At 70.3% G+C, this 112,159-nt stretch carries 99 protein-coding genes, 8 pseudogenes and 1 CRISPR repeat array (2 of these 108 running past the window's edge); of the genes and pseudogenes, 51 read left to right on the top strand and 56 right to left on the bottom strand.

The features are described 5' to 3' along the window. Together N8I87_RS00830 and N8I87_RS00825 are read left to right on the top strand one after the other, a co-directional pair. Window positions 1-169, top strand: the 3' end of a protein-coding gene (locus tag N8I87_RS00830; protein WP_263204746.1) for a universal stress protein. It extends 701 nt beyond the left edge of the window; the window shows 169 of its 870 coding nt (coding positions 702-870); its start codon lies beyond the left edge, outside the window; the stop codon is at window positions 167-169. 88 nt (window positions 170-257) lie between these two features. Beyond that, window positions 258-1,748, top strand: coding sequence for a bifunctional aminoglycoside phosphotransferase/ATP-binding protein (locus N8I87_RS00825; RefSeq protein ID WP_263204745.1), 1,491 nt, complete (start codon window positions 258-260; stop codon window positions 1,746-1,748). A 21-nt stretch (window positions 1,749-1,769) separates the two neighbouring features. Here N8I87_RS00825 and N8I87_RS00820 read toward each other — a convergent pair whose 3' ends face one another. The 5 genes from N8I87_RS00820 to acsA are packed head-to-tail and all read right to left on the bottom strand — an operon-like array spanning window position 1,770 to window position 7,356. Further along, window positions 1,770-2,045, bottom strand: a complete 276-nt coding sequence (locus tag N8I87_RS00820; RefSeq protein WP_263204744.1) for an acyl carrier protein — start codon at window positions 2,043-2,045, stop codon at window positions 1,770-1,772. 5 nt (window positions 2,046-2,050) lie between these two features. Continuing rightward, window positions 2,051-3,442 carry a dihydrolipoamide acetyltransferase family protein gene (locus N8I87_RS00815; protein ID WP_263204743.1) on the bottom strand — a complete coding sequence of 464 codons (1,392 nt, stop codon included), beginning with the start codon at window positions 3,440-3,442 and terminating at the stop codon, window positions 2,051-2,053. A gap of 1 nt (window position 3,443) precedes the next feature. After that, window positions 3,444-4,514 (bottom strand): alpha-ketoacid dehydrogenase subunit beta, encoded by a 1,071-nt coding sequence (locus N8I87_RS00810; RefSeq protein ID WP_263204742.1) that lies wholly within the window; start codon window positions 4,512-4,514, stop codon window positions 3,444-3,446. Continuing rightward, a complete protein-coding gene (gene pdhA, locus N8I87_RS00805; RefSeq protein WP_263204741.1) occupies window positions 4,511-5,536 on the bottom strand; it encodes a pyruvate dehydrogenase (acetyl-transferring) E1 component subunit alpha in 1,026 nt (341 codons plus the stop codon). Before pdhA ends, N8I87_RS00810 begins: the two co-directional genes overlap by 4 nt. After that, complete coding sequence (gene acsA / locus N8I87_RS00800) at window positions 5,533-7,356, bottom strand: acetate--CoA ligase (protein ID WP_263204740.1); 1,824 nt, start codon at window positions 7,354-7,356, stop codon at window positions 5,533-5,535. The genes pdhA and acsA overlap by 4 nt, the downstream gene beginning before the upstream one ends. Window positions 7,357-7,637: 281 nt before the next feature. On the opposite strand from acsA, the gene N8I87_RS00795 reads away from it, so the two are divergent. From N8I87_RS00795 to N8I87_RS00770, 6 genes are read left to right on the top strand one after another with little or no spacing between them, the layout of a single operon-like run. Further along, the gene (locus tag N8I87_RS00795) at window positions 7,638-8,813 is read left to right on the top strand and encodes a 4Fe-4S dicluster domain-containing protein (RefSeq protein ID WP_263204738.1); all 1,176 of its coding nucleotides are present in this window, start codon (window positions 7,638-7,640) and stop codon (window positions 8,811-8,813) included. After that, window positions 8,810-9,268: a Crp/Fnr family transcriptional regulator gene (locus tag N8I87_RS00790; protein WP_263204737.1), complete on the top strand. Its 459-nt coding sequence runs from the start codon at window positions 8,810-8,812 to the stop codon at window positions 9,266-9,268. The genes N8I87_RS00795 and N8I87_RS00790 overlap by 4 nt, the downstream gene beginning before the upstream one ends. Further along, window positions 9,265-10,083, top strand: coding sequence for an FAD/NAD(P)-binding protein (locus N8I87_RS00785; RefSeq protein WP_263204736.1), 819 nt, complete (start codon window positions 9,265-9,267; stop codon window positions 10,081-10,083). Before N8I87_RS00790 ends, N8I87_RS00785 begins: the two co-directional genes overlap by 4 nt. 1 nt (window position 10,084) lies before the next feature. Next, window positions 10,085-10,966, top strand: coding sequence for an NADH-quinone oxidoreductase subunit B family protein (locus N8I87_RS00780; RefSeq protein ID WP_263204735.1), 882 nt, complete (start codon window positions 10,085-10,087; stop codon window positions 10,964-10,966). Then, entirely contained in the window at window positions 10,963-12,309 is a 1,347-nt protein-coding gene (locus N8I87_RS00775) for a Ni/Fe hydrogenase subunit alpha (protein WP_263204733.1), read from the top strand. Before N8I87_RS00780 ends, N8I87_RS00775 begins: the two co-directional genes overlap by 4 nt. Continuing rightward, window positions 12,306-12,812, top strand: coding sequence for a hydrogenase maturation protease (locus N8I87_RS00770; RefSeq protein WP_263204731.1), 507 nt, complete (start codon window positions 12,306-12,308; stop codon window positions 12,810-12,812). The genes N8I87_RS00775 and N8I87_RS00770 overlap by 4 nt, the downstream gene beginning before the upstream one ends. A gap of 14 nt (window positions 12,813-12,826) precedes the next feature. On the opposite strand, the gene N8I87_RS00765 is transcribed toward N8I87_RS00770, so the two are convergent. Then, on the bottom strand, window positions 12,827-15,283 hold the full coding sequence (locus N8I87_RS00765) for a SpoIIE family protein phosphatase (protein WP_263204729.1): 2,457 nt from the start codon (window positions 15,281-15,283) through the stop codon (window positions 12,827-12,829). Between the two features lie 253 nt (window positions 15,284-15,536). On the opposite strand from N8I87_RS00765, the gene N8I87_RS00760 reads away from it, so the two are divergent. After that, on the top strand, window positions 15,537-15,980 hold the full coding sequence (locus N8I87_RS00760; RefSeq protein ID WP_263204728.1) for a universal stress protein: 444 nt from the start codon (window positions 15,537-15,539) through the stop codon (window positions 15,978-15,980). 32 nt (window positions 15,981-16,012) lie between these two features. On the opposite strand, the gene N8I87_RS00755 is transcribed toward N8I87_RS00760, so the two are convergent. From N8I87_RS00755 to N8I87_RS00735, 5 genes are all read right to left on the bottom strand, one after another. Further along, the gene (locus N8I87_RS00755) at window positions 16,013-16,669 is read right to left on the bottom strand and encodes a potassium channel family protein (protein WP_263204726.1); all 657 of its coding nucleotides are present in this window, start codon (window positions 16,667-16,669) and stop codon (window positions 16,013-16,015) included. Next, complete coding sequence (locus tag N8I87_RS00750) at window positions 16,666-17,325, bottom strand: potassium channel family protein (RefSeq protein ID WP_263204725.1); 660 nt, start codon at window positions 17,323-17,325, stop codon at window positions 16,666-16,668. Before N8I87_RS00750 ends, N8I87_RS00755 begins: the two co-directional genes overlap by 4 nt. Then, complete coding sequence (locus N8I87_RS00745; protein ID WP_263204723.1) at window positions 17,322-20,159, bottom strand: cation-translocating P-type ATPase; 2,838 nt, start codon at window positions 20,157-20,159, stop codon at window positions 17,322-17,324. Before N8I87_RS00745 ends, N8I87_RS00750 begins: the two co-directional genes overlap by 4 nt. 105 nt (window positions 20,160-20,264) lie before the next feature. Further along, a complete protein-coding gene (locus tag N8I87_RS00740) occupies window positions 20,265-20,582 on the bottom strand; it encodes a hypothetical protein (RefSeq protein ID WP_263204722.1) in 318 nt (105 codons plus the stop codon). 8 nt (window positions 20,583-20,590) lie between these two features. Next, window positions 20,591-20,911 (bottom strand): DUF1918 domain-containing protein, encoded by a 321-nt coding sequence (locus N8I87_RS00735; RefSeq protein WP_263204721.1) that lies wholly within the window; start codon window positions 20,909-20,911, stop codon window positions 20,591-20,593. Window positions 20,912-21,142: 231 nt separating this feature from the next. Between N8I87_RS00735 and N8I87_RS00730 the strand changes: the two genes are divergently transcribed. Beyond that, window positions 21,143-21,565 carry an Hsp20/alpha crystallin family protein gene (locus tag N8I87_RS00730; RefSeq protein ID WP_263204720.1) on the top strand — a complete coding sequence of 141 codons (423 nt, stop codon included), beginning with the start codon at window positions 21,143-21,145 and terminating at the stop codon, window positions 21,563-21,565. A gap of 69 nt (window positions 21,566-21,634) precedes the next feature. Here N8I87_RS00730 and N8I87_RS00725 read toward each other — a convergent pair whose 3' ends face one another. From N8I87_RS00725 to N8I87_RS00685, 9 genes are read right to left on the bottom strand one after another with little or no spacing between them, the layout of a single operon-like run. Continuing rightward, on the bottom strand, window positions 21,635-22,255 hold the full coding sequence (locus N8I87_RS00725) for a V-type ATP synthase subunit D (RefSeq protein ID WP_263204719.1): 621 nt from the start codon (window positions 22,253-22,255) through the stop codon (window positions 21,635-21,637). Continuing rightward, window positions 22,252-23,646 carry a V-type ATP synthase subunit B gene (locus N8I87_RS00720; protein WP_263204718.1) on the bottom strand — a complete coding sequence of 465 codons (1,395 nt, stop codon included), beginning with the start codon at window positions 23,644-23,646 and terminating at the stop codon, window positions 22,252-22,254. Before N8I87_RS00720 ends, N8I87_RS00725 begins: the two co-directional genes overlap by 4 nt. Beyond that, window positions 23,643-25,430 carry a V-type ATP synthase subunit A gene (locus N8I87_RS00715; RefSeq protein WP_263204717.1) on the bottom strand — a complete coding sequence of 596 codons (1,788 nt, stop codon included), beginning with the start codon at window positions 25,428-25,430 and terminating at the stop codon, window positions 23,643-23,645. The genes N8I87_RS00720 and N8I87_RS00715 overlap by 4 nt, the downstream gene beginning before the upstream one ends. Then, window positions 25,427-25,936, bottom strand: coding sequence for a V-type ATP synthase subunit E family protein (locus tag N8I87_RS00710; protein ID WP_263204715.1), 510 nt, complete (start codon window positions 25,934-25,936; stop codon window positions 25,427-25,429). Before N8I87_RS00710 ends, N8I87_RS00715 begins: the two co-directional genes overlap by 4 nt. Next, window positions 25,933-26,166, bottom strand: coding sequence for a V-type ATP synthase subunit F (locus N8I87_RS00705; protein WP_263204714.1), 234 nt, complete (start codon window positions 26,164-26,166; stop codon window positions 25,933-25,935). Before N8I87_RS00705 ends, N8I87_RS00710 begins: the two co-directional genes overlap by 4 nt. Before the next feature lie 16 nt (window positions 26,167-26,182). Continuing rightward, a complete protein-coding gene (locus N8I87_RS00700; RefSeq protein ID WP_263204713.1) occupies window positions 26,183-26,596 on the bottom strand; it encodes an ATP synthase subunit C in 414 nt (137 codons plus the stop codon). After that, window positions 26,581-28,023, bottom strand: coding sequence for a V-type ATPase 116kDa subunit family protein (locus tag N8I87_RS00695; RefSeq protein ID WP_263204712.1), 1,443 nt, complete (start codon window positions 28,021-28,023; stop codon window positions 26,581-26,583). Before N8I87_RS00695 ends, N8I87_RS00700 begins: the two co-directional genes overlap by 16 nt. Beyond that, entirely contained in the window at window positions 28,010-28,939 is a 930-nt protein-coding gene (locus N8I87_RS00690; RefSeq protein ID WP_263204711.1) for a V-type ATPase subunit, read from the bottom strand. The genes N8I87_RS00695 and N8I87_RS00690 overlap by 14 nt, the downstream gene beginning before the upstream one ends. Continuing rightward, on the bottom strand, window positions 28,936-29,373 hold the full coding sequence (locus tag N8I87_RS00685) for a hypothetical protein (protein WP_263204710.1): 438 nt from the start codon (window positions 29,371-29,373) through the stop codon (window positions 28,936-28,938). Before N8I87_RS00685 ends, N8I87_RS00690 begins: the two co-directional genes overlap by 4 nt. 145 nt (window positions 29,374-29,518) lie before the next feature. Here N8I87_RS00685 and N8I87_RS00680 point away from each other — a divergent pair, with 145 nt between their 5' ends. Further along, a complete protein-coding gene (locus N8I87_RS00680; RefSeq protein ID WP_263204709.1) occupies window positions 29,519-30,391 on the top strand; it encodes a CBS domain-containing protein in 873 nt (290 codons plus the stop codon). Between the two features lie 29 nt (window positions 30,392-30,420). On the opposite strand, the gene N8I87_RS00675 is transcribed toward N8I87_RS00680, so the two are convergent. The 9 genes from N8I87_RS00675 to N8I87_RS00635 form a co-directional block, all read right to left on the bottom strand. Next, complete coding sequence (locus tag N8I87_RS00675) at window positions 30,421-31,077, bottom strand: CBS domain-containing protein (RefSeq protein WP_263204708.1); 657 nt, start codon at window positions 31,075-31,077, stop codon at window positions 30,421-30,423. A gap of 130 nt (window positions 31,078-31,207) precedes the next feature. Next, window positions 31,208-31,666, bottom strand: a complete 459-nt coding sequence (locus N8I87_RS00670; RefSeq protein WP_263204707.1) for a Crp/Fnr family transcriptional regulator — start codon at window positions 31,664-31,666, stop codon at window positions 31,208-31,210. A gap of 212 nt (window positions 31,667-31,878) precedes the next feature. Continuing rightward, window positions 31,879-32,091 carry a ferredoxin gene (locus N8I87_RS00665; RefSeq protein WP_263204706.1) on the bottom strand — a complete coding sequence of 71 codons (213 nt, stop codon included), beginning with the start codon at window positions 32,089-32,091 and terminating at the stop codon, window positions 31,879-31,881. Further along, window positions 32,088-33,434 carry an NADH-ubiquinone oxidoreductase-F iron-sulfur binding region domain-containing protein gene (locus tag N8I87_RS00660; RefSeq protein ID WP_263204705.1) on the bottom strand — a complete coding sequence of 449 codons (1,347 nt, stop codon included), beginning with the start codon at window positions 33,432-33,434 and terminating at the stop codon, window positions 32,088-32,090. The genes N8I87_RS00665 and N8I87_RS00660 overlap by 4 nt, the downstream gene beginning before the upstream one ends. Continuing rightward, on the bottom strand, window positions 33,431-34,117 hold the full coding sequence (locus tag N8I87_RS00655; protein ID WP_263204704.1) for a ferric reductase-like transmembrane domain-containing protein: 687 nt from the start codon (window positions 34,115-34,117) through the stop codon (window positions 33,431-33,433). Before N8I87_RS00655 ends, N8I87_RS00660 begins: the two co-directional genes overlap by 4 nt. Then, a complete protein-coding gene (locus N8I87_RS00650; RefSeq protein ID WP_263204703.1) occupies window positions 34,114-35,103 on the bottom strand; it encodes an FAD:protein FMN transferase in 990 nt (329 codons plus the stop codon). Before N8I87_RS00650 ends, N8I87_RS00655 begins: the two co-directional genes overlap by 4 nt. Next, entirely contained in the window at window positions 35,100-35,498 is a 399-nt protein-coding gene (locus tag N8I87_RS00645; RefSeq protein ID WP_263204702.1) for a hypothetical protein, read from the bottom strand. Before N8I87_RS00645 ends, N8I87_RS00650 begins: the two co-directional genes overlap by 4 nt. Before the next feature lie 81 nt (window positions 35,499-35,579). Continuing rightward, window positions 35,580-36,980 (bottom strand): sensor histidine kinase, encoded by a 1,401-nt coding sequence (locus N8I87_RS00640; RefSeq protein ID WP_263204701.1) that lies wholly within the window; start codon window positions 36,978-36,980, stop codon window positions 35,580-35,582. Continuing rightward, entirely contained in the window at window positions 36,977-37,681 is a 705-nt protein-coding gene (locus tag N8I87_RS00635; RefSeq protein WP_263204700.1) for a response regulator transcription factor, read from the bottom strand. Before N8I87_RS00635 ends, N8I87_RS00640 begins: the two co-directional genes overlap by 4 nt. Before the next feature lie 250 nt (window positions 37,682-37,931). Here N8I87_RS00635 and N8I87_RS00630 point away from each other — a divergent pair, with 250 nt between their 5' ends. Then, entirely contained in the window at window positions 37,932-38,366 is a 435-nt protein-coding gene (locus tag N8I87_RS00630) for a hypothetical protein (RefSeq protein ID WP_263204699.1), read from the top strand. Window positions 38,367-38,369: 3 nt separating this feature from the next. Here N8I87_RS00630 and N8I87_RS00625 read toward each other — a convergent pair whose 3' ends face one another. Then, window positions 38,370-39,248 carry a universal stress protein gene (locus tag N8I87_RS00625; RefSeq protein WP_263204698.1) on the bottom strand — a complete coding sequence of 293 codons (879 nt, stop codon included), beginning with the start codon at window positions 39,246-39,248 and terminating at the stop codon, window positions 38,370-38,372. 242 nt (window positions 39,249-39,490) lie between these two features. Between N8I87_RS00625 and N8I87_RS00620 the strand changes: the two genes are divergently transcribed. Then, entirely contained in the window at window positions 39,491-39,835 is a 345-nt protein-coding gene (locus tag N8I87_RS00620) for an MBL fold metallo-hydrolase (protein WP_263216971.1), read from the top strand. 379 nt (window positions 39,836-40,214) lie between these two features. Beyond that, window positions 40,215-40,736: a hypothetical protein gene (locus tag N8I87_RS00610; RefSeq protein ID WP_263204697.1), complete on the top strand. Its 522-nt coding sequence runs from the start codon at window positions 40,215-40,217 to the stop codon at window positions 40,734-40,736. Between the two features lie 407 nt (window positions 40,737-41,143). On the opposite strand, the gene N8I87_RS00605 is transcribed toward N8I87_RS00610, so the two are convergent. Continuing rightward, a complete protein-coding gene (locus N8I87_RS00605; RefSeq protein WP_263204696.1) occupies window positions 41,144-41,848 on the bottom strand; it encodes a hypothetical protein in 705 nt (234 codons plus the stop codon). A 1,124-nt stretch (window positions 41,849-42,972) separates the two neighbouring features. On the opposite strand from N8I87_RS00605, the gene N8I87_RS00600 reads away from it, so the two are divergent. Further along, entirely contained in the window at window positions 42,973-44,613 is a 1,641-nt protein-coding gene (locus N8I87_RS00600; RefSeq protein ID WP_263204695.1) for a trypsin-like serine peptidase, read from the top strand. A gap of 15 nt (window positions 44,614-44,628) precedes the next feature. Further along, window positions 44,629-45,201: a hypothetical protein gene (locus tag N8I87_RS00595; RefSeq protein WP_263204694.1), complete on the top strand. Its 573-nt coding sequence runs from the start codon at window positions 44,629-44,631 to the stop codon at window positions 45,199-45,201. A 191-nt stretch (window positions 45,202-45,392) separates the two neighbouring features. On the opposite strand, the gene N8I87_RS00590 is transcribed toward N8I87_RS00595, so the two are convergent. The 5 genes from N8I87_RS00590 to N8I87_RS00570 form a co-directional block, all read right to left on the bottom strand. Then, window positions 45,393-46,472: a sensor histidine kinase gene (locus tag N8I87_RS00590; protein WP_263204693.1), complete on the bottom strand. Its 1,080-nt coding sequence runs from the start codon at window positions 46,470-46,472 to the stop codon at window positions 45,393-45,395. After that, window positions 46,465-47,160 carry a response regulator transcription factor gene (locus N8I87_RS00585; RefSeq protein ID WP_263204692.1) on the bottom strand — a complete coding sequence of 232 codons (696 nt, stop codon included), beginning with the start codon at window positions 47,158-47,160 and terminating at the stop codon, window positions 46,465-46,467. Before N8I87_RS00585 ends, N8I87_RS00590 begins: the two co-directional genes overlap by 8 nt. Before the next feature lie 67 nt (window positions 47,161-47,227). Continuing rightward, a complete protein-coding gene (locus tag N8I87_RS00580; protein ID WP_263204691.1) occupies window positions 47,228-47,932 on the bottom strand; it encodes a VanZ family protein in 705 nt (234 codons plus the stop codon). Window positions 47,933-48,190: 258 nt separating this feature from the next. Then, complete coding sequence (locus N8I87_RS00575) at window positions 48,191-48,292, bottom strand: DUF6207 family protein (protein ID WP_263216246.1); 102 nt, start codon at window positions 48,290-48,292, stop codon at window positions 48,191-48,193. Between the two features lie 37 nt (window positions 48,293-48,329). Further along, on the bottom strand, window positions 48,330-48,755 hold the full coding sequence (locus N8I87_RS00570; RefSeq protein ID WP_317633433.1) for a thioredoxin domain-containing protein: 426 nt from the start codon (window positions 48,753-48,755) through the stop codon (window positions 48,330-48,332). Window positions 48,756-49,658: 903 nt separating this feature from the next. Between N8I87_RS00570 and N8I87_RS00565 the strand changes: the two genes are divergently transcribed. The 6 genes and pseudogenes from N8I87_RS00565 to N8I87_RS00540 all read left to right on the top strand — a co-directional run bounded on the left by N8I87_RS00565 (window position 49,659) and on the right by N8I87_RS00540 (window position 52,472). Continuing rightward, window positions 49,659-49,985 carry a DsbA family protein gene (locus tag N8I87_RS00565; RefSeq protein ID WP_263204690.1) on the top strand — a complete coding sequence of 109 codons (327 nt, stop codon included), beginning with the start codon at window positions 49,659-49,661 and terminating at the stop codon, window positions 49,983-49,985. 80 nt (window positions 49,986-50,065) lie between these two features. Then, window positions 50,066-50,371, top strand: a complete 306-nt coding sequence (locus N8I87_RS00560; protein WP_263204689.1) for a DUF427 domain-containing protein — start codon at window positions 50,066-50,068, stop codon at window positions 50,369-50,371. Window positions 50,372-50,671: 300 nt separating this feature from the next. Then, a complete protein-coding gene (locus N8I87_RS00555) occupies window positions 50,672-50,950 on the top strand; it encodes a hypothetical protein (RefSeq protein ID WP_263204688.1) in 279 nt (92 codons plus the stop codon). An 83-nt stretch (window positions 50,951-51,033) separates the two neighbouring features. Beyond that, a pseudogene (locus N8I87_RS00550) lies at window positions 51,034-51,264 on the top strand (Crp/Fnr family transcriptional regulator); the annotation flags it as partial. Window positions 51,265-51,281: 17 nt separating this feature from the next. Beyond that, complete coding sequence (locus tag N8I87_RS43945) at window positions 51,282-51,665, top strand: helix-turn-helix domain-containing protein (protein ID WP_317633549.1); 384 nt, start codon at window positions 51,282-51,284, stop codon at window positions 51,663-51,665. A 123-nt stretch (window positions 51,666-51,788) separates the two neighbouring features. Then, complete coding sequence (locus N8I87_RS00540) at window positions 51,789-52,472, top strand: TetR/AcrR family transcriptional regulator (protein ID WP_263204687.1); 684 nt, start codon at window positions 51,789-51,791, stop codon at window positions 52,470-52,472. Between the two features lie 108 nt (window positions 52,473-52,580). Here N8I87_RS00540 and N8I87_RS00535 read toward each other — a convergent pair whose 3' ends face one another. The 3 genes and pseudogenes from N8I87_RS00535 to N8I87_RS00525 form a co-directional block, all read right to left on the bottom strand. Beyond that, complete coding sequence (locus N8I87_RS00535; RefSeq protein ID WP_263204686.1) at window positions 52,581-53,369, bottom strand: enoyl-CoA hydratase/isomerase family protein; 789 nt, start codon at window positions 53,367-53,369, stop codon at window positions 52,581-52,583. Window positions 53,370-53,419: 50 nt separating this feature from the next. Beyond that, window positions 53,420-53,617 carry a hypothetical protein gene (locus tag N8I87_RS00530; protein WP_263216969.1) on the bottom strand — a complete coding sequence of 66 codons (198 nt, stop codon included), beginning with the start codon at window positions 53,615-53,617 and terminating at the stop codon, window positions 53,420-53,422. Between the two features lie 27 nt (window positions 53,618-53,644). After that, window positions 53,645-53,773: pseudogene (locus N8I87_RS00525) on the bottom strand (acyl-CoA dehydrogenase family protein); the annotation flags it as partial. A gap of 6 nt (window positions 53,774-53,779) precedes the next feature. On the opposite strand from N8I87_RS00525, the gene N8I87_RS00520 reads away from it, so the two are divergent. The 4 genes from N8I87_RS00520 (at window position 53,780) to N8I87_RS00505 (ending at window position 58,597) form a co-directional block, all read left to right on the top strand. Further along, window positions 53,780-53,971 carry a hypothetical protein gene (locus N8I87_RS00520; RefSeq protein WP_411577174.1) on the top strand — a complete coding sequence of 64 codons (192 nt, stop codon included), beginning with the start codon at window positions 53,780-53,782 and terminating at the stop codon, window positions 53,969-53,971. A gap of 37 nt (window positions 53,972-54,008) precedes the next feature. Beyond that, entirely contained in the window at window positions 54,009-56,180 is a 2,172-nt protein-coding gene (locus tag N8I87_RS00515) for a 3-hydroxyacyl-CoA dehydrogenase NAD-binding domain-containing protein (protein WP_263204685.1), read from the top strand. A gap of 215 nt (window positions 56,181-56,395) precedes the next feature. Further along, complete coding sequence (locus tag N8I87_RS00510; RefSeq protein ID WP_263204684.1) at window positions 56,396-58,288, top strand: AMP-dependent synthetase/ligase; 1,893 nt, start codon at window positions 56,396-56,398, stop codon at window positions 58,286-58,288. Between the two features lie 162 nt (window positions 58,289-58,450). Next, window positions 58,451-58,597 (top strand): hypothetical protein, encoded by a 147-nt coding sequence (locus N8I87_RS00505; RefSeq protein ID WP_411577173.1) that lies wholly within the window; start codon window positions 58,451-58,453, stop codon window positions 58,595-58,597. Window positions 58,598-58,663: 66 nt separating this feature from the next. On the opposite strand, the gene N8I87_RS00500 is transcribed toward N8I87_RS00505, so the two are convergent. After that, window positions 58,664-63,013: a S1 family peptidase gene (locus N8I87_RS00500; protein WP_263204683.1), complete on the bottom strand. Its 4,350-nt coding sequence runs from the start codon at window positions 63,011-63,013 to the stop codon at window positions 58,664-58,666. Beyond that, entirely contained in the window at window positions 63,000-63,323 is a 324-nt protein-coding gene (locus N8I87_RS00495) for a trypco2 family protein (RefSeq protein ID WP_263204682.1), read from the bottom strand. The genes N8I87_RS00500 and N8I87_RS00495 overlap by 14 nt, the downstream gene beginning before the upstream one ends. Before the next feature lie 623 nt (window positions 63,324-63,946). On the opposite strand from N8I87_RS00495, the gene N8I87_RS00490 reads away from it, so the two are divergent. Both N8I87_RS00490 and N8I87_RS00485 read left to right on the top strand, forming a co-directional pair. Continuing rightward, window positions 63,947-64,615 carry an alpha/beta hydrolase gene (locus tag N8I87_RS00490; RefSeq protein ID WP_263204681.1) on the top strand — a complete coding sequence of 223 codons (669 nt, stop codon included), beginning with the start codon at window positions 63,947-63,949 and terminating at the stop codon, window positions 64,613-64,615. Window positions 64,616-65,667: 1,052 nt separating this feature from the next. Then, window positions 65,668-69,435 (top strand): nSTAND1 domain-containing NTPase, encoded by a 3,768-nt coding sequence (locus N8I87_RS00485; RefSeq protein WP_263204680.1) that lies wholly within the window; start codon window positions 65,668-65,670, stop codon window positions 69,433-69,435. 60 nt (window positions 69,436-69,495) lie between these two features. Here the strand turns inward: N8I87_RS00485 and N8I87_RS00480 are convergent, their stop codons facing one another. Together N8I87_RS00480 and N8I87_RS00475 are read right to left on the bottom strand one after the other, a co-directional pair. Then, window positions 69,496-69,807 (bottom strand): serine hydrolase, encoded by a 312-nt coding sequence (locus tag N8I87_RS00480; protein ID WP_411577172.1) that lies wholly within the window; start codon window positions 69,805-69,807, stop codon window positions 69,496-69,498. 25 nt (window positions 69,808-69,832) lie between these two features. Further along, window positions 69,833-70,729 carry an alpha/beta hydrolase gene (locus N8I87_RS00475; protein WP_263204679.1) on the bottom strand — a complete coding sequence of 299 codons (897 nt, stop codon included), beginning with the start codon at window positions 70,727-70,729 and terminating at the stop codon, window positions 69,833-69,835. Window positions 70,730-70,838: 109 nt separating this feature from the next. On the opposite strand from N8I87_RS00475, the gene N8I87_RS00470 reads away from it, so the two are divergent. The 4 genes from N8I87_RS00470 (at window position 70,839) to N8I87_RS00455 (ending at window position 75,095) form a co-directional block, all read left to right on the top strand. Beyond that, window positions 70,839-71,873: a helix-turn-helix domain-containing protein gene (locus tag N8I87_RS00470; RefSeq protein ID WP_263204678.1), complete on the top strand. Its 1,035-nt coding sequence runs from the start codon at window positions 70,839-70,841 to the stop codon at window positions 71,871-71,873. Window positions 71,874-72,731: 858 nt separating this feature from the next. After that, on the top strand, window positions 72,732-73,517 hold the full coding sequence (locus N8I87_RS00465) for an ABC transporter ATP-binding protein (RefSeq protein ID WP_263216244.1): 786 nt from the start codon (window positions 72,732-72,734) through the stop codon (window positions 73,515-73,517). A 9-nt stretch (window positions 73,518-73,526) separates the two neighbouring features. Beyond that, window positions 73,527-74,288, top strand: coding sequence for an ABC transporter permease (locus tag N8I87_RS00460; RefSeq protein WP_263204677.1), 762 nt, complete (start codon window positions 73,527-73,529; stop codon window positions 74,286-74,288). A 15-nt stretch (window positions 74,289-74,303) separates the two neighbouring features. After that, window positions 74,304-75,095, top strand: coding sequence for a MerR family transcriptional regulator (locus N8I87_RS00455; protein ID WP_263204676.1), 792 nt, complete (start codon window positions 74,304-74,306; stop codon window positions 75,093-75,095). A 7-nt stretch (window positions 75,096-75,102) separates the two neighbouring features. Here N8I87_RS00455 and N8I87_RS00450 read toward each other — a convergent pair whose 3' ends face one another. Beyond that, complete coding sequence (locus tag N8I87_RS00450) at window positions 75,103-75,687, bottom strand: hypothetical protein (protein WP_263204675.1); 585 nt, start codon at window positions 75,685-75,687, stop codon at window positions 75,103-75,105. A 57-nt stretch (window positions 75,688-75,744) separates the two neighbouring features. On the opposite strand from N8I87_RS00450, the gene N8I87_RS00445 reads away from it, so the two are divergent. Then, a complete protein-coding gene (locus tag N8I87_RS00445) occupies window positions 75,745-76,518 on the top strand; it encodes a FadR/GntR family transcriptional regulator (RefSeq protein WP_263204674.1) in 774 nt (257 codons plus the stop codon). Between the two features lie 84 nt (window positions 76,519-76,602). Here N8I87_RS00445 and N8I87_RS00440 read toward each other — a convergent pair whose 3' ends face one another. Beyond that, window positions 76,603-78,276, bottom strand: coding sequence for an L-lactate permease (locus N8I87_RS00440; RefSeq protein ID WP_263204673.1), 1,674 nt, complete (start codon window positions 78,274-78,276; stop codon window positions 76,603-76,605). Between the two features lie 204 nt (window positions 78,277-78,480). On the opposite strand from N8I87_RS00440, the gene N8I87_RS00435 reads away from it, so the two are divergent. Genes N8I87_RS00435 through N8I87_RS00425 form a run of 3 tightly spaced genes read left to right on the top strand, consistent with a single transcriptional unit; the run spans window position 78,481 to window position 81,451 of the window. After that, a complete protein-coding gene (locus N8I87_RS00435; RefSeq protein WP_263204672.1) occupies window positions 78,481-79,248 on the top strand; it encodes a (Fe-S)-binding protein in 768 nt (255 codons plus the stop codon). Continuing rightward, window positions 79,245-80,816, top strand: a complete 1,572-nt coding sequence (locus N8I87_RS00430) for a lactate utilization protein B (RefSeq protein ID WP_263204671.1) — start codon at window positions 79,245-79,247, stop codon at window positions 80,814-80,816. The genes N8I87_RS00435 and N8I87_RS00430 overlap by 4 nt, the downstream gene beginning before the upstream one ends. Further along, window positions 80,813-81,451 carry a LutC/YkgG family protein gene (locus tag N8I87_RS00425; protein ID WP_263204670.1) on the top strand — a complete coding sequence of 213 codons (639 nt, stop codon included), beginning with the start codon at window positions 80,813-80,815 and terminating at the stop codon, window positions 81,449-81,451. The genes N8I87_RS00430 and N8I87_RS00425 overlap by 4 nt, the downstream gene beginning before the upstream one ends. Before the next feature lie 149 nt (window positions 81,452-81,600). Here the strand turns inward: N8I87_RS00425 and N8I87_RS00420 are convergent, their stop codons facing one another. From N8I87_RS00420 to N8I87_RS00410, 3 genes and pseudogenes are all read right to left on the bottom strand, one after another. Next, window positions 81,601-81,936 carry a hypothetical protein gene (locus N8I87_RS00420; protein WP_263204669.1) on the bottom strand — a complete coding sequence of 112 codons (336 nt, stop codon included), beginning with the start codon at window positions 81,934-81,936 and terminating at the stop codon, window positions 81,601-81,603. A gap of 141 nt (window positions 81,937-82,077) precedes the next feature. Next, window positions 82,078-82,281: a cold-shock protein gene (locus tag N8I87_RS00415; RefSeq protein ID WP_037751662.1), complete on the bottom strand. Its 204-nt coding sequence runs from the start codon at window positions 82,279-82,281 to the stop codon at window positions 82,078-82,080. 381 nt (window positions 82,282-82,662) lie between these two features. Further along, window positions 82,663-82,810, bottom strand: a pseudogene (locus N8I87_RS00410) (WhiB family transcriptional regulator); the annotation flags it as partial. Window positions 82,811-83,502: 692 nt separating this feature from the next. Between N8I87_RS00410 and N8I87_RS00405 the strand changes: the two are divergent. After that, window positions 83,503-83,670, top strand: coding sequence for a hypothetical protein (locus tag N8I87_RS00405; RefSeq protein ID WP_263204668.1), 168 nt, complete (start codon window positions 83,503-83,505; stop codon window positions 83,668-83,670). A gap of 206 nt (window positions 83,671-83,876) precedes the next feature. On the opposite strand, the gene N8I87_RS00400 is transcribed toward N8I87_RS00405, so the two are convergent. Then, entirely contained in the window at window positions 83,877-84,443 is a 567-nt protein-coding gene (locus N8I87_RS00400) for a dihydrofolate reductase family protein (RefSeq protein WP_263204667.1), read from the bottom strand. Between the two features lie 322 nt (window positions 84,444-84,765). Here N8I87_RS00400 and N8I87_RS00395 point away from each other — a divergent pair. Both N8I87_RS00395 and N8I87_RS00390 read left to right on the top strand, forming a co-directional pair. Beyond that, window positions 84,766-85,735: pseudogene (locus tag N8I87_RS00395) on the top strand (IS5 family transposase). Between the two features lie 103 nt (window positions 85,736-85,838). Beyond that, window positions 85,839-87,089 carry an IS701 family transposase gene (locus N8I87_RS00390; protein WP_263204666.1) on the top strand — a complete coding sequence of 417 codons (1,251 nt, stop codon included), beginning with the start codon at window positions 85,839-85,841 and terminating at the stop codon, window positions 87,087-87,089. A gap of 111 nt (window positions 87,090-87,200) precedes the next feature. Here the strand turns inward: N8I87_RS00390 and N8I87_RS00385 are convergent. After that, window positions 87,201-88,310 (bottom strand): annotated as a pseudogene (locus N8I87_RS00385) (ISAzo13 family transposase); the annotation flags it as partial. Between the two features lie 361 nt (window positions 88,311-88,671). On the opposite strand from N8I87_RS00385, the gene N8I87_RS00380 reads away from it, so the two are divergent. Further along, window positions 88,672-89,757 carry a transposase gene (locus tag N8I87_RS00380; protein WP_263204665.1) on the top strand — a complete coding sequence of 362 codons (1,086 nt, stop codon included), beginning with the start codon at window positions 88,672-88,674 and terminating at the stop codon, window positions 89,755-89,757. Continuing rightward, window positions 89,751-90,161, top strand: coding sequence for a transposase (locus N8I87_RS00375; protein ID WP_263204664.1), 411 nt, complete (start codon window positions 89,751-89,753; stop codon window positions 90,159-90,161). Before N8I87_RS00380 ends, N8I87_RS00375 begins: the two co-directional genes overlap by 7 nt. On the opposite strand, the pseudogene N8I87_RS00370 reads toward N8I87_RS00375, so the two are convergent. From N8I87_RS00370 to N8I87_RS00360, 3 genes and pseudogenes are all read right to left on the bottom strand, one after another. Next, window positions 90,139-91,484 (bottom strand): annotated as a pseudogene (locus tag N8I87_RS00370) (NF041680 family putative transposase); the annotation flags it as partial. The gene N8I87_RS00375 and the pseudogene N8I87_RS00370 sit on opposite strands and share 23 nt — an antisense overlap. A gap of 88 nt (window positions 91,485-91,572) precedes the next feature. Next, window positions 91,573-92,478: a tyrosine-type recombinase/integrase gene (locus N8I87_RS00365; RefSeq protein WP_263204663.1), complete on the bottom strand. Its 906-nt coding sequence runs from the start codon at window positions 92,476-92,478 to the stop codon at window positions 91,573-91,575. A gap of 159 nt (window positions 92,479-92,637) precedes the next feature. After that, complete coding sequence (locus N8I87_RS00360) at window positions 92,638-93,180, bottom strand: DUF6368 family protein (RefSeq protein WP_263204662.1); 543 nt, start codon at window positions 93,178-93,180, stop codon at window positions 92,638-92,640. 1,117 nt (window positions 93,181-94,297) lie between these two features. On the opposite strand from N8I87_RS00360, the gene cas3 reads away from it, so the two are divergent. The 9 genes and pseudogenes from cas3 to N8I87_RS00315 form a co-directional block, all read left to right on the top strand. Continuing rightward, complete coding sequence (cas3, locus tag N8I87_RS00355) at window positions 94,298-97,261, top strand: CRISPR-associated helicase Cas3' (protein WP_438829306.1); 2,964 nt, start codon at window positions 94,298-94,300, stop codon at window positions 97,259-97,261. A 311-nt stretch (window positions 97,262-97,572) separates the two neighbouring features. Then, window positions 97,573-99,252, top strand: coding sequence for a type I-E CRISPR-associated protein Cse1/CasA (casA, locus tag N8I87_RS00350; RefSeq protein WP_263204660.1), 1,680 nt, complete (start codon window positions 97,573-97,575; stop codon window positions 99,250-99,252). Next, on the top strand, window positions 99,249-100,418 hold the full coding sequence (casB, locus tag N8I87_RS00345) for a type I-E CRISPR-associated protein Cse2/CasB (RefSeq protein WP_263204659.1): 1,170 nt from the start codon (window positions 99,249-99,251) through the stop codon (window positions 100,416-100,418). Before casA ends, casB begins: the two co-directional genes overlap by 4 nt. Before the next feature lie 223 nt (window positions 100,419-100,641). Next, window positions 100,642-101,820, top strand: a complete 1,179-nt coding sequence (gene cas7e / locus N8I87_RS00340; RefSeq protein ID WP_263204658.1) for a type I-E CRISPR-associated protein Cas7/Cse4/CasC — start codon at window positions 100,642-100,644, stop codon at window positions 101,818-101,820. Beyond that, the gene (gene cas5e / locus N8I87_RS00335) at window positions 101,817-102,605 is read left to right on the top strand and encodes a type I-E CRISPR-associated protein Cas5/CasD (RefSeq protein ID WP_263204657.1); all 789 of its coding nucleotides are present in this window, start codon (window positions 101,817-101,819) and stop codon (window positions 102,603-102,605) included. The genes cas7e and cas5e overlap by 4 nt, the downstream gene beginning before the upstream one ends. Window positions 102,606-102,610: 5 nt before the next feature. Further along, a complete protein-coding gene (gene cas6e, locus N8I87_RS00330) occupies window positions 102,611-103,399 on the top strand; it encodes a type I-E CRISPR-associated protein Cas6/Cse3/CasE (protein WP_263216243.1) in 789 nt (262 codons plus the stop codon). Next, window positions 103,392-104,396: a type I-E CRISPR-associated endonuclease Cas1e gene (gene cas1e / locus N8I87_RS00325; RefSeq protein ID WP_263204656.1), complete on the top strand. Its 1,005-nt coding sequence runs from the start codon at window positions 103,392-103,394 to the stop codon at window positions 104,394-104,396. Before cas6e ends, cas1e begins: the two co-directional genes overlap by 8 nt. Next, on the top strand, window positions 104,393-104,740 hold the full coding sequence (gene cas2e, locus N8I87_RS00320) for a type I-E CRISPR-associated endoribonuclease Cas2e (RefSeq protein ID WP_263204655.1): 348 nt from the start codon (window positions 104,393-104,395) through the stop codon (window positions 104,738-104,740). Before cas1e ends, cas2e begins: the two co-directional genes overlap by 4 nt. Before the next feature lie 21 nt (window positions 104,741-104,761). Beyond that, window positions 104,762-107,656: direct repeats of the CRISPR family, unit length 28 nt; unit sequence GTCGTCCCCGCGCCCGCGGGGGTAGCTC. A gap of 126 nt (window positions 107,657-107,782) precedes the next feature. Continuing rightward, window positions 107,783-108,856: pseudogene (locus tag N8I87_RS00315) on the top strand (IS481 family transposase); the annotation flags it as partial. Window positions 108,857-108,968: 112 nt separating this feature from the next. Here N8I87_RS00315 and N8I87_RS00310 read toward each other — a convergent pair. The 3 genes from N8I87_RS00310 to istA all read right to left on the bottom strand — a co-directional run bounded on the left by N8I87_RS00310 (window position 108,969) and on the right by istA (window position 111,956). Beyond that, complete coding sequence (locus N8I87_RS00310; RefSeq protein WP_263204654.1) at window positions 108,969-109,460, bottom strand: DUF4265 domain-containing protein; 492 nt, start codon at window positions 109,458-109,460, stop codon at window positions 108,969-108,971. Between the two features lie 76 nt (window positions 109,461-109,536). Further along, window positions 109,537-110,328, bottom strand: coding sequence for an IS21-like element helper ATPase IstB (gene istB, locus N8I87_RS00305; RefSeq protein ID WP_263204653.1), 792 nt, complete (start codon window positions 110,326-110,328; stop codon window positions 109,537-109,539). Next, on the bottom strand, window positions 110,325-111,956 hold the full coding sequence (istA, locus tag N8I87_RS00300) for an IS21 family transposase (RefSeq protein WP_263204652.1): 1,632 nt from the start codon (window positions 111,954-111,956) through the stop codon (window positions 110,325-110,327). The genes istB and istA overlap by 4 nt, the downstream gene beginning before the upstream one ends. A gap of 161 nt (window positions 111,957-112,117) precedes the next feature. Between istA and N8I87_RS00295 the strand changes: the two are divergent. After that, window positions 112,118-112,159, top strand: a pseudogene (locus N8I87_RS00295) (IS481 family transposase); its annotated part runs 732 nt beyond the window's last position; the annotation flags it as partial.

Here is a 112,159-nt window from a genome sequence, read left to right as displayed (position 1 = left end):
CCGTCTCGCGAGCCCCGCCAAGGTCGTCGTACAGGCTGCCGAAGGAGCCGCTCTGCTGGTCGTGGGCCGTCGCCGGCATCGTCATGGTCTGGCGCCCCACCTGGGTCCCGTGGCGCAGGCCGCCGTGCATCACGGGCGCTGCCCCGTCGCCGTCGTTCCTCATGACTGAGCCCGGCCCCCGCGGGCAGTCGGTGCGGCCGGTGCCGCGGACCGATGCGTCCGCGCTCCGGTCCGGTGCCTGGCACGAGGGTGGGCCCATGTCGCGCGCCATGGTGGTCGAGACCCACACCGCGATCGTGATCTTCGCCGGTGACCGCGCCTACAAGGCCAAAAAGCCGGTCGATCTGGAGTTCCTGGACTACACCACGGTGGCGGCCCGCCGGGCCGCATGCGAGCGCGAGGTCGCTCTCAACCGCCGCTTCGCCCCCGACGTCTACTTGGGTCTGGGCGAGTTCCGCAGCCCTGACACGAAGGCGCCCGAACCGGTCGTGGTGATGCGCCGCATGCCGGTCGACCGCCGCCTCTCCCACCTGATACGAGAAGGAGCCGCCGTCGACGACGTCCTTCGAGCCGTCGCCCGGCACCTCGCCGCCTGGCACGCGGAGGCGCCCCGCGGCCGTGACGTGGACGAACAAGGCACGCGAGACGCGCTGTCGTCGCGCTGGGAGGCCAGCTTCGCACAGGTCCGGGCGCTGGCCGCCGACGGCTTCGGGCCCGACGGTGTGGGGGAGACCGAGCGGCTGGTCCGGCGCTATCTCGACGGCCGCAAGCGGCTGTTCGACTCCCGCATCGAGCAGGGTCGGGTGGTCGACGGCCACGGCGACCTCCTCGCCGAAGACATCTTCTGCCTCGACGACGGCCCTCGCGTCCTGGACTGTCTGGAGTTCGACGACCGCCTCCGCTACGTCGACGGCCTGGACGATGCCGCCTTCCTCGCCATGGATCTGGAACAACTCGGCGCCCCGGAGGCTGCGGCGTATTTCCTCGCCCAGTACGGCGAGTACTCCGGTGATCCCGCGCCCCCTTCCCTGTGGCACCACTACGTCGCCTACCGCGCTTTCGTCCGTGCCAAGGTCTCCCTGATCCAGGCCCGGCAGGGCGCACCCGGCACCGAGGGGGCGTCGCGGCGGCTGGCCTCGGTGGCTCTGCGTCACCTGCGTACATCTGCCGTCTCGCTCATCCTCGTCGGCGGACTGCCCGGCAGCGGAAAGTCCACCCTTTCCGGAGCGCTGGCCGACCGGCTGGGGGTCACCCTGCTCAGCAGCGACCGCCTTCGCAAGGAGCTTGCCGGTGTCCCCGCGGAGCAGTCCGCTGCGGCCCGCTACGGCGAGGGCCTGTACACACCCGAGTGGACGGCCAAGACCTATGCCACCCTGCTCGACCGCGCGGCCGCGCTGATGTCCTCCGGCGAGTCCGTCGTCCTGGACGCCACCTGGTCCGACGCAGGACAGCGTGAGGCGGCGCTGCGCGCGGCCGAACGCACCAGCGCCGACCTGGTGGCCCTGCACTGCCATGTGCCGAGTGAGGTGTCGGTGGCCCGCCTGAACTCGCGCGCCGCCGGCCCGTCCGATGCCGGCCCCGACATCGCCGCGGCCATGGCGGCCGGGGAACCGCCGTGGCCCGAGGCCGTGGCAGTCGATACCAGCGGCCCCTTGCAGTCCGCGGTCGCCCGCGCGCTGACCGTCGTACGCCCATGGGGTATCAGTCAGGCCCCGGTCTTCCGTCGTCCCTACATGGAGCCGGACTGAGGCGCACATGCGGCCGTGAACTCACGGTGTGCGGCCGGTGCGGTCCTTGGACCTGCCGACCAGGAACCGTACGGTGTCGGACAGCGTGGTCAGTTCGGGGTAGTCCTCCTCGTCGATACGGATGCCGGTGCGTTCGCAGAGCAGTTCCACCAGGCTGAGGAAGTCGAGAGAATCGAGTTCGAGCACATCACGGAACTTGTCGTCCGGTTCCACCCGTGTGAAGTCCGCGTCGGGGACGATCAGGGTGATGGACTCCTTGACCACCGACATGGCTTCCGCCTCGTCCAGGGGTTTCATCCGACTCACCACTCCTCCGGTTTCTGAAGCAGTCGGCCGATCGCCGTCAGGTAGCGCGCCCCCACGGCACCGTCCGTGGCCCGGTGGTCGGCTGCCAGGGTCGCGGTCACCACCGGACGGACACCGAGCATGCCGCCCACGGCCCAGGGCCGCTCGACGACCGCGCCGAAGCCGACCAGGGCGACCTGGGGCGGATGGATGACACCGAACACGGTCTCCACGCCCTGATCGCCGAGATTCGTGACGGTCAGGGTGGCGCCCGACATTTCGCTGCCCCGCAGTCGGCCCCGGCGGGCGCGCTGGACCAGGTCCTTGAGGCCGGCCATGAGGACGTCGGGTGACAGTGTGTCGGCGTCGTGGATGACCGGCGCGAGCAGTCCGCCCTGCCGGAGCGACACCGCGACACCCAGGTTGACGGCGGAGCCGGCAACGAACTGGTCGTGCTGCCAGTAGCCGTTGAGGCTCGGCACCTCACGTGCCGCCGTGGCGGCGGCCTTCAACAACAGGGCCGCGGGCACGAGGCGGTCGCTGAGCGGACGGTCCCGGTTGAACCGCCGCAGCCACTCCTCGGCCGCCGAGAAGTCGATCGTGGTGGACAGGTAGTAGTGCGGGATCTCTCGCTTGGAGCGGCTCATGAGTTCGGCGACGGCACGGCGCATGGCGTCCGTACGGTGTTCCCCGGCGCTGTCGGTCGGCACAGCCACGTGCCCGTGCTGCTCGCCTTCCCGCCCGCGCGCACCGGCCCGCTCCGGTTCCGGCCGTTCGACGCGTGCACGCGTGGCCGTGCGCACGTCCGCCGCGCGTACGGCTCCGCCGTCCCCGGTGCCCCGGACGGTCGTCAGGTCGATGCCGAGGTCCCGGGCGAGGTGCCGGGCGTACGGGGTGGCCCGCACCCTCGGCCCGGGGGCGGGCGCAGCGCGCTCCACGTCGGCACGGGTGATCCGTCCGCCGGGTCCGGTGCCGTGCAAGGCGGTCAGATCGACGCCGCGTTGTAGCGCGAGGTGCCGTACCAGCGGTCCTGCGCCGATCGCTGAGGTGGCCTCCGCAGCCGGCTTCTGCGGCAGTGGTGGGGGTGAGCCCGAGGTGCGCGCGGCGTGCGTTGCGTGCTTGTCTCTGGAACCCGTGGCCACGGGCTTCTGGGCGGACCTCGGCTCACGAGGCGTTGCGCCCTCGATCACCGCGAGTGGCGTCCCCACCGGCACCCGGGTCCCCGCCCGGACGAGCAGCCGTCCCACGGTGCCGGACTCGAAGCACTCGACCTCGATGGCCGCCTTGTCGGTTTCCACGACGGCGACGACGTCGCCCTTGTGCACCCGGTCCCCGGGACCCACGAGCCATTCCTGCAGCAGGCCCTCGTCCATGTCCGCGCCGAGGGAGGGCATGGTGAACTCGGCCATCTCAGCTCGACCTCCCGGCGTCCGCCCCCTCGTCCGCACCGGTCGGTACGGGTTCGCCGACCGCTCGGCGCGCGGCCGTGACGATTCCGGCGGGCTGCGGCAGCGCGGCCTCCTCCAGCCTGCGCGCGTAGGGCATGGGGACTTCGACGCTGCACACCCGTTCGATGGGGGCGTCGAGGTCGTAGAAATGCTGTTCGGTGAGGCGCGCGGAGATCTCCGCGGCGAGACTGCCGCTGCGCCACCCTTCGTCGACCACGACGGCGCGGTGCGTGCGCGCGACCGAGTCGCCGATGGTGGCGTCGTCCAGGGGGCGCAGCGTGCGCAGATCCACGACCTCCGCGCTGATGCCGATGTTCGCCAGGTCCTCGGCGGCGGCCAGCGCCTTGGGCAGCGAGCCGCCGTAGGTGATCACCGAGACGTCCGTGCCGGGTCGGCGAATGGCGGCACGGTCGATGTCGACCGGGCCCGAGTGGGCGGACAGCTCGCCCGAGACGTTGTACAGGCTGCCGTGCTCGAAGATCAGCACGGGGTCGGGGTCGGCCAGCGCCGGGGTGAGCATGTGGCGGGCGTCCGTGATGGTCGCCGGGGCAAGCACGCGCAGGCCCGGGATGTGCGCGTACCAACCCTCCAGACTGTGCGAGTGCTGCGCGGCGAGCTGCCGTCCGGCGCCCGTGGTCATCCGGATGACGATCGGGACCGGCAACTGCCCGCCCGACATGTGCAGCAAGGTCGCCGCGTTGTTGAGAATCTGGTCCAGGGCCAGCAGGCTGAAGTTGACCGTCATGATCTCGACGATCGGCCGCATGCCCGCCATAGCCGCGCCGATGCCGGCGCCGACGAAGGCGGACTCCGACAACGGAGCGTCGCGGATCCGTTCGGGCCCGAACTCCTCCAGCAGGCCGAGGCTGACGCCGAAACAGCCGCCGTAGCGGCCCACGTCCTCACCCATCAGGAACACCCGGTCATCGGTCCGCAGGGCCTCGCGCAGGGCCTCCCGCATCGCCTCCCTGTAGGTCGTCTTCTCGACGGAGGGCGTGGCGGGCCCGGCGGTGGGGGTGTGGGTCACGGTCATGGCCGGATCGCCTCCACCGGGCTGGTGACGTACTTCAGCAGATCCTCGACGGGCTCTTCCGGAGCCCGCTCGGCGGCTTCGACGGCGGCGTCGATCTCGGCGGCCAGACGGTCCTCCAGGGCGGTGCGGGCTCTGTCGGTCAGCTCCTTCGCTTCCCGCAGCCGCCGTGCGAGCCCTTCGACCGGGTCGCGCTCCTTCCAGTGTTCGATCTCGGCCTTGTCGCGGTAACGGTCGGAGTCGTACATCGAGTGGGCGCGGAAGCGGTAGGTGCGCATCTCCAGGAAGTGCGGTCCACCACCGGCACGCACGCCTTCGGCCGCCCGCCGGGCAGCGTCCTCCACGGCGAAGACGTCCATGCCGTCGACGGCCCAGGAGACCATGCCGTACGCGGCGGCACGCAGCGCGAGGTCGGTCTGGGCCTGGTGACGGGCCAGGGCCGTGCCCATCGCGTACAGGTTGTTCTCGCAGACCAGCAACAGGGGCAGTCCCCACAGAGCGGCGAGATTGGCCGTCTCGTGGAACTCTCCCTCGGCGAAGGCACCGTCGCCGAAGAAGCAGCAGGTGACCCGGTTGCGGCCGGTCATGCGGTCGGCCAGGGCAAGGCCCGCCGCGAGTGGCAGCCCGCCGCCGACGATCGCGTTGCCGCCGTAGAAGCGCCGGCCGGCGTCGAAGAGGTGCATGGAGCCGCCACGGCCACGGCTGCACCCGGTGGCCTTGCCGAACATCTCCGCCATGATCGCCTCGGCCGGCACCCCGCGGGCGAGCGCGTGGCCGTGTTCTCGGTACGTCGACACGACCGCGTCGTCGTCCGTGAGGGCCTCGTTGACACCGACGGCCACGGCCTCCTCACCGATGTAGAGGTGCATGAAACCGCGGATGCGGGCCGCGCTGTACAGCTCCACGCAGCGTTCCTCGAACCGGCGGACGCGCAGCATCGACTCCAGCAGAGCCAGACGGTGCGCGGCCTGCGGGTCCGACCGGGCCGAGGGCCGGGGTTTGCGGGGGGTGCGGGTGGTGCTCATGCGGAGGCCTCCGTCGTGTCCCGGGAGGCGGCGTCCCTCTCCAGGGTGGAGGTGTCGCCCTCGGGCAGGCCCAGCTCGCGCGCTCGCAACAGGCGGCGCATGACCTTTCCACTACGAGTGTGGGGCAGGTGCTCGTCGAAGGCGATCTCTCGTGGTGCCACGGCCGGGCCGAGCCGGCGCCTGGCGAAGGCCAGCAGCTCCTGCCGGGTCCGAATGGTTGCGTCGAAGCCCGGCCGCAGGGTGATGAACGCCTTGACGATGTTCCCGGCGACGGGATCGGGCCGGCCGATCACCCCGGCCTCGGCGACCGCCGGATGCTCCATCAGGGCGCTCTCGACCTCAAACGGCCCGATGAGGTGTCCCGCCGACTTGATCACGTCGTCGGCGCGCCCGACGAACCAGTACCAGCCGTCCGCGTCGCGTCGTACCAGGTCACCGGTGAGGTACCAGCTGCCCGCGAAGGCGTCCGCGGTGCGCGGCTCGTCGTGCAGATAGCCGCGGAACATGGACGGCCAGCCGATCCGGAGCGCCAGCTCGCCCTCCACCCCGGGCTCCTCCAGCACCGTGACGCCGCCTTCGGTCCGCTCCGCCCGGCCGTCCTCGCCGCGCCGCAGCACCGCTGCCTCCACGCCCGGGAGCGGACGCCCCATCGACCCTGGGCGGATCTCGCAGGCGGCGAAGTTCGCGATCATGATGGCGCCGGTCTCGGTCTGCCACCAGTTGTCGTGCACCGGCAGCCCGAGGACGTCCTGTCCCCAGACCACGGCCTCCGGATTGAGCGGCTCACCGACGGAGGCGATGAACCGCAGGGCGCCGAGGTCGAACGAGCGGGGCAGATCGTACGGCCCTGAGCGCGGCGTCGTCCGCATCAGCATCCTCAGTGCGGTCGGCGCCGTGTACCAGACAGTGACCCGCTGGTCGGCGAGGATCCGGTACCAGCGGCGGGCGTCGTAGTCACCCTCGTCCACCACGACCGTGACCCCGTGCATGAGCGGCGCGACGATCCCGTAGGACATGCCCGTGACCCAGCCCGGATCGGCCGTGCACCAGAACACGTCGTCCTCGTGGAGATCCAGGGCGTACAGCGCGGTCGCATAGTGGGCGACGGCCGCCTCGTGCACGTGCACGGCGCCCTTGGGGGTGCCGGTGGTGCCGCTCGTGAAGTGCAGCAGGGCCATGTCGTGGGGCGAGGTCGGCGGAATGGTGAAGGTGTCGGACGCCTCGCTCATCACTGCGGCGAGCGAAACGGTACCGGGCAGTTCGTCCGCGCCCTCGCCGACGATCAGCACATGGCGCAGGGCGGCAAGTCTCTCGCGTTGTCCGGCGATCTTCCTGCGGTACAGCTCCGCCGTGGTGACCAGTACCTGCGCGTCGCTCAGCGTCAGTCGCTGCGCGACCGGGTCCGGTCCGAAGGCGGAGAACAGGGGACACAGGACGCTGGTGTTCTTGAGCGTGCCGAGGACCACGGTGTACAGCTCGGGACAACGGCCCAGCAGTGTCACCACCCGGTCGCCGTGGCCGATGCCGAGGGTGCGGAGCACGTTGGCGAACCGTGCTGTGGAACGGGCCAGCTCCCCGTACGTCACACAGGTCACGGAGTCGTCCCGCCCGACACAGCGCAGCGCGACGGCCGTGGCGTGGTCCGAAGCCGCGTGCCGGTCCACGGCCTCGTGTGCGATGTTCAGTCCCCGTCCACCGGGCAGTCCCTGCAGGGCGGCCCGCGCCTTTGGCCAGGTGAAGCCGGCACGCACCTTCTCGTAGTCGCCCAGATTCGGCTCGACGCGCGGTGGTGAGGTCTTCCGGATGGTCTCCCATCGCATGGCAGCCACCTTCCTGCGGCCTTTCTTCGACCATCTTCCCGGGGTCGCCCCGCACACACTGGGCCGAACGGCCCCCGCGTGTGGCCGGCAAGCCCTGTGCGGCTCCGTACGGCCGAGGCGGAGGCGTCGGCCTTTCCGGGTGTCCGGGGATGAATCGACCTGGATCTGTGGCCCGCATGGCCCTACCCGTGTGGTGCCGGACGGGAAATCCTGCGTTCGTGGACTGCGTGAGGCAGCGGCGATGCCCGACCTGCCCGGCGCGGTGCTGAAGGAGAACGGCCATGAGTGCACGCCCCGACCCGAACGACGTGTCGCCACCCGCGTCCGGCGGGTCGGTGATGGACAAGGACGGCATGGTCGCGCTGGTCGAGGTGTTGGCCGGGCGCGGTTTCACCGTGGTCGGCCCCACCGTGCGCGACGGTGCCATCGTGCTCGCGGAGCTGGAGTCGGCTGACGAACTGCCGTACGGCTGGGGCGTGGAACTCGAAGCCGGGCGATACCGGCTGCGGGAGCGGGCCGACGGTGCCGCCTTCGCGAACGCGGCGGGCCCCCAGTCGTGGAAGCAGTTCCTGCACCCGGCGAAAGTGCGGCAGTGGCGCGCCGACCGGGTGGGCGAGGAGACGGTGTTCACTGCCGAGGAGACCTCACCTCCGCGGTACGCCTTCCTCGGGGTGCGTCCCTGCGACGCGCGGGCCATCGCCATCCAGGACCGGGTGCTCACCGGTGGGGCCCACCGGGACCTCGTGTACGAGGGGCGACGAGCCGGAGCGCTGCTCATCGCGGTCGAGTGCACGGAGCCCGGCGGCACCTGCTTCTGTGTCTCGATGGGCACGGGACCCGCCGCCCCTCCCGGCTGTGACCTGGTGATCACCGAGGTGGTCGATGACGACGGTCACCGCTTCTGGATCCGCGGCGGCAGCCAGGAAGGCGAAGAGATCCTGGCCGAACTGCCCGTCCGTCCGGCCGACCCCGCCACCTGTGCGGCGGCTCGCGCCGGTGTCGCCGCCGCCGCGGACCGGATGGGACGGACCATGCCCGAGGCCGACCTGCGCGAGCTGATGGCCGGCACGCTCGACGCCCCCCGCTGGGACGACGTTGCCGGGCGCTGCCTGACGTGCGGCAATTGCACCATGGTGTGTCCCACCTGCTTCTGCACCACGACCGAGGACGTCACCGACCTCACCGGCGACCACGCGGAGCGGTGGCGCCTGTGGGACTCCTGCTTCGACCTGGACTTCTCCCAGCTGCACGGTGGCCCCGTTCGTACCTCCCCGCGCAGTCGCTACCGGCAGTGGATGACCCACAAGCTCGGCACCTGGTACGACCAGTTCGGCTCGTCCGGCTGTGTGGGCTGCGGCCGCTGCATCGTGTGGTGCCCCGTGGGCATCGACATCACCGAGGAGGCCGCCGCCCTGCACGACTGGACGCGGCCCGGAGCATCGGGGGAGGCGGCGTGAGCGAGCCATCGTCGCCCTTGGACTTCCTCCCGCTCGTACAGCGCGCGCGGTTGCGGGCCGTCGGGTTCGACGTGTCGTTCCCGGCCGGCGCGCGCCTGTTCGACGAGGGCGGGGAGGCCGACCGCTTCTGGCTGCTGCGCCGTGGCGAGGTCGCTCTCGACATCTGCGTGCCCGGCGGACAGCCGGAGGCGGTCATGGAAACGCTTGGTGCGGGTCAGCTGCTGGGCTGGTCCTGGATCTGTCCGCCGTACCGCTGGCACCTCGGTGCACGGGCGGTGACCGCGGTTCAGGCCATGGAGTTTCCCGCCACCGACGTCCTCGCCCTCTGCGCGGCCGACCCGGAACTCGGATACGCCCTCATGCGCCGCTTCACCGGGGTGGTCGCCGAGCGCCTGCAAGCCACGCGCATCAGGCTCCTGGACCTCTACGCACCCCACGCCGGTGGCCCGCCATGAGCACCGTGACGCCGCCGCTGCCCTACCGGGTCGCCGAGACCCGGGCCGAGACCGCCGACACCCGTTCGCTGGAACTGGTTCCCGCCGGCAGGGAACTTCCGCCCTTCTCGCCGGGCCAGTTCGCGATGCTCTACGCCTTCGGGATCGGCGAGGTGCCGATCTCGGTCAGTGCGCTGCACGGCCCGCACGGGGGCCTCGTGCACACCGTGCGCGCGGTGGGTGCGGTGTCCGCCGCCCTGTACGACCTGCGCCCGGGGGAGACCGTCGGGCTGCGCGGGCCGTTCGGCACCGGCTGGGACCTGGACGCGGCAGCCGGCCAGGACGTGCTGGTGATCGCCGGGGGGATCGGGCTGGCGCCACTGCGGCCGGTGGTGCACGCGGTCCTGGACCGGCCGGACATCTACGGTCGGCTGGGGATCCTGGTGGGCACCCGTACCCCCGGCGACCTGATTTACCGAGGCGACATCGAGCGCTGGCGCGACAGAGCCGAGGTGGGGGTGACCGTCGACCGCCCCGGCCCCGGCTGGCACGGCTCGGTGGGGGTCGTCACCACCCTCCTCGACGCCTTCGCACTGCGACCGGACCGGACCCACGCGCTGGTGTGCGGGCCCGAGGTGATGATGCGCCACACCGCACGCACACTGATGGGCCGAGGCCTCGCCGCGCACCGCGTTCAGGTGTCGCTGGAACGCAATATGCGCTGCGCCACCGGCCACTGCGGCCACTGCCAGCTCGGCCCGCTGCTGCTGTGCCGTGACGGACCGGTCGTCGGCTACGACCGCGTGGAACGCCTGCTGGCCGTACGGGAGCTGTGAGATGGAGACAGACCGAGGAACGGCGGACATCCAGACCCTGCCCACGCTCGCCGTATGGAAGTTCGCCTCCTGCGACGGCTGCCAGCTGACCCTGCTGGACTGCGAGGACGAACTGCTCGGTCTCACCGAGCAGGTGCGCATTGAGCACTTCCTGGAGATGTCCGGTGCCGAGGGCCCCGGCGGTGGGCGCGCGGAGCTGGCCGGCCGGGGACCGTATGACCTCTCCCTGGTCGAGGGCTCGATCACCACGGCCGAGGACGCCGAGCGAATCCAGCACATCCGACGCATCTCCCGCCGTCTGGTGACCATCGGCGCCTGCGCCACCGCGGGCGGCATCCAGGCGCTGCGCAACTTCGGGGACGTCGACGAGTTCCGCGCCGCGGTCTACGCCCGCCCGGACTACATCTCCACGCTGGAAACCTCGACGCCGGTCTCGGCGCACGTCCCGGTCGACTTCGAACTCCGTGGCTGCCCCATCGACCGCCGCCAGCTCCTCGAGGTCATCACCGCCCACCTGGCAGGGCGCAAACCCCAGATCCCCGGCCACAGTGTCTGCTTCGAGTGCAAGAGACGCGGCACCACCTGCATCACGGTGGCCCACGGCACCCCCTGCCTGGGCCCCGTCACCCACGCCGGGTGCGGTGCCATCTGCCCCGCCTACGGACGCGGCTGCTACGGCTGCTTCGGGCCGACCGCCCGCCCCAACCTGCGGTCCATGATCGCGCAGCTGCGCCGCGACGGCATGAGTGAGACGGACATCCTGCGTGTCTTCCGCACCTTCAACGCCGCATCGCCGGAGTATGCCCCCGTAGCCGATCTCGCGGCCGAGGAGCAGGACACCCCTCGGGCAGGAACGGAAAACGAACCGGAAAGGCCCGTATGAGCCATCGCGGAACCCGCGTCCTGCGGCTGGACGCACTGGCCCGGGTGGAAGGCGAAGCCGCCCTGCACCTGCGCGTCCAGGAGGACACGGTCACCGAGGCGCGGCTGCGCATCTACGAACCGCCCCGCTTCTTCGAAGCCTTTCTGATCGGCCGCGCCCACACCGAGCCGCCCGACATCACCGCCCGCATCTGCGGCATCTGCCCGGTCGCCTACCAGATGAGCGCCTGCCAGGCGATCGAGAACGCCTGCGGCGTCACCGTGGACGGGCCTCTCGCGGAGCTGCGCCGCCTGCTGTACTGCGGCGAATGGATCGAGAGCCACGCCCTGCACATCCACCTCCTGCACGCCCCGGACTTCCTGGGCCGGGCCGATGCCGTCGAACTCGCCCGCGACCAGCGGGCGGCCGTCGAGCGTGGCTTGCGGATCAAACAGACCGGCAACGCGATCCTCGAACAACTGGGTGGACGCCCCATCCACCCGGTCAACGTCCGTGTCGGCGGCTTCTACCGCACACCGGCGCGCGAAGAACTGCGCCCGCTTGCCGAACGGCTGCGGCAGGCCCGCGACGACGCACTGGAGACCGTCCGCTGGGTGGCGGCGTTCGACTTCCCGGACGCGACCAGCGACCACGACCTGCTCGCGCTGTGCGACCCGGGCCGCTACGCCATCGACTCCGGCACACCGACGGCCACCGCCCCCCATGACCGAACGCCGACGCCCCGCGAGTTTGCCGTGCCCGACCTCGAACAGCACGTGCACGAAGAGCAGGTGCCGCACAGCACCGCTCTGACCGCCGCGCTCGACGGCCGCCGCTACCTGACCGGCCCACTGGCCCGCTACGCGATCAACGGCCGGTGGCTCCACCCGGTGGCGGCCGAGGCCGCCCGGGACGCCGGGCTGGGCGATCCCCTGGCCGGGGACGTCTGTGACAACCCCTTTCGGAGCATCGTCGTACGTGCCGTGGAGGTGGTGCAGGCCGTCGAAGAAGCCCTGAGGATCATCCGGGAGTACGAACAACCGCCGCGGCCGGCCCTCGACGTCCTCCCCCGGAAGGCAGTGGGCACCGGAGCGACCGAGGCACCCCGCGGACTGCTGTACCACCGCTACGCCCTCGCCGAGGACGGCACGCTCACCGCGGCCCGCATCATTCCGCCCACGGCCCAGAACCAGACGGCCATCGAGGCAGACGTCCGCCGGGCCGTCCAGGCCTGCTTGAACCGGCTCGGACCCGCGGCCGACGACGAGGAGCTCACCCGCCTGTGCGAGCGGGCCATCCGCAACCATGATCCCTGCATCTCCTGCGCCGCCCACTTCCTCGACCTGACCGTGGAGCGCACATGACAGGCCGGGTCGTGGTGACCGGCGTGGGCAACCCCCTCCGGGGTGACGACGGGGCGGGTCCCGCGGTGGTGGAGGCCCTGCGCGGCCGGGTTCCCGACGACATCGTGCTGGCGGTCAGTGACGGCGAACCCGGGCGGATGCTCGAGCTGTGGCGCGGCGCCGACACCGCGATCGTGGTGGAAGCCCTCCGTCTGCATCCCGCCAGGCCGGGTGAACTGCACACCCTGACAGCCGCGGAGGCGGCCGGGCGCGCGAGTGGCACGGCAAGTACGCACGCCCTGGGCCTGGGGGAGTGTCTCGCCCTGGCGGAAGCCCTAGACCTGCTCCCTCCCCAGGTCGTCGTGCACGCCGTGGAGGTGGCCGACGTCGAACTCGGCACGGGGCTGAGCGAGCCGGTGAGGTCGGCCCTCCCCGAATTGATCGAGCGCGTGGGTGCCTCCGTACGAAGGGCCCGCGAAGGAGAGCACCAACGGCCGGCATCCGGCGGTGCACCCCTGCCGTGAGGATCCCGCGTCGGTCAGATGCCCGGGGCGACGGCCACGGCTTCGTGCGGATGCGTGGGCAGTTGCTGTTCGGCCCAGATGGTCTTGCCGCGGCCGGTGTGGCGGGTGCCCCAGCGGTCGGTGAGTTGGGCGACGAGCAGGAGTCCGCGGCCGCCCTCGTCGGTGGTCCGCGGGTGGCGCAGATGGGGGGCGGCGCTGCTGCCGTCGGTGACCTCGCAGATCAGTGCGCGGTCCCGAACGAGCCGTACCTGGATGGTGCCCGGGGCGTACCGGATGGCGTTGGTGACCAGCTCGCTGACAATCAACTCCGTGGTGAACGCCAGCTCGGACAGCCCCCAGCTGGTGAGCTGACGGTCGGCCAGGGTTCGGGCGGTGGCCACGATCGCGGGGTCGCTGGGGAAGGTCCAGGAGGCGACCTGATCGTCCCGCAGGACGCAGGTCCGGGCGAGCAGGAGCACGACGTCCTCCGCGGCTCGGCCGGACAGCTGCGAGTAGATCACCGCGTCGCATGCCTCCCGCATACACGCATGCTGCTGGGCCAGGACGCGCCGCAGCCGTGCGACACCTGCGTCCTCGTCCGACGACCGGCGCAGGAGTCCCTCGGTGTAGAGGGCGATCAGAGTTCCTTCCGACAGGTCTGTCTCCCAGGTCTCGAAGGGCAGCCCGTCGCTGCCCAGCGGCGGTCCGGCGGGTGCGTCGGCCGACGTCACGTGCCCGTCGGGGTGGGCGAGGAGCGGGGCGGGATGCCCGGCGCGGGCCACGACGAGATGCCGGCTCACGGGGTCGTAGACCGCGTAGGCACAGGTGGCGGTCGAGGGCTGAACGTCCAGCGGGTCGTTGGCGGCGGCCGAACGGCCCTCCTCGGCGAGCCGGACCATCAGGTCGTCCAGGTGCGCCAGGACCTCGTCGGGGGACAGGTCAAAAACGGCGAGGCTGTGCGTCGCGGCGCGCAGTCGGCCCATGGTGGCCACCGCGCGCATGCCGTGCCCCGCCACGTCCCCCACCACCAGTGCGATGCGCGCGCCGGACAGCGGGATGACGTCGTACCACGGCACGTCGTACCACGGGCCTGCGGCGTGCCCCGGCAGATAGCTGAACGCCGCCTCGACGGCGTTCTGGTCGGGCAGTCGGCCCGGCAGCAGACTGTTCTGCAGGACGAGGGCGGCGGTGTGCTCGCGGGTGTAGCGGCGGGCGTTGTCCAGGCCCAGGGCGGTGTGCGCGGCGAGTTCGGCGCAGATGGTCAGGTCGTCATCGTCGAAGGCCTCGGACGTCATGGAGCGGTAGAAGCTGGCGACCCCGAGCACGACGCCGCGGGCGGCCAGTGGCACGACCATCATCGAGTGCACTCGCGCGGCGCGCATGCGGTCCGCCCGGAGCGGATCGTGGGCCAGCCATGTGTCGTCCTCGTTGACCTTCCGGATCAGGCGGGGCCGGAGGTCGGCCAGGCATTGCGTGAGTGGTGTCGGGAAGCCGTAGGAGGCCTTCTCGCCGGTGGCGTAAGCGGGCTGAAGACCGGAGGCCTCGATCGCGCGGAACGCGGTGCGCCGGAACGTGACCTCGGAGGGCACAGGCCCGGGTTCGGGTGCCTCGCCCCGGTAGACGGAGTCGAGGACATCCACGCTGACGGCGTCGGCCACGCGGCCCACCACGGTCTCGGCCAGCTCCTCCGCGGTACGGGCGAGGTCCAGGGTCGTGCCGATGCGCATGCTGGCGTCGTTGAGGAGTTCGAGGCGCGCCCGGTACCGGTAGCGTTCCGTGACGTCTATGGCCAGGCTCGCCACACCCATGGGTTCTCCGGCGCGATTGCGCAGCCTGAACGCCGACAGGGAGAACAGGTGTTCTCTGTGCGGATCGGCGGGCGGATACCCCGGCTGGACGAAGTCGATGACCGGCTCTCCCGTGCTCAGGACGTGCCGCAGCAAATGCTCGACGGTGTCGGTCACCACGGTGGGCGCGACCTCGCGCGCCGGTCTTCCGATGACGTCCTCGGCGCGTACGTCACGCATTCCGGGCGAGGCGGTGTTGAACCGCACAAAACGCAGTTCGGTGTCGAGGACGTGCAGTCCGATCGGTGACTCGGTCACCAGTGCCTCCAGCACTGCCCGGTCGAAGTCGACCGGATCCGCACCGCGCGTGCCGGCGAGGAACACCGCCCAGGTCACCGGGCCCTCGGGGCTGACGTGCGGCGACATCCACCACTCGATGTCGACCGGCAGTCCGGACCGGTCCCGCAGGCGTACCCGGCAGCCGCCACTGACCGGCGGTGTCTGCGGAACGTCTCCCTCGTCGTCCGCGTCCGACCGGAGGAAGAGCTGTGACAGCGGTCGGCCCACCATCTCCTCGCCACGGTGACCGAGCAACCTCTCGGCTTCTCCGGTCCACTCGGTGATCAGCCCGTCGGCGTCCAGGAGGACCCTGGCCGGCGAGGTCGGCGGTGCGTCACTCCCCGGCCTCTTGCCTGAAGTGGTCATGGCAGCCCTCCCGTCGCCGGGGGTCCGCGGCGTCCGCTGGGTAGGCACCGCCCCACCGGGACCAGGCCGGGCCGGTGTCACTCCTTCAGGGTGGCAGGCGACCGGGCCGCTCGGCATCTCGAGTCCCCGTCATGCGCCCGGAGGCGCATCTCTCGCGGTTTGGCGATGCCTCGCACAGCGTGGAGACGAGCACAGCGTGGAGACGAAAGGCGACCGCTCGGGCGGCGTGGGGGTCGTAGGAGAGGTGGGACAGATGGACAACGATGCCACCGAGACGAGGGTCGTGGTCGGAGTCGACGGGTCGACGTCCTCGTACGCGGCCCTGCGCTGGGCCGTTCGCTACGCGGGGCTTGTGGGCGGCACCGTGCACGCGGTCTCCGTATGGGAGCTGCCGGGTCTGTACGGCTGGTCGGCACCCGCCGTGGACCTGGACGCGGACGTGGAAGATGCCCGGCAGCGGATGCAGCGAGAACTCAGCGAAGTGCTGGGCACGAGCGCGGCCGGGCAGGTCAAGACTCACCTGGTGCACGGCAACGCCGCCGACGTCCTGCTACGGGCCGCGGAGGGAGCGGAGGTCCTGGTGGTGGGCAGCCGGGGGAGAGGCGGGTTCACCCGCGCGCTGCTCGGTTCCGTCAGCCAGCACGTGTCGCACCACGCCCCCTGCCCGGTCGTGATCGTGCGCTCCGATCCGTCGTGACCCGGGCCGGGCCGCGGGACGGCACGCGCCGGTCACTGGAAGACCGCATGAATCTCCTGCTCGGTGGCCTCGTGCGAGACGAGCAGGAGTTCGTCCCCCGGCAGGAGCCGCTCATCGGGGCTCGGCACCGTGGGACGTCCGTCGCGGACGACTGTGGCGACAACGGTTCCGGCAGGCAGCGTGATCTCACCCAGCAGGCGCCCCGCGGCTCGGGAGTCCTCGGTGATCGCTGTCTCGATGACTTCGACGCCCGCCTTGCTCAGCCGCAGCAGTGCCACCGTGTCGGTGGCACCGGTGGCCTCCTCGATGAGCGAGATCAGCGGGGTCGCAGCGGGCACGGGTACGTCCACACCCCACTGCGGACCGAAGAGCCAGGCGTTGTCCGCGTCGTTGACGCGCGCCGCCACTCGCCCCACACCGAACTGGCGCTTGGCGAGCAGGCTGATGACGAGGTTGTCCTCGTCCCGGCCGGTGGCGGCCACGACGAGGTCGCAGGTCATCGCCCCCGCACCCGCCAGGAGTGAAGGCTCGCAGGCGTCCCCGGCCACCAGGTTGACCGATGGCATGCCTGCCAGCTCCGCGAAGCGGCCCTCGTCGTGCTCGATGAGGGTGACGTCGTTGCGTGCGGCGGAGAGAACCTGGGCGAACTGAGTTCCGAGGCGGCCCGCGCCCGCGATCAGGACCTTCACGTTCCCAGCTCCTTGTCGAGGAAGCCGCGCAGACGGCCCAGCGCGGTCGCGGCGACGGCGAAGGTGACCAGGTCGTCGGGCTCGACGAGGACACCATGGGCGGGCAGCAGCGAGCGTCCGCCGCGGGTGATCTCCACGACGCGGATCTCCCCGTCGACGTCGAACTCGGTCAGCTGGCGTCCGGTCAGATAGGCCGGCAGCTGTGAGCGAACCAGAAGGGTCTCGCCGTTCCCGAAGGAGAGCTCCGGCGTGAGGTGCCGGTGCAGCAGCATCTGGTGAATACGGCCGACGGCCCAGCGGACGCTGGAGATCGTCGGGATGCCCAGGTCACGGTAGATGTCGGCGCGGCTCGGGTCGTGGATACGGGCGAGGACGACCGGAACCCGGTACGTCTCCTTTGCGGTCCGGGCACTGACGATGTTGCTGTTGTCTCCCGAGGTGACCGCGACGCACGCGTCCGCGTGGACGATTCCGGCCGCTTCCAGCACGGAGCGGCTGAAGCCGTTGCCCACGTGGAAGGTGCCGGGGAAGCTCGGTGGCAGCAGCCTGCCCGCCTTGGGCTGCCGGTCGACGACACGCACGTCATGGCCCTCGGCCACAAGCTGCGCCGCGAGGGTGGAACCGACGCGGCCGCAGCCCACGATGACCACTCTCATCCTGTCCCTCCCTTCGGGGACGTCCTTCGGTGCCGGAGCACCCACTTACGGGCTTCCTCGGCGGCCAGCAACAGTGCCCCGAACCCGGCGAGAACCGCCCAGTCGGCGGGTGCCAGCGGCGCGGTGTTGAAGATCGCCTGCAGCGGCGGCGCGTAACTGATGGCGGCCATCAGCGCGATACCCACGCAACCGGCGCCGATCAGCCAGGGGTTGGACAGCAGACCTGCCCGCCATACGCTCTGCCGGTCGGTGCGTACCGCGAGGGCGTTGAAGAACTGACTGACGACGATGCCGGCCTGGACCATGGTGATCGCTTCCCGGTAGACGGGAGTGTCCCTGGTGAAGTCCGCGTACGGGATGCCGGAGGCGTGGATGTGCCAGAAGAACACGGCACACACGCCGAGGGCCTGGATACCGCCGAGGAAGAGGATCCGGCCCATGACGGCGGCCGAGAAGAGCCGTTCCCGGCGCGGTCGCGGCGGGCTGTCCATGACGTCGGCTTCCATCGGCTCGGCACCCAGGGCGAGCGCGGGCAGCACGTCGGACCCCAGGTCGATGGCGAGAATCTGCACGGCCGTGATCGGCACCAGCGGGAACCCGGCGAAGGTCGCCGCCAGGATCGGCACCAGTTCGGCGATGTTGTGGCTGAACAGATAGATCAGGAACTTGCGGATGTTGCGGTAGACGGAACGGCCCAGCCCCACCGCGGTGGTGATGGAGGCGAAGGAGTCGTCGAGCAGCACCATCACCGCCGCCTCACGGGCGACGTCCGTGCCCGAGGCGCCCATGGCGACGCCGATGTCCGCGTGTTTCAGGGCGGGCGCGTCGTTGGCGCCGTCCCCGGTGACGGCGACGACCTCACCGCGCTGCTGCAGCGCGGTGACCACGCGCATCTTGTGCTCGGGACTGACCCGGCACAGGAGCAGTTCCGTGGAGCCCGCCAGCAGCGCGTCCAGACCGCCGTCGTCCAGTGCGTCCACCTGCGCGCCCGTCACCACGGACGGCGCCGGTCCCCGGACGATGCCGACGCGGCGGGCGACGGCCTCCGCGGTCAGCGGATGGTCGCCGGTGACCATGACGATGCGGATCCCGGCCCGTCGGCACGCGTCCACCGCGTCCCGCACCTCCGGGCGTGGCGGGTCGTACATCCCGGCGAGACCCAGCAGGGTGAGCTCCGATTCGACGTCTCCGAGCGCCGGGCGAGGACTCGTCACCCTCTGCCGGGCGACCGCCAGCACGCGCAGACCCTGCCCGGCCATGTCGTCCGCGGCCGCGACCACCTCGGCGCGGTCGGCTTCGGTGAGCGGCGTCCGTATGCCGTCCCGGTCGATGGCGTCGCAACGGGCGAGCAGTTCCAGGGGCGCGCCCTTGACACACACGTCGTACCCGCCGTCCTCGTCGCGTTGCACGGTGCTCATCAGCTTGCGGACCGAGTCGAAGGGATACTCCGCCACCCGCGGTGTCCGCGCCTCCTCCACCGCCGGATCCAGGCCTGCCTTCATGGCCGCCACCAGAAGTGCGCCCTCAGTGGTGTCGCCGAGCACCCGCCAGCCGTCGTGTCCGGTGGGCGGCACCAGCCGGGCGTTGCTGCACAGAGCCGCCGTACGCAGCAGCTCCCGCACGGACCGCGCCTCGGCGACCTCACCGACAGGCGCATATCCCACCCCCGCCACGGCGTGCGACACGCCGTTCGCCCACACGCGTACGACGGTCATCTCGGCCTGCGTGAGTGTCCCCGTCTTGTCGGTGCACACCACGCTCGTCGAGCCGAGCGCCTCCACCGCCAGCAGCTGCTTGACCAGCGCGTGCCGACGGGCCATACGGCGCACACCGATCGCCAGCGACACCGAGAGCGTCGCCGGCAGACCCTCCGGAACGAGGGCGACCATGACCCCGAGCGAGAACACGAACGTGTCGACGAACGGCTGCCCGCTGGGCACGCGCACCGCGAACAGCGCGGCCCCGGTCGCCAGCGCGACGCCGGACACGCGGCGAGCCATGGCCGCGACCTGGCGCTGCAGTGGGGTCTTCTGCCGCGGTGCCGCAGCGGTCAGGCGGAAGATCCTCCCGAACTCGGTGGCCGTCCCGGTCGCGGACACGACCGCCCTGCCTGTGCCCGCGACCACGTCGGTGCCCATGAACACGCAGTTGCGCGCCTCCAGCGGCGGCCCCGCCGGCACCGGTCCTGCGACCCGCGCGACGGCATCGCTCTCGCCGGTCAGTGCCGCGTTGTTGACAGCGACGTCGTGCGCCTCGACCAGCCGGCAGTCGGCCGACACCGCGTCCCCGGCCTCCAGAAGCACGACATCCCCGGGAACCAGATCCCGAGCGGGCCGTTCCCGTGGCTCCCCGTCCCGCAGCACCCGGCAGGTGTGCGGCACCATCGCCTGCAACGACTCCGCCGTGCGCTCGGCGGAGTACTCTTGCGCGAAACCGATACCGGCATTCAGGAGGACCACGCCGAGGATCGCCAGGGCCAGCTGAAGCGTGGCCGGATCCCGGGGCTGCTCCAGTGCGTAGGCGAGGAAGGTGATCGCCGAGGAGACGAGCAGCACCACCGCGAAGAGGTCGGTGAACTGTGCGACCAGCCGCCTCCACACATGGCGGCGGCCCACGCCGGGCAACTCGTTGGGGCCGTGGCGAGCCAGCCGCGCCGCGGCCTCGGCCGCCGTGAGACCGCTCGGGGAACCGTCCAGAACGGTGAAGACGTCCGCGACGGGCAGGGACGGGATGGACGGACCGCGGGCGCCGGGCCGGTCCCGGGGCGGTCCGGCGGCCGAGACCGGGGTGCCCGCCGGCGGGTCACCGGCGTGCAGCGCCGTCGTCCCGGGCACGCGACGCGGGATCGCTCCCCGCCCGACCGGTTCAGGGCTCACAGCGGGCTCCCAGTGCCGAGGGCGGCCCGGGTACTCCCGGCGCCGTTGGATCCGTAGCCGAGGTCACGGTGCCGACCAGCCTGTCCATGGTCGGAGCTGTGCAGTCACGGTGGCGTGCCGTCCCTCCAGGGTGCGCCCGCCTCGCAAGCCCGGCACGACAGCCGTTGCGTCGCGGCTCTGCTCACACAGCGCCCGCACGGCGTCGCCCTCGGCGAGCACAGCGTCCACCTCGAGCTGCGGATGCCGCGCCCCGACGAAGTCCGTGGGCAACGGCAGCCGACGGCGGGCGGCCTCGTCGGCCGCCCAGGCCGACGCCATCTGCCGGCCGGGGTCGGGATCGACGCCCACGACGATCGGCCTGCGATCACCGGGCCACGGCATGGCGGCCTTCAGCCAGGGGCTCGTCGGGAGCCGACGTTGCGCGCGGACGCGCCTGCCGGGTGAGGTTCAGGCGTCAGATGCCTGATGTAGGCGTCGGGTCCTGGGAAGTACAGGGTCACCCGTCCGTCCTCGGCCCAGCGGACGTCGTACGGTGGGCTGCCGTCCGGATGGTGGAGCCCCACGATCTCGCCGTCCCGTGCGACGACCCCGGCCACGGTGCCGCGCACGACGATCTCGTCGCCCACGCGGGCGCGGATCGAGGCGCCGGTCTCGGGTTCGGTTCTCGGCGCGGCCCGGTCGTTCTTTCGTGCCGGTGCGGGAGCGGACATCTCGCTCGCCTCCTCCCTGCGGTGGCGCGGAGCAGTCAGTGCCGCTGATCCCATGCAAGACCTGCCGTGGCCAGGGTCCCAGGGGCCATTGGTCCTCGTCCCGTCCCTGTCGGCCCATCATGGGGGGACTTCGGGGACCGTGCCATGGGCTGTTCGGACTTAGCGGTACGGGCCCGTCCGTGCTGGACTGGAAGTGTCGGCAGGCTGGACAACCGCCGAGGAGGTACGGCGATGGCCACACTGGCACGCAGGCAGAAGTTCGCGTTCCCGGAGTTGCCGGACTGGTTCGAGAACCTTCCGGCCCGGTTCGCGATGCCCACGATGGGTGACCTGTACACGATTCGCATCGAGGACTTCATCGAGGACGACCGCTACGTGATGCGAGCGGAGCTTCCGGGCATGGCCCCCGGGGACCTCGACGTCTTCATCAGTGACGGCGTCCTGACCGTTCAGGCCGAACGCACCGAGAAGGAAGTCACGAAAACCCACAACGAGATCCGGTACGGCACGATGAGCCGCAGCGTGACGCTGCCGCCGGGCGCCGACGAGGACGACGTCAAGGCCGACTACACCGACGGCATGCTCACTGTCAGCGTCGGCCTGGGCGCCGAGAAGGCGGAGGCCAAGCACATCGAGATCCAGCAGGGCAACTGACGACGGTTGCCGACAAGGTGGCGGGCTCGGGCAGGGGCCCGCCACCCTCGTGCGCTTCGCGTGCCGTTCTCACCGGGCCCCGCGGGAAGCGGCCCAGCGTCGTCGTACCGCTTCCTCGTGTTCGGTCTCCTCCAACGCCAGCTCCAGTGCCGCCAGTTCGCGCCGCAGCCGGGGGATCCAGTGCCGGCGCAGAGCGCGAACCCGCTGCCGGGTCCGTCCGGCTTCGGCGGCGAGCAACTCGGCGGCCGCCTGGCGAGCGGCGTACTCCGCGGCGGCGCGGACCGCGGCACGGTACGCCGTCTCGGCATGCGCGAGCGCGGTGTTGGGCGGTGTCGGCTCCGCCGCGGAGCGGACGGGGGCTGTCCAGGTCACGGCCGCGGGATGGCGTACGCCCATCAGCGCGGCCCACTCGACGCCGACACGTGCCCGGTCCGCGGGCACCGCCTGGGCCAGCGCCTGTTCGCCCCCGAGCAGCACCCCGCGCACCAGCCAGGTGTCGGCGTCGGCCAGCGCTTCCCGCCATGCCGAGCCCGCGTCCTCGGCCGCCCGCCGTTGCGCGCGCTCCCGGTCCAGCAGCAGCCGGAGTTTGCGTTCCAGCAGGTCGGCTCCGCGCAGCGCGGTGGCGAGGTTGCGGCGAAGCCGCAGCCGCCCGGCCCGTCCCGGTGGCACCCGGCGGCCGTGCGTGCTCACGTCGGCTCCCCGTCCTGCGGCGGGGTGTGGGTGTCGAGCAGGTCGGCCGGGATCATGCCGAGCTGGCCCCGTGGCAGCGTCAGCAGCACGTCCCAGGCCCGGTCCAGGCACTCCTCCAACGACCGGTTCTCGTCCGTTCCCTGGGCGAGGAACCGGTTCCGGAAGGCGTCCTCCAGGTCGAGGTGGCGCAGGTCGGTCGGGCTGAGTGCCGACCGTCCGATCAGGTCGGCGAGTTCCCGCACCTGCCTGGACCGGGCCAGCGCGGCGATCAACTGCGCGGCGACGGCCGGATGGTCCGCGCGGGTACGGCCCGGTCCGGCTCCCTTGCGCATGAGGCGCGACAGCGAGGCCAGCGGGTCGACGGGCGGATAGGTGCCGGCCGCGTGCACTTCGGCGGACAGCACGATCTGGCCCTCCGTGATGTACCCGGTGAGGTCCGGAACGGGGTGGGTGATGTCGCCTGCGGGCATGGTGAGCACCGGCAGCACGGTCACCGACCCCGGACGGCCCTTGATCTTCCCGCAGCGCTCGTAAAGGGACGCCAGGTCGCTGTAGAGGTAGCCCGGGTACGCCCGGCGGGCCGGTATCTCGCCCCGCGCGGCGGACACCTCGCGCAGGGCCTCCGCATAGGCCGTCATGTCCGTCATCACCACCAGGACGTGACGGCCCCCGGTGAACGCCAGGTGTTCGGCGACGGTCAGGGCGAGACGGGGGGTGAGCAACCGTTCGATCACCGGGTCGTCGGCCGTGTTGATCAGGAGGGCCAGTTCCCGTGCGGCGGAGCGGGCGGCCAGCCCGTCGCGGACGAACGCGGCGTCGGCGTGCGTGAGTCCCATGCCGGCGAACACGACGGCGAACGCCTCGCCGCCGCACGTCGCCTGGGCCGCGATCTGCACCGCCAGCTCCAGGTGCGGCAGTCCGGCCGCCGAGAACACCGGCAATTTCTGGCCCCGCACCAGCGTGGTGAGCACGTCCACCGCTCCCACACCGGTCAGAACCGGCTCGTCCGGCGTCTCCCGCCGCGCCGGGTTGATCGGCGCCCCGCCGACCGCCGCGTACGACCCGCCCAGCACCGGCGGCCCGCCGTCCGCGGGTTCGCCCCGCCCGTTGCACACCCGTCCCAGCCATCCGTCGCCGACCGGGATCCGCAGCGGCGTGCCCGAGAACGCGACGCGGGTGCCGGTCCGGTCCATGCCCGCCGTGTCCTCCAGGACCTGCACCACCGCGAGATCCCGGTCCACCTCCAGGACCAGCCCGTGCCGTCGTTCACCGGAGCCGAGGACGATCGTGGCGAACTCGTCCCAGCCGACGCCGCTCACGCCGTCGACGACCACGAGCGGGCCACGCAGTTCGAGTACACCTGTGTATTCGACGTCGGCGAGGTCACTCATGCCGTCTCCTCGAGCCGGGCCAGCACGGTGTCCCGGGCCGCCGTCACGGGAGCGGTCTCCGCGGGGCCGGCCGCTTCGCGCGCCCGCAACAACGGGGTGAAGTCGACCGCCTCGACGGCGTCCGCCTGGGCGCCGCTGTCCACCAGTTCCAGACAGCGGTCGATCACCGTCAGCACGGCCTCCACCAGGGCCGCGGTCTTCTCGGGGGCGCTGTAGGCATCGGCCGGAGACAGGGCGTTCTGCTGGATCAGGGCCTCGCGCAGCAACCGTCCCGCGAGCACGCTGATCCGCTCCCGGGACGGCAGGGCCGTGATACCGACCAGCTCGACGAGGTCGGCCAGCCTGTCCGCCTCGGCGAGCAGCAGCGCCACCCGACTCCGTCGCCCGGCCCACTCGGGTTCACCGGCCCGGGCGTGCGCGGTGGCCAGCGCGGCGGCGTCCCGCGAAAAGGACTCCGCCCAGGAAACGGCCGGATAGTGCCGCGCGTAGGCGAGATCGCGGTCCAGGCTCCACAGGCACCGTACGAAGCGTTCGGTGTGCGCGGTGACCGGCTCCGTGCGGTCGCCGCCCGGCGGGGACACGGCACCGATCACCGTGACGGAGCCGGTCGTGCCACCGAGGGTGCGCACCGCCGCGGCCCGCTCGTAGAAGGCGGCCAACTGCGAGGCGAGACCCGCCGGATAGCCCTCCTCGGCGGGGAGTTCACCCATGCGGGAGGCGAACTCGCGCAGCGCCTCCGCCCAGCGGGAGGTCGAGTCGGCGATCAGTACGACGTCCAGGCCCATGTCGCGGAAGTACTCCGCGACCGTCGCCCCCGTGTGCACGCTCGCCTCGCGGGCCATCATCGGCATGTTGGAGGTGTTCGCGATCGTCACGGTCCGATCCGCCAGGCTCCCACCGGTACGCGGATCGGTCAGCTCGGCCAGCTCTTCGATGACGTCCGCCATCTCGTTGCCGCGCTCGCCGCAGCCGACGTAGACGATCACGTCGGCATCGCACCACTTGGCGATCTGCTGCAACAGCATGGTCTTGCCGGTGCCGAAGCCGCCCGGCACCGCGACCGTGCTGCCGCGGGCCACCGGGAAGAGCAGATCGACGGCCCGCTGCCCGGTGTTCAGCGGGAGGTCCGCCGGCAACCGCTCCGCGACCGGCCGCGCCCTTCGCACCGGCCAGGACTGCGCCATCCGCACCTCGTGACCGCCCACCACGGCGAGCACGGCGTCCACGGAGTACTCGCCCGCCGCCGCGACCCGGGTCACCTCGCCCGAGTGACCCGAAGGCACCAGCAGCCGCAGCGGCACGCTCGCCCCGATCTCCCCGAGGACGTCCCCGGCAGTGACCCGCGTTCCATCGGCCACCTGCGGTGTGAACGCCCAGTTGCGCGGTTCCGGTGCTGCGCTCGGCTCGCTTGCCGTGAGAAGGTCACCGGCGCCTACCAGGGGGCGCAAGAGGCCGTCGTACACGCCGCCGAGCAGGTCGGGGGCCAGGCGCACCGACAGCGGGTGGCCCCGGGGCTCCGCGGCATGCCCGGGGGCCAGTCCACCCGTGTACTCGTACGCCTGGACAGTGGCCGTCTCGCCGTGGATGGCGACCACCTCGCCCGGCAGCCGGGCGCTGCCGAGCACGACCAGGTCGTGCATGGCGACCGAAGCGGGGCAGACGATCTCCACCAAGGGGCCGGCGACCCGGAGGATCCGCGGGCGGGAGGTGTCGTTCCCGCGGAGCGGTGCCGGACCGGCGGGGGTGGCCCGCGACCCTTCCTCCGGGTGGCCGGGCGGGGTCACGGCGGCCTCCACAGCAACTCGGCCCGCGCACCAAGCCGTTCCAGGGCACGGTCGGCGAGAGCGTCCGCCGACAGATCGACCCGCCGGCCCACCGCCTCGCCCGTCACTCCACCGCCTGCGGCAGGGGTGACCCGCGCCTGCGATCCCAGCAGCGCCCGCGCCGCGTCGGCGAGTCGAGTCTGCGGTACGGCACCCTCCGCCAGCGCTCGGCGCACGCCCGCACGGATCGCGGCCCTGAGCTCGCCGTAGACCTCGGAACGAGCCGCGAGTTCCTTCGCCCAGGCCTCCTGCACCGCTCGCACACGTTCCCGGGCGGCCCCGGCGGCGCCGTCGGCCTCGCCGAGCTCCCGGGCCCGCGCGAGCACCTCGCCGGCGGTGTCGCGTGCCGCGCGCAGGACTTCCTCCGCGTCGGCCCGCGCTCGCTGTCGGACGGCGTCGGCCGAGGCCCGTGCCGCCCGCAGCAACTCGGCGCGCACAGGATCCAGCGCGTCGACGGACGCCGTCATCGGGGCATCACCACGGTCAGCGGCCGGGAGGGCGCGGGCGCCATCGCCTCGGCCCCCAGCGCTTCGGCGGCCTCGGACGTGAGGATCACCAAGCCGACTGTGCTCGGGAGCGTCTGCCAGGTGCGGCGCACGGCGTCCGGATCTTCCGCGACCAGCACGTCCACTCCGGCCAGGGCCAGACCGCACACGCTGGTCCGTGCGCCGATGGCGGCCACGGTGCCCATCGTCATGCCTTTCCGGTCATCGTCATGCCTTTCCGATCAGCAGGATCGCGACCACCAGTCCGTAGACGGCGATGCCCTCCGCCAGACCGACGATCACCATCGCCCGGCCGAAGATCTCGGGCCGCTCGCTCAGCGCGGCCAGAGCCGCCGCTCCTGTGTAGGCGACCGCGATCGCGGCCCCGATCGACGCCCCGGCCACCGCGATGGCCGCGGCGATCAGCGCCGTCCCGTTGACTCCGCCGGAGTCCGCGGCCTGGGCCGACGCCTGCGCGGGGTTCACGAGCGCGGTGGCCAGTACGACGCAGGCGCCGCCCAACAGGGCGAGATTCGTGGCCAGCAGCCAGCGGAAGGCGTGTCTGGCCCGGCGCCGCCGCAGCAGCCCTACGACGCCGAACACCGCGGCCAGGACCGGCAGGACGATCAGCCAGGTGAGCATGGGATCACCTTCGTAGTGCTGTCGGCAGGTTCCGCCGGGGGAACATGCCACGGACGGAACGGGCGGCCCTCCGCCTCGAAGAGCCGGGAGAAGAGTTCGTAGAACTCCAGCCGCAGGGCCTGCACACCGGCCACCAGCGCCTCCAGACCGAACGTGAGGGCCGTGCCCGCGGCGAACAGCAGCGCCGCCCCCGCGACTCCGGCCGCACCGCGCCCGGCCAGGCCCGTGGTGCCGCGCCACACCAGGTCGGCGAGCGCGGCGTGCGTGAGGCCGAAGGCCGCGAGACGGGCGAAAGACAGGGTGTTGGTGCCCGTACGCACGACAACGTCGAAGAGCCGTACAGCCGTTTCGGCGCATCCGGCGCCGCCGCCCGCTGTGGCCCGGAACAGGCCGAAGGCCACCAGTGCCAGCCCGATGACAGCGAGCGTGGCCCCGGTGACGGCCACCGTCGGCCGGTGCAGAAGCAGACCTGCCGCGGCGAGCGCCAGCCCCAGGTAGAACAGCAGGCCGGCGCAGCCTGACGTCGCGTACAACGCCATACCCCAGCCGCTCTCGCGCACGCGGTTGACCGCACCGGCGGCGTGTGCGACGGCAAGCAGTCCCGCCCCGAAGACCACAGCGGCCGCCAGCAAGCGGGCAGGACTGTCCAACGGGCTCAGCCACAGCACCGGCAGCAACCCGGTCGGACCGAAGAACTCTCCATAAGCGGCGCCCGCGAGCATGGCGGCGACTCCGGCACCCGCGAGGAACGGCCAAAGTCGGCTCAGCCGGGCGAGCCGACGGGGCCGCCCGAGGCGCAGCGCGAGCGCGCCGAACAGCAGCAGCGCTCCATGCCCCACGTCACCGAACATGATCCCGAACATCGCGACATAGGCCAGGCCCGCCGGCCACGAGGGATCGAGATCCGCGTAGGCCGGTGTCCCGTACGTCGTCACCAGCGGCGTGAACGACACGGGCCTGCCCGGTCGAAGCAGCGTCGGCGGATCGGTGCCGCGAGGGGACGGCAGCGGTACCAGCGCGCCACCCGCGGCAGCCAGTCGGCCCGCTACCCGGGGCACCTCGGCGGCCGGGCACCATCCGGCCAGCGCGGCCACCTCCCCGCGTCGTACCGCGCCTTCAGCACGCTCCTCCAACTGGGCCTCGCCGGCCAGCAGTTCAACGCTGCGCCGCGCTTCGAGGAGGTCGAGGTCGGGCATGTCGGCGGCCAGTACGGCCGAGACGGTTCCCTCGGGCCCCGTCGTCGTGGCACGCCCCCCGAGCCGCTGAAGCCGCGCCGCCGCCGCTCCCGGAGGCGCTTCCTCGGCGCGGTCCAGTTCGACGCATCCGGCCTCGGCGATCCGCACCAGCGCGTCCCGCAGGGCCACCTGCGGCACGATCACCGCCACACGGCGCATCCGGACCGGCGTCAGCGCGTCAGGCCAGAGCATCGAACACCTCCCCGGGCCGTCCGCCACGCGCCGCCGATTCCAGCGCCGCCCGCACCCGCCACGCATCCACGGACAGCACCGCGACCGCGCCCACGACCACGCCCGGCCCATGCCGGGCCTCGCGCAGCAACACCGCGCCGTCGCTGTGCACTCTCCGCCACCAGCCTGCCTCGGCCCGCCACAGCCCGCCCGGCTCCGCCACGTCCGCCACGACCCAGCGGCTCGTCGCGGGCAGGCCCTCGCGGAACTCCTCGTACGTCGCGGCGGACGGCGCCCGTGCCCCGAGCAGCCGCGCCGCGTCACGCCGCACGGGCGTCGACAGCGAGCGCTGGTAGACGAACAGCTCGCGGGCGATCAGCAGGGCGGCGCGTCCCTCGGCCCACGGGCGCGCGTGCGGGACGACGACGGCGGTGCGCCGAGCGGCGGCCACCCGCATGCCGGTGACCAGCGCCCAGGGCGTGTCGCCGCCCGGATCGCCCCACGGCGAGGCGGCGAGCATCGTTCGCAGCTCCGCGGGTGTCCCGGCGTGCTCCAGACTCCGCCAGGCCGTCTCGAGCGCCCCGAGCCGGTACGGCTCCGCAGCCTCCGTACGGCGACCGTCCTGGGCGAGCAGCCGGGAGACCACGTTGGCGATCTCGAACCCCGCGGCGAGCGGAACAAGGAAGCGAGCACCGCCCCGGGGCAGCCAGCCCGCCAGCACCCGCAGATGCCACAGCAGGGCGGCGGTCACCGCCCGCTGGGCCTCGGGCAGACCGCCCGCCGTCCGCACATATCTGGAATACGGGGTCGCCGCCAAGCACCGCAGGGCGTCGTCGAGCGTGGCACAGGCCGCGATCTCCCGCGCCCCGTCGGCGCCCGGGTACCGGTCGACGAGGGCCTTGGCCCGCACCGCCCCGGCCACCCAGCCGACGCTCATGACGCTTCGCCCGGCCCGACTGCCAGGCGCAGTGCGTCGGCCACCGCACGCTCCACCAGATCCTGCATACGCTCTCCGGCCCGCTCCCGTACCGCCGAGGCGGCGCGGTCTCCGGCGGCGCGAAGGGCGTCAGCCTCCTGCCGAGCCTCCCGGAGGACGGGTTCCGCGGCTTGCCGGCGCATCTCGGGGGCACGCTCATGGGCGGCCGCCACGAGGCGCTCCGCCTCCCGCGCGGCGTCGTGCCGGATGACCTCGGCCGCCTCGTCCGCGGTAGCCCGGATGGCTGCCGCCTCCTGCTGTACGTCCGTCAGCTGTGCGAGGGCGGGTTCCAGTTCCGCCGTCCGCTCGGCCGTACGGTCGGCGGGCACACCGGTGGCGGATGCTCCCGGCGTCCCCACCGGACGGAACCGTTCCAGGAAGTCCCGCAGGGTCATCGGCGGCCTCCTGCCGGTCGACTGCTCTTTCAGTCTCACCGTTCCGCTCCCGCTCCGCACCGGATAGGGCCGTTCGGCACTTGGCGACGGCCGCCGGAGCGGAAGACTGGGACAGTAGGCACTTCGACGGACTCCGGAGGCCACCGTGAACCACCACGAGAACTTCTCCGCTGAGACCGAGGCCCGGCAAGGCCTGCCCGTCCGACCCTGGAGCCCCCGCGAGACGGATCGGCAGGACATACTGATCCGCTACCTGGGAGCCGTAGCCACAGCCGCGGCCGAACACGCAGGCGCCGAAGAACAAGCCCCCGCACGCGGCACGGCCCAGCCGACGTCGGCGGCCGCCGCGCCCACGCAGGAACCCCCGCCACCCGAACCCCGGGTCCCGCTGGTGCGGGATGTGATGGACGTGCCCGCCGCCTCCATGCGCGACGACCTGCCGTACCGGGACATCGCCCGACTGCTGGCGCGCGAGCAGGTCGGCGCCCTCCCGGTCGTGGACGCCGACGACCACGTGGTCGGTGTCGTCTCGGAGTCCGATCTGCTGGCGAAAGTGGCCTTCGAGGCCTCCGGCCACCGGCCCGGACACGTCGGAAGACTGCGCGAACGACGCATGCACAGCAAGGTTCGCGGTGAGACAGCCGCCGACCTGATGACCAGCCCCGCGATCACGGTGCTCCCGGGCGCGACCGTCGCCGAGGCCGCTTGGCTGGCCACACTGTCCCGGCTCAAGCGGCTGCCCGTCACCGACGGCGCGGGCCGCCTGGTCGGGGTCGTGCGCCGCAACGCGCTGCTCCAAGCCCTGATCAGGGATGACGCAGGGATACAGGCGGACGTCGAGGCCAGAATCGAGGCCTGTTGCGCGCCGGGAGACCGCGCCGAGCTGAAGGTCGCCGTTCATGACGGCATCGTGGAACTGACAGGACGGATGCCGTCGGCCACCACGGCCCGGCTTGTGGCGGAGGTGGAGGACATCGCCGACGTCGTGGAGGTGAAGAACCTTCTCACCACCGCCTGACCCGGGACAGCACCGCGGGCGCGCACCGCCTACCGCACATCCGCTCCCCGGGTGAGGTCGAACTCCACGTCCACCACTCCCTCGACCGCCCGCACGAGACGCGCGGCCACCGGGACCAGGGCGGTGTCGCGGACCGTGCCCGACAGTGTGGCGACTCCGTCGTGCACATCCACCCGCAGGGCCGACGACGTCAGCGGGAAGAGGTGCGACACGATGTCACGCCGGATCTCCTCGGCGATGTCCTGGTCGTCACGCAGGAAGACCTTGAGCAGGTCGACACGGCTGACCACGCCCACCAGCAGACCGGATTCATCGACCACGGGCAGCCGCTTGACCTTCTCGCGGGCCATGATCCGCGCGGCCTCGGCCAGGGTGGCGTTCGCCCGGACGGTGATCGCGGGCGAGGACATGAGGTCGCCTGCTGTGAGCGCACCGGCCTTCGCCACGTCGGCAGGCAGGCGCAGCAGTGCGTAGCCCTCCTCGGGGCTGTCACGGAGCTCCTCCGTGGGCAGCAGGTCGGCCTCGGACACCACACCGACGACCCGTCCCTCGCCTTCGAGCACGGGCAGGGCGCTGACCTCCCAGTCCTGCATCATCTCCACGATCAGCTTGAACGAGGCCGACCGGCCGACGGAGGCGACCGTTTGGGTCATGACATCGCTGACGATGCGCGGAGTGCCGAACATGCTGACCCCCTGGAGGTTTCGGCGGGCGGTCCTGCTGCTTTCAGCGTGTGCCGGTTCGCAAGGGGCGGCAAAGGGGGCCCCTCGGCCCCGGACGGGCCGTTCGGTCTCCCTTGGCGGGGGTCGGGTGTGGTCACGTCAGGCCACCGCTGCCGTAGGGGGCGTACAGGTCGAGCAGCCGGATCCGGGAGGCGCGCAGTCGCTGGGCGACCACGCGCCCGACCCAGACCGCGATCGCCCGGCCGAATTCGGGGTCCTCGGCGCACACCGCCCAGACGGCCTCGGCGTCGAACTCCCAGGCCCGCACCGGGCTCATCGCCTCGGCGCCCAGGTGCCAGACGTACGGCGGGAAGTGCCAGGACCAGCCGACCAGTTCGTCGCGCCCGAGCGACTCGATGACGGCGGGACGGCGGCCGGGCACGTGCAGGTCGAGGGCGACCGTCCCGGTCCGGACGATCCAGAAGCGGTCGGCCCGCCGGCCCTCCTCGAACACGCGGGTTCCGGCGTCGAAGGTGACCTCGTGGGCGAGGCGCATCAGCCGTTCGCGGTGCTCGGCCGGCAAGGCCGTGGTCATGGTGGTGGCAGAGGTCATCGCACCGGCTCCCTTCACTCTCTCTGCTTCCAGCCTGGGCGCGTCCGCGCCCCGCCGCCACGCGCCGCTCGGATCCGGCGCAGTCGTGCGGTGGGGCGGTTCATGGCGCACCTCGGCCTGTGCGGCGCGGCGACCGTCCCACCGGGGCAGCCGGTCTCGGCGGCAGGCGTCCGGCCTTGCTCCGGGTCCGGACGGCCGGTGGTGGGTGCTCGTCATGTCCGGCGGGCGTCGAGGTGGAGGGCCAGCAGGGGGCAGGCCGCGGCGGCCCGGCGGGCGTGGGTGCGCAGGCCATCGGGGACGGACCGGTCCTTGATGACGGGGTAGCCCCATTCGTCGAGGTCGATCAGTTCGGGGAGCAGTTCGCCGCACATGCCTTGCCCGGTGCAGGCGATGCGGTCGACGCGCAGGGCCTTGGCGGGGGTCATCGCCATGTCTCCGGGGCCGTGGCGGGCGGTACGGGGATGAGGGGCGACCGGTGGCCGGCGGCGGGGCAGGCGCCATGGGCGAGGTGACGGTCGACGTCGTCGGCGAAGGCGCGCAAGGCGGAGGCGGCGAGGCGAGCGGCGCCGTCGGGGTGGCGGCAGGCGCCGCGGTCCGGCAGCAGGCCGGTCCTCCGGTGCAGCCGGGACAGCAGGTCGGGGTCGGCCCGTCCGGCGGCCAGCGCGGCGAAGTCCTCGGCGACGGCGGGCAGACCGAGGTGGCAGGGGCCGCACTGGCGGGCACTGTGGGCGGCCAGGTAGGCGAGAATCCGAGCCGTCTCGGTCAACCCGCAGGCCGAGTGGGGAAGGACGGCGAGCACGCCCGCCCCGGGTGCTGCGCCCAGCGGTGCCAGGTCGCGCCGGGTGAGGGGGGTTTGCATGTGTTCCGCCGGGAGCCAGGCGCCGGCGAAGCCCCCGAGCAGGACCGCCCGCAGGGGCTGGGTGGGACCGCCGGCGCGGTCGAGGACGGCGGCGAGAGGTGTGCCGAGCGCGACCTCCAGGACGCCCCGGGTGGCGACGGCACCGGAGGCCGTGACGAGTGTGGTGCCGGGCTCGTCCGGGGTTCCCGTCTGACGGAACCAGCCGGGGCCGTGGCGGGCGATGAGTGCGAGGTGGGCGAGGGTCTCGACGTTGTGGACGAGGGTGGGGCGGCGGGCGACACCGCGTTCGTGGGTGCGTGGCGGACTGCCCTGCGGGCGGGCAGGGCCCCCGTTGAGCCAGCGCACCAGCGAGGTCGACTCACTGGAGACATAGGCGTGCGGAAGGGCGTGCGCGTGCAGGCGCACCGGGTCGAGACGGGCGCGCCGTCGTTCGTCCAGGGCCGCGCTCAACTGCCGGTACTGGGCCGTGCGGGTGCGTGGCAGACAGACGTGAACAGTGTCGGCGCCGACCGCGATCGCGGCCAGGACGGCGCCGTCCAGGACGAGGTGAGGCTCGACGGCGAGCAGGAACTGGTCCTTGCGGCTGGCGGGTTCGCTCTCCATGGCATTGACGACGACCACCGTCCGGCCACCACGTTCCGCCACGGCCCGCAGCTTGCGTGCGGTGGGGAACCCGGCGCCGCCGCGCCCGGTGAGCCCGGCCGCCTCGACGGCCTCCACCAGGGACATCGACGTACGACTGCCGGGCGCCGGTGCGACGGGCGCCGGTCCGTGGCGTCGGAGGTGATCGGCAAGGGTGGCCGGTGCCCCGGTGGCGTACCAGCCTGACAGCAGCCGGGCCCCGGCGGGATCGTCCGGCTGGGGCGCGCGGTGCTGGGGCGCGACGTGCGTGGCAGCCGAGGACTTCATCGTCCGCCTCCGAGCAGGATGGTCGTTGCGGCGGCACGTTGGGCCCAGCCCGGCTGGAGGGGCCCGGTGGCAATGAACGCGGTCAGCACCACGGGTACGGCGGTCGCGGCCACGGCGGCCGTCAGGCGGCCGATGACACAGCCCGGGCCGGCCTTCGCCAAGCGCCACCACACGGCTGCGACCACCGAGGTGAGGCAGGCGGCATAGAGCCACAGCTGGAGGGGGAGCCGGGTGTCGGTACCGGTTCCGGCGCTGTGGAAGAGGGCGAGCGGCCAGGCGGCGTAGGCCAGCCAGTGCACCGCTTTCCAGCGGCGCACCCCCAGCCGCGGCCGCAGCGCGCTGGTGACCAGCACCGCGAGCAGCAGGTCGAGCGCGGCCGTGCCCAGCCCGACCCAGAGCGGCCGGTAGGACGCCCCGAACGGCACCACGGACACCGCCCAGCTCAGGTGCACGAACGGGTCGAGGACTGCGGTCGCCACGTGGACGACGAGGAACACCAGGGTGAGCAGGGACAGGTTGCGGTGCAGCAGCCCGACCTCGAAGCGGCCGATCCGGCGGGGCGTGGTCCGTCCGCCGGAGGCGATGCCGAGCACCACGGTGGCGGTGAGCAGGATCAGGGCGAGGGTGCCGCCCGCGCGGCTGGCGTACCACAGGGGGCTACCGGTCAGGGCCAGTGTCGTCATCGCGGGCCTCCGAGGGCCGTGTCCCGGGAGCCCGCGGGGGCGGGAGCGTGGGAGTCGGGCGGCCAGCCGCCAAGGCGTACGACGGTGCCGTCCAGGCGGGTCAGCCGGGCGGGCAGGGCGGTGGCTCGCAGCCGGTCCAGCGCCCGCTCGCCGAGCACGATCGCCGCCGTACTGACGGCGTTGGCGTCCACACAGGTGGCGGCCGCGACGGTGACCGTGCGCCACACGGGTGCGGCGGGCTCGCCCGTGGCCGGGTCGACGATGTGGTGCAGGACCCGTCCGCCGCGCCGCCAGGAGCGCACCCGGATACCCGAGGTCGCCAGCGCCCCGCCGGTCACCGCCACCGCGGCACCGCCTTCCGGGGCGGGCCGGGCGTGGTCGTCGGCGAGGGCGATCCGCCAGCCGTCCTCGGGTCCCGGTCCGGCTGTCGCCAGGTCGCCGCCGAGGCTGACCAGGACCCCGCGGCCCGTCACCGCGGCGGCCTGCCGGGCGGCCCGGTCGGCGGCCAGGGCCTTGGCGGTGGCGCCCAGGTCGAGGCGGGTGTCCGGGGGCAGACGCAGCCGACGGGTACGCGGGTCGAAGGCGATCCGCCGCCAGCCGGGCGCCGGTCGGGCCACGGGCACGGGGCGGGCGTCCTCGGGTGAGAGGGAGGCGAAGGTGCGGTCGTAGCCGAGCGCGATCACCGCGCTCCCCACGGTCGGGTCCACGGCGCCGTCGGTGAGACGGGCGGCACGCAGGGCGGCCTGCAGCGCCTCGGCGAAGTACGTGCTGACCGTCGTCGGAACACCCGCGCTCACATTCACACGCGTGAGCTCGGAGTCGGGCCGGAAGCGACTGCAGGTGCGGTCGACGACGGCCAGTTCGGCGCGCAGCACGGCTTCCGCGGCGGGCAGGGCGACCGAGTCGCTGACCAGCACGGCGGCCGTCGTACCGAGGGCCGGAAAGACGACCTGACAGGAAGAGGGGGCCGGAGTGTGTGTGGTCATGACGCCCCCGTCGTGGTCTGCGGCTGCTGCTGGGTCGCGGCGGGTGGCTGGGCCGGGGGCTGAGGAGCCGCCGGTTGTGCAACGGGAGCCGCGCCCTCGTCGTCACCTTCGTCGTCCTCGTGACCGCTCGGCTCCTCATACCCCTCGTCGTCTTTCCCCGCCGTGGCGGCAGTCGACGCCGAGGGGTTCTGCACCGGTGCGTTCGCCGGTGCGGGAGCGGCCGAACCGCCCGGCAGCAGATGCGTGTAGAAGCCGCCCAGGGCCGCCGCGCCGGCCGCGGCCGTGACCGCGATCCACAGCGTGGTGCGGCGGCTGCGGCGCAGACCGCGGTCGCGCGCGTGCGAGGAAAAGGCGGGGGCGGGTGTCGGGGGGAAGTCGTCGGGCGAGGGTGCCATGGCAGCGCTCCTGGAGAGTCGTGGCGGCCCGGATCGGCTGCGTGCACCTCCAGGCTGTGCTCACGACACCCAGGAACTCGCTCACGTCTCCTTCAGAACCGGTAAAGATCTCGACGCCCCGCCCCGCTCGCGCGCACCCCCTGGCCACAGGGGGAGTTCCAGTACGACGGTCAGCCCGCCGCCGGGTGTGTCCTCCAGCTGTGCCGTACCGCCGTTGACGGTGACCAGCCGGTGCACGATGGCCAGCCCGAGGCCCGTGCCACGGGCCTCGGGGTTGCCGAACCGGCGGAAGGCGACCGCCTTCGCCTCGTCCGTCATCCCCGGACCGTCGTCCCGCACGATCACCCGGGCGGTGTCACCCGTCCTGCACCGGTCGACGATGATGCCTCCGCCTTCGGGCACGGCGTCCACGGCGTTGGCGATCAGGTTGTCCAGGATCTGCTCCAGATGACCGGCGCCCAGTGCGGCGGTCAGTGCCGGCCCCTCGGAAACGGGGGTCAGCCGGACGCCTCGTTCCTCGGCGACGGGCGACCAGGCGGCCACCCGCTCGGCCACCACCTCGCCGACCCGCACCGCGGTCGGACGCGGCGTCGACTGCTCGGCTCGCGCGACCGCCAGCAGACCGTCGACCATTCGGGACAGCCGGGCGATCTCCTCCTGCGCGGCGGCCAGCTCCACAGCCGTGTCACCCTCGGCACCGGTGGCCAGGACATCGAGCCGCAGCCGCAGCGCGGCCAGCGGAGTGCGCAGCTGATGGGAAACATCCGCGATCACCGCCCGGTGACCGTGCACCAGGGCCTCCGTACGGGCCGCCATGGTGTTGAAGGTGGCGGCCAGCCGGCGCACCTCGGGCGGACCGGCGCCCACGTCGGCCCGCTCGTCGAGGAGGCCCTCACCCAGCCGCCGGGCGCTGGCGTCCAGCGTCGACAACGGACGGCTGACCCAGCGGGCCAGGCGCACGGACAGCAGAGCGGACGCGACCACCCCGGCGACACCGATCACGGCGGACCAGCCCCAGATCGCCGCGATCCGGGCGTCCAGCGGGCCGGCGGAGCGGGCCAGAACGACGGCCCCGGCGGGCCTGTGTACCTCGCCGGCCGGTTCCGCGGCCAACAGCCGTCCCTCGTTCTCCGGCGGCTCCGGCTCCTGCCCGGCCAGCACGTCCTCGACCAGCTCCTCCGCTTCCTGGCCTTGGGCCGCCGTGCAGGGCGTACTGGCCACCACGCGCCCGGCGGCGTCGTACACCGCGGCGCAGTCCCCCGCCCGGGCCGCGGCATCGAGCTCCTGGCGCATGACCGTCGGCGGCTTGTTGTCGGAGAGGTGCTCCTCGGCCGCCGCGGCGATCACGCGTGTGGCCGCCCGCTGGCTGTCGCGGTAGGCGACGCGCTCGCGTGCCGTCATGGACACCGCCAGCGGTACGACCGCCAGCACGAGCAGCACGGACGTCAGAACCAGCAGCGTCCAGGTGATCCGACGCGTCACGACAGCTCCCGCGACGCCTCGGCAGCCCCGAGCCGGAACCCCTGCCCGTAGACCGTCTCGATCAGCCCCGGCACGCCGAGCTTGCGGCGCAGCGCCGCAACGTGCACGTCCAGCACCTTCGTCGGCCCGTACCAGTGGGCGTCCCACGCCCGCTCCAGGATCTGCTGCCGGGTCACCACCCGTCCCGGGTCCGCGGCCAGACACTCCAGGATGCCGAACTCCTTCGGCGTCAGCGCCACCGCGCGTCCGCCGACCGAGACCTGCCGGGTACGCAGGTCCAGCGCCAGCGGCCCGTGCCGCAGGATCTCCTGCTCCACCGGGCGCCGCCGACGCAGCACGGCCCGGATCCTTGCCAGCAGTTCGGCCAGCCCGAACGGTTTGACCAAGTAGTCGTCGGCACCCTCGTCCAGGGCCAGCACCCGGTCCGCCTCCTCACCCCGCGCGGTCACAGCGATGATCGCGGCGTCCGACCGGGCACGCAGCCGCCGACACACCTCGACACCGTCGATGTCCGGCAGCCCCAGATCCAGCAGGACGACGTCGGGGGTGGGCGCCGACAGCGCCGCCCGCCCGGTCCGGACGCCCTCGGCCCCGTATCCGGCCTGCCGCAGACCGCGCACCAAGGACTCCGCGATGCCCCGGTCGTCCTCCACGACCAGCACCCGTGTCTCCTCGGCATCGCCCCTGGCCTGGGTATTCATACGTGCTGCCCGCCTCTCGTGGGTTGAGGGGGTCTACTGCGCCGACTCTCCCAGCCTGCGTCAGCACCCCGCGCCGACGGTATGGGCCAACCGTCCCCCGCCGACGCGAACGGCACCGACGCCGACCAGAACAGTTCCCTGTCCCTCTTGTGCGGCCGCCGGGTGGCACCCCGCCTCGTACGGCGTGATGGTGAGGGGAAGGACGGCAACAGCGAAGGGAGTGCCGTCCCAGACACGGAAGTAGTGGTGCATGCCTTCGATTCCTGCCCCTGCCGAAGACGACCCCCTCGTTTCGGAACAAGGGAGAGAGTTCACCGACGTCATCAGACTGACCTCGAAGAGCACCGGCAACAGTCGCGTCGCTGTCGGAAGTCCCGACACGAGAATCGGCGATCAGATCATCATCACTGCAGACCTCTTCCGTGATGGCCTTGCATACGGGACCGAGGCGGCGGTGTGCACGCGTGTGGCCGCGGACACCACCCACTGTGTGGGTACGTTCGCGCTTCCCCAGGGCCAGCTGACGTGGCAGCACATGCAGACCACCCCTGTCGGCACGCCGCCTGAGAACTTCTGCGTCGCCATCACCGGCGGCACCGGCCTGTACGCGGCAGCACGCGGCTTTGCCCGCATCGCCCACACCGCCCAGGCGGGCGGCGACCTGACCCTCTATCTCTCGTACTGACGGTCACTCGTTACCGCGAACCACGGTGACAGGGCAGTGTGCGTGATGCAGCAGGGCCTGGCTGACCGAGCCGAGCAGCAAGCCGGTGAAGCCACCACGTCCACGCGCGCCGGCCACGACCAACTGGGCGTTGTGGCTTGCCTCGATCAGGGCCGTGCGGATCCGGGAGCGCAACAGGCGCCGCTCCACGGTGACCTGGGGGTAGCGGCTCTGCCACGGGGACAGGGTCTCGTTCAGCAGTTGCTCTTCCTCCGCACGCAGCCGCTCGATGTCGACCACCATGTCCAACGGGCCGACGGGCCCTTCGTGGGCCGGCTCGTTCCAGGTGTTCCACACATGCAGGGCCAGCAGGTCCGCATCGCGCATGGCCGCCTCGGCGAAGGCGAACCCGAGGGCCTTCTCGCCCGCCGGTGAGCCGTCCACCGCCAGCAGCACCGGACCTGTCGGGTTCGGCCTGCCCCGCACCACGAGCACCGGACAGCGGCCATGGGCGGCCAGGTGCACGGCAGTGGAGCCGAGCAGCACGCTGCCGAACGCGCCCAGGCCGCGGCTGCCCACCACGACGAGCGAGGCGGTGCGCGACTCGATCTCCAGCACCATCAGCGGCTCGCCGACGGTGACCTCGCGGGTGATGTCCAGGTGCGGCGCGACCTCATGGGCCCGCTGTTCGGCCTTGTCCAGCGTGCCGTCCACCAGCTCACGCATTCCCGCCGCGGCAGGGGTCCAGGGCGACACACCGGGCGGTGGATGGATCGAGGGCCACCCGAAGGCGTGCACCAGTCGCAGGCCGGTCCCGCGCAGTGCGGCCTCGCGCGCCGCCGTCCCGACCGCGTCCAGGCTGGACGGCGAGCCGTCGACTCCGACCACTACCGGTTCAGTCATTGCCGCGCCTCCTTGTCGAACGGTTGCTGCTGCCTGCCTGTCCGGCTTCCCTTCCAGCCTCTGCCAACATGCCACGCGCCGCATCGGGCCGCACGGCTCGTCGGCCGAGTGGTCGGCGTTTCGCGCGTCGGCGACGAGGCGGTCTCGTTGCCGGGGTCCTCCGACCGCGCCGAAAGAGCCGGCCGGGTCCGGAGGTCTCCACCCCACGCACGCTCCGGGCACGCTCGGGCGCCGGACGCGTGGTGCCGCTGAAGCCACGCCCAACAGGGCGATCCTCAACCGGTCCTCCTCGGTCTCCTCCTCGGGAAGACCGCGACGCCGACCAGTACCGCATCAGCGAACACGTCCATCTGCTGCGCACCCCCGACCACACCGGCGAGGACATCAGCACCGTCGCCGGCACCGCCGAAGGCCCCGTCGTCCTCACCCACCTGTGGTGGCACGCCGAAGGCCCCGCCGATGACCCCTTCGCCACCGACCGCGGCCTGCTCGCCGACTCCCGCCGCGCGATCCTGGACCTGAAGCCCGTCTTGATCATCCCCGGCAACGGCACACCGTTCACCCCCGGTACCGACACCCCGGTCTGACTCACCCCGACCCGGTACTCAAACGGGCGTTGCGTTACGAACGGCCTGTCGGCGAGCAGATGGTCCCGGACGATGGGGACCTCGCGCTCGACGCGGCCCTTGCCGGTGGGGCGGTAGGCGGCCGGCACGTCGATGTCGAAGTCGTCATGGCCGACGAAGCCCACCGCCTCCGGATACAGCGGGACCGCTTCACCCGGCGCGACGTGCCGGCGGACGACGGTCTTGGCCCGGTCGTGGACGATCGACATCGGCACCCTGCCGTAGTGGACAAACGCCGGCCGGTGGCATGCGATGCCCAACTCCTCGGCGACCCGCAGGCGCCGAAGGGCCGGAGCGCTTCCCCCAGCGGAGTGTCACTGGCTGAGGCTACCCTCCAGGGATGGCTGATGCTTACGACTTCCTTCTCACCCTCGACCTGAGAGATGATCTGTCAGAGGACGAGGTCGCCGAGCTCCGATGGCACCTCGGCCTCGGACCGCAGCCTGAACGGCTCTGCATCATTACGGAGTTTCCCGAGGTGGTGCTCGACGACAACTCCAATCCGGTGCTGGATGACCAGGGCGAGTGGCGTGTGGAGAACGCTCCGTATCCGGTGCTGGCCCAACGGGGTCCGGCCTGGAGAATCGGCGGAGCGACGGTCTCGGAGCTGGCACGGCGAGAGAGCCCGCGTCCCGGGTGGGCGCTGACGACTCGCCAGGCGCTGCATCCCGACGATTTCGATAACGTCGACCAACTGCTCAGCTGGCTCGCTACCCATGCCGACTACGACCACGTCGACTTCGACGGCTCACCCAGAAGGGGAGGCTTCGGCCAATTCGTTGGGTATGAGCGCTTCTATGAGGATGACGTCATCACCAAACTGCTCGTGATCAAGGATGGTGAGATCGCCAGAGAGGGCTGAGGCGCTCCACCCGGGCCTGACTTGGGAGCATCAGCGCGTCCACGAGGCCCGCTGTCAAGCGGTACGCCCATGCAAACGTCCCACCCAGCCTATGCGTGACCGTCGGAGCGGGGACCGGCAATGTGCCGCCGGTGCAGGACGCAAGCAGGAGCTCGTGTTCACCGACCGAGTGCTGGTCACCCTGGCCCACCTGCGCACCCGGCTCCCGCACGCCGCGCTCGATCACGAGCGGCCGCGCCGGCCTCCCGCTCCTACGGCAACGCGTCATTCTGATCGCTTACTTGAGACCCCACCGCACAGGGCCGCCTCCCTGTGGTGATCACCGCCACCAAAATCTTGCCAGGGCCGCTCGGACGAGTACGTGGACACGGCGGTCCGGATCTGAACGAAACGGCCGTAGCGCGGCCTCAGCTCGCGAGGTTGATGAGCTCAGAGTGCCAGCCGTGGTCGCCGAGGCCGGTAACGACCTGAAGCTTCTTGATGTGCTTGGTGCCGGCGCTCGTGTACTTCGGTGTGGCAGTCCAGGTGGTAGTGCCGTCGAGCATGTTGGCCTCGGGACCGATGCGGCTGGCAGAAGGCTTGATGGCGAAGGCGGCGTTGAAGTTGGTGCCCTTGTGGCTCACCTTCTCACCCCTACCTGTGATCAGGTGCCTCCTGTCGGTCTCGTACGTCAGCTGGGTCGACACTGTGGTGACCGGGATGTTGAAGATGCGCTCCGCCGCCGTGACGGACAGGCTGATGACGGTGGAGTTCCCGGCCCGGCGAGCGGTGGCCGTCGTGCTGCTGGTGAAGGTGACATCGTTGTTGTAGCGGGTCGGCTTCATGGCGCGACCCGGGATGTCGCCGTCCTGCGCAGCGGTGAAGGCCTTGTAGACCTTCGCGTTCTGCAGGTAGCCGACGAATGCCTTCTGCTTGGCGGGCGTCAGCCTGTTGAATGCCTTGAGCGTAACGGAGGCTCCGGGGGTCCTGTTCAGCCAGCTCTTGTACTCGGCGACCGTCAGCTTGGCGGGCGCGGCGGTGGCGTGGCTGTCGGCGAATGCCTGACCGGTGCCGCCAAGAAGGGCGATGGACACAGCTGCGGCTATTCCGGATGCGGTGATGCCCTTGCGCATGGTGCTCTCTCTCCTCGTTGCGCGTGTTGCTCTCGTTGACGCGACGAACCTATGGGCGCGTCGAGGCCAAGCGGAATTGCCTTTTCGGGCTACGCCCCGCAGGGCAGTGCCCTTCAAGACATGTGTCGAGGAGTCCGGGCCTGCGGGGGTCTTACCTCATCTGTGGTGGTGACTGCCCATCCCCATCTCAAGTTTCTGAGTGGTCGACAAGTTCACTCACGGGGTAGGTTTCCCTCTGGCCGGTGATCACCGGCCGTAGATGCAACATGCCGGGCCGCAGTGCATGGGTGAGCGTGACCGCCTCACCCATCGGGCCACGGCTCGCAGAACGGGGAACCATGACCAGGTATCAGCGCGTGCTCTCTGCGGCGGGCCCACGTGCCGCCAGTGTCGCACTCTTCTTCGGTGGCACTGCACGATGCCGAGTACGACCACCTGGTCTCTCTGCCCCTGGGCGGTGATCCCAACGCCCCGCGGAACCTCTGGGCCCTGGGCACAGGCCGGGAGCGGGGCCGAACAACGACAAGGACGACGCAGGCCAGGCTCGCACGCGTCCCGCGTCGTACCGTCTCCTTCTGCCGTCGCCGGCGTTTGTGGTGCTCGGACTTCGGCGGGTGTCAAACAGGAACGCCAGGCGCTCGCCGGCACAGGTAGCGAGGCTGCGGCGTAGTTCCTGCGCGGACGACGTCTAACCGTCGGATCACCGCCGCGACGGCGTTCACATCGACGGAGCTCCGCTTCACTGAAGGACTCCCGACGATCGCCGGGCCATTTCATGTCCGGCGAGGTCCTCAGGCGCGCCGCCTCGCGCAGATGTGGCCGGGCTCTGCCCGAAGAGGCGATTGAGCCGGTAGGGCGCCACGCAGCTGCACCTGCATTTCAAGAATGCTCGAGAAAATGAGGAACAGATGGGTTTGACCCACATACGCAAAACTCTGAGTTCAGCAGGTGCGCTCGTCCTGGGCGCCACGCTCCTGACTGTCGTCGCGCACACCGCGTCGGCCGCGCCCTCCTCCCCTCAGCCTTCGAAGACACCCCAGGCGACACCGGGAACTGCGCAGAGCGCGGACAGCGGCGGCGCGTGGAGCAGTCTGGAGGCGGGGAAGTACTGGACGCCCGCACGGATGGCTGCAGCCCTGCCCGAGGGCCCCAAGCCGCAGCAGCCATCGGGAACGACCGCTCGCAGCGGCGTGAACGCCGGCGGCCTGAATGCCGTGCACTTCGGCGGAGTACGTACGGTGGGTACGTTCTTCAGTGTCGCCCAGGACCTCAGGGGCCGTTTCTGCTCGGCCAGCATCATCGACAGTCCGGGCAAGAACATCATCCTGACCGCCGGTCACTGCTCTTTCGGGTCCAAGGGGGTCTTCGTCCCCAAGTACGACGGCGCGGCCAGGAACAAGGCACCGTACGGCATGTTCCCCGTGCAGCGCTGGTTCCGGGACAACCGCTACATCAAGAACACCAAGGGCCCCTACTCCGACTTGGACTTCGCCTTCGCTCGAGTCGGCGCCAACTCCCAGCACAAGCAGGTGCAGCAGGCGGTCGGCGCAGCCCTCAAGCTCGGTTCGATCGGCGGCCAGTTCAGACAGAGCGTGACCGTCATCGGCTACCCGGGCGGCAGCCACAACCCGCAGAACCGGCCCATCATCTGCCCCGGCTCGGCGGGACAGCGCCTGACCACGAGCCGGCTGGCCGGCTACCAGCAGATGCGTATGGAGTGCGGCGGGTTCTGGGCCGGTACGTCCGGAAGCCCCTGGATCAAGGGATTCAATTCCGCCACCGGTACCGGCACCGTGATCGGCAACCTGGGCGGCTGGAACGGAGGCGGCCTGGAGGGCGGCCCGAACGTCGACCGGATCTCCTATGCGGCCACCTACGGCAAGCGGGCATTCGAGATTTTCGACGACGCCAAGCACAACCGCACCCCCAGGGAATATCACCGCGACTACTCCATCCAGCAGAACGGCGGCTCGACCTGGGTCCACGCCAAGCTCATGGCCACCGGTGACTACACCGGCGACGGCAACGCGGACATGATCGTCGTCTGGTCGGACGGCGAGGTCACCCTCTACCGCGGCAACGGCCGTGGCGGTTTCTCCGGTGAGACCCAACTTGCCGCGCCGAACACGACATGGGCCAACGCCCGCGCCATCACCGGCGGGGACTTCAGCGGAGGGAACCTGGCGGACCTGATTGTCGTCTGGGTGGACGGGGAGGTCACTTTGTACAAAGACGTGAGCCCCGTCAGCAAGTTCAGCACCGAGATACAGATGGAAAAGCCCAACGCAACGTGGAAGAACGCCAACCAGATCACTGCCGGCCGCTACACCGGCAACCAGTGGACCGACGATGTCATCGTGCGCTGGAGCGATGGTGAACTGACCCTCTACACCGATGTGGACGGGCGCGGATTCCTCGACGAGCACCAGCTGAAGAAGCCCAATGACACTTGGGAGCACGCCACGATCCTGACCGCGGGCAACTATGCGCAGGGCGCCAACTGGGACGTGATCGTCCGCTGGTCGGACGGCGAACTGTCCCTCTACACCGACACCAGCACCAACGGCATCGGCAGCGAGCACCAGATGCTCAAGCCCAACGCCTTGTGGCAGCACGCCGCAGTGATGACCGGGGGTTCCTACACCGGCAACGGGCGGCCCGACGATCTCCTCGTGCGCTGGTCGGACGGGGAGGTGTCCCTCTTCACCGACACCACCACCGTCGTTGGCAAGGAACACCAGCTCGTTCCCCCCAAGGTCCACTGACCGGAAAGAGGACCCATGCCACTCAAACGCGCCGGCGCGCTCACCGCCGCCTGCACCGCCGCACTCCTGGCCGCAGCCGGGACGGCCTCGGCCGACGGATCGAAGAATTCCATGCTGGCCGTCACCCAGCACTCGGCCACCGGCCACACCACCACGGCTGCCGCACCGCTGCGGCCGGGCGTGCGGGTCGACGTCACCGCCGATGTGCAGATCTTCGGGTTCAGCGCCGGAACCGAACGCCTCACCGTCGACTCCGAAGCCTTCACCGAGCCGGTCAAGCTCACCGAAGGCAAGTCCGACGCCCACGGCACCGGTCAGATCCGCTGCGGGCTGACACCCGGCACCTACGCTGTCGTCCTCAAGGGCCCCGGTGTCACCGCCGACGACGTCAAGAACGGATGGCGCACCAGCGTGCACGTCACGGCCGCCGACAGCCACGACTGCGCCCACGACAAACAGCAGGCAGCGCAGAACAGCCACCGCGACGGTGGGTCCAGCACGGCCGTCCTCGCCGGTGGAACCGCCGCAGGCCTCGCCGCCGTCGCCATCGGCCTGGTGGCCCTGCGCCGACGGCGCAACGCCAGGTAGATCTGGCGTCATCGGCCCGGACGCCGGCCCTACGTGCGCGGATTGTGCCGGCGTGCGCTGGGCCGGAGGTGCCACCGGTCGCTGCGGTTGGCCAGGACCTGCGGGGGACCGCCGACACGGTCCGCACATGGCGGTGGCGCGAAGGACGCCACCCACTCGGTGATCTGGTGGGCCCGGCTCGGGGACGAAGCCTACGGTGTGCTGGGAAGCCGGACCGTGACGAGGAGACCGCCGGCGGGGCGGGGGACGAGGTCGAGGGTCCCGTCGTGGGCGCGGACGATGCTGTGCACGATGGCCAGGCCGAGGCCGACGCCGGCGTGCTCGTCGGTGCGTACGCGTTTCATTCCGCGCTGGAAGGGTTCGGTGAGGGTCGGTACGAGTTCCGGTGGGAGCCGACGGCCCGTGTTCTCGACCCGCAGCACGCTGGTGTCGCCGTGCGCCTCGGTGCGGACCGTCACGGTCCCGCCGACGGGGAGATTGTGGACGATGGCGTTCTGGACGAGGTTCGTCACCATCCGCAGCAGGAGCTCAGCGGAGCCGCGGGTTGGGGCGGCCCCGCCGGTGACGTCGAGCGTGATCCGGCGCTGTTCGGCGAGGGGAAGCAGTGTTTCGGCGGCTTCTTCGGCGATGAGGGAGAGATCGACGCTCTCGCGGGCGAAGTTTCCGCGGTCGCCGCGGCTGAGCAACAGGAGGGCCTCGGTGAGGTCGATCGCCCGCGTATTGACAGCGTGCAGGCGTTCGATGAGTTCGTTTCGGTCCCGCGTGGGGTCCTTGCGGGCGACGTCGAGGAGCGCCCGCGAGATCGCCAGGGGGGTGCGCAGTTCGTGGGAGGCGTTCGCGGCGAACCTCTGCTGCTCGGCGACGTGGGACTCAAGCCGTTCGAGCATCGAGTCGAACGCGTCGGAGAGTTCGCGGAGTTCGTCCTGGCGGCCCTTCATACGGATCCGGTGGGACAGCGACCCGTTCCCGGCCATCCGTGCCGCATCCGTGATCAGTATGAGTGGCGCGAGCATCCGGCCGGCGAGGATCCACCCTCCGACGAGGCCGAACACAAGGAGGAAGGCCATCGCCATGGCCGCGGCGGGGGCGAAGGTCCGCATCAGAAGGTAGCGGTTGGGTGAGATCCCGAGCAGGCCCTGGCTGTTGTCGGGTACGTAGCGCAGCGGGAACATCCACACCACCGCGAGCAGGAGAGCACCCGCGACGAGGAGGAATCCGACATAGCTGAGGGTGAGCTTCAGCCGGGCGCTGAGCCCTGGGCGTCTATGCATGCGCACAGCCGGGGTTGGTGGTGTCCATTGTGGCGTCGATCCGGTAGCCGACACCGGGCACCGTGGCGATGATCCATGGTTCGCCGAGCCGTTTGCGCAGCGCGGAGACGGTGATGCGCACGGCGTTGGTGAGGGGGTCGGCGTTCCCGTCCCAGGCCCGTTCCAGCAACTCTTCGGCGCTGACGACCCCGCCCTCGGCGGCGACGAGGACTTCAAGGACGGCGAACTGCTTACGGGTCAGCGCGACGTAGCGTCCGTCGCGGAAGACCTCCCGGCGGAAGGGGTCGAGCCGCAGGCCCGCGATCTCGCGGACCGGGGGCCGGGCGTACGCGCGTCTGCGGTCGAGCGCCCGCAGCCGCAGGACGAGCTCCCGCAGCTCGAACGGTTTGGTGAGGTAGTCGTCGGCGCCGAGCTCGAACCCGGACGCCTTGTCGTCGATCCGGTCGGCAGCGGTGAGCATGAGGATCGGGATGCCGCTGCCGGAGGCGACGATGCGCCGGGCGACCTCGTCACCGGAGGGGCCGGGGATGTCACGGTCGAGGACCGCGAGGTCGTAGGAGTTGACGCCGAGCAGTTCCAGGGCGGAGTCGCCGTCGCCGGCGATGTCGGCGGCGATCGCCTCCAGCCGCAGACCGTCACGGACGGCTTCGGCCAGGTAGGGCTCGTCCTCCACGATCAGTACACGCATGTCCGAAGCCTAAGCAGCACGACATATCGCCGACGTATGAAAGACGCGCGCACACCGGACACGCGGCTCAGCCTGCCGGTGCCGGCGCGGGGCGAGGCTGGTCCGACGGAGCTTTCGCCGCAGTGCGCCACCAGCGGCGCGACGCCAGCGCGGCCAGTACGGCGCCCGCGGCGTTGACCAGTACGTCGTCCACGGAGGAGACCCGGTCCAGCCGCAGGACGTACTGTGCGGTCTCGACCAGGGCCGAGCAGCCCGCCCCGAGCGCCAGGACACGCGGCACGGACGCCAGCGCCGCGAACCGCATCGGGGCGAAGAACCCCAGCGCCGCGAAGATCAGCAGGTTGCCGACGATCCCGACCGGACCCATCGTGACCAGGTCCCGCAGCGGTACCAGGCTCACCCGGGCAGGGACGGTGCCGGCCCCGCCGCCCGGCATCATGGTCAACCATATGAGGGGCACCGTCCCGTGGACCATGCCCACCTCGGCCAGCGACAGCCGCCAGGGCGATGTGACGCCGACGGCACGTCGACGACGCGCCAGAGCCCACACCACCAGCGCGGCCAACGGCAGCGTGACCAGCGTCATGAGCACCACACCGTTGAACGTGTCGAAGCAGCCGTGCCACCGCCCGGCCATGCACATCGGAGCGGACATCATGAGCGGCCGCCGCACGACGAACACGGCGCTCGCCATGCCGAGGATCGCCAGGCCGAGGAGCACGATCCTGCGCGTGCGGCGAGGCGGTGCCGACAGGGATGCGTTGTGGGTCATGCCCCCATTGGAGTCGGCGGGCCGTTGCGGTGGCGTATGCGATTTTCGATACGCCCGCGATACATGGAATCCGCGGCAGCTAGGAACTGGTGCAAGCCGGCAGTGAGATGGTCCCGCCGCTGGTGATCACGCCGGCTCAGCTCAGGAGTAGTCGGCTCTCTCGTCCATGCAGGACACCTGCACCGATTGATCCGAACCATGAGACCGGACGCCCGCTCGACCGTGCGTGGGAGCTGTCCGCACCGGAGGCGGCTTGGTTCACGACCTGGGGGACTGGCGCATGTCGAGGTAGCAGCGGAGCCTGACTCCGGGGTGCCCGGGGGTCCGGCTCGTGCGTTCTACGGTGGTAATGGCCCAGATCGCGGCAAGTGCGGCGTGAAAGGCGAACGCGGTCTGGTCATCGGCGGCAGAGATACTGCGAACTGCGCAGTCCCTCGACCTTGCCGGCCAGCTTCAGCAGGTGGGTATCGGTGAATCCGTCCACACTCTCGTCGGGCTGGTTCGCGTACAGCACGGCGTGGTACTCGGTGAACTTCCCCGCCGCCAGCGCGGCACGCAGCGCGTTGACCGCTCTCTTCGAGCCGGAGCCACCGAGCCGGCCGTCGAGGAAGGAGGCCACGGTGCATTCGGTCTTGGCCTTCCGCTGCACAGTTGCGTCCTGCAGCTCGGGGGCACCGCCAGTGGTCTCGAACTGCCTACAGTACGGGCAGCGCGGATCCTCGTACAGATGCACCGTGAGCGACGCCTCCGGATCGCCCACCATGATGGTCGTGCCGTCCGCCCCGAGCTTTTCCGGCAGCTTCTCCATGCCGGCGTAGGGCATTTTCGGCTTCGCGGGAACATGCCGCTGACCGCACCCCACAAGCGCCAGAACTGCCACTGCGCACACGGCGGCGAACCGTCCCCCATGCCTCACCTGACTCCACCCCTCCATGCGCACGAAGAACGCACACGCATTGATCTGGGGAGGAGCGCGCAGGCACTGAGGCGCGCCACAGCAGCCCGTCTCCGACGCGCTCCTGCCAGCAGGTTGCGCCGGCTGGGGTGATGGTGACCGGCGAGCCGGAGCAGTCCGGCATCGGGAAACTCGCGTGCGTCACGGTCCCTGTCCCGCTACCGTCCTTGCTGTGCAGGTGCGCAGGCTGCGGCTACTTCGCCTCTCAAGCGGGAAACGCGGGTTCGAATCCCGCTGCCGGTGTCACACCGGTGTCGTCCAGCGGCCCAGGACGCCTACAGTGCGCCGCCGCCGACCCTGAACTCTGCACACCGAAGGCACGAGCCGCCCGCCACGGGGGAATTCAGGCGGGCGGCTTCGCCATACCCAGCCTGCCCAGCCCCCATCGAGGACGCGACAGCGCCGAGATACACGACAGGGCGGACCCACAACCGCCCTGGCTGTGCCGCACATCCTGCGCGAGAGGAGCACCCTGTGCCGCCGCACCCTGACCGAGCGCGGAGCCGGCACCCACTACCAGGACGCCCGCTGCCACCTCTTTGAGAAGGTCAGCGGCCTGCCCCACACGCGTATGCCCGACCTATCGCGCCACAGCGTCCACGTCACCGGTGTGGACAAAGCTCTCCGGCCGCGTAGGCCCGCGGCCCGATGCAGGGCGAGTGATCCCGGGATCGCACCGGATGAAAGGCGTCTCGGCCCAGCTCGGCGCGCTATCCCGTCAGCGTCGGCTTCTTCGGCCCGTACGGCCCCGAGGTGCGCGATCCTGGAGACATGCAGATCGAGGTTCTGGTCGTACCGGACTGCCCCCACCAGCAGCTTGCCGAGGAACGGCTGCGGCAGGCCCTGGATGCCGTCGGCCTGGCCGCCAGTAGCTTCACCACGCGGGTGGTCGGCGATCAGGCCGAGGCCGAACGATCCGGCTTCACCGGTTCGCCGACGATCCTGATCGACGGCCGTGACCCGTTCGCCGAACCGGGAGCTCCGCCGTCGCTGGCCTGCCGGCTCTACCGCACCCCCAGTGGCATGGCCGGCGTGCCCGAGGTCGGCCGGCTCCAGGAGGCCCTGCGCGCAGCAGCCGACACGGGCGGCGGAGTGTAAGCGTGATCACGGTCCGGTCGGTGGTCGGCGCTCCAGCGTCGCGGTATGGGCCATGAGGATGGCGTCGGAGGCGACGGGTCATGATGCGGGCTGTGTGGAACGGCACCGTGCTTGCGGAGGCTGAGCAGACCGTCGTGGTGGAGGGGAACCATTACTTCCCGCCCGAGTCGCTGCACCGTGAGTACCTCACCGAGAGCCGGGCCAGGTCGCTGTGCTTCTGGAAGGGGCTCGCCCGCTACTACACCGTGACCGCCGGTGGACGGGCCAACAGGAACGCGGCCTGGTACTACCCGCATCCCAGCCCGCTGGCCAGGAAGATCAAGAATCACGTCGCCTTCTGGAACGGCGTCGTGGTCGGGGAAGTCACCCCGCGGGTGAGTCGGTGAGTGCCGCGCGCGGTCTGCGCGTGGCGGCCTGGGCCGGCGGTGTGGGCGGCGCGCCGGCCGCGGCCTACCTGGGCCTGGTGACGGGTGCTGTCCCGGTCGATGTGGGCGTGGGCCGCCGGACCCGGCCGCTGGGCCCGCAAACCGTCACTGACGCCGCCCCTCGGGAGACGGTGTTCGACGTGATGACCCGGCCGTATCCGGGCCGCACGCCGCGAGCGATGCACGAGAAGCTGCACGTGCTGGAACGCGGCAGTGACCTGGTGCTGGCCGAGCACTACACACCCATCGCGGGCGGGGCGGATGAAAGCGAGGACAGTGGAAACGGTCCGCTTCACCCGGCCCGAGCGGATCGACTTCCGGCTGGTGCGCGGCCCGGTGCCGCACGTGACCGAGTCCTTCGTCCTTGAGGAGACCGGGACGAGGACGCGGCTCGTGTACGAGGGCGAGCTGGGCACCGACCTGTGGCGGCTCGGCCAGTGGTGGGGCACGGCGGTGGCCGCCCGCTGGGAGGCCGCGGTCGCAGCCTCGCTCGCCTCGGTCAAGGCCGAGGCCGAACGACGCGCCGCATCTTGCCGGTGAACGTACGGCCGGTTCGGTGAGCGTGCTTACAGTTCCCGCCCCTCCGGCGGCCGTAGCGTCGCGCACACCTCTCGGAGCAGGAGATGGACGCCATCGCCGCCGCGGCCCCCATGAAGACCTACACCGCCGGGGAGATCCTCCACTCCCCGGCCCAGCCGTCCGAGGTGCTGTTCATCCTGAAACGCGGCCGGGTCCGCATCTTCCGTGTCTCCGCCGACGGCCGCGCTCTGACCTGCGCGATCATCAGCCCCGGCACGATCTTCGGCGAGATGGCCCTGCTCGGCCAGCGCATGTACGACAACTTCGCCGAGGCCCTCGACGACGTCACCGTGTGCGTGATGAGCCACGCCGACGTGCAGAAGTTCCTGCTGTCCGACGCGCGTATCGCGGCCCGCATCACCGAGATCCTCGGCCGCCGCCTCGCCGACCTCGAACAACGCCTCTCCGACACCGTCTTCAAGTCCGTACCCCAGCGCATCGCCACCACCCTGACCACCCTCGCCACCCGCACCGACACCCCTGCGGGCAAGCTTCGGCCGGGCACGCGCCACCCCCAGATCGCCTTACCCACGAACAGCTCGCCGCCCTGGCCGGCACCTCCCGCGAAACCACGACCAAAGTGTTGCGCGAGTTCGCCGACCGCGGCCTGCTCCGCCTTGCCCGCGGCCGCATCACCGTCCTGGAGCCGGCCCGCCTCCTCGACGAAGCCGGATGACCCTTCATGGCACAGACCCCCGCAACGGTGGCGCCGCCGGAGGCCACCGAGGCGGGGCGTGGTGGCCCACCCGGACTTCCCGGCAGCATCGAGGGGCCCCTCTGGGGATGCGATGATTGGGGCATGGGACGACAGAGGACCAAGCCGGCCCCGACGCCGCCGACCACAACGCGTGGTCGGCGCACCCGTGACGCACTGATCCTTGCGGGGCGGGACGTCCTGGAGCAGCAGGGTTGGTCCGCTTTCAGTCCTGAAGCGGTGGCGCAGGCGGCAGGCGTCTCGTACGGGACGTTCTATACGTACTTCGAGTCCCGGGACGATCTGCTGCACCATGTCGTCCGATCGGTCGCGGGTGAGATGTTGGCTTCGAGTCTGGTGTCACCGGACGTCGGGGACGACCCGTACGCGAAGCTCGTGGAGTCGAACCGCCTCTACCTCCGCGCCTGGGACAAGGCGTCGAAGGTGCTGCGGCTCGTGGATCAGGGCGCGGCCGCGGACGAGGCCCTGCGGCAGATCGTCCTCGAGATCCGGGAGTTCTACGTCAGCCGTGCCACCAAGGGCCTGAGGCGACTGCAGGACGCGGGGCTGGCGAATCCGGACCTGGACGCGCGGCTGACGGCCCTGGCGCTGGGGTCGATGGTCGAGCAGGTCGCCCACGCACGGTCCTCCGTGGAAGACCCCTTCGACGAGGACACCGTCGTCGATCACCTGTCGCGGCTGTGGGCGTCTGCCATCGGATTGCGGGGCGCGCCGGACGAGGGGTGGGCCGCTCGAGCCCGTGCGTCAGCAGGTACGGCGTCCAGCTGACGCAGGTAGGCGGCCGAGGCAAGGCGTTCATGCCGACAGGCGGCAATGGCTGTGCCGCAAGGTTCGGTCGAAGCGAGACGGCTGAGCGCCATGGGGCGCGCACACGGTTCAGCGCCCCGTGAAGGCCGGCTTCTGCTTGGCGAGGAAGGCGTTCAGGCCGAGGCGGTAGTCCTCGGAGCCCCCGGTGTGGGCGATCTGCGCCGCTTCGTATTCCAGCGCGGCGTCGAGTGTCGATTCCGACGCGAAGGTCACGGCTGCCTTGATCGCGGCGAAGGCGTGAGTGGGGCCGGCGGCCAGTGCGGCGGCGCTGCGGTGGACCTTGGCGTCGAGGTCCTCGTCAGCGGTGACCTGGTGCAGCAGTCCCCGGTCGAGCGCCTCTGCTGAGCCGAGGAGGCGGGGGTGCAGCAGCAGGTCGAGTGCTGCTGCTCGTCCGGTGATACGAGGCAGGGTCCAGGAGATCCCTGTATCGCAGGACAGGCCGATGCCGGCGAAGGCGGTCGTGAACGTCGCGGACCTGGCGGCGATCCGGAAGTCGCATGCCAGTGCCAGCGCCATGCCTGCGCCGGCGGCGACCCCGTTGATGGCTGCGATCACGGGCTTCGGCATCGTCAGCAGGGTCCGTATAAGAGGGCTGTAGTGCTCGCGTACGGCGTCGGCCATGGCGTCGGGGCCCTCTGCCGTCTGCGCTTCCTCCAGGTCCTGACCGACGCAGTAGGCCCGTCCGGTTCCGGTGAGGATCACGGCGCGGACGTCGGGGTCACCGGCCGCTGTCTGCAACGCGGCCAGCAGCTGCGTCTTGGTGTTCAGGTCCAGACTGTTCATCCGGGCCGGCCGGTCGAGCCGGATCGTCCGGACGTGGCCTTGGGTGGAGGCGGTGACAACAGGGGGGTTCGTCATGGCGGTTCCGTTCCTGGGGCGGGTGGCAGGTCGTGCGGGGCAAAGAAGGTTCAGGTGGTCGTGGGCAGGGCCGGGTGGAGGGATGTCCTGGCGCTGAGAGCGTGCACGGCGGCCTCGTACTGCGTCTTGAACGTCGTGATGAGGTCGGCGACCGTGAGGCGCTGTGTGACGGCACCGATGCCCTGGCCGGATCCCCAGATGTCCTTCCACGCCCTGGCCTCGGTGTTGCCGCCGGAGCCGAAGTCCATGGCGGACGGGTCGGACTCGGGGAGGTTGTTGCCCCCGCCCCCGTACTCCTCGCCGACGGCCAGGCCGAGAAGGCCCTGGCGGCCGGCGGCGCGCCATACGTCGCGGGAGACGACGAGATCAACGAGGCCTTCGCCGCCGTCGTCCTCCGCTTCGTCAAGGACATGGGCGTCTCACTCGACAAGGTCAATGTCAACGGCGGCGCGATCGCGCTGGGCCACCCGCTCGGCGCCACCGGCGCGATGATCCTCGGCACCCTCGTCGACGAGCTGGAGCGCCAGGACAAGCGCTACGGCCTGGCCACCCTCTGTGTCGGCGGCGGCATGGGCATCGCCACCGTCGTCGAGCGCGTCTGACCTCCACCGTCCGCCCCCCGTTACGGAGCACCCCCTGATGAGCGAGTCCAGCACCATCCGCTGGGAGCAGGACGAGACCGGTGTGGTCACCCTCGTCCTCGACGACCCCAACCAGTCCGCCAACACCATGAACCAGGCGTTCAACACCTCGATCGCCGCCGTCGCCGACCGCCTGGAGGCCGAGAAGGACTCCGTCCGCGGCATCATCATCACCTCCGCGAAGAAGACGTTCTTCGCCGGCGGCGACCTCAACGTCATGATCGGGCTGCGGCCCGATGAGGGCCAGACCGCCTTCGACACCACCATGCGGATCAAGCGGGCACTGCGCCGCATAGAGACCCTCGGCAAGCCGGTCGTCGCTGCGATCAACGGCGCCGCGCTGGGCGGCGGTTACGAGATCGCGCTCGCCTGCCACCACCGGATCGCCCTCGACACCCCCGGCTCCAGGATCGGCCTGCCCGAGGTCACCCTCGGCCTGCTGCCCGGCGGTGGCGGCATCGTCCGTGCCGTTCGGCTCATGGGCGTCTCCGACGCCCTGCTCAAGGTTCTGCTTCAGGGCACCCAGTACAACCCGAAGCGCGCCGTGGAGAACGGCCTCGTGCACGAACTCGCCGCCACGTCCGAGGAGATGATGGCGAAGGCCATCGCCTTCATCGACGCGAACCCGGAGTCGAAGCAGCCCTGGGACCTGCCCGGCTACAAGATCCCCGGCGGTACTCCCGCGAACCCCAGGTTCGCCGCCAACCTGCCGGCCTTCCCCGCGAACCTGCGCAAGCAGCTCAACGGCGCCCCGTATCCGGCCCCGCGCAACATCATGGCCACCGCCGTCGAGGGCTCCCAGGTCGACTTCGAGACCGCGCTGACGATCGAGTCCCGGTACTTCACCGAGCTGGTCACCGGTCAGACGGCGAAGAACATGATCCAGGCGTTCTTCTTCGACCTCCAGGCCGTCAACTCGGGCGCCAACCGGCCCCGCGGCATCGAGCCCCGCAAGGTGACCAAGGTCGCCGTCCTCGGCGCCGGGATGATGGGCGCCGGGATCGCCTACTCCTGCGCCCACGCCGGCATCGAGGTCGTCCTCAAGGACGTCACCGACGAGGCGGCCGCCAAGGGCAAGGGCTATTCGGAGAAGCTCTGTGCCAAGGCCGTCGCCACAGGCCGTACCACCCAGGAGAAGGCCGACGCCCTCCTCGCCCGCATCACCCCCACCTGCGACCCGCAGGCCCTCGCCGGCTGCGACGCGGTCATCGAAGCGGTCTTCGAGGACACCTCGCTCAAGCACAAGGTGTTCCAGGAGATCCAGCACATCGTCGAGCCGGACGCCCTGCTCTGCTCCAACACCTCCACCCTGCCGATCACCGCCCTCGCCGAAGGCGTGGAGCGCCAGGACGACTTCATCGGGCTGCACTTCTTCTCTCCCGTCGACAAGATGCCGCTGGTCGAGATCATCAAGGGCGAGCGCACCGGCGACGAGGCCCTGGCCCGCGCCTTCGACCTGGTCCGGCAGATCAACAAGACCCCGATCGTCGTCAATGACTCGCGTGGCTTCTTCACCTCCCGGGTGATCGGCCACTTCATCAGCGAGGGCGTGGCCATGGTCGGCGAGGGCATCGAGCCCGCCTCGATCGAGCAGGCCGCCGCCCAGGCCGGCTACCCGGCCAAGGTCCTCTCCCTCATGGACGAGCTGACGCTCATCCTCCCGCGGAAGATCCGCAACGAGACGAGGCAGGCGGTTCAGGAGGCCGGCGGTACCTGGACCGCCCACCCCGCGGCCGAAGTCGTCGACCGCATGGTCGACGAGTTCGGCCGCCCGGGACGCAGCGGCGGCGCGGGCTTCTACGAGTACGACGAGTACGGCAAGCGCGGCAAGCTCTGGCCGGGCCTGCGCGAGCACTTCACCAAGCCCGAGTACGAGATCCCGTTCCGCGACATGCAGGAGCGGATGCTCTTCGTGGAGGCCCTGGACACCGTCCGCCTCCTGGAGGAAGGCGTCCTGACCTCGGTCGCCGACGCCAACATCGGCTCCATCATGGGCATCGGCTTCCCGGCCTGGACCGGCGGCGTCCTCCAGTACATCAATGGCTACGACGGCGGGCTGCCCGGCTTCGTGGCCCGCGCCCGGGAACTGGCCGTCACCTACGGCGAGCGCTTCACCCCACCGGCGCTGCTCGAGCGGACGGCCGAGGAAGGCCGCACCTTCCGCGACTGACCGGGCCGGCCGCGGTCTCACCCGAGCCCGCGGCCCCACCCGGCCACCGAGCGCCGGAGAACCCCTCGTCCGGCCGCTGTATCGCCGGTCCTCCCCGAGCCCGCTCCACACAGTTCCACACCCCGGGCCGGCGCACCCTCCCCGCCTGAAGCAACACGCAGAACTTCCCGCGCCATCGCCTCTCCACCCGCGAACATCCATTCCCGGAGGTCGTCTTGCGTTCCGTGCCCGCCCCGATCGAGCAGCGTCCCCCCTCCGTGGCCCACCTGTTCCTCAGCAGAGTCAAAGCCACCCCCGACCGTGAGGCGTACCGCTACCCCGCGCCCGCCGACGACCTCGACGGCGAGCCCGGAGCAGAGCAGTGGCGCTCGCTCACCTGGACACAGACCGCGCAGCGGGTCAAGGCGGTCGCCGCGGGCCTGGTGACCCTCGACATCCGCGCGGCCGACCGCGTCGGCATCGCTTCCGAGACGCGCATGGAGTGGATCATCGCCGATCTCGGCACCATGTGCGCGGGCGCGGCCACCACCACGGTCTACCCCAGCACCAACGCCGACGAGACGGCGTACATCCTGGCGGACTCCGGCAGCCGCGCCCTGTTCGCCGAGAACGAGCGACAACTCACGAAGATCATCGCCACCAAGGACCAGCTGCCCCGACTGAAGCACGTCATCCTCTTCGACGCACCCGCCGGCCCCGTCTCCGCCGAAGGGCTGAACATCCTCACCCTTGCCGAGCTGGAACACCATGGCACCACGCACCTGAAGGGGCACCCGGACGCGGTCGACAACGCCGTCGGCACCATCGACGGTCGGCAACTGGCCACGCTGATCTATACCTCCGGAACCACCGGGCGTCCCAAGGGGGTGTTCCTGACGCACGACGGCCTGGCCTACCAGGGCGTCGCCCAGGCCGGGAGCGAGCTGATCCATGCGGACGACGTCCAGTTCCTGTGGCTGCCCCTGGCACACGTCTTCGGCAAGGCCCTGATCTCCGGACAGATCCACACCGGCCATGTGCTGGCCGTCGACGGCCGCGTGGACCGGATCGGGCACAACCTTCAGGTCATCCGGCCGACCGCCATGGCCGCCGTGCCCCGGATCTTCGAGAAGGTCTACAACGGCATAGCGGCCAAGGCCAGAGCCGATGGCACCGTCAAGCACCGGGTCTTCCGGTGGGCGGCCTCCGTCGCCCGCGCGTACGCACGGACCACCGAAGCCGCCAGGATCGCCACGGGCAAGGAGAGCGCGCCCTGGAGCCTGAAGCTCCAGCACACCCTTGCCGACAAGCTCGTCTACGCCAAGATCCGTGCCGCCTTCGGCGGCCGACTGCGCCACGCGATCTCCGGCAGCGCCCCCCTGGCTCCCGAACTCGGCTACTTCTTCGCCGGAGTCGGCGTACGCATCCTGGAAGGCTACGGCATGACCGAGACCTCAGGGGGCGTCATCGTCAACCGTGCGCACGACCTGCGGACAGGCACGGTCGGCGTCGCTCTCCCGGGCTTCGAGGTCCGGATCGACCAGGACGGCGAGATCCTCCTGCGCGGCCCCGGCGTCATGCGCGGCTATCACAACCTCCCCGACGCGAGCGCCGAGGCGCTGACCGATGACGGCTGGCTTCGCACCGGCGACATCGGCGAAGTCGACACGGACGGCTTTCTGCGCATCACCGACCGCAAGAAGGACACGTTCAAGACGTCCAACGGCAAGTACGTCGCACCCAGCGAGGTCGAGGGGAAGTTCAGGGCCGCGTGCCCCTTCGCCAGCAATATCCTGCTGATCGGAAGCAGCCGGAACTACTGCACCGCGCTGATCGCACTGGACGAAGCCGCGATCATGTCCTGGGCCGCCGAACACGGTATCGGCGACAGAACCTACGCCGAAGTCGTCGCCACCGAAGAAGTCCGGCAGCTGATCGAGACCTATGTACAGCGTGTCAACAACGACCTCCAACGCTGGCAGACCATCAAGGAATTCACACTGCTCCCTCGCGATCTCGACGTCGAGCACGGCGAACTCACCCCCAGCCTGAAAATCAAAAGACCGGTCGTCGAGCGCACCTATGCAGAACTGATCACAGCCATGTACGCAGGCACGCAGGAAGCCTGAACACCACCGGACCGGGCGAGGGTTGGACGCTGAAGGCGCATACCGAACGGAGCACGACAGAGACCGGGGCGCCGGCCGGCTCCTGGCTTCCGGCTCGAACTACTGCGGCCGCAGGCCCTGCCGCCCCCGCTGACCGGTCGGCTCGTCGACCGCCACGACCGCATGAAGATCGCCGCCACCTCCGGCATCATCGCGGCCGCAGCGCCCGGCGACTCAGCCGCCCTCCTCGCGCTCGTGCTCGCCCTTCCGGGACCGGGACGGACCTTCGGCCTCGTCTCCGGCACGGCAATTACTACCCTGGCCCGGTGAGGACGCTGCGGACCTGGCCAAGACAATCCACGTCGGCAATCGACACGGCTGCGAGCCCCTGGCCCGCTACCGGCGTCCGAGAAGCTCCGCCAGGCGAGCGGCGTGTTCGTCGCCCATGGCTATGTCAGTGTTCTCCGGCCTGCTCAGCCAGTCGGCCGCCTTCGTGAGGCAGTCTTCCGTCTGCGGCTGCGTCAGGCCGGGCCCTTCGAGCAGCGCTGCCAGAACGTGCCCGGCGTAGCGGCAGCCGGCGTATGTCTCCAGCCAGGCGAGTGCCCTGCCCACGACTGCCCCCCGCTCGGTCTGCCGGGAAGCGGGAAGGCGTGGGTCCAGGAGCGGCCCAAGAATGGCTCCGGTGAACGGCGAGGGCGATTCTTGCTCGTCGAGCCACACCCGTGCCCGCGCTGTGACGGCGCCGGCCTGCTCAGGGTCGAGGTCCGTCCGAGCCAGAAGAGCGCGCAGCACCTTGTTCGCCTTCGAACTCATCGGCTGTCCGCTGCAAGCCTTTTCGAGCGCGAGGTCCACGAGGGTGGTTCTTGTCTCGTACGGGAGCGGCACCAACCCCAGTCGGCACAGGGCCGGGAGCCTCCCCGTGAGCCCCATATGGCCGTGGCCCACACACTCCAGTACCCGCTCCACGGCACGCTGACGAAGCTCCCGGTCGGACACTCGGCAGCCGGGCAGGTGTTTCAGTATTCGCTGTGCGTTCTTGGCCGTGTGGTGTGTCTCCAGCCAGTCGAGGGCGAAGTGGAGGGTGTCGGTTCGGGGTGCTTCGGCCAGATCGCGGCAGATCAGCAGGGCTTCCAGGACGAACGACGCCGTGTTGCTCGTGCCGTTGTCGTCTTCTGCGAGCCACGCGAGGGCGAGCGGCGCGGCGCCTGCTCCGACCTGCCGGTGCTTCAGCAGAGGCGCCAGTACGAAGCGTGCCTCAGGAGAAGTGCCGCGCGTGCCCGTGGTGAGCCAGGCGAGCGCGAAGCCGACGGCATCGGTCACCTCGCCGTCGGCGGGAGGGCTGTGGTCGGGGAGGCCGATACGGGCGTCGAGGGGTAGAAGGTGCTGGAGCACGTATGAGATGTTCGGCGATTCGCTGTGGTCCTTGAGCCAGGTGAGAGCATGCCGGGCAGCGGGCTCGCGGTGGGGGCCGAGTCTCGGGTGAGCCAGTAACGGTTGGAGGACGAAGGACGCGTCGTCCCCGCTCAGATTGGCGGGGGAGTCGAGCCAGCGGACCCCGGCCGCACAGTGCTCGTCAGCCTCTGGCAGCCCGCGGCGCTTGATCAGTGGACCGAGTACCGACTTGGCGGTCTCCTGCGTGCCGTGACGCCCCGTGGTCAGCCACTTCATGGTGTGCTGCGCGGCGCGTACTGCCGCCTCCTGGGGAATTTCCGTCTCTTCGAGCAGCCTCCGCAGAACGAAGTAGGCGTCCCCGCACTGGCTGTGCTCCTCGAGCCAGGTGAGGGCCAGGCCGACGGCATCGTACTTCCCGTCCGGGTCGGCAGGGACACGAGAGAGCAGGGGGTCCAGCACGAACGTCGCATTGTGCTCGGTACCGCGTTCCGCGAGCCAGGTGCAGGCGAGGTCGACAACAGTTTCGGCGGGCTTCCCCCGCAGGGCCGGGTGTTCGAGCAGATTCCTCAGGACGAATGAGGCCAGCGGGGAAGTTCCCTGGCTCGCAAGCCAGTTGATGGAGCGGTCGATGACTCCCCTCGTTTGGACCTCGTCCAGATCGTCTCGTTTGAGGAGTTCGGGGAGGACGAAGGAGGCCGTATCTGCGTCGGGATGGAGTCTGAGCCAGTCGAAAGCGAGCTTCAGTGCTTTGCCGGTCCGGTCGCCTTGGAGGTTTTTGGAGAGGAGCGCGCGCAGCACATGGGCGGTGGCGGACGCCGACAGGCGCCGGCGGACCACGCTGAGGGCCCTGTCGACCGCCTGCTCGATGCGGTCCTCAGGCAGATCGATGCGGGTCAGCAGCGCACTGGCGAGGGGGAGTCCGCCCATCATGACGGGCTGTCGTAACCACTCCACCGCTTCCTCGGCGGCCTTGTCCAGGTGCTCGGCCGACACGCCGGGTGCCCGGAGCAGGGCTTCGAGGACCGGACGGGTCTCGAGCGGCTGGTGGCGGTTGTCCGCCTGCCACTCCAAAGCGGCCGATGCGAGATGTGCGGGAACGGCGTCGGAGGTGTTGCGGATCGCGTTGGTGAACAGCGTGCGCACCAGGTGCGGTGCCTCGGCCTCGGACCTCTTGAGCCAGGGCCGGACCAGCGAGTCCCATGACGCCACGACCCCGGACTGCCACGGCGGCCCCGACAGCAGGGTCAGCAGGGTCCGGCCGGTCTCCTCGAGGTCGTCCTCGGCCGCCAGCCGTTCCGCGGGGCCGTGTTCGTCTGCGAGCCACTGTTCGCAGACCTGGCGGACATCGTCCCGCACAGCCGGTTCGAGGTCGGCCGACCATCGTCGTACGGTGTCGGCAGCGAGCCGGAGGGTGTGCGTACTGGAGAGGAAGGCGGAGAACATCCGCGTGGCGGCGTCGGCTTCGAGCTGTCCCGCTCTCGGTTGCAGCGCCTGTTGAAGGAGTTCGTCGGCCACGAAGTCGTGGATGACATCCAGCACATCGCCCTCGGAGCAAATGAGCCAGCCCAGCTTGCGCAGATGCCCGACCACGCCGATCCCGCCGGCCGTGAAGCCGCGGTCCTGGTGCAGGTCGAGGAAGGCGCCGACGGCTGTCTCCACCGGCATCCTCTCCTGGGGGCAGGAGGTGGCCGCGACCGCGGAGGCGAGAAGTCTGGTCTGCGAGTCACCGAGATCCTCTCCGGTGCGCACCCGTAGCCAGTACGAGAGATCCTCGAGGTTGCGGAGCCCGGAAAGATCCAGTACGTCCTGCGCCTCGTCACGTACGCGCGACTCGATGGCACGCGCGATCAGCAACGTGAGCACCGGGCGGTGCCCGCAGACAGCGGTGAGCGCCGCTGTGCCGTAGGCACCCACGGCCTCCTTGGCGACGCTCTCGAGGATCCGGGTGGCGACGGCCTTCTGATGCTCTCCTTCCTGGGAGACCTCCACCTGGTCGAGAAGCCTGAGCCGTCCGATGGCCGCGGCGCGCTGTACCGCTCCGGGGCGCAGTGAGGCAATGCACGCCAGTCGGGCCGAGGAGGTGCGCTCTTCGCGCACTTCATCCGCGAAGTCGGAGAGGTCGAGGTGCTCATAACCGTCGAGGTAGTCGAGCACGAGCAGGACGTCCCTGTTCCGCGCGTGCAGTTCGCGTACGACGACGCCGGTCAGCTCCTCCGCCGTGATGGGCTTCTTCGGCGCGAGGTGCAGTACGGTCCAGCCCTGCCTGTCGGCCCTGGCCGCCACCTCGAAACAGGTACGGGTCTTGCCGGTCCCCGCGGCGCCGACGAGCACCACCCCCAGCGACCTCGAACCCGGTGCGGAAGCTGCCGCCAGCCGCGTCAGGAGCCTTTCCGGATCCGCCTCGTGGCCTTCCCTGGGGCTGACGAAGGGGATCTGGTCTCCCGTCAGGTACTTGTCACGGGTGGAGTTTCTCGCGAGTGTCTGCCGGTGCGTGCGGATGCCTCTGGGAAACGCCGGCAGGCCGACATCGGTCAGGGCGCCGCCGCGTAGGCTGCCGCAGCCCAGCAGCTGCTCCAGCCGGTGCAGTTCGTCGGCAGGCACTCGGTCCTGGAGGCTGTCGATCCGGGCGGCGGTGAGAGCGGGACCGTCGGAGGCATAGTGCTTGATGGCGACGCCGATGATGCGCCCGCGGCTGAAGACCGCCGCTCCCGACATGCCTGCCCACGGCTCGTACGGCCCGTCGTCGGTGCCATCCGAGCCGTCCGCGCTTGTCCGTCTCGTTGCTCTGCGAGGGTCGTCGTCCGGTGAGGGAGCGCGCACGATCTTCAAGTCGAGCGTGCCTTCTCGTCGGTTGGAGAGCGGTACGCAGGTGGCCTCCGCGGCCTCCAGGTCCCGGTAGACGCCCTCGCGGAGCTTGAAGAGCGGAAAACCGAAAGCCATGCATTCGACTTGCGCGGCCCCCTCACCGACACAGCCGAACGACGCGGGCGCCGTCGGGGGTGCGGGGCGTTGGGCAGAGGGGACGTGACCCGGCGAGGGGGCGGATTGGTCAAGGGCCGAGGAATGGTCAAAGGCCGGGGGATCGAAGACGAGGACAGCGACATCGGTCCCGATGTCCGACCACCCCACCGACGCCTCATACACGGCCTCGTCCTGCCGGTCGGCGTTGAACCGCACCCGGACACGGGACGCTCCGGCGAGCGGATGCCATGCGGTCAACACCCTGCCGTCAGCGACGAGATAGCCGGACGCCCGTCTGCCCCTGCCCTCCGAGCGGCTGACGATCACCTCGGCGATACGGCAGGAGTCGTCCCATCTGGCACCCTTCCGTCCGGCGGCTTCAGCGTTCGCCATCGACCTCGTCACCGGAGATCAGGGGAGAGCGCGTCGTGCCGTCCTGCGTCACCGCCTTGGGCTGCGGAGTGAGCGTGATCCGCCGTGTCGCGGATCGGGCGAACCTGCCGTCGCCGCCTGCCTCGACGACCCAGAACCGCGCTTCGCCGTTCGCGCCGGCTTCGCGAGGGACCGCGACGGTCGCCTCGACATTCACAGACCCCACCTCGAACCGGAGAGTCGCGCCCGCCTCCGCAGCGGCCTTGAGCTCGTCCCACAACTGACGTACAGGATCGGCCAGTTCAACACCGCGTTCCCCTCCCGATGCCATGTCGGGATTGTATGAGGCCGCACAGACACGGTCCACCCAGCAGACGGTGCATGGAGAGCCGCGGCAGTTTCCCGCAGGAGGCGCACCGCCTCGTCAAGGGCCTGACCGGGCGTGTCTGCGGAGAGAGCAGATCATCGAGCTTGAGGGCACGGTTTTGCGGCTGCTCAGCGAGGATGGGGATGCCAACGCGCGCGCTGGACAGCGTGAGCACGTTCAACGCGGTGGCTGCCTTCGCGCTCTGCAACGAACTCGTCATGCCTGAGGCGTGTGAGGCGCTGGGGTCGGCCTCGAGCCGCGCCCCGCCACCGTCGGGCGCCGCGGGGGTGGCGCAGGAGCTGATCTGCTGGACCTCACGGCGTGGCGGCCAGACAGCCGCCTGCCTGTCGCGACATTCGCGAGGCAGTCACCGCCGAGCGCGACCGCCAGGGTGAAGTCCAGGAGGACCTCGCCGGGGTCGACCTGGAGTCAAGTCGACTGCCTCGCACGGAAGTGTGACATTGTTCGTGGTGTACGAATCGGGGGGTGTCGCTGTGGCCACAGAGGTTGTCGTCAGGACGGGGCTCAGGTACGGGGCCGGCGGCAAGCTCATGGACGTGTATCAACCTGCGGGCGCATCGGAGGCTGTGCCCGCGGTGCTGCTCTGGCACGGCCGGGGGCCCGACGAACGGGACGTCCTTGCGCCGGTCGCCCGCGCTGCGGCGGAGCTGGGCGTCATCGTCCTGGTGCCGGACTGGCGATCCGACGCTGCGGACGGCGGGCGAACGCACCTGAGGGAGGCAGCCGTCTTCGTACGGCAGAACGTGGCCGACTTCGGCGGGGATCCCGAGCGGATCGCGCTCGCCGGTTGGTCGCTGGGCGGCAAGGCCGCCGTGGGTGTCGCTGTGAATCCTGCCGCATTCGGCAACTGGAAACCGCAAGCCATCGTGGGAATCGCGGGTGCGTACGGTTCGGTGGCACCGACCACCGGCACCGTCCCGATCGACGACCTCCGCCTGGGCGGCAGCCTGGTGCCGCCCAGGCCGGTGTGGCTGGTGCACGGCACCGCTGATCCAGTGGTGGACGTCGAGCGTTCACGCGAGTTGCGCATGGCTCTCGAGAAACAGGGCTGGCCGGTGTCGCTCAATGAGGTCGCGACCGATCATGCCGGCGTCATCATGACCGAGTTCGTTCCCGAGCACGACCGCTGCCTGCCCAGCACCGCCGACCACGCCGTTGAGGCAGGGTCGCGGACCGCCGACGTACTGGCCCGTGCTGCTGGAATCACTGCTCAGTGCTTCAGCCGTCGATCGTGATCTTGCTGGTCTTGTGTCCTGAACGCGAATGGGAGTTGGTTGTAGGACTGCTTCCGGAAGTGACGCTGTGTGAGAGGTGAAGGTTTGGCCCGTCGGAGTCGACCCGCGGGGGAGGTTCCGACCGTCTCATGCTGCGTTGGCTGAAGACCGTCGTGGTGAGCGATGAGGAAGAGGCGTCGTATGTGGCGCGGCATCTGATGCGAAGCGTGCAGCCGGCGTCCGCCGCTGACGAGGCTGCGGGTGCCATCACGGCGACATGCTGGAGTACCGCATTCGCGGCCCGTGACGTCTGCGGAGCGGGCGGCTGGGCGGGCGCGGGGTGGCCACAGCCATACCGGCACCCAGCGCCAGAGCAGCCGCGGCGAGCGCGGTCCGCCGGCGCACCATGCTGATCGACATGCACTGTCTCCCTCACTTCTCTGGTGGCCGCCACCCGCTACGGCGGCGGCACTGGGCGGCTCATGACAGACGACCGGTCAGCCTCATGGGAGGTGTCCCGTTCGTCTGACCTCGACCTTTCCGGCTGCGGCATTGAATGGCAGCCCGCTTCCACCACCCTGATCAAAGGCGGCGCCGCTGCTCGGCGCGGTGCTCGCCGGACCGTCCGGGTCAGGGTACGAGCGGTTGCCGCTGATGCGGGGTGTGCGTGGTTCGGCGGGCGGTCGGTCCGCATCCACGGGGGAAGCGGGCGAGAGGGGTGACCCGATGCCCGGATGGCCGGAGCGCCCACCGGACTCGTCCGCTGGACCCGCCCGCCGGGCCGGTGCGACGGCTGGCGTCCGAGTAGCGCAAACTCCGCGCCGAGGCCGACGACCCCAGGCCGCAGTCGCTCTCCGGGCAGCTCCTGCCATCTGGTTTGCCCTTGTGCTGCGGGCATTTGTAGTGTGCCGGACGACCGCGTCGCGTCCACGGGGGAGGCGGGTCGGCGGTGGAGGTCTTTGATGCCTGGGCGTCCGGAGAGTCCGCTGGATCCGAGTGCGGGGCCGGTGGCGCGGCTTGCTGCCGAGTTACGCAAGCTGCGGGCGGAGGCTAGCAGTCCGACGTACCGGATGATGGCCGAGCGCACGAATATGGGGGCGAGCACCCTCTCGCAGGCGGCTGCGGGGGAGCGGTTGCCGACGCTGCCGGTCGTGCTGGCCTACGTGCGCGCCTGTGGTGGTGACGAGGCCGAGTGGGAGGCGCGGTGGCATGAGGCGGCCGCGGCGGCAGCAGCCGAGCCACGCCCCGAGGACGAGAACGCTGAGCCGCCCTACCGGGGTCTGGCCCGCTTCGAGCCGGCCGACGCCGATCTGTTCTTCGGCCGGGACCAACTTACCGACCGCCTGCTGCAGATGGCTCGGTCGCGGCGATTCACCGCGCTGTTCGGCCCATCGGGCAGCGGAAAGTCGTCCGTGCTGCGCGCCGGCCTGATCCCCCGCCTGCGCAACCCGGACGCCGCCGGTCCGCGCCCCGCAGCCCTGCGGGTCCTCACGCCCGGCGAGCACCCGCTGCGCACCCACGCTCAGCGTCTGGTGCCGGTCGACGGCGAGGGGGACACGTGGCTGATCGTGGACCAGTTCGAAGAGCTCTACACCCTGTGCACCGACCCGGGCGAACGCGAGGAGTTCACCGATCAGCTCCTGACCGCTGCCGACCCGGCGAGGCGGCTCCGCGTCGTCATCGCGGTGCGCGCCGACTTCCTCGGCCGTTGCGCCCAGCACCCGCAGCTGACCGCGACTTTGCAGGACGGCACCGTGCTGGTCGGCCCGATGAGCCGCGATGAACTGCGCCAGGCCATCGTCAAACCGGCCCAGACAGCCGGGCTGACCGTCGAGCGAGCCCTGACTGCCCGCCTCATCGAGGACCTCGATGACGAGCCAGGTGCGTTGCCGTTGATGTCGCACGCGCTGCTGGAGACGTGGCGCCGCCGTAAAGGCCGTGCCCTCACGATCGAGGCGTACGAGGCCGCTGGTGCCCTGCGCGGCGCCCTCGCCCGCACGGCAGAGGACACCTATGCCCGCCTCACCACGGTCCAGGCTGACCTCGCCGGCCGAACCCTGCTGCGGCTGGTGACCCCAGGCGAAGGGACCCCCGACACACGACGTCCCGCTCCGCGCACCGAGCTGGGCGATTCCGGCGACACCGCGACCGTCCTGGAACGCCTCGCCCGCGCGCGGCTGATCACCCTCGACGGCGACACCGTCGACCTCGCCCACGAGGCACTGATCACGGCCTGGCCGCGACTGCACGCCTGGATCGACGACGCCCGCGAACGGCTGCGCCTGCACCGTCGGCTCACCCAGGCAGCCTCCGTCTGGGACGAGGCGGGCCGTGACCCAGGAGCGTTGTACCGGGGCACGCTCCTGGACGCCACGCAGGAGTCGTTCCCGGCCCAGGACCGTGCACATGCCCTGACAGCGCTGGAACGCGCGTTCGTCTCCGCCAGCCTCCAAGCCCGGCGCCGCCAGTACACGCGTCGACGGCTTGTGGCCGCCGTACTGTCGGTCCTGGTCGCGGTGGCCATGACAGCGGGAGTGATCGCCTGGCAGCAGAGCAGGACCAGTACCGTGCAGCGCAACCAGGCCACCGCGCGCAGGATTGCGGCCCTCGCGGACAGCCTGCGCTACACCGACCCGGTCACGGCCATGCGGCTCAGCGTCGCCGCCTGGCGGATTTCCGACACGATAGAGACGCGTTCCGCTCTTCTTGGCGCGCTGGCCCAGAAGGAACAGGACATCTTCACCCCTTCCGGAGACGAGGGCAGCCAGTACCTCCTCAGTGCCGATACCCGCACTCTGGTCGTCGTCGACAGCGACCGCGTCGTGCGCTGGGACGTCAGGACTCACCGCAGGACCGGTACCTTCCGTGGCCCGGGAGAGGATGGCGCACTGGATGCGCGGAACGTCAGTTCCGACGGCCGGTACCTGTTGATGGTGGGCGACAGCGCCCGGGTATGGGACATGGCCGCAGGCCGGTATGCCAGTGCCGGCTTCCGCCTTCGCAACGCCACACATGGGGAGTTCGGCCCCAGCGGGCGCACCATCAATGTCACCGACAACCCCGGTGACATGACCCGTGTCCGGGTGTGGGACTGGCGACGGCACCGACTGCTCTTCGAGCGACAGGGCCGCCGCGTCCAAGGTGCCATCGTCAGCCCCGACGACCGGCTGGCCGCCGTGTGCGAGACGGGCAGGCCGATGAAGGTGTGGGACATGGCCCGGCACCGCGCCCTGCCGTTGCCCGGGGCGCCCCAGGCTCCCGCCGACGGCGGATGCGGCCCAGCCGCCTTCAGCCCGGCCGGCCACGCAATCGTGACCGCCATGCCTCACGGAGAACTACGTCTGTGGAACCTCACAACCGGAGCTTCCGCGGCTTCCGAGGCCTACGACATTCCCAGGAGTTTCGGCGATGAACTCTCTGAGGATTCTTCCGACATCACAGACATGGCGTTCAGCCGAAACGGCCGCTTCGTGGCGACCGCCAGCGACCACGAGGTCCGGCTGTGGAGGCTGTCGGCCGACGCATCCGGCCCCGTCTTTCGCTACCCGCTGCCATCGGGTGGTGCCGACCGTCCTGGCATCATGCAGTTCGGCCTGGATCCGGACGGCCGCACGGTCCGCTACCTCACAGGGTACGAACCGGATTCAGCGACGGGCTCCGTGGTGCGCACTGTGTCAGCGAGCGACGCGACTGCGGCCGGCTGGCGCAACCAACCGCTGGAGCAGGCGCAGTTCAGCCCGAATGGCCGAATACTGGCAACTACGTGGCGCAGCAGGCATGAGAGCCGCTTCCGCCTGATGGACGCTCGCACTGGACAGGACCAGGCCGACTTGCCCGGCATACCCTGCCCACAGCCCCACGACCCAGAGGCCGGCCCGCCTGTCTGCGGAGAACTGATGGCTTTCAGCGCCGACGGCAAGACCTTCGCCTATACGGCCAGTACCGGCGAAGACTTGCCCACCACGCAGCGGGTCACCGTCTGGGACGTACACGCCAACCACGCCCGTGCAACCCTGGACCTCGGCCGCCCGACCAACGCCCGGGGTACCACCCAGGCCATCGCCCTCAGCCCGGACGGCCGAACCCTGCTGGTCTCCCGGCTGACGGACGACTTCCGCACCGAGACCTGGGACATCGAACGCGGCAGCAGAACCGGAACGCTCTCTGCCGGCGGAGGGTACTCGCTGGCCGTCCGGCCCGACGGCACGTTCTTCGCCGCCTCGGACGGACACGTGGGCCATGTGTCCTCGAAGCACGTCAGCAGCAGACAGCTCACGCCGGACACCACCGAAGCGCTGGCTTTCAGCCCGGACGGCCGATACCTGGCCGCCGGCGACCATTCGGGCCGTGTGACCCTCTGGGACGGCCGAGCCGCGCACCGTCTCGCAGTACTGGCCGGCACCTTCCCCGATGCCCGGCAGGACGCCGGTCCAAGCGTCCGGGCCCTGGCCTTCTCGCCCGACAGCCGCACACTCGCCGTAGGAGGTGACGACGGAACGCTCCAGCTATGGGACGCCTCATCCGGCCGGCGGCTGGGCTCGCCGCTGCCCACAGCCAACGAACCGATCCTGTCGGTGGGGTTCGACACGGACGGGACAACACTGCGAACGTCGAGCAGTTACATGCCTGTGCACGCATATCCCGCCGACCCGTCCTCCATCGCGGTACGGATCTGCCGTCGCACAGAAGGTGGCCTCACGCACGCCGAGTGGCATGACTATCTTCCGGAGCTGCCCGATCGAAACACCTGTCGATCCGGCAGAACTGCGGCCGGAGCGACTGGTGCCGCACTTCCCGGCACGCGAATGGTGGCGATCCCAACATGGAGCCGCCACTCGTAGCGAGGCCGGAGAGCCTCCGGACCCGCCTTGGCCTGCGGGGCCTTCGACTGGCTCCGAGGCTCACGACTGAGGAGGAAGGGGCATCGGCGTGCGTGCCGGCTCGACGGTGGTGCTGCCCACGCGTTGCAGCATGTCCGGGGTGACCGGGCGGCCGGTGGCCACATCCGCCACCCCCGACGCGCCGCGCCACGTCCGGCCGAAGTCCCGCACCTCCGCGAACACCCCTGGCACGCCCGCCTCGTGGACACCGTCCAGGGCGGACTGCAATGCGGCCGCCTGGTCCGAGGAATCTTGTGGCTGAGCCGCCGCCACCGGCCCCGCGCAGATGCTCAGCGCGGCCACGCCACCGCACAAGGCCATTCGGATCTTCATGACTGTCGTCCCTTCTCCATCACATTCAGTCGGTCAGCGCGCGCCGCAGCGCCTCCGTGATCGCCGCCATCTGCCGCTGCGAGATCTCGGCGGAGAGAATCGCCTGTGAGCCGTGGAAGGTGCCCGGCCACTGGTGCAGCTCCACCGACACGCCCGCCTGCAGCAGCCGCAGCGCGTACGCGATGTCGTCGTCGCGGTTCGGGTCGTACTCCGCCGTGGCGACGTAGGCCGGCGGCAGGTCCGACAGGTCCTCCGCACGCCCGGCCGACGCGTACGGCGTCGCGGTCGTGGAGCCCAGGTAGTGCCGCCACGACAGGGCCGCGATGTCCCGGGTGACCCACGGCGTCTCGGTGAAGTTCCGCTGCGACCAGGTCTCCTGACGGTCGTCGAGCTGGGCTTCATTGAGCAGCTGGAAGCGGATCCGCGGGCCTTGCTCGTCCCGCGCCCGCAGGGCCACGGCGGCTGCGAGGCCCCCGCCCGCGCTGTGCCCGGCGACCGCGATCCGCTCGGGGTCGAAGCCGAGTTCGGCCGCGTGTTGGGCAGCCCAGAGCAGCACCGTGTACACGTCGTCCAGCGCGGCTGGGAACGGGTCCTCGGGGGCCGTCCGGTAGCCCACGGAGATCACCACCGCGCCGGAACCCTGGGCCACCCGGGCGGCCCAGGCATGCTCGGTGTCCACGTCACCGACGACGTATCCGCCGCCGTGCAGCCAGATGACCGCGCCGCGTGCCCCGCGCGGACGGTAGATCCGCACGGGCACGTCGGGATCGGCGGGCACCAGGTGGTCCTCGACCTCCAGGTCCGTGGTGTCCGGGGCGGGGCGGGCGGCGGCCAGTTCGGCGTACTGCTTGCGTTCGGCGACCGGGTCGGTCAGGTCCGCCTTGGGGAACAAGGGGACGAATGCTTCGAGTTCGGGATCCATGACGGCCATCCTGACGGCCGCCCGTCGGCGGATCATCCGCCATCCGTCGCGCATCCCGCCCCGATTGCGCGCCGCCCGGCGCGCACCCGCCCGCCTATCCTTGTCCGGCATGGAGGCACTTGCCGTACGACTGTCGGGACTGGATCCGTACGTCGGCGGCGCGATCCGCGTCGTCGCGTTCTACGACACCATGATGCGTCGGAGGGTCGACCTGCCGGCCCTCGCCAGGGCCTCCTCGGGGCTGGCCGAGTGCATCGCCGGACTGCGGCTGCACGGCTCGGGGCGGGCGATCCGTATGGGACCCGACGGCCGGGAGCCCTCCGGCCCGCCGTCGCCCCCGTCCAGCAGCGCGCCCATCACCCTCGACGACGAGGAGATAGGCACGGCCTGGCTGGAACGCCCCGGCCCGCCCAACCCCCTCGACGAGGTCCTCCTCGACCGGCTGGCCATCGCTGCCGCCGCGGCCGTCGAACGGTACGACCCCTCCCGCACCACCATGGCCGACCCCGCCCTTGTCGAACTGGTCATCAGCCCCGACACCGACGAGGCCGCCCGGGCCCGGGCGCTGCGGCTCCTCGGGTTCGCCGCCGAGCTGCCGGTCCGCGTCGCCGCCGTACGGTCACCGGTCCCGCTCGACCGGGTCGGCGCGCTCGTCTGCCCGGGCCACCCGGTGAAGGCGGCGCCGCTCGCCGACGTGGGCGTGCTCCTGGCCATGACCCTGGACGCGGCCCGCTTCCCGGCCGAGGTGCGCGCGGGCGTCGGTGCGGCCGGGAGCCCCGACTGCTCCTGGCGGCAGGCCCGCACCGCCCTGCGTTTCACCACCCCGCGCGAGCCCGTTGTCCGGTACGCCGACCTCGGTGCGCTGGCCCTCCTCGCCGAGCTGCCCCCCGACACCGCGCGCGCCAACCCGGACGTGGCCGCCGTGGGCCGCCTCGCCGCGAGCCCGGAGGACCTGGAGACGCTGGACACCTACTGCGCAACCGGCTCCCTGCGCCGCGCCGCCGATCTCCTCCACCGGCACCACAGCAGCGTCGCCCGCCGCATCGAACAACTCGGCCGGACCCTCGGTATCGACCTCAGCGACCCCACGGGACTGACCCGCGCGCGGCTCGCACTCACGGCGTGGCGGCTGCTCGGTGAGTGAGCCACGGAGCCCTACTCCCAGGTCCGATTCCCGCTAGGCGGTGTCGTCGAATGTCACGCCCACATCAGGAGCGATGCCAGGGTGACGGCTGCCCGGTAGGACTCGGTGGTCTTGTCGTACCGCGTTGCGATGCCGTCGGTGCCGCCCGTGGAAGGTCAGCCCCCCGACCTGCTCGGCGAAAGGTCCGCCCTGCGCACGACGGCTCCGGGCACCGGAACCGCCGCACGGTCAGCCGTATCACCACGGGGCGTCCGCCGACCGCGGCGTCAGCGACGTCCCGGATGCTTACGTGACGTGTTGCCCCAGGTCAGCGTCGATACCGCCAGTCGCCCGTTCGGAAAGTCGAACACTGCCCACAGAACGCTGAACTGCCGCCGTCTTGAAGTGGCAGGTCGGGGACCTGGTGTGACGCTGTTTGGGGGTGCCCGTGCTGGTCGAGGCGGCAGTCTGCCGAGCAGATCGTCTGGCAGTGCGGTGCGGGGGATTCCGCTCGTCGCCGGGGCCGCGCTCTACGATCCGGCCCATGACTGACCCGGACTCTGAAATGCGCTGGACCAAGTGCGAGCTCGGCGTGGCACGATCGCGCTGAGCCATCAGGTGACCGACCTCGTGATCCGACGCAGCCGCCCCTCGCCCGAAGGGACGTTCGCACTGATCGCGGAGCTGATCGATGCAGGAGACCCTACGTCCAGTCATCGCTCGATGGGAACGAATCACGGCCCGACCCGCATCAGCGCCGGCGATCTGAATGCGGTGACGGGGGCCGACTTGACCTTGACGCTGGGTCAACCCTCCACCCTTCTGACAGGAGCTTCCTCGCAGTCGGCTGGAACAGCTCCGCAAAGGAGGCAGATGACCATGGTGGCCCTATCGAATGCCGGTCCGGCGATTCGCGTGCAGGGTCTCGAGAAGGCGTACGGGAAGCTCGAGGTGCTGCGCGGCGTGGACTTCGACGTGGCGCGGGGCACCATCTTCGCCCTGCTCGGCTCAAACGGGTCGGGCAAGACGACGACCGTGAGGATCCTCGCCACGCTTCTGAAGGCCGACGCGGGAACGGCCGGCGTCAATGGCTTCGACGTCGCTACGCAACCGGCGGACGTGCGGGAGTCCTTCAGCCTCACCGGGCAGTTCACGGCAGTCGACGAGATCCTCAGCGGTCGGGAGAACCTCGTACTCGTCGCCAAGCTGCGCCACCTCGAGAACCCGGGCGCGATCGCGGATGATTTGCTGGGACGTTTCTCTCTGACCGACGCGGGCGCGCGGAAGGTGTCCACGTATTCGGGCGGGATGCGCCGTCGGCTGGACATCGCGATGAGCCTCATCGGGAATCCGCCAGTGATCTTCCTGGACGAGCCGACGACCGGTCTCGACCCCGAGGGACGCATCGAGGTGTGGCAGGCCGTGAAGGAGCTCGCCGGGTACGGCACGACGGTGCTGCTCACCACCCAGTACCTCGACGAGGCCGAACAGCTCGCCGACCGGATCGCGATCCTCCACAAGGGGCGGATCATCGCGAACGGCACCCTCTCCGAGCTCAAGCAACTCCTCCCGCCGGCCACGGTCGAGTACGTCGAGAAGCAGCCGACCCTGGAGGAGATCTTCCTCGCGATCATCGGCAGCGACGCCACCGGCACGAACAAGTAGGGAACGAGGATGACCACGTACTTCTTCGGCGACACTGCCGTGCTCACGGGACGGACCCTGCGCCATGTCACACGCAGCATGGACACCATCATCACGACCGTCATCACGCCGGTCGCCATGATGCTGATGTTCGTCTACGTGTTCGGCGGCGCGATCGACACAGGGTCGGTTTCGTACGTGAACTACATGCTGCCCGGCATCCTGCTCATCACCATCGCGTCGGGCACCTCCTACACCGCCTACCGACTCTTCACCGACATGAAGAGCGGGATCCTCGAGCGGTTCCAGTCCATGCCGATCGCACGGTCGGGCGTGCTGTGGGCACACGTCTTCACCTCTCTGGTCGCCAACCTGATCTCGCTCGTGATCGTCGTGGGTGTCGCGCTGCTCATGGGCTTCCGCACAGGGGCAGGAGTGCCGGCATGGCTCGCGATCGTCGGCATCCTGCTCCTGTTCACCCTGGCGCTGACCTGGATCGCCGTGATCCCCGGGCTCTCCGCAGCCTCGGTCGAGGGCGTGGGCGCGTTCGCCTACCCGCTCATCTTCCTGCCGTTCATCAGCTCGGCGTTCGTGCCCACGGAGACCATGCCCGGCCCGGTGCGCTGGTTCGCCGAGAACCAGCCCGTGACGTCCATCGTCAACACGCTCCGCGACCTGTTCGCCCAGCGGCCGGTCGGCGACGACATCTGGACCGCCCTCGCCTGGTGCGTCGGCATCCTCGTCGTGGCGTACGTCTTCGCGATGGCCGCCTATCGCAGGAAGATCGCCTGAGGCAGTCTGATACCCATGCTCACCATCAGCCAGCTCGCGGCGTACGCCGGGGTGACGGTGCGGGCGGTACGCCACTACCACCAGATAGGGCTGCTGCCGGAGCCCGAACGCGACCGATCCGGTTACCGGACCTACGATGCTGCCGCGGTCGTGCGACTGATCCGGATTCACACCCTGGCGGATGCCGGCGTGCCGCTGGCCCGGGTGCAGGGACTCCTCGACGCCGGCCCGGGGGAGTTCGCCGATGGCGTCCAGGAGATCGACAAGGACCTGCGAGCCCAGATCCGGCGGTTGCAGGGCACCCGCAGACGGCTCGCCCTGCTCGCCGCCGGAGAGCACCTGGCGCTCCCGCAGAGCGTCGTGCACTACCTCGACCGGCTTCGCGGTCTCGGCGTCGAGGAACGATACATCGAGATGGAGCGGGACGCCTGGATCATGATCGCAGCCCAGGTGCCGCACCTGATCGACGCCGTGATCGCCAAGAAGCACGAGGAGTTGAACGACCCCGACATGGTGAAGCTCTACAGCCTTCTCAGCGGGGCACTCGACTGGCCGGTCGACGATCCGCGTGTAGTCGAGATCGCCGACCTCCTGGAGCGGCTGATGATTCGCGCTATGGAGGCCGGCGAGGTGGGTGCCGACGGCTTCGACGACCAGTTCGTCGACCTGCTGGACTCAACCGTGATCGAGTCCTCTCCGGGCGCCCAGCGACTTTTGGCGATCCTGGAGGAGCGGGGCTGGAGGGGCTGGACCCGCATCGAGCGAGTGCCTACCGACAGGCTCAACACTGAGCTGCCGCCATCTTGAAGGTAGGTCAGGAGCCTGGTGTGACGTCGTTCGGGGATGCTCGCTCTGGCCCGGGACGGCAGACTGCCGTGCAGATCGTCTGGCAGAGCGGTTTTGGGGTTTCCGCTTGGGCGGCGCGGGCGGCGAGCGGACCGTCCAGACGTCCAAGTCGGGTGTGGGCGGTGGTGCGCAGCCGGCTCGGCGGCACCAGGCTGAGGACGTCGAGGGCGCGTTGGGCATCGTCGGACGGTTGGTCGGAGGCCGCGGCCTGGGCGAGGACGAGGGTGGCGGCGGCCCCGCCGGGTGTGCCGGGGGTGCAGGCGGCTGCGGAGTCCTCGGCGCGGGTGCGGGCCTGTTCAGTGCGGCCCAGTGGGAGGTGCGCTTCGGCCTGGTGCAGGGTGAGTTCGGGTTCGTCGAAGCCGAAACGGCCCGGGGCCTGTCCGATGGGGTCGGCTTCGTGTTCGGTCAGAGCCACGTCGTGGGCGGCCGCCTCCCGGTCGCGGTCCCATTGGGTGAGGGTGGGCAGCAGCGCCCAGGCGTGGAGCTGGGCACGGGCAAGGCCGGCGGGGCTGCCGTTTCGGTCTCCAGGCGTCGAAGTATGGTCCGACCACACTGTATGTGTGACATAGTTGTGACGTTGGGGCTTTACAGCCGAGCCGGGGAGTGGTGGATGCCTGCCGAGTGGCGGCCTGTGCGTCAGTCGCGCACACATGAGCTCGTGCTTGAACGCATCGAGGAGCGGGTCCTCGCGGGCGAGCTCAAAGCCGGGGACCGTTTGCCGCCCGAGCGTGAGCTGGCGCCGGTGCTCGGGGTGAGCCGGTCCGCGCTGCGTGAGGCGCTGCGGGTGCTGGAGACGGTCGGGGTGCTGGTCGCCCAGACGGGCCGTGGACCGGACTCCGGGGCGCGGATCGTACGGAACCCGGATGATGCACTGGGCCAGCTGCTGCGCCTGCACTTTGCCCTGGGCAGCTACAGCCTGCAGGACGTGCTGGAGGCCCGGGTGGTGCTGGAGCGTTCCAGCTTCGAGGCGGCGGCTGAGCGTGCTTCGGCAGAGGACCTCAGCGAGGTGGAAGCGCTTCTCGAACGCATGCAGGAGCCGGGTGTGGGAATCACCGTCTTCAACGACCTGGACACCAAGTTCCATGTCGCCATCGCCCGCACCTCCGGCAACCAGCTCACCTCTACTCTCACCTCGGCCGTGCGCGAGTCGGTGCGTCCGTTGATTCTGCAGGCACTGGAGAGCACCGAGGACTGGCCGGCCACGGCGGATGCGCTGAACCGCGAGCACGCCGGGCTGCTGCGCCTGGTGCGGGCGGGCAAGGGCCTGGAGGCCGCCGATCTGGTCGAGAAACACATCCGCGGTTTCCACGGCACGCTCGTCGACGAGAAGGCCCGGGCGGAGGGGGCGGACCGGGCGGACGAGGCCCTCCAGGACGAGGACTGAGAAGGGCGGAGGAGGGGCGACCCCGCGTGGGCGGGGCCTGCCCCTCCTCTCTTTTGCTCGTCCCTGCTTCGCCTGCCGGTACTGCTACGGCAGCATCCAGGACAGCGTCGGAAGCGACTGCAGATAGACCAGGACACAGAGGACTGCCAGCATCGCGACGCTGTATCCGGCAACCTTGCGCAGCAGCAGCCGCTCGGTGCCGGGCTGCTCCACCGCCGTCGCCGCGATGGTCAGGTTCTGTGGACTGATGAGCTTGCCGACGACGCCGCCGGTGGTGTTGGCGGCCACCAGCAGGGTGGGGTCGATGCCGGCGGCCTTTCCGGCGGTCTGCTGGAGCGTGGCGAACAGGGCGTTGGATGAGGTGTCCGAGCCGGTGACGGCGGTGCCGAGCCAGCCGAGGACCGGGGAGATCAGGGCGAAGAGGCCGCCGGTGGCGGCGAGCCAGGTTCCGATGGCGAGGGTCTGTCCCGACTGGTTCATGACGTAGCTCAGGGACAGCACGGTGGCGACCGTGGCGATGGCGGTCCGCATGTTCCTCACGGTGCGCCCGGCGCAGGACACCCCCATGCGGATGGTCATCGGGAAGCGGTCGGCGTCCTTGGCCCTGCTGTAGACGAGCATCACCAGGACGCCGGAGAGCAGGAGCAGGGTTCCGGGGTTGCCCAGGACGTCCAGTTTGTAGACCGCGCTGCCCGCCGGGGAGCCGTCGCCGGCGAGGAGGTTGCCGTACAGGCCCGGCCAGTCGAGCTGGAGGGCGAAGGTGCCGAGCAAGTCGGGCATGTGGAGTCCGCCGACGTCGAGCTTGGCGAGGGCGAAGACCGCGATCACCAGGAGGTACGGCAGGACGGCGAGGGTGACACGGCGGCCGGTCAGGGGTGCGTCCGCGACCTGGGAGCGCTGGTCGTCCGGCGTACGCGGGCTCCAGAAGCGCAGCATCAGCACGGCGGCGGCGAATCCGGCGAGGGCGGCGACGACGTCGGTGAGCTCGTAGGCGAAATGGGCCGAGCACCAGAACTGGGCGAGGGCAAAGACGCCTCCGGTGACCAATGCGATCGGCCACAGCTGCCGTACGCCGCGCCGTCCGTCGACGATGAAGAGCAGCAACTGGGGGACGAAGAGGGCGAGCAGAGGGCTCTGGCGGCCGATGACTCCGGCCAGGTCTTCGGCCGGTATGCCGGTGAGGTTGCCGGCCGTGGTGATCGGGATGGCCATGGCTCCGAAGGCGACCGGTGCGGTGTTGGCGACGAGAACCGTCACGGCCGAGGTGATCCGCGGCAGTCCGAGTGCCATCAGCATGGCGGCGGTGATCGCGACGGGGGCGCCGAATCCGGCGAGTGCCTCGAGGAGTCCGCCGAAGCAGAACGCGATGAGCATGGCCTGGATGCGGAGATCACCGCGGCCGACGGCGCTGAAGGAGCGGCGCAGATCCTCGAAACGGTTGCTGATCACGGTGAGTTCGTAGAACCAGATGGCCGACACGACGATCAGCATCACCGGGAAGAGGCCGAAGGTCAGGCCCTGGGCCGCGGACAGAACACCCAGTTGCAGCGGCATCCCGTAGCCGAGGACGGCGACCAGGAGTGCGGCGAGCAGGGCGCCGAGCGCGGAGTGCAGTGCCGGTCGCTTGGCTGCCATCAGCAACAGGAAGAAGGTCGCGAGGGGGACCAGGCCCAGCAGCGCGGTGACGGTGAGGCTGCCCCCGACGGCGGCAGGGTCGGGGGTATAGGCCGCCAGGGCGGCCGGTGGTGTGGTGACCACGAAGTGCTCCTCATCGAGTTCTGCGTGCCGCCCGGACGGCCGGGGTGCCCCTCTTCGGCCGTGGCGGCGCCATGTGGCTGGCGAACGGCCATCAGTAGCCCACTGAAGATGTCGCATGTCAATAAGGTCGGACCAAATTGCGCTCATACTTTTCTTCTGTGGTCCGAAGCGAGTATGGTCCGACCACAACGACCGGGAGGTCCTATGCGCGTCGCGCTCTTCGCCACCTGTCTGGGAGACACCCTCTTCCCGGAAGCGGTGAAATCCACCGCGGTACTGCTGGCCCGCCTCGGCCATGACGTGGTGTTCCCACCGCAGCAGACCTGCTGCGGCCAGATGCACATCAACACCGGCTATCAGCGTGAGCCGACACCGCTGGTGCAGAATTTCGCCGAGCAGTTCGGCGACCCGTCCATCGAGGCGGTGGTGATGCCGTCAGGGTCGTGCGCGGGCTCGGTCCGCCATCAGCACGAGATCGTCGCCGCACGGTACGGAGACGCGGCGCTGCAAGCCGGGGTCGCCACCGTCAAGGCCAAGACCTACGAGCTGTCCGAGTTCCTGGTCGACGTCCTGGACGTCACCGATGTCGGCGCGTACTTCCCGCACCGGGTCACCTACCACCCCACCTGCCACTCGCTGCGGATGCTGCGGGTCGGCGAGAAGCCCCTGCGGCTGCTGCGCGCCGTCGAGTGCATCGACCTGGTGGAGCTGCCCGAGGCCGACGCATGCTGCGGTTTCGGCGGGACCTTCGCGGTCAAGAACGCCGAGACCTCCTCGGCGATGCTGAGGGACAAGGTACGCAACATCACCGCCACCGGTGCCGAAGTGTGCACGGCGGGCGACTCCTCCTGCCTGATGCACATTGGCGGCGGGCTGTCACGCCTCAAAGCCGGTACGCGGACGCTGCACCTGGCGCAGATCCTCGCCGCCACCCGCACCGCGCCCCACCCCCTCGTGGAGGCCCTCCGATGAACAGCCCGGCCGACCGCGCGCCGAACAGCACCTTCGTCGGCATGCCCACCGTCCCCCCGCGCTCCCCGTACGGCGCCGGCAACCTCCGCGGCGAGCGCGCCTTCCCCAAGGCCGCCCACGACGAGTTGGCCAACGAGCAGCTGCGCCGGAATCTGGGCAGGGCCACCCACTCCATCCGCGCCAAGCGCCTCGCCGTCACCGGTGAACTGCCCGACTGGGAGCAGCTGCGCGACGCCGGCTCGGCCATCAAGACCGACACCATGAACCGGCTGCCCGAACTGCTGGAACAGCTGGAGCGGAAGGTCATCGAGCACGGCGGCACCGTCCACTGGGCGCGCGACGGCATCGAGGCCAACGAGATCGTCACCAGGCTGGTCAAGGGGACCGGCAGCGACGAGGTCCTCAAGGTCAAGTCGATGGCCACTCAGGAGATCGGCCTCAACGAGTACCTGGAGAGCCAGGGGATCACCGCGTACGAGACCGACCTCGCCGAGCTGATCGTCCAGCTCGCGCACGACAGGCCGTCGCACATCCTGGTTCCCGCGATCCACCGCAACCGCGACGAAATCCGGGACATCTTCCTGCAGGAGATCCCGGGCGTGGACCCCGGGCTGGACGCCGTTCCCGCCCAGCTGGCGGCTGCGGCGCGCGCGTATCTGCGCGAGAAGTTCATGACGGCCAAAGTGGCCGTCTCCGGCGCCAACTTCGGCATCGCCGAGACCGGAACCCTGTCGGTGGTCGAGTCCGAGGGCAATGGCCGGATGTGCCTCACGGTGCCCGAGACCCTGATCACCGTGATGGGCATCGAGAAGGTGCTTCCGCGCTTCCAGGACCTGGAGGTCTTCCTGCAGTTGCTGCCGCGCTCCTCGACCGGAGAGCGGATGAACCCGTACACCTCGCTGTGGACGGGGGTGACACCGGGCGACGGCCCGCAGGACTTCCACCTCGTACTGTTGGACAACGGGCGTACGGCAGCGCTCGCGGACGCGATCGGTCGGGCGGCCCTCAACTGCATCCGCTGCTCCGCCTGCCTCAACGTCTGCCCGGTCTACGAGCGGACGGGCGGCCACGCCTACGGCTCGACCTATCCCGGTCCGATCGGCGCGGTCCTCACCCCACAGCTCGCCGGCATGCACGGCGCCAAGGACGACCCCAACAGCTCACTGCCGTACGCCTCCAGCCTGTGCGGTGCCTGCTTCGACGCCTGCCCTGTGAAGATCGATATTCCGTCACTGCTGGTCGAGCTGCGTCACCAGCACACCGAGCAGTCGGGTACCACCGCCGAGAAGCTGGCGATGAAGGCCGCGGCCACAGTCATGCAGCGGCCGAAACTGTTCACGGCCGCACAGAAGGCGGCGGGTCTCGGGCGCCTACTGGCGGGGCGGGACGGCACGATCTCGCATCTGCCACCACCGTTTCGCGGTTGGAGCGACAGCCGCGACACCCCGGCCCCGCCCCGGCAGTCCTTCCGCTCCTGGTTCGCCTCCGCGGAGGGCGCGGAGGCGATGCGGGCCGCAGCGGCGGAAGGCGTACGGCACCCCGACGACGGCATCCAGGAGACACCGTGACCGCAACCGCACGTGAGACCGTCCTGAGCCGTGTCCGGGACGCCCTGGCACTCTCCCCAGGCCCCGAGACGGTGGTCCCCCGTGCCTACCGCACCGGCCGGCGCCTCCCCGACACGGAGCGACTCGCCCTCTTCGTCGACCGGCTCGTGGACTACCGGACACAGGTGCACACCTGCACGGCTTCCGAGACCGCGGCGGTGGTCGCCGAGGTGCTCCACGCGCACGGAGCACGGAAGATCGGGGTACCACCCGGGCTGGATCCGGCCTGGCTGGCCGCGTACGACGGGACCGTCCTGACGGACTCCGCCGACATTCCGGCCCCTCAACTGGACTTGCTCGACGGCGTGGTCACGGCCTCCACCGTCAGCTGTGCCGAGACCGGCACGATCTTCTTGGACGCTGCCGCACCGGACCAGGGACGGCGCGCCCTGACACTCGTCCCCGACCTGCACCTCTGCGTCATCGACTTGTCATCGGTGCAGACCGGTGTCCCAGAGGCAGTGGCCCGACTCCGACCCACACACCCCCTCACACTGATCAGCGGACCCTCGGCCACCTCCGATATCGAGCTCGAACGGGTGGAGGGCGTCCACGGCCCGCGCACTCTGGAGGTGGTGATCCGAACCGACGCCTGAGCGGTCGGGAGTGTCTGCTGACTTTGCCGGCGTGATGTCGCTTCTGAGAAGCGGTGGTTGCCGCTGGGAGGCCGGGTGAGCGGTACGCCTTGCGGGCCGGTTCCGGGTGCTGTGCGGCCGCTGTACCCGGCTGGTTCTGCAGCCGATGCCTACTTCGGAGCGACGAGCAGGTGTTCGGTGCCGAAGGTTACGCCGGTGTTGGCGTACAGGCTGGTCTCTTCGTCGGACCAGCGGACGCTGAGGTCGTCGGGCCGACCGTTGGAGTCGAAACTGCCCGCGGTCATGACCGAGTCATGGGACCTCGTGCTGCCGGCCGCGGCCATCTCGACCTCCTTGCCGATGCCGCCGGGGCCGGTCTCCTGGAACTGGGAGACCTCTCCGTCGGACCAGCGCACCAGGGTGTCCCACCTGTTGCCTCCGGTGAGGTCTCCGGCGGTGACCGGCGTGGCGTGTTTCCAGGCCGGCAAGGTCGCTTTCGCGGCCACGCAGCGCGCCATTGTCACCGACTGGGCCACTGCCCTGAGTGGCCTCGGACTCGGCTGAACTCATTCGGCTGTGGTGCCGCGATGCACGGTGCCGTTGGCGCGAGCGCTTTGAGGGCACCGTGCATCGCTTTTGGCGTCGGGTCAGGCGGGGGTGATGTTCTCCGCCTGCGGGCCCTTCTGGCCCTGGGTGATGTCGAAGGTGACGGCCTGGCCTTCCTGGAGTTCACGGAAGCCGCTGGCGTTGATGTTGGAGTAGTGCGCGAAGACGTCGGGGCCGCCTCCGTCCTGCGCGATGAAGCCGAAGCCCTTTTCGGCGTTGAACCACTTGACGGTACCGCTGGCCATGTCTGTGCCTTCCATTCGATGGCGGGTCCGCACCGCGCGGACCCGGAGGTGGTCGTCCTGGTCCTCGGGCACTGCACAGCAAAACGCCCGCGCCACAGCGCGGGCAGGAACTGCGAACCACGACATCTGACAGTGACGTTACACTGCGGCTCCGCTCCGTGACCAGTGAGTCAGTGCCACCGGATCAGGCAGCGTCGCGACTTGGGCCGAGCCTTGCGGCACGCACAGCGGACAGTCCACCAGCCCAGGTAGTTGAACTTGTTCTCGTTCCACCAGCGTCCCCGGCGCCGTCAGACCAAGGGCAGACCACTCGTCCGGCGTGGGCCCGCTGTCCTGCCGTCAGCTGGCCGTGGGGTGTTCGAACGCCTGCCGTGCTTCTGCTTGCCAGGATGCGACGTCGGGTCTGCGGGCGCAGCGGAGTCCGGTGCTCGCGCTCGGTCATACCGCCCCACACGCCGCACTCGATGCGGTTGTCGAGGACTTCGGCCAAGCACTCGGTGCTGCGGAACCCTCCCCAGACCACGGCCCTGTGTGAAGACCCGGGCGCCGCAGCACCGGGCCAGCCGTCCGTCCAAGCGGCATGCAACGGCCTGCGGTTCTTGTAGAGGTGTGATCTGCCGGGACGTCAGCTATGAGGTCCTGTGGATGGGTAGCATCCGCCGCAACACTCCAGGGACCAAGGAGCGTGACTGCCGTGGCCGATGAGGCTGCCACCATTCAGGACAGGCACGCGGGACGTTTTGCCAGCGAGCTTGAGAGTAACCCCGTGAGCAGGCGAACCTCCGAGCTCGTCTGAAGCAATTGCAGACGGCGGAGGATGAGGTGCTGCTCAGACTGCGGAGCGCTCTGGCTGCCGCGCCTGCTGGCCCTGATTCCGCCGCCGCGGGTGCGGCAACTGCTGCGGGGACGGAGCCGCAGGACCTCACCCACCCGCCGGAGGAGGCGGCCGTGCCGCGGCACCAGGAGGACAGCGGCCCTGCGGCCCTGCGGCCCCGGCCAAGAAGGCCGCCGTCAGGCGGACCGCCCCGACCAGGAGGAGTGCCAAGAAGACCATGGCCAAGGCCTCGGCGGACAAGTCGGTGGCGAACAAGGCCGCCGAGCCTCCGCTGGGCGATCTTCTCAAGCAGATCCTGGACCAGCATCCCTGCCAACCGCGCGGCTCCCGAGGTCACCAGGGGGTTTGGGTATGAGTACCCCGAGTGGGCCCGGGGGACCACTATCGTGCGCAACACCCTTGAGCGGCTCGTCGCGAAGAGCGCCGTCGAGTGCACAAAGCAGAAGAGCACCGTCCTGTACGCGAGTCACGGACCTGCGGCTGCGGACAGTACAACCGCCGGATCGTCCCCGGTGGCCGGCGAGGAGGACGAGAAGGCTCTGCCGCAGGCGTAGCGCGTCACCGCCAGGACGTCAGCTGGCACCACGGCAGGTTCTCGGCGTGTTCGTGGTGAGGACAGCGACGACGTGGTGGGAGCACTGTCGCGCGGAGCGCGTCCATGAGGGGTGGTGGTCGGGCTGGCGGGTGCGCTGAGGTTCTGCTACCCGCACCGCTACGCAAATCACTTTGAGACGGTCCCTAGCGCGTGGGGTGCTGCTGCTCAGCGCCTCGTCTCGTATCTGGTCAGGACCACGCCGCCGGGAAACGTCCGCGTCTCCACCAGGTTCAGGTTCACCCAGCTGTCCAGCGCGGTGAAGAACGGCGTGCCGCCGCCCACCAGGACCGGATGGGTGGCGATCGCGTACTCGTCGATCAGCCCGGCGCGCATGGCCGCCCCGGCGAGCGTTGCGCCGCCGATGTTCATTGGGCCGCCGTCCTCGGCTTTGAGCCGGGTGATCTCGGCGATCGCGTCGCCGGTGACCAGGCGGGTGTTCCAGTCGACCCTGTCGATCGTCGAGGAGAACACCACCTTCGGCGTGTCCCGCCAGTTCCGCGCGAACTCGATCTCCGCCGGGGTGGCGCCCGGCTGCTGGTCGCCGGTCGGCCAGTAGGAGCTCATCGTCTCCCATAGCTTGCGCCCATACAGCGACAGGCCACTCGCCTGCTCGTGGTCGAGCCACCACTGGAACAGCTCGTGGCTCGGCGGTCCGCTCCAGCCGATGTCGTCGCCGGCCGCGGCGATGTAGCCGTCCAGGGTCAGGTTCATGCCGTAGATCAGTTTCCGCATGGCCCAGCCTTCCGTCCGTGGGTGTCCGGCGTATGGACCAGCGTGGCGCGGGAAACTAATCGGTGCGCGATCTGGGCTCGCCGGTAGTCTTCGTGCTCGGGGCTCAGCGTGGTGTACTCCGGCCGACACGGGCAAGCCGCCTGATCTCGCCCTCGCTCTCGCGAGGAAATGCCACGGATTTGGGACTGATCATGGGTGACAAGGCCGTGAGACAGTCAAGAACGCCCAGGTCACGCAAGATCGACATGTCACGAGCGGCGAGACTCCACATCTATCGGGTTTGCGGACCTGTGCGGGTTCGGGGCCCGGTGGAACTGTGGGGGTGACGCGTGCGCAACTGACTGATGCTGATTGGGAGTTCATTGCTCCGTTCCTGCCGATCGGGGAGTTCGGTCCGTATCCGGAGAATCTTCGGGCCCAGTTCGAGGGTGTGGTGTGGAAGTTCCGGTCGGGCGCACAGTGGCGGGAGATGCCCGGCCGGTTCGGGCCGTGGCAGACGGTGTATGACCGGTTCCGGTACTGGCGGAAGGCCGGCGTGTTCACGACCCTCCTCGATGGTGTGATCGCCGAGGCCGCGAGGCGGGGCAAGACGGACTTGTCGCTGGTCAGCGTGGACTCGACCACGGCCCGCGCGCATCACGATGCAGCCGGACTACCCGTCGACGCCGAAGTCCTGGAGGCACAGGAGAAATCGGCCGCCGAAAAAGGGCCGACGCGAAGAACAAGACCGGCAAACCGACCGGCAGGCGAAGAACGCCGGCGGTCAAGGCACTGCCGTAGGGCCCGCCTGGCCGCCGCTGACCTGGGATGTTCCGGCGGCGGTCTCACCACGAAGATCCACCTCGCCGTCGATGCCGCCGGCCGCCCACTGGCCATCCTGGTCACGGCCGGGCAGGCCGGCGGCAGCCCTCAATTCGTTCCTGTCCTGGAACGGGTCGATCCGCCAGCCGGTCGGCAGGCCCCGCACCCGGCCCGGCGCGGTCGCCGGGGACAAGGCCTACTCATCCCGAAAAGACCGCGCCTACCTGCGCAGACGCGGAATCAAAGCCGTGATCTCCGAGCCGCGGGGCCAGGCCGCGAAACGGGAGAAAAAGGGTCGGGCAGGCGGCCGACCGGTCACCTGCGATCCCGACCTCTACCGCGAGCGGAACACCGTCGAACGCGGCATCAGCAAGATCAAAGCATGGCGGGGCCTCGCCACCCGCTACGACAAAGACCCCGCCAACTACCGGGCCGGACTCGAACTCCGCGCCGCACTCCTCTGGATCCGCAGCCTCCAACCCAACCACTGATCACAACACCAGACAGGCCCTAGTAGGGCTTGGTCATCTTCACTCCTGAGTGGCGTGTCTGTTGCCTCGTGGGTGGCGTTGTCGTGGTGTGACACCTGAGGAGATGACCGAGGCCCGGGGGGACCTGGAGGCGTTCGCGGCGGAGTTGTTCGACGGGTTCTTCCGTGCGGACCAGCGGCGGTGGGGACAGGCGTATGTGCGAGGGCTGCTGCTGGACGGGCGGCGTAAGTCGGTGGAGCCGATGGCAGCCCGCCTCGGCGAGGACGGCAACCGGCAGGCGCTGGCGCACTTCATCACCTCCAGCCCGTGGGATGCGGCCCATGTGCGGGCCCGGCTGGCCTGGAGGATGCACGAGGCGATCGGTCCGGAGGCGCTGATCGTTGACGACACCGGCTTCCTCAAGGACGGGGACGCGTCTGCGTGTGTGTCGCGGCAGTACACCGGCACCGCGGGCAAGGTCACCAACTGCCAGGTGGGAGTGTCGCTGCACCTGGCCCGTGAGCAGGCCTCGGCCGCAGTGAACTGGCGGCTGTTCGTGCCCGCTTCATGGGATCCGGCCTCTGGACAGGCGGATGCGGCCAAGGTCGCCCGCCGCGGCCGTTGCGGCATCCCCGCCCAGGTGGGGCATGTGGAGAAGTGGCAGCTGGCCCTGGACATGATCGACGAAACCCGGTCGTGGGGCGTCGATGTCCCCTTGGTCGTGGCGGATGCCGGATACGGCGATGCCGCCGCCTTCCGTCTGGGGCTGGAGGAACGCAGCCTGCCCTATGCGGTCGGGATCTCCTGCCGCCACACCGCCCATCCGGCCGACGCCCGGCCCGTCCAGCCCCCCTACGCGGGCACCGGCCGGCCACCGAAAGCGCAGTACCCCGACCCTGCGCAGACGGTGAAAGACCTGGTCATCGCGGCCGGCCGGGCGGCTGCACGGCCGGTTTCCTGGCGGGTAGGCTCCCGGCCGGGCACGGGCCGAAACGGCTTCAAGCGCATGTACTCGCGGTTCGTCGCCCTCAGGGTCCGGCCCGCCGGACGGGGCCTACGCAAGACCACGGACGCTCCCGAGCTGCCTGAACGCTGGCTGCTGGCCGAATGGCCCGCCACCGAGAGCGAGCCGGTGCAGTTCTGGCTGTCCAGCCTGCCCTCCGGCATGCCACTGGCCACCCTGGTGCGGCTGACCAAGCTGCGCTGGCGCATCGAGCACGACTACCGGGAGATGAAACAGGCCCTGGGACTTGCCCACTTCGAAGGCCGCACCTGGGGCGGCTGGCACCACCATGTCACCCTCGTCTCCGCCGCCCATGCCTTCTGCACCCTCAGGCGCATGGCTCGCGCCCCAAAAGACACAGCGGCGGTCTGAGTCTCTACCAGATCGTCCGTGAACTGCAGACACTCCTCGCCCTCTGGACCGGCGCCTGCCCCACCTGCCGCCGCGACATACCCGCACCGATAGCAAGATGACCAAGCCCTAATAGATGTTGGTGTCGAGTGCGGCGCTCACGCGCAGGCCGGTGCGGGTGGTGGTCGCGGCGATGGACTGGACGATGACTTCGTGACTGGTCAGCGGGCGGCCGCGCCAGTTCAGGGTGATGTGCGAGAAGAGCCGATGCTCGATCTTGTTCCACTTCGATGTGCCCGGCGGCAGGTGGCAAACGGTGATCGTCAGTCCTGTTTCGGCCGCGAGCCGGGCGAGTTCGAGCTTCCAGGCCCGGGTGCGGTAGCCGTTCGAGCCGCCCGCGTCGGCGGTGATGAGCAGTCGTGTCGCCTGCGGGTAGGCGGCCCGGCCCTGGCCGGACCACCAGCGGCGGATCGATTCCACTGCGAACGCGGCGGTGTCGTGATCGGTGCCCACGTTGACCCAGCCGGTGTTCGCCGCGAGATCGTAGATCCCGTACGGGACGGCCTTGCCCAGCTGGGGGTCGGCGAAGTCATGGACGTTCACCGGCATCGGATCAGCCGCAGGCCGCCATTGGCGTCCGTTGTTCTTGAACTCGCCGACGAGCTCCTTCTTCTTGGTGTCCACGCTGATCACCGGCTGGCCGGTGTCCCTGTGATCGCGGGCCTGCTCGTTGAGATAGCGGAACTGGGCATCCCGGTCCGGATGTTGGCTTCCCTCGATGGTCTTGGCGTTGGCCTGCAGACTGAAGCCTTCCTCCCGCAGCAGGTCCGCGACGGTGTCCGCACTGACTTTGTGCCCGGTCCGGGCCAGCTCCCGCGCCAGCGTGCGGGTCGACTTCACCGTCCACCGCAGCGGCGACATCGGATCACCGCGCTCATCCGGCTCGACAAGCGCCAGCAGTGCCGGCCGGAGCCCCGGATCGAGATCTGCGACCCTCTTGCGGCCTCCGCCCGGCCGCCGCACCCGCCCCAGAGGTTCCTCGCCGGCCTCCAACTCGAACACGCCCTTGCGGACCGTGGTCTCACTCACCGAGGCCGCTCGCGCGACGGCCCGAACACCACCGTGTCCCAGGACACGGGCCTCTGCGGCCATCAACAGCCGTCGCTGCCGCTCGTCCAGATGTGGGAACAACACCGCGAACTTCACGGCGAGTTGGTCACGAGTCTCATCCGGGATGCGCATACCACATCAACGAGCCATGGGACTGGAAGCAACACCTTGATTCCCTGCAAGCCCTTAGCTTGATATTTAACATTGCTCCTGTTTTGAACGGATATATTCCGTTCGGGTTTCGAGGCGTTTCACGGTCTTCCCGGGCTCGTAGCGTGGGGCTGGTCTGCGGTTTCGTGAGCCAACTGGTCTGCCTGGGCCGGGCCTTGAGGGTTTCGGCACGGCTGCGGGGCGGGCGGGAGGCTGTCGCACGGCTTCTGCCCGGTGAAGGTCAAGAGCGATTCGTTGTTCGGTTCCAAGGATCAGAGAGGCCTCGGAATCTTGGCTGATGGGGCGGAACTTCTTGTCGTGCGACCGTGAACGTGATCTTGAGATGCCGCGGGATGTGCGGGACTGGCTGCCGCCCGAGCACCTGTGCTGGAAGGTGCTCGACGTCGTCGAGCTACTTGACCTATCGGCGTTCGAGAACAGCTACCGTGACGACGGGCGGGGCGGGGTGGCCTACCCTCCCGCGAGCCTGATTGCGTTGCTCCTGTACTGCTACAGCAAGGGAGTGCGTTCCTCCCGTTGCATCGAGCAGGCTTGCTGGGACGACGTGGGCTGCCGAATCATCACTGCGAACCGCCGAGTGGACCACTCCACCGTCGCACGGTTCGTACGACGCCACCGTGCCGCCTTGAACTCGCTGTTCGTGCAGGTGTTGTCGCTGTGCGGCCGACGTGGCCTGGTCGATCTTTCGGCGGTGGCCGTGGACGGCTCACCGATGGAGGCGAACGCCTCACGCGACGCCAACCAGCGGCTCCAGCGCCTGGAGGAGGCCATTTCCCAGAGCGAGAAGGAGATCCACGCGCTGATGGAGGATGTAGTCGACCACGCGCTGAGCGTCGAGGCCGACGGCTCGGCAGCACAGGGCGATGGCGAGGACGCGTGCGACAACTGGCCTCGCCTGTCCCGGCTGTGCGACCGGCTCACCCGGGCCCACCTGGCCAGGGACAGACTGCATGAACGGGCGATGCCTTCACCCACCGAGATCCGGATCAAGGTCGAAGCCGCCGAGCGGATGGTGGCCCGCGCGGAGAAGCGCCTGGCCGCCGAGACCAAGGCTCACCAGGAGAAGCTGAAGAAGTACGAGCTCCGCGGCCGAGAGGACCGGGCGGCAGGACGTCGTGGAGCGAACGGACGGCCGCCGGTCCCGATGGAGCGCAAGACGGTCCTCGTTCGCCAGCGAACGCGACTGGTGAAGATGCGGGCCTGGCTGGAGCGGGCCCGCACACCCCGACCGGCCCCCTCCCCGGAGTCCCGTGCCTGCCTGAGCGATCCCGACTCCCGGCTGATTCCTGGCAAACGCGGCGGCTACCTGCAGGGATACAACATCCAGATCGTGTGCGCCCGCCGTTCTTGCTGGCCATCGAAGCGCACGACAATCCCTCGGACAGGACGGCCCTCGTTCCGATGGTGAAGAAGACCCAGCACAATCACCAGGCCGCACGGCTTCCCGGCGACATCCAACTCTGGCTCGCCGACAGCGGGTACGCTTCCGCCGCGTCCTTCGAGGCCCTCGCTGACCTCCCGCTACTGGTCTCGGTCACCAGCGATGCCGACCAGGCAGGCTTTCCCGCCAAACGTCAGCAGGCGCCTGCCGGCCAGCGGGACATGGCGGCCCGCCTCGCCACCCCAACAGGACGGGCCCAGTACCGTCAACGCAGTGCCCTGGTCGAGCCAGGATTCGCCCAGATCTTCCAACGCTTCGGACGACACCTCAACTACCGCGGCCGCCAAGCGGTGGACGCCGAGATCAAGCTCCTCGGCACGGTGCACAACCTCAACAAGCTCATCAATCACCCGCCCAAGACGCGCTCTTGACCTTCACCGGGCAGGAGTCCTGCGACAGCCTCGCCGTGGTCGCGCGGATGCGCCGGAACCCGCGGCGGGCGCGGGCGGGGGTGAGGCGGCGGGGTTCGGTGCGGCGTTCCCAGGGGCGGCGGAGATCTTCGGCGAGGGGCGGGCGAGGCGGAGTTGGGTGTGGGCGGCGATGATCAGCCAGGTCCACAGGTCGGCGGCGCGCGGGTCGCGGACCTTCGGCGTCGTCCAGCCCAGGGTCTGTTTGAAGAACCTGAAGGTGTGTTCAAGATCAAACCTGCGCAGGAACGCTTGCCAGCGCACATCGATGTCGGTGCCGGTCATGTGGGTGCGCGAGGACCACAGCCAGACCGGCTTCGGATCGTGGTCACCCGGCAGGTGATCGACCTGCAGATGGATCAACGTGCCGTGGATCAGGGGGAGTTCGCCCTCATGGTCGAGCCAGGGGCCACGGGCCTGCAGGCGGGGGTGCATCCGGTCCCAGGCCAGGGCCTCGGCCCGGCCGTAGCGGGTGGTGTCGCTGGTCGTGGCGGCGTCGGGGGTGTGCCAGGAGTCCGGCTTGGCGAAGGTGAGGACGCCGCCGTGTTTGCGGGGCTGTCCGCCGCGCGGCCCGGAGCGGCGGGGTCCGGCGTCGCGGAGCATGACCCGGTCCGAGCGCAGCCGTCCCACGCATTCGACAGGCAGGTCGGCCAGGAGGTAGGCGAGGCGGCAGACGTCGTAGCCGGCGTCCGTCACGATCAGGATGTCGGGCATCCAGGGCTGCCAGTGTCCGGCCTGCTTGAGGCGCGCGACGACTTCGCGGAGCTGGGTGGCGGTCACCGCGATGGCGTCGTCGGCCGGGCCCAGCCGGATCGCGTCCAGCACCGCTGTCCAGGAAGTCCGCCCGGTCTCCAGGGCGGCGACGATCGAGTACGGCCAGCCGGGGATCATCCGGTCCGCGCTGCGGCCACGTCCGTAGACGTGGCAGAACAGCAGGTCCGGGCTAGTGGGGGCGTCCGGGCGCAGCCAGTTGCTCACGTCGACCGCCAGAACGATCCGTCCGTCGGCGGCTTGGGGCAGCGGAGTGGAGGCCAGCAGCCGGCGCAGCCGGGTCGGCTCCAGCCAGCCGTGGTTCAACGCGCCGTACATCGCACCGTGCCCACGCGGATGCTCGGCGAGCAGCGTGAGTTCGGGCAGCGAGATGACCGGACCATCCGCACACAGCACGGCGTCCGTCAGGTCGAAGAGCGCGTCCGCGCGCGCGTAGAGGCAGTCGTAGAACTCAACCCGAAAGCGGGACAACACTCCAAGGGCCTCGACGCCGTCCGCGCCGACAGACACACTCATGAACAGCGGCCGCCTCTCCACGCTCCGTTACTCGACATCTCGAAGCGTGCGGGGCGGCCGCGGCCGCTGTCCCGGGAAGAACCGCAGATCAGCAGGTCGGGTGACCAGCGAGGTTAAACATCAAGCTCAGACACAGGTGGCGGGTGGTGTGCGTGGAGAACCGCTCGACACCGGAGGCCAGCGCGATCCGTCGGACCACCTTCGACCAGGTCCACAGGCTCAGCGGCTGGGCGTGATTGCGGCGCGATTCCGACAGGAATAGCGGCCCGCGGGCCCGGCTGATCGTGGCCCGGTGGGCGAGGTAGTCCGACAGCAGCACCCCCGTCGGTGCCGAGTAGGGCACCACCCGCTCCAGCCGGTTCTTCGTCGTTTCCGCCCGTATCCGCAGCGTGCGGTGGGCCGGATCGACGTCATCGGTCCGCAGCGAGCACAGTTCCTCACGGCGCAGTGCCGCGTCGTAGGCCAGGGCGAGCATCACGCGGTTGCGTACCGGTTCACGCTTGGCGACCTCCAGGACGCTCAGCCACTGCTGTTCTCCGGGAATCCACGGCAGCTTCGTCAGTCGGGGCACCAGGCCGCGCTGCTGACCGCCGTTCCGTCGGCCGGGGGTGTAACGCCCCCGGCCGACAGGGTTGGAATCCCGCAACCCCTCTTCCATGAGGAAGTCGTAGAACAAGCGGACCGGCACGAGCCGCTGCTGGATCGTCGCGTTCGCCAGCCCCGCCCCTGAGTCGATCGAGATCACGTTCGCACCCCGGCGGTGCGGCCGCGAGGTCAACTCCCGTACATAGACGGCGATATGTGCACGGTTCGCGGTGACCGGATCGACACCCTCCCGCTCGCTCATCAGCAGGTACTCGGCCAGTCCCCGGCCGTAGGCGTCGATCGTGCGCGGTGCACGACCGAGATCCGTCCAGACCGTCAGCCAGGTCGCCGCCTGCGCGTGCCGGCCGAGCACCGGCCACTTCTCCATGAGCACCGTCGTGCCGCTCAAGCCGTCTCCCAAGTCCGTGGCTGCACCGGGGAAACATGGTCACCCCGGCAGATTCCACGTAACTTTTAAGATGCTCAAGCGGCAGATGTTCGGCCGCGCCAGCTTCACGTTGTTGCGCAAACGGGTACTGCTCGCGTGAGCCGACTGGATGAGATCCCGCTACTTCAGAAGCCGGAAACCGGGCTGTTTGCTCCACTCTCTGAGGAACTCCGCTGAACCGTACGCGGCGGGCCACGGATCAGTCGTCGTTGCGACGATGCCGGAAAGGTCGGCGACGATCGGCACCTGGTCTTCTCGCAGTTCGGCATTGGCGACACCGCCGATCACGTCCATGATGGCGGCGGTCAACAGGGCTGTGACGGCGTGGTCGACCGGACTGTTGCAGAACGCGATGACGTCGACAGCGTGAGTCGGGGTGAAGCCAATGAGAAGTTCCTGGTCGGCTTCGTCGGCATGCTCGGCGTCGAAGATTGCCTCGTCACCGATACCGGGCCCCATGAGAGAGACCAGGATGGGCCGACGCCCGTCGACACCCGCAATGTCCGTGACGCCGAGACTTTCCGCACGAATGTGCAGATCGTACTCTCCGACCCGCTTCTCCTCAAAACGCGCCGATGAGCGAACCAGAAATGCGCGAAGTCGCTGGATCGCCGAGTGCGGGACCGCCTCCGCCAACTCGATCACCAATACCGGTCCACTCATGGCGTCGGAGCCTAGCCAGTCGGGACTGCCGCCCCCAACCGATTACTCACCGTGTACACTTCACGGAACTTGTGCCAGACCCCACTTTTCATCCGTGCGCTGGGGCCCAAAGAAGTGCTTACAAACAAGGCGGGGCTCTTGGGCTGGTTACGAGGCGAGCTACCCCCGCGGGCGCGGGGACGACATGCGCAGGCCAGCGGTTTGCACGACCCCGTACGAGCTACCCCCGCGGGCGCGGGGACGACGACCTGATCCTCTCCAACTGGAGCGGGACCAACGAGCTACCCCCGCACGCGCGGGGACGACGCCAGAGCGTTCACGTTGCTCCACAACGCAGGCGAGCTACCCCCGCGGGCGCGGACGACGGACGGGCACCTGGGCTGGCTGGAGATCCTGGAGAGCTACCCCCGCGGGCGCGGGGACGACGCAGTCTCCGCCATGGCCTATGCGTCCTATCAGGAGCTACCCCCGCGGGCGCGGGGACGACGCGGCACTCAGCGACCCTGAGGGGTCGTCGAGCGAGCTACCCCCGCACGCGCGGGGACGACGACATAGCCCGCCACTCCGAATGGGACCGGGAGCTACCCCCGCGCGTGCGGGGACGACAATTCCGCCAGCTCCACGTTGGCCTCACCCTGCGAGGCGGACGCGGGGACGGCCACGATCAGACCGACAGGGCCAGTTGCTCCGCGAGCTACCCCCGCTGGCGCGGGGACGACGACTCCTACGCAGTCGGCCATGCCCCGGGACGGGACCCCTGTGCGTGCGGGGACGGCCTCCCGGCCGACCAGTACGCCATGAGCCAGCAGGAGCTACCCCCGGGCACGGGGACGACCCGCAAGGGAACCAGGCCGTATGCCCTGCTGATGAGCTGCCCCCGCGCGTGCGGGGACGACGACAGGCTGCCGGCGAATTCTTCCATGGTCATCGAGCTACCCCCGGGCTCGCGGGGACGACGAGATGTACACGCTGCACGGCATCCCGGCCATCGAGCTACCCCCGGCTCGCGGGGACGACACTTCGGGTGCTGCGGCGATGCTAGCAACGAGGCCGATTCTCATTCACCTGCTTCGCAGTTCGGGATTCGGCGATTGAGGTGTTGTCAGTGGGGCCGTCTATGGTGCGGCTCAACTCAGGGTGGGGTCTATGGAGGTGGTCGGTGGAGGACGAACGGTCGATCGTCGAGTTAACGCGGTCGCTGGGGGTCGCGGCTGAGGTGGTCGCGAGGGTGTCGCGGTTGTGGGGGAAGTCTGCGGCTCGGAATGGTGGCCGGACTCATCTGCTTCTGGGACATCTGCTGGATACAGCTGCTGTGGCTGGGCTGATGTGGGATCGGTATCTGTCCCGGTCGCTCCGTCGGCGCCTTGACGAGATCAGCGGTGGGCGGGGGCGCGCGTGGCTGATGTGGATATGCGGCATTCACGACTGCGGTAAGGCGTGTCCAGCTTTCCAGTCGGTTGATCCAGCTGAAGCGGCGCCGGTGCGTGCGGCGGGCTTGTTGTGGGGACGGCTACCGATCGACAGGAGGCGGCGGTGGCGTCACGACGTGGCGGGCGCGGCGATGCTGTTGCCACGGCTGCGGGCGGAGTGGGGGGACGCGGATGCGGCTGCCTGGGTGTGGCCGCTGGTGGCCGGGCACCATGGAACGTTTCCGTCGATAGGGAGCCTGCGGCCTGGGCATCCGGAAGTGCAGGGCAGGGGAGCAGGCTGGGCTGAGGCTCAGCGGAGCGTGATCGACGTGTTCACGCGTGCTGTGGGTCTTGAGGACTTACGGTCGGCTCGCCCCGTGGGGGCGCTGAGCAAGGCTGAGCAGTTGGCTCTGTCGGGTCTGATCGTGATGGCGGACTGGATCGCGAGTGACAGCAGGCACTTTCCGGGGCTGTCCGATGCGGGGGATGTTTCGCCGGCTGGGGCCTCTCGTCGTGCCGAGGGGGCCTGGGGGCGTCTGGGCCTGAGGGGTGGCTGGCGTGACCTGCCGTTGCCTGAGAGTTCGCTGGCGCCGTTGACGGTGAGGTTGGGGGTGTTGCCTCGGGCGTCGCAGGTGGAGCTGGTGGAGCGGGCGTGGTCGGTGCCGGTGCCGGGGGTGTTGGTGGTCGAGGCGCCGATGGGGGAGGGGAAGACGAAGGCGGCGTTGGCTGCCGCGGAGGTGCTGGCGGCTCGGTTCGGTATGGACGGTGTGTTCGTGGCGATGCCGACGCAGGCGACCAGTGATCCCATGTATGGGCAGGTGCTGGAGTGGGTGCGTTCGTTCGGTCCGGAGCTGGAATCGCAGGTAGCGCTGGTGCACGGCAAGCGGCGTTTCAACCCGCGCTGGCGGCAGATCTGGGAGGCGGAGGCGTCAGCCGGTGCGGAGGAACAGCACGGGGCAGGGGCCGATCCCTGGGACGTGTACGGGGCGATCGATGAGGACGACGAGTACGGCATGGCCGGGCGGGAGCGACTGGCCGGTACGGAAGAGGTGGCGGAGCGTGGTGGGCCGCCGCTGTGGTTTCTGGGTGCCAAGCGGGGTCTGCTGACGGCGTTTGCCGTGGGGACGGTGGACCACCTGCTGTATGCGGCGACGCGGACCCGGCACGTCATGCTGCGGTTCGCCGGGCTTGCAGGGAAAGTCGTGATCGTCGACGAGGTCCATGCCGCAGACATCTACATGCGGCAGTTCCTGCTGGAGGCCCTGCGCTGGCTGGGGCAGGCCGGAGTGCCGGTGGTGCTCCTGTCGGCGACGCTGCCGCCGGCGCAGCGGCAGGCGTTCGTTGATGCCTATCTCGTCGGTGCTGTGGGGTCGGCGGATGTGGTGCATCCGGTGCCGGAGCCGGGCGGATACCCGTGTGTCACGTCGGCGTTCGCGGTGGACGGGAAGCCGGAAGTTCACAGTTCGCTTCGTGCTGTGCCTTCGTGGAGGGCTTCGGAGCCGGTGCACATCCGGTGGCTGCCGGATACGGACCGGGAGGGGGCGGTGGTCGCCGCGGCCGCGGAAGAGGCGGCGGCAGATGGTGGAGTCGTCCTCGTTGTGGTGAACCAGGTGGACCGGGCCCAGGCGATTCACGAGGCGCTGCGGGCCGGCGGTTTCGACGGTGAGCTGCACCTGCTCCATGGCCGGCTGTGCGCGACGCATCGCGCTGAGCGCACGGAGCGGTGTCTGCGCCTGATGGGGGCGTGTGCCGGGGAGGAGCGGCCCGGGCGCATGGTGGTGGTTGCCACCCAGCTCGCAGAGCAGTCGTTCGACGTGGATGCCGATGTGCTGATCACGGATCTGGCGCCGGTGGACCTGCTGCTGCAGCGGATTGGTCGGCTGCACCGGCATGCGGGCACGCCGAGGCCTGTGGGGCATGCGGTGCCGAGGGTGCTGGTGACGGGCGTGGCGGGCGGCAGGGACGGGCGGCCTCGTTTCCTGCCTGCGTCGAAGGCCATTTACGGGGAGTGGCTGCTGCTGCGGTCGGCGGCCTTGGTGATGGAAGTGGCGGGTCCGCTGTGTCAGGGGCAGGCGCCGTCCAGCGGCGGGGAGCCGGGTGGTGTCTGGAGCATCCCGGCGGATGTCCCGAGTCTGGTTGCTCGTGCGTACGGCGAGAGCGAAGTGTGTCCGGCCGGGTGGGGGGAGCGGGCCGCGCGGGAGGAGTGGCAGGCCAAGGAGGCCCAGCGAGAGAAGAACGCCGAGGGCTACCTGCTGACGCGGCCGCGTGAGTGGGCGGTGGCGACGCTGGAGGGTCTGCACTACGCCGGCAGCCGGGCACATTCCGAGGAGGACCTCGACGCGGTGGTACGTGATGGCACGCGGAGCGTGGAAGCGGTCGTCGTGCGGCGTGTTGCGGGTGGCTACACGGCGCTGGACGGGACGAGGCTCGGTGTGCACGGCGAGGTGGCGGATGAGGTCGTGGTGGAGCGGCTGCTCGGGGGCACGGTGCGGCTGCCGGCGCGTCTTTCCGAGGATGCTGACCGGTCGCTGACGGTATTGCCCGGCTGGGCTAGCCATCCGTGGCTGCGGTATGCGCGTGCGCTGGTCCTGGAGCCGGACGGCTGGGCGGTGGTCGGTGGGCAGCGGGTGGGGTACGACGAGGTGCTGGGCCTGGTCGTGGAGCAGGTATAGGGGGCGCGGCGCCGCCGTCGGTTCCGGGTGCCCCGCGGGCGCGGGGACGACGTGAAGTGGTGAACGGGAACACCCCCGGCTGGCCGGGGAGACGGGGCGCCGCGCTGCCCGGAGCGTACCTGGCGCCTGCAGCGTGGGCGCTTTCGGGACTTGGACGCGTAATTGTGCCCGAACCGGTTGCAAGTGATGAACATTCAGTGCCACCGTTGGGCGAGTTGCCCAGACGTCCAACTTCCCTTTCAAAAAGGTGTGTTGGGCAGAGGTGACGCGTGCGCTCCGGCGGAGCAGCGCCTTTGTAATGGCAGGGGAAAGTGGAAAAGGTCGATCTTGTTGGCGAAGGCTGGTTAGCCGCTGTCACGCTGGACGGCACGACAGAAAATCTCGGGCTGCTGCGGACGCTGACCGAGGCGCACAGGATCCGCAGGCTGGATGTGCCGGTGGCGACGATGCAGCCCGCTGTGCTGCGGCAGATGCTGCTGCCGGTGCTCCTGGACGCGCTCGGGGCACCGCGGTCACGGCGGGAATGGCAGCAGAGGTTCGAGCGCGGCCAGTTCTCGCCCGAGGAGGCCGGCCGTCTCACGACATACCTGACCGACCGCTACGGCGACCGGTTCCGGCTCTTCGACGTTGAGCGGCCTTTTGGGCAGGCCGCGGGTCTGACAGCGCTCAACGGAGAGGTCAAGCCGTCCACGTTGCTTGTGCCGTCCGTGGCGTCGGGGAACAACGTGCCGCTGTTCAGCGCGTTCAGCGAGGCCGACCACCTGGATCTCGCTGCGGCGCAGGCGGTGCTGTGGTTGCTGCACGCCCAGTGCTGGGACACCGCTGCCATCAAGACCGGGGCGGTCGGCGACTCGCAGGCCAAGGCGGGAAAGACGACGGGGAATCCCACGGGCCCGCTCGGGCAGCTCGGCGTGATTGTCCCGACGGGCCGGACCCTGTTCGAGACGCTGCTGCTGAACACGCCGGTCCTGCCCGATGGCCTGGAGGCCGGCGACCGTCCGCAGTGGGCCTGGGATGAGCGCCCGGCATCGCTCGGCTGGAAGTCGCCCGCCGGCCCCGAGTGGTCCACGCGCCCTGCCGGGGGTCTGCTGGACCTGCTGACGTTTCAGTCCCGCAGGATCCGGCTGGTCGCCTCTGAGACCAAGCAGGGTGTGCGGGTGCGGCAGGTGGTCGTCAGTGCCGGGGACCGGCTGGCCCAGACGCCCGAGACGGAGCCGCACACCGCCTGGAACCACACAGCCAAGCCGAAGCCGGGGCAGCCCCCGCGCCGGCCGCGCCGCCACATGTCGGGGCGGGCGGCCTGGCAGGGACTCGGCGCCCTGCTGGCCCTCGCCCTTTCCCAGGACAGCGACGGCCCCTACACCTCCGCGCTGCTGCGGCAGATCGGTGACCTGCGGGCCGACGAAGTGCTGCCGGCCGACTACCCGCTGGGCGTGGAGATTTCGGCCCTGGAGTACGGCAACCAGTCCGCGGTGGTGGAGAACGCCATCACCGACACTCTCCCGCTGCCTGTCGTCTCCCTGGTCGCCGCGGACGACTGGCTGCGCCTGGCGCTGCTGGAGTGTGCCGAGCAGGCCGACCGGACCGGCCGGGCCCTCGACGGCCTGCACGCCGATCTGCGGCGGGCGTCGGGCGGGGAGCCGCTGCCCCGGGACAGGGGTGATCGGCCCTCGGTGCGTCTGCTGCACGCGGTGGACACCAGCATGCGGCGGCTGCTGGCGGGCTTGCGCAGCATCGGCGAGGACTACGACCTGCTCGAACGCGGCCAGCAGGCGTGGGAGCTGACGTTGTTCGAGGCGGCGGTGCGGGAGGCGGATGTGCTGCTGGCGGCTGTGCCGGCGCGGGCCGTGGTCGGGCGCACGGAGAAGGTGAACGGCAAGGACGTTGTCTTCCGCAGCGGAAAGGGCGTCGGAGTGTTCCGCATGCGGCTCAACGAGATTCTTCGACGGGCCGCCGAGGCGCGCGCCGCGAAGGAGGCGAGTGCCGCATGAGCACGTCGACAACCCTTGCCAGCCGACGCTACCGCCCTTACTTCTGGGAGGAGTTCGCTCAGGCTGCGGCGTCGCGCACGCAGCGGCAGAGCAGGCGGCAGCCGGTGCCGGCGTGGGCGGAACGCGGTCTGCGAGCGGCGCGTGACGGGCTGGGCTGCGAGCCCGGCACTGTGCCCGGCATCCGGCACCTGCATCGTGTGGAGCTCACCGACGACCACCGGAGTGCGCAGCAGCTGCCCGACTCCTACCGGGCTGAGCAGGCCGCGCTCACGCTGTTCGGTCTGCACCAGAGTGCTGGGGCGGACCCGGTGCATCGGCCCGGAGTCGGACTCGGCACGGCCGTGCGGCATCTGCGCCGGACCCTGCTGTCCGGCAGTGCCGCAGAGCGCCGTCTGATGGCTGCCGCGACCGCGCGGGACCTCGAGGAGCTCGTGCAGCACCTGCGCGGGCTGGTCCCTCTGCTGCGGCAGGCGGGCAGTGGCCTGGACTACACCCGCCTCTACCGTGATCTGCGGAACTGGACGACACCGGAGCAGGGCAGGGTGTTGCGGGCCTGGGGCCTGCAATACACCGACCCTGCGTGTGACGACAGCGGCCAGGCCTTATGGTCCGACACGGCCGAAGCCTGCTTGTACTGGGCGGGCTTCGATTCCTGTCTGGCCGAGGCGGGTGCGCAGCTGGCGGCGCTGCGCTCCGGGGCGGGCCGTGAGGCCGGCACGGTGCCCGCGATGTGGCCCTTCTACCGCACCCTGATCAGCACCCCGCTGCGGAACAAGGGAGCCCTCACGCGCTCTCTGGCGGCTGAGCACGCCGCCCTCACCGTCTTCGCCGTGCACCAGCAGGGCCGGGACACGACGGTGCACTCACCCGGTGCCAGTCCCGGGAGTGCTTGCCGCCTGCTCCTTGCCAAGGCCAAGGACGCCGACAGCACGGCGATCGAGCGCAGGTTCGGCGCCCTGCTCACCTCCCTCGATGCCGGGGAACTGGCCCAGCACCTGCGCGGTCTCGTGCCGCTGCTGCGCCGGACGGGCATCGGTCTCGACTACGACGCCCTTCATCGGGCGCTTCAGCTCTGGGACGACCCGCAACGACCGGACGAGCAGTCCCGTATCCGCAACCGGTGGGACCGCGACTTCCGCACCGACACCACGCCGCCCAGCACCTGAGAGCCCCTCAACCTGCAGCGGCAGCGGCGGGCCGGCAGACAGCCACAGCCGGGAACCGTGCCGCTGCTGCCCTGGGCACCCGCCCTACATCGCTGCCAGCTGCCCGAACCGCCTTCCCGTGCCGGGGCCCTGAGTACGGGCGTGCGGGCCGGCTTCAAGCCTCCGTTCCGTACGGCCTCGTGCGGGACCCCTTCACCATCCACACCATTCAAGGAGTCTTGTAATGACCCAGCCGTCGCTCTTCGTTGAGGTGCACATCCTGCAGAGCCTGCCGCCGTCCAACATCAACCGGGACGACTCCGGCACTCCGAAGCAGGCCCTGTACGGGGGTGCCCGCCGTGCCCGCGTCTCCTCCCAGGCGTGGAAGCGCGCCACCCGGATGGAGTTTGCCAAGGCCGAAGAAGCCGCGGACCGCGCCACCCGCACCAAGCGGATCGCCGCCCTGCTGGCCGAGCGGCTCGCTCGGCCAGCAGACAAGGGCGGTGCGGGCCTGGACGCCGCACAGGCGGACCGGCTGGCCGCCGCGCTGCTGGAGCCGCTCGGCATCACCAAGTCGTCGAAGAAGGAGGAGCAGTCGGCCTACCTGCTGTTCTTCGGCAAGCGCCAGCTCGACAGCCTGGTGGCGCTCCTCGACGGGCGGGCCGGGGAACTGCTCGCCCTGCCGGAGAAGGAGCTGAAGGAGGAGATCGCCAAACTGCCCGTGGTGTCCGCCCTGTCCACAGGACATCCGGCCGAGGTCGCGCTGTTCGGCCGCATGGTCGCTGACCTGCCCGCCCTCAACGTCGACGCCGCGGTCCAGGTGGCCCATGCCCTGTCCACGCACGCGGTGCGCACCGAGTTCGACTACTACACTGCCGTCGACGACGAGAACACCGAGGACAGCGGCGCAGGCATGATCGGCACCGTGGAGTTTGCCTCCTCCACCCTCTACCGCTACGCCGTCCTCGGCGTGCACCAGCTGCGCGACAACCTCAGCTCGGCAGAGACCACGCGTGAGGCCGCGGTCCGCTTCGTCGACGCTTTCACCCGCTCCATGCCTACCGGTCACCAGAATTCCTTCGCCCACCGCACGCTGCCGCATCTGGTGCTGCTGACCGTGCGCACGGACCAGCCGGTCAATCTGGTCTCCGCGTTCGAGGAGCCGGTGGCCGGTCACAGCGGCCTGGCCGCCGACTCCGCCGTGCGGCTGGCCGCCGAACTCGCCTCGGTCGCACAGACCTGGGGCACCACGCCGGCACACACGCTGGCCACCTATGCACTGGAGGGCGACAAGCTCAGCGACACGTTCGGCCCGTCCCACGCCTTCCCCGCACTCCTGGAGCACGTGGGCGACCTCGTCGATGGCTGGCTCGCGGACGGCCGTCTCCCCGAAGCCGAGACTGTGCAGGCCGGTGCGCGATGACAACCGACCAGGCCGTATTGGTTCTGAGGCTGGCCGCCCCGCTGCAGTCCTGGGGCGGCCCCTCCCGCTACAACCGGCGCGACACCCTGCCGAAGCCCACGAAGTCCGGCGTCCTCGGCCTGCTCGCCGCAGCCGAAGGACGCCCCCGCGACGCCTCCCTGACCGATCTGCTCGGCCTGCGTCTAGGGGTGCGCGTCGACCAGCCCGGCACGCTGCTTCGCGACTACCACACCGTCAGCGACCACCGTGGCCTTCCGCTGCCGTCTGCGAAGGTCGACGCCAAAGGCGTGCAGAAAAAGACCAGTCCGGCGAAGTACACCGGCGTCACCCAGCGCTACTACCTGCAGGACGCGGTCTTCATCGCGGCGCTGCGCGGTCCCGCCCCGCTCCTTGAGGGCCTGGAGCACGCGGTGTGGCATCCCGCGTTCCCGCTCTCGCTCGGCCGCCGCTCGTGCCCGCCGACCGGTCCTCTCAGTCTGGGCCTGCGACCCGATGCCGACCTGCAGCAGGTCCTCGCCGACGTGGAATGGCAGGCCGGCAGGCAGCGCCGCCACCAGATCCGCACCCCGCAGGTGACCCTCGAGGCCACCATCGAGGATCCCGCCGGCGACCATCTCGTGGACGACGTCCCCGACACCTTCAACCTGAAGACCGGCACTGCCTTCGGCCGGCGCGCCGTCCGGCACCTGTGGGTGACCATCCCCACCGGCCACCCGGCCGAGCCCAAGCCCGGCACCGGCCAGGCCGGCCCCGGTCATGACCCCTTCGCCCTCCTGGGCTGGTGACACGAATGCCGTACCTGTCGAAAATCGCCCTCAACCCACGCCGCAGCAGCGCGCTCGCCCTGCTCTCCAACCCGCACCGCCTCCACGCCGCAGTCCAGGGCGGCCTCGCCGTCCAGCCCGTGACCGAACGGGTCCTGTGGCGCCTGGAGACCAACACCGCCCACCGTGCCGAAGTCCTCGTCCTTACCGCCAGCCGGCCCTCGTGGGAGCACCTGGTGGAACAGGCCGGCTGGCCCGGCGCCGACGGCGGCCAGCCGCTCATCGCCGACTACACACCCCTGCTCCAACGCATCGCCCAAGGGCGTGAGTTCGCGTTCCGGCTGACCGCCAACCCGGTCCAGTCCGTGCAACGCCCAGACAAACCCAGCGACGAACAGACCACCCGCCTCAAAGCCGGCACGGACGCCGTCGGCGCACCCGCCCGGCACCGGGGCTTCCGCGTCGCGCACCGCACCGCCGCCCAGCAGATCGGCTGGCTGCTGCACCAGGCCAGCCGCCACGGCTTCACCATCCCCACCGCCGACACCCCCGAGCCCGCTCCCGGCCTCAGCACCGACACCCCGCTGGACCCGGCACCCGCCGTGACCCTGACCGCACGCGACACCCTGCGCTTCACCAAACGCACCAACGGCCCCCGCGTCACCGTCTCCACCGCCACCTTCCAAGGGCGGCTGCGCGTCACCGACCCGGACGCACTGCGCAACGCCCTGCTGGCCGGCATCGGCCCCGCCAAGGGCTACGGGCAGGGCCTGCTCACCCTCGCACCGCTCCCGGCGGAGGCGCCGGGTGGCTGAACCCTGGTGGAAGACCGGCCCGCAGGACGTCCACCGGCTGGAAGACCGCATCTCCAGCCTCTACACCGAGCGCTGCCACATCGACCGCGACGACAACGCGATCGTCCTGGTCAACAAGGCCCGCGTGGTCCACGTCCCCGCCGCCTACCTCGCCGTGCTCCTCATCGGACCCGGCAGCCGCATCACCCACGCCGCGATCGCCCTGCTCGCCGACTCCGCCACCTCGGTGTGCTGGGTCGGCGAGCACGGCGTGCGCCTGTACGCCTCCGGCATCAGCACCGCCCGGAGCTCCCAACTGCAGCTCAGACAAGCCTGGCTCGTCACCCGCCCCAAGGAACGCGTCGCGATCGCCCGTCGCATGTACGACCTGAGGTTCCCCGGCGAAGACACCTCTGCCCTCACTCTCCAGCAGCTCCGCGGCCGCGAAGGAACCCGCGTCCGCAAGCTCTACGCCCAGCACTCCGAACGCACCGGCGTGCCCTGGACCAAACGCGACTACAAACCCGGCGACGCCTACGCCGCTGGCGATGATGTCAACCGGCTGCTGTCCGCCGCCAACTCAGCCCTCTACGGCATCTGCCACGCCGTGATCACCGGCATCGGCGCGAGCCCGGCTCTCGGCTTCGTCCACACTGGCTCCGCCCTCTCCTTCGTCCTGGACATCGCCGACCTGTACAAGGCCGAGTTCACCATCCCTCTTGCCTTCGATCTCGCAGCCAAGGGACTGAACTCCGAACGCGACGCCCGTACCGCCCTCCGCGATGCCGTCGTACAGAAGACGCTGCTTCCCCGCATCGTCGCCGACATCAAGCACCTCCTCGCTCCCGAAGGGGCAACCGGCCTCGCCGAGGACCTCACCGGTCTCTGGGGCGAGGATGACACCATCATCAGCGGCGGCCGCAACTGGGGCGCCCCCTTCACAGAGGAAAGCCACCTCGACGTGATCCCGCCACCGCCCACGTATGAGGACGACTCCGCTCAGAAGGCCGGTACGTGAGCGCCGCCGCCACAGTCGTAGTCCTGATCGCCGCACCCCCAGGCCTACGAGGCCACCTCACCCGCTGGTTCGTAGAAGTCGCCCCCGGGACCTTTGTGGGAACCCCGAACAGCCGCATCCGCGATCGGCTATGGACTGTCCTGGCGGACCGCATCCGTAACGGACAGGCAGTCATGATCGAGCCAGCCCCCACAGAACAAGGATGGGCGGTTCGCACAGCAGGCCAGGATCGCTGGACCCCTGTGGACTTCGACGGCCTCACTCTCATGGCACGCCCCCGCAGCACCACGTCCCAACCATGGCGCTCCACAAATGAAGTGAAGGAAAACCCCATGATCACGTGACAAAATAGCAGGTCAAGAAGTGTCGTCCCCGCGCCCGCGGGGGTAGCTCGGCGGAGAACCGGCAGCAGGCCGTCGCCGAGATGTCGTCCCCGCGCCCGCGGGGGTAGCTCCCCGGAGGAACACCTACGCAACCCCGAGGAACAGTCGTCCCCGCGCCCGCGGGGGTAGCTCTACATCTACCGGCTGCACGTCCCCGACGCCCCCGTCGTCCCCGCGCCCGCGGGGGTAGCTCGCCAGATCGGCCAGCGGGTAAAGGTGGGTTGCGGTCGTCCCCGCGCCCGCGGGGGTAGCTCCTCGACGCCCTCTACGAGCGGCTGGAGGACGACGTCGTCCCCGCGCCCGCGGGGGTAGCTCGGTCATCGCGCACCTGGAAGACCAGGAGAAGAGGTCGTCCCCGCGCCCGCGGGGGTAGCTCGGCCGACTCGCCGAGGAGCGCAAGGCGTGGGTGGTCGTCCCCGCGCCCGCGGGGGTAGCTCCCGCTACGGAGGCTTTGACAGGTGGGAGGGACAGTCGTCCCCGCGCCCGCGGGGGTAGCTCCTGGCGTCGAGCGACCGCACTCTCTACGCGATCGTCGTCCCCGCGCCCGCGGGGGTAGCTCCACGGCCGGCGGCACGCCGATGACCCCCGCGGCGTCGTCCCCGCGCCCGCGGGGGTAGCTCCCCACTTGGGATCGCGGGTGAGGCACAGGATGTGTCGTCCCCGCGCCCGCGGGGGTAGCTCGTTTCGAAGGTGCGGTGTCGGCGTATGGGCAGAGTCGTCCCCGCGCCCGCGGGGGTAGCTCCCAGCGCCAGGTGTTCCAGCGCGCGTTCCATGAGTCGTCCCCGCGCCCGCGGGGGTAGCTCCCGTTCGATGGCGTCGACGTGCTCGGCGGCCTCGTCGTCCCCGCGCCCGCGGGGGTAGCTCGCCCGCCTCCCCATCCCCCACATCCTCTGGCTCGTCGTCCCCGCGCCCGCGGGGGTAGCTCGTCCCTGATCACGGTCAACCTGGCCGCGATCTAGTCGTCCCCGCGCCCGCGGGGGTAGCTCTACTTCTGAGTCCACCACGAGGCGATGGGCTTGGTCGTCCCCGCGCCCGCGGGGGTAGCTCGCACAGCAGAAGGCCGTCCGCGCAGCAGTGACGGTCGTCCCCGCGCCCGCGGGGGTAGCTCTGAGCCCCGAGGCCCTGAAGCGGCTCAGGAACCGTCGTCCCCGCGCCCGCGGGGGTAGCTCGACGCCGACGTGGGCGACTTCGCCCCACCGCCTGTCGTCCCCGCGCCCGCGGGGGTAGCTCGCGCTCCCGGGTCGTCGGGCTGTTGGCCCCGGTGTCGTCCCCGCGCCCGCGGGGGTAGCTCGTCCATCCTCAAGGGCCTGAAGGATCTGGTCTCGTCGTCCCCGCGCCCGCGGGGGTAGCTCTCCAGGCGGCCGGGCACCCCGACTCTCTCACGAGTCGTCCCCGCGCCCGCGGGGGTAGCTCGGATCGCGGGTGTCAGGCCGGACGTCGGGGTTGGTCGTCCCCGCGCCCGCGGGGGTAGCTCGCCGCACGCCGCCTGACCGCCCCCGCTGTCTGAGTCGTCCCCGCGCCCGCGGGGGTAGCTCGTGGAATGCGGCCACGAACGCGGCCTCGTACACGTCGTCCCCGCGCCCGCGGGGGTAGCTCGCCGTCGACCTCGATGGGAGTGGGCGCGAGAGCGTCGTCCCCGCGCCCGCGGGGGTAGCTCCTCCCACCTCTGATCGGAGAGCCTCGCCACAAGGTCGTCCCCGCGCCCGCGGGGGTAGCTCCTCGACCTTCCCCGCCCACTGGGAGGCCAGCGCGTCGTCCCCGCGCCCGCGGGGGTAGCTCGGTGGAGCTGCCCGTCCGGGCTGAGCAGGGGCAGTCGTCCCCGCGCCCGCGGGGGTAGCTCTGCATACTCCGCCCCGGCCACACGGGCAGCCACGTCGTCCCCGCGCCCGCGGGGGTAGCTCCTCGCTCTTGCCCGCACCGGTCACGCCCATCACGTCGTCCCCGCGCCCGCGGGGGTAGCTCGCAGCACACCGCGTCCAGCGGCGGCACGTCCGCGTCGTCCCCGCGCCCGCGGGGGTAGCTCGCTGTGCGTGTAGAGACCGAGGCCGGTGCCCGCGTCGTCCCCGCGCCCGCGGGGGTAGCTCTCCCGGGGTGGCGCAGGCCACCGGGGGCACATTGTCGTCCCCGCGCCCGCGGGGGTAGCTCGGGGGATCTGGTCATCTCCTCCAAGCACATGGGGTCGTCCCCGCGCCCGCGGGGGTAGCTCTCGTCACGGACGACGTCCGGGACTCCGGGACGAGTCGTCCCCGCGCCCGCGGGGGTAGCTCCTCGCCGCCGGACAGGGCGTTCCACCGGTAGTGGTCGTCCCCGCGCCCGCGGGGGTAGCTCGCAGTACGCGGGCGTCCTCCGCACCTGGGGGTAGTCGTCCCCGCGCCCGCGGGGGTAGCTCCGCGGATGCGGACAACCGGCTGCGCCGGACGGGGTCGTCCCCGCGCCCGCGGGGGTAGCTCGGACGAGGCCATCGCCCGATTCGCCACCCGCACGTCGTCCCCGCGCCCGCGGGGGTAGCTCTCCGTCGTATCCGGCAAGGGTGGGTGTGCCCGTGTCGTCCCCGCGCCCGCGGGGGTAGCTCGGTGGGTTGGGGTCTCTCCATGCATTGAAGGTAGTCGTCCCCGCGCCCGCGGGGGTAGCTCGTGCGCGCCGCGATGAGTGCCGGGCTCATCGGCGTCGTCCCCGCGCCCGCGGGGGTAGCTCTGACGCCGGAGGCGGCGCGGCGCCTGCAGAACCGTCGTCCCCGCGCCCGCGGGGGTAGCTCCCAGCAGAACGCGATGGTGCCGGTCGTCACGGTGTCGTCCCCGCGCCCGCGGGGGTAGCTCCCGACGGAGAGGGTACAGCTGGTACACGATCTTGTCGTCCCCGCGCCCGCGGGGGTAGCTCGCCGCCTCTCGATGTGAGGTCTCAGGAGATGCTTGACCGTTTGTGCTCTGGACATGGTTGACACGTTCGGCTGAACGTCCGAGATCCCCCAACCACCGATGCTGCAGGGCTGCTTCCGTCGGTGACGTGGATGTTCAGCAGTTGGCCGAGTACCGCTACCGGGCTGTCCGCGAGGTGCTCGGCGGGTCCCCGATCGGTGAGGTCGCGGCCCGGTACGGCACCTCACGTCAGACCCTGCACAGCTGGCGGCGGCGGTTCGAGCAGGAGGGCATGCCCGGTCTGCTGGATCGCTCCCGGCGCCCGCGGAACAGTCCCACGCGCCTGTCTGCAGAGGTGGAAGCCGAGATCTGCGAGCTGCGCCGCCGGCATCCCCGGTGGGGTGCCCGCCGGATCTCCCACGAGCTGGCTGCCCGCGGGCTGGAGTCGGCGCCGTCGCGGGCCACGGTCCACCGGGTACTGTCCCGAAACGGCCTGGTCCGCACCCAGGAACAGCAGCATCCGCGCAAGTACCGCCGGTGGCAGCGCGAAGCGCCCATGCACCTGTGGCAGATGGACCTGGTCGGCGGGGTGCCGCTGGCCGACGGGCGGGAGTGCAAGATGGTCACCGGCATCGACGACCACTCCCGGTTCGTCGTGATCTCCTCCGTCGTCGCCGTGCCCAGTGCCCGCGCGGTGTGCTCGGCCTTCACCGCCGCGATGCGCCGTTACGGGGTGCCCTTCGAGGTCCTGACGGACAACGGCAAGCAGTTCACCGGCCGTCATACCCGCCCCCAGCCCGTCGAGGTGCTGTTCGAGCGCATCTGCCGGGAGAACGGCATCACCCAGCGGCTGACCAAACCGCGTTCACCCACCACCACCGGCAAGATCGAACGTTTTCACCGCACCCTGCGCGAGGAGTTCCTCGATCACGTGGTGCCGTTCGAGTCGCTGGCCGCGGCCCAGGAAGCGATCGACGGCTGGGTGCACGCCTACAACCACCAGCGTCCGCACCAGGCCCTGAGCATGGCCACCCCGGTCAGTCTCTTCCGTCCCCATGCTGCCGTCCGCGGCGGTGACCTACATCCTGAACAGGCCGTCGCCAAACCGGAGTTGTCCATTGAGGTCGTCGAACCGCCGGTTCTGCCGCCGCAGGGGACCGCGGTCGAGTTCGACGTGCGGGTGCCTCCCAGCGGGGAGATCACTGGCTGTGACGTCGTTCATCGGCCCCTGCATGTTGGCTTCGAGCGGCCCCAGTTGGTGAAGGTTGTGTAGCTTCCCGACGTCCTGAAGTGGCCCCGGGAATTGGCTTGCGTCGGGACCAGCCGCGGCGCGGTCACTTCCGCGTGGTTGAGAACGGCATGGCGTCGGCCCATTCCCAGAAGGCGCCGGCTTCGTCGACTTCCCGTTGCAGCAGGGCGAACAACGTGCTCATGTCGGTGCCGGGAGGCACGTCGATGGCGACGAAGTGCTCTCCGTGCCATTCGCTGAGCAGCCCGGATTCCTTGATCGAGTTCTTGATGAGGCTGATGCTGCGGCCAAGTCGTGCAGCGTCGGTGCTCGGCCTGAGCAGTGTGCGCAGGACGCGGTGTCCGCTCGTCTGGGCAACTTCGACCACGCGAGCTTCTGGTGACAGACGGACCCGGTCTCCAAGAGCGAGGCCGTAGGTCATGAAGGGGATGCAGGCCACCTTGTATGTGCCGTGCTCTTCGGGCTGGAGCCACAGCTGTTCGATCTGTCCGTCGAGGTCGAAGGGGGTCAGATCGGCCTGGGCGATGTAGTTGCTCTCGGCCCGACCGACCGGGTCCTCGTGCACGATGTACTGCATCTCCGCCCCCTCCGCCTGCTCGTCTCGGCGAAGATCGTCCCATGGCGTCAGCTGGCGAAGCTGATCGGGTGCGCTACTACTGCCTGCCCTTCTGTTCCGCCCTGGTTTTGGAGCGGGCCAGGCGGTAGGACTCGGTGCCGGTCTCGATGAGGGTGGCGTTGAAGGTGAGCCGGTCCACGATCGCCGCGCAGAGCCGTGGATCGGTGAAGGTCCGGCTCCAGCCGGTGAACGCCTCGTTGGAGGCGATCGCGATACTGCTCTTCTCCTCACGCTCCGTGAGGACCTGGAAGAGCATTTCTGCGCCGCGGCGGTCGAGTTCGAGATAGCCGAGCTCATCGATTTCGAGCAGGTCGACGCGCCCGTAGCGGGCGATGGTCTTGCCCAGCTGCTTGTCGTCTGCCGCTTCGACCAGCTCGTTCACCAAGGCTGCCGCGGTGGTGTAGCGGACGCGATAGCCGGCCATCGCTGCCGCGGTGCCCAGCCCGATCAGCAGGTGCGACTTGCCGGTGCCCGAGTCTCCGATGAGACACAGGGGGTAGCCATTGGCGATCCACTCGCAGGTGGCGAGATTGTGGATCACTGCCGGATCGACGTTGGGATTGACGCGGTAGTCGAACTCCCGCAGTGACTTCTCGCGGGGAAAGTGAGCTGCCCGGATGCGTCGTTCGGCCCGGCGGCGGTCCCGGTCCTCGCACTCGGCCATCAGCAGCTCGGCGAGGAACCCTGCATAGGACAGGCCCTCGCGTTCGGCCCGGGCGATCGTGTCGGTGGCCTGGGCTCGCATGGTGGGCAGGCGCAGCAGTCGGCAGGCGGTGTCGATCGCCGCGTCGGATGCCTGTGCGGTCAGCGCGTGGTGGGCGGTGGTCATGAGGAGTCCTTCCGGCGAAGCTGCAACAGCTCGTCCCACTGCTCCAGGCGGGGCAGAGGACGCTGATCGGAGGGCAGAGCACGCGCGAGACGTCGCGACGTCAGCGGTGTGACCGGGGCTGGGTCCAGTTCCAACGGCTCTGGGGCGAGGGGGCTGGCGGTGACGGTCGGTGCCCGCCCGGCCGCCTGGGCCGCCTTGCGGGCCTCCAGGGCGATGACGTCCTCGTTGAAGGTGCCTGCCACGAGGGCCGCGCGGATCCCGGTCACCACGTCGGCGTGCTGCTGGTGGCGGTGCAGCAACAGCACTTTGACGAGGGCTTTCGTTCCTTCGATGTCTCCGAGGGCCTTCTTGGCCGCGGCCCAGAACGCTTCGTGGACGGCCGTGAACGTGCCCCCGGCGCGGGCCTGGTGGAGTGCCTCAGAGCGTTCCAGTGCTCCCGGCTTGGTCAGCAGGGCTTCCAAGTAGTGGTCCAGCACGAGGTGTTCGGCACCGCGGCCGGTCAACCGCCGGTGGCGGGCGATCTCCCGCCGGCCGTCATAGACGGTCAGGTCGTCGCAGGTGAGCGTGACGGTGACCTTGCGGTCGATGAAGCGGACCGGGACCGAGTACCGGCACATCTTCACGGTGATCATGCCGTAGCGGTCGACGCGGGGCGTGAGGGTGATGCCGGTGGCGAACGGATCGTCCGGCAAGGGCAGCAGATGGTCGGCCTCGCGGGCGAAGTCCTGCGCGATCGTCCGCATCCTCGCCCCGATCCGCCGCTCGTCCTCCTTCGCCTCGAACTCGGCCAGCCGGGTGTTGAGTTCATCCACGCTGTCCACTTGCGGCACCGGGGTGAGGTAGTTGCGGCGGAAATAGCCGACCTGGCCCTCGACCCCGCCCTTCTCGTGGGCGCCGCGCAGGCCCGGCTCGCAGTAGAACGGGGTGAACCCGTAGTACTCGTGGAAGTTGGTCCAGCGCGGGTTCTCCTCCCGCGAGCGGCTGCGGAAGACCACCTTCTTCACGGCCGGGGTGAGGTTGTCGTAGCGGACCTGACCGGTCGGCACGCCGCCCAGCGTGGTCAGCGCGTGGACGTGTCCTTCGAAGAACGCCTGCTGACCGCACGAGCGCGAGATGCGGTGGACGGACTTGCCCGAATAGGCCAGCCGGAAAGCGAACAGATAACAACGGGTGCGCTGCCCGGCCAGGTCCACGTAGACGTCCCCGAAATCGACCTCGGCGTCCGCACCGAGCGCGTTGTGCCGGGTCACGAACGCCTCAACAGGCGCCCCCGCCTGGGCTGCGATCTCCGTGCGCCGGGCCGCGACGAAGTCCCGAACCGTCGGATACGGGATCGCCTCGCCGAACTCCTCCTCGATCCGCGCAACGATCCGCCGCACGGTGTGCCGCTGCTTGCACGGCGCCTCCAGATCAGCCCGCAGCCAGGCATCGACCGTCTTCTTGTACGGCTCCATCCGAGGTGATGTCCTCACCGCCCGGCGGCGCGGGGTGGGGACCGGCGAGGAGAGTGCCTCCCGTACGAGGCGGCGGTGAACGCCGTATTTCTTCGACAGAGCGCGGATCGACAGCTGCCGCTGCCAGCTGTCTCGCCGGATCCGGTCGAACAGCTCTTGTTTGGACAAAGACATCCGCAGCACCGCCCCTGCCGGAAACCACAGGAACCGTCTCACCGCAAGAGCCGAGGTGGGGCCACTTCGCCCCGTCACCACCCCTCAATGCGCCCGTGCGACCCGCCAAGTGGGGCCGCTCGAAGCCAACATGCAGGGGCCGATGAACGACGTCATAGCCAGAGATCACCTTGGTGACGGGCAGGCAGCGAGTCGGCATCCAC

The sequence above is a fragment of the Streptomyces sp. HUAS 15-9 genome, from assembly GCF_025642155.1.
GTDB lineage: Bacteria > Actinomycetota > Actinomycetes > Streptomycetales > Streptomycetaceae > Streptomyces.
The sequence above is the reverse complement of the archived record's forward strand: the minus strand, read 5'-3'. Positions and strand labels throughout refer to the sequence as shown.

What these genes read in the sequence shown, in the direction of transcription:
- cas3 (WP_438829306.1), top strand. Translation starts at nt 94,298, where the DNA reads ATGGTGCGGCTCAACTCAGGGTGGGGTCTATGGAGGTGGTCGGTGGAG.
- N8I87_RS00480 (WP_411577172.1), bottom strand. Translation starts at nt 69,807, where the DNA reads ATGAAGATCCGAATGGCCTTGTGCGGTGGCGTGGCCGCGCTGAGCATC.
- N8I87_RS00635 (WP_263204700.1), bottom strand. Translation starts at nt 37,681, where the DNA reads ATGAATACCCAGGCCAGGGGCGATGCCGAGGAGACACGGGTGCTGGTC.
- N8I87_RS00630 (WP_263204699.1), top strand. Translation starts at nt 37,932, where the DNA reads ATGCCTTCGATTCCTGCCCCTGCCGAAGACGACCCCCTCGTTTCGGAA.
- N8I87_RS00400 (WP_263204667.1), bottom strand. Translation starts at nt 84,443, where the DNA reads ATGCGGAAACTGATCTACGGCATGAACCTGACCCTGGACGGCTACATC.
- cas5e (WP_263204657.1), top strand. Translation starts at nt 101,817, where the DNA reads ATGACAACCGACCAGGCCGTATTGGTTCTGAGGCTGGCCGCCCCGCTG.
- N8I87_RS00565 (WP_263204690.1), top strand. Translation starts at nt 49,659, where the DNA reads ATGCAGATCGAGGTTCTGGTCGTACCGGACTGCCCCCACCAGCAGCTT.
- acsA (WP_263204740.1), bottom strand. Translation starts at nt 7,356, where the DNA reads ATGCGATGGGAGACCATCCGGAAGACCTCACCACCGCGCGTCGAGCCG.
- N8I87_RS00590 (WP_263204693.1), bottom strand. Translation starts at nt 46,472, where the DNA reads ATGCATAGACGCCCAGGGCTCAGCGCCCGGCTGAAGCTCACCCTCAGC.
- N8I87_RS00825 (WP_263204745.1), top strand. Translation starts at nt 258, where the DNA reads ATGTCGCGCGCCATGGTGGTCGAGACCCACACCGCGATCGTGATCTTC.
- N8I87_RS00780 (WP_263204735.1), top strand. Translation starts at nt 10,085, where the DNA reads ATGGAGACAGACCGAGGAACGGCGGACATCCAGACCCTGCCCACGCTC.
- N8I87_RS00570 (WP_317633433.1), bottom strand. Translation starts at nt 48,755, where the DNA reads ATGCCCTACGCCGGCATGGAGAAGCTGCCGGAAAAGCTCGGGGCGGAC.
- N8I87_RS00785 (WP_263204736.1), top strand. Translation starts at nt 9,265, where the DNA reads ATGAGCACCGTGACGCCGCCGCTGCCCTACCGGGTCGCCGAGACCCGG.
- N8I87_RS00810 (WP_263204742.1), bottom strand. Translation starts at nt 4,514, where the DNA reads ATGACCGTGACCCACACCCCCACCGCCGGGCCCGCCACGCCCTCCGTC.
- N8I87_RS00310 (WP_263204654.1), bottom strand. Translation starts at nt 109,460, where the DNA reads ATGCAGTACATCGTGCACGAGGACCCGGTCGGTCGGGCCGAGAGCAAC.
- N8I87_RS00625 (WP_263204698.1), bottom strand. Translation starts at nt 39,248, where the DNA reads ATGACTGAACCGGTAGTGGTCGGAGTCGACGGCTCGCCGTCCAGCCTG.
- N8I87_RS00820 (WP_263204744.1), bottom strand. Translation starts at nt 2,045, where the DNA reads ATGAAACCCCTGGACGAGGCGGAAGCCATGTCGGTGGTCAAGGAGTCC.
- N8I87_RS00740 (WP_263204722.1), bottom strand. Translation starts at nt 20,582, where the DNA reads ATGCCGTGGCCCGGTGATCGCAGGCCGATCGTCGTGGGCGTCGATCCC.
- N8I87_RS00650 (WP_263204703.1), bottom strand. Translation starts at nt 35,103, where the DNA reads ATGACCACACACACTCCGGCCCCCTCTTCCTGTCAGGTCGTCTTTCCG.
- N8I87_RS00470 (WP_263204678.1), top strand. Translation starts at nt 70,839, where the DNA reads ATGGAGGCACTTGCCGTACGACTGTCGGGACTGGATCCGTACGTCGGC.
- N8I87_RS00670 (WP_263204707.1), bottom strand. Translation starts at nt 31,666, where the DNA reads ATGACCTCTGCCACCACCATGACCACGGCCTTGCCGGCCGAGCACCGC.
- N8I87_RS00765 (WP_263204729.1), bottom strand. Translation starts at nt 15,283, where the DNA reads ATGACCACTTCAGGCAAGAGGCCGGGGAGTGACGCACCGCCGACCTCG.
- N8I87_RS00435 (WP_263204672.1), top strand. Translation starts at nt 78,481, where the DNA reads ATGCGCGTCGCGCTCTTCGCCACCTGTCTGGGAGACACCCTCTTCCCG.
- N8I87_RS00645 (WP_263204702.1), bottom strand. Translation starts at nt 35,498, where the DNA reads ATGGCACCCTCGCCCGACGACTTCCCCCCGACACCCGCCCCCGCCTTT.
- N8I87_RS00495 (WP_263204682.1), bottom strand. Translation starts at nt 63,323, where the DNA reads ATGGCATCGGGAGGGGAACGCGGTGTTGAACTGGCCGATCCTGTACGT.
- cas6e (WP_263216243.1), top strand. Translation starts at nt 102,611, where the DNA reads ATGCCGTACCTGTCGAAAATCGCCCTCAACCCACGCCGCAGCAGCGCG.
- N8I87_RS00535 (WP_263204686.1), bottom strand. Translation starts at nt 53,369, where the DNA reads ATGACGAACCCCCCTGTTGTCACCGCCTCCACCCAAGGCCACGTCCGG.
- N8I87_RS00360 (WP_263204662.1), bottom strand. Translation starts at nt 93,180, where the DNA reads ATGAGTGGACCGGTATTGGTGATCGAGTTGGCGGAGGCGGTCCCGCAC.
- N8I87_RS00750 (WP_263204725.1), bottom strand. Translation starts at nt 17,325, where the DNA reads ATGAGAGTGGTCATCGTGGGCTGCGGCCGCGTCGGTTCCACCCTCGCG.
- N8I87_RS00795 (WP_263204738.1), top strand. Translation starts at nt 7,638, where the DNA reads ATGAGTGCACGCCCCGACCCGAACGACGTGTCGCCACCCGCGTCCGGC.
- N8I87_RS00655 (WP_263204704.1), bottom strand. Translation starts at nt 34,117, where the DNA reads ATGACGACACTGGCCCTGACCGGTAGCCCCCTGTGGTACGCCAGCCGC.
- N8I87_RS00475 (WP_263204679.1), bottom strand. Translation starts at nt 70,729, where the DNA reads ATGGATCCCGAACTCGAAGCATTCGTCCCCTTGTTCCCCAAGGCGGAC.
- N8I87_RS00465 (WP_263216244.1), top strand. Translation starts at nt 72,732, where the DNA reads ATGGTGGCCCTATCGAATGCCGGTCCGGCGATTCGCGTGCAGGGTCTC.
- N8I87_RS00530 (WP_263216969.1), bottom strand. Translation starts at nt 53,617, where the DNA reads ATGGACTTCGGCTCCGGCGGCAACACCGAGGCCAGGGCGTGGAAGGAC.
- N8I87_RS00760 (WP_263204728.1), top strand. Translation starts at nt 15,537, where the DNA reads ATGGACAACGATGCCACCGAGACGAGGGTCGTGGTCGGAGTCGACGGG.
- N8I87_RS00710 (WP_263204715.1), bottom strand. Translation starts at nt 25,936, where the DNA reads ATGACGGCGTCCGTCGACGCGCTGGATCCTGTGCGCGCCGAGTTGCTG.
- N8I87_RS00515 (WP_263204685.1), top strand. Translation starts at nt 54,009, where the DNA reads ATGAGCGAGTCCAGCACCATCCGCTGGGAGCAGGACGAGACCGGTGTG.
- N8I87_RS00460 (WP_263204677.1), top strand. Translation starts at nt 73,527, where the DNA reads ATGACCACGTACTTCTTCGGCGACACTGCCGTGCTCACGGGACGGACC.
- N8I87_RS00380 (WP_263204665.1), top strand. Translation starts at nt 88,672, where the DNA reads ATGCCGCGGGATGTGCGGGACTGGCTGCCGCCCGAGCACCTGTGCTGG.
- N8I87_RS00770 (WP_263204731.1), top strand. Translation starts at nt 12,306, where the DNA reads ATGACAGGCCGGGTCGTGGTGACCGGCGTGGGCAACCCCCTCCGGGGT.
- N8I87_RS00730 (WP_263204720.1), top strand. Translation starts at nt 21,143, where the DNA reads ATGGCCACACTGGCACGCAGGCAGAAGTTCGCGTTCCCGGAGTTGCCG.
- N8I87_RS00600 (WP_263204695.1), top strand. Translation starts at nt 42,973, where the DNA reads ATGGCTGCAGCCCTGCCCGAGGGCCCCAAGCCGCAGCAGCCATCGGGA.
- istA (WP_263204652.1), bottom strand. Translation starts at nt 111,956, where the DNA reads ATGTCTTTGTCCAAACAAGAGCTGTTCGACCGGATCCGGCGAGACAGC.
- N8I87_RS00775 (WP_263204733.1), top strand. Translation starts at nt 10,963, where the DNA reads ATGAGCCATCGCGGAACCCGCGTCCTGCGGCTGGACGCACTGGCCCGG.
- N8I87_RS00560 (WP_263204689.1), top strand. Translation starts at nt 50,066, where the DNA reads ATGATGCGGGCTGTGTGGAACGGCACCGTGCTTGCGGAGGCTGAGCAG.
- N8I87_RS00430 (WP_263204671.1), top strand. Translation starts at nt 79,245, where the DNA reads ATGAACAGCCCGGCCGACCGCGCGCCGAACAGCACCTTCGTCGGCATG.
- N8I87_RS00445 (WP_263204674.1), top strand. Translation starts at nt 75,745, where the DNA reads ATGCCTGCCGAGTGGCGGCCTGTGCGTCAGTCGCGCACACATGAGCTC.
- N8I87_RS00605 (WP_263204696.1), bottom strand. Translation starts at nt 41,848, where the DNA reads ATGCGCAAGGGCATCACCGCATCCGGAATAGCCGCAGCTGTGTCCATC.
- N8I87_RS00815 (WP_263204743.1), bottom strand. Translation starts at nt 3,442, where the DNA reads ATGGCCGAGTTCACCATGCCCTCCCTCGGCGCGGACATGGACGAGGGC.
- N8I87_RS00705 (WP_263204714.1), bottom strand. Translation starts at nt 26,166, where the DNA reads ATGACGATGGGCACCGTGGCCGCCATCGGCGCACGGACCAGCGTGTGC.
- casB (WP_263204659.1), top strand. Translation starts at nt 99,249, where the DNA reads ATGAGCACGTCGACAACCCTTGCCAGCCGACGCTACCGCCCTTACTTC.
- cas7e (WP_263204658.1), top strand. Translation starts at nt 100,642, where the DNA reads ATGACCCAGCCGTCGCTCTTCGTTGAGGTGCACATCCTGCAGAGCCTG.
- N8I87_RS00505 (WP_411577173.1), top strand. Translation starts at nt 58,451, where the DNA reads ATGAAGATCGCCGCCACCTCCGGCATCATCGCGGCCGCAGCGCCCGGC.
- N8I87_RS00735 (WP_263204721.1), bottom strand. Translation starts at nt 20,911, where the DNA reads ATGTCCGCTCCCGCACCGGCACGAAAGAACGACCGGGCCGCGCCGAGA.
- N8I87_RS00720 (WP_263204718.1), bottom strand. Translation starts at nt 23,646, where the DNA reads ATGAGTGACCTCGCCGACGTCGAATACACAGGTGTACTCGAACTGCGT.
- N8I87_RS00675 (WP_263204708.1), bottom strand. Translation starts at nt 31,077, where the DNA reads ATGTTCGGCACTCCGCGCATCGTCAGCGATGTCATGACCCAAACGGTC.
- N8I87_RS00485 (WP_263204680.1), top strand. Translation starts at nt 65,668, where the DNA reads ATGGCCGAGCGCACGAATATGGGGGCGAGCACCCTCTCGCAGGCGGCT.
- istB (WP_263204653.1), bottom strand. Translation starts at nt 110,328, where the DNA reads ATGACCACCGCCCACCACGCGCTGACCGCACAGGCATCCGACGCGGCG.
- N8I87_RS00455 (WP_263204676.1), top strand. Translation starts at nt 74,304, where the DNA reads ATGCTCACCATCAGCCAGCTCGCGGCGTACGCCGGGGTGACGGTGCGG.
- N8I87_RS00580 (WP_263204691.1), bottom strand. Translation starts at nt 47,932, where the DNA reads ATGACCCACAACGCATCCCTGTCGGCACCGCCTCGCCGCACGCGCAGG.
- N8I87_RS00375 (WP_263204664.1), top strand. Translation starts at nt 89,751, where the DNA reads ATGGTGAAGAAGACCCAGCACAATCACCAGGCCGCACGGCTTCCCGGC.
- N8I87_RS00390 (WP_263204666.1), top strand. Translation starts at nt 85,839, where the DNA reads ATGACCGAGGCCCGGGGGGACCTGGAGGCGTTCGCGGCGGAGTTGTTC.
- N8I87_RS00700 (WP_263204713.1), bottom strand. Translation starts at nt 26,596, where the DNA reads ATGCTCACCTGGCTGATCGTCCTGCCGGTCCTGGCCGCGGTGTTCGGC.
- N8I87_RS00555 (WP_263204688.1), top strand. Translation starts at nt 50,672, where the DNA reads ATGAAAGCGAGGACAGTGGAAACGGTCCGCTTCACCCGGCCCGAGCGG.
- N8I87_RS00685 (WP_263204710.1), bottom strand. Translation starts at nt 29,373, where the DNA reads ATGACCCTGCGGGACTTCCTGGAACGGTTCCGTCCGGTGGGGACGCCG.
- N8I87_RS00595 (WP_263204694.1), top strand. Translation starts at nt 44,629, where the DNA reads ATGCCACTCAAACGCGCCGGCGCGCTCACCGCCGCCTGCACCGCCGCA.
- pdhA (WP_263204741.1), bottom strand. Translation starts at nt 5,536, where the DNA reads ATGAGCACCACCCGCACCCCCCGCAAACCCCGGCCCTCGGCCCGGTCG.
- N8I87_RS00665 (WP_263204706.1), bottom strand. Translation starts at nt 32,091, where the DNA reads ATGACCCCCGCCAAGGCCCTGCGCGTCGACCGCATCGCCTGCACCGGG.
- N8I87_RS00520 (WP_411577174.1), top strand. Translation starts at nt 53,780, where the DNA reads ATGGGCGTCTCACTCGACAAGGTCAATGTCAACGGCGGCGCGATCGCG.
- N8I87_RS00660 (WP_263204705.1), bottom strand. Translation starts at nt 33,434, where the DNA reads ATGAAGTCCTCGGCTGCCACGCACGTCGCGCCCCAGCACCGCGCGCCC.
- N8I87_RS00610 (WP_263204697.1), top strand. Translation starts at nt 40,215, where the DNA reads ATGGCTGATGCTTACGACTTCCTTCTCACCCTCGACCTGAGAGATGAT.
- N8I87_RS00585 (WP_263204692.1), bottom strand. Translation starts at nt 47,160, where the DNA reads ATGCGTGTACTGATCGTGGAGGACGAGCCCTACCTGGCCGAAGCCGTC.
- N8I87_RS00540 (WP_263204687.1), top strand. Translation starts at nt 51,789, where the DNA reads ATGGGACGACAGAGGACCAAGCCGGCCCCGACGCCGCCGACCACAACG.
- N8I87_RS00690 (WP_263204711.1), bottom strand. Translation starts at nt 28,939, where the DNA reads ATGAGCGTCGGCTGGGTGGCCGGGGCGGTGCGGGCCAAGGCCCTCGTC.
- N8I87_RS00695 (WP_263204712.1), bottom strand. Translation starts at nt 28,023, where the DNA reads ATGCTCTGGCCTGACGCGCTGACGCCGGTCCGGATGCGCCGTGTGGCG.
- N8I87_RS00500 (WP_263204683.1), bottom strand. Translation starts at nt 63,013, where the DNA reads ATGGCGAACGCTGAAGCCGCCGGACGGAAGGGTGCCAGATGGGACGAC.
- N8I87_RS00415 (WP_037751662.1), bottom strand. Translation starts at nt 82,281, where the DNA reads ATGGCCAGCGGTACCGTCAAGTGGTTCAACGCCGAAAAGGGCTTCGGC.